The organism is Peribacillus sp. B2I2, assembly GCF_041261685.1.
GTDB lineage: Bacteria > Bacillota > Bacilli > Bacillales > DSM-1321 > Peribacillus.
Map to the genome: position 1 here is coordinate 1,904,761 of NZ_JBGCCB010000001.1, position 115,343 is coordinate 2,020,103.

At 36.8% G+C, this 115,343-nt stretch carries 113 protein-coding genes and 8 pseudogenes (1 of these 121 running past the window's edge); 96 read left to right on the plus strand and 25 right to left on the minus strand.

Annotated features, from left to right (window positions below):
• Positions 1-223 precede the first annotated feature (223 nt).
• The gene (locus ABIE66_RS09600) at positions 224-1,435 is read right to left on the minus strand and encodes an ROK family protein (protein WP_370014526.1); all 1,212 of its coding nucleotides are present in this window, start codon (positions 1,433-1,435) and stop codon (positions 224-226) included.
• A 237-nt stretch (positions 1,436-1,672) separates the two neighbouring features.
• On the opposite strand from ABIE66_RS09600, the gene uxaC reads away from it, so the two are divergent.
• From uxaC to ABIE66_RS09645, 9 genes are all read left to right on the plus strand, one after another.
• Positions 1,673-3,076 (plus strand): glucuronate isomerase, encoded by a 1,404-nt coding sequence (gene uxaC / locus ABIE66_RS09605; protein ID WP_370014527.1) that lies wholly within the window; start codon positions 1,673-1,675, stop codon positions 3,074-3,076.
• Positions 3,077-3,226: 150 nt separating this feature from the next.
• The gene (locus tag ABIE66_RS09610) at positions 3,227-4,630 is read left to right on the plus strand and encodes a glycoside-pentoside-hexuronide (GPH):cation symporter (protein WP_370014528.1); all 1,404 of its coding nucleotides are present in this window, start codon (positions 3,227-3,229) and stop codon (positions 4,628-4,630) included.
• 150 nt (positions 4,631-4,780) lie between these two features.
• Entirely contained in the window at positions 4,781-7,183 is a 2,403-nt protein-coding gene (locus ABIE66_RS09615; protein ID WP_370014529.1) for a glycoside hydrolase family 31 protein, read from the plus strand.
• A gap of 1,023 nt (positions 7,184-8,206) precedes the next feature.
• A complete protein-coding gene (locus ABIE66_RS09620; RefSeq protein ID WP_370014530.1) occupies positions 8,207-9,265 on the plus strand; it encodes an ABC transporter substrate-binding protein in 1,059 nt (352 codons plus the stop codon).
• A complete protein-coding gene (locus ABIE66_RS09625) occupies positions 9,219-10,112 on the plus strand; it encodes an ABC transporter ATP-binding protein (protein WP_370014531.1) in 894 nt (297 codons plus the stop codon). The genes ABIE66_RS09620 and ABIE66_RS09625 overlap by 47 nt, the downstream gene beginning before the upstream one ends.
• A 20-nt stretch (positions 10,113-10,132) precedes the next feature.
• The gene (locus ABIE66_RS09630) at positions 10,133-10,957 is read left to right on the plus strand and encodes an ABC transporter permease (protein WP_370014532.1); all 825 of its coding nucleotides are present in this window, start codon (positions 10,133-10,135) and stop codon (positions 10,955-10,957) included.
• Between the two features lie 591 nt (positions 10,958-11,548).
• A complete protein-coding gene (locus ABIE66_RS09635; protein ID WP_289324535.1) occupies positions 11,549-12,445 on the plus strand; it encodes a DMT family transporter in 897 nt (298 codons plus the stop codon).
• Positions 12,446-12,536: 91 nt separating this feature from the next.
• Positions 12,537-12,671 carry a hypothetical protein gene (locus ABIE66_RS09640; protein WP_370014533.1) on the plus strand — a complete coding sequence of 45 codons (135 nt, stop codon included), beginning with the start codon at positions 12,537-12,539 and terminating at the stop codon, positions 12,669-12,671.
• A 52-nt stretch (positions 12,672-12,723) separates the two neighbouring features.
• Positions 12,724-13,149 (plus strand): cytidine deaminase, encoded by a 426-nt coding sequence (locus tag ABIE66_RS09645; protein ID WP_370014534.1) that lies wholly within the window; start codon positions 12,724-12,726, stop codon positions 13,147-13,149.
• A gap of 302 nt (positions 13,150-13,451) precedes the next feature.
• Here the strand turns inward: ABIE66_RS09645 and ABIE66_RS09650 are convergent, their stop codons facing one another.
• On the minus strand, positions 13,452-15,236 hold the full coding sequence (locus ABIE66_RS09650; protein ID WP_370014535.1) for a laminin G domain-containing metallophosphoesterase family protein: 1,785 nt from the start codon (positions 15,234-15,236) through the stop codon (positions 13,452-13,454).
• Between the two features lie 456 nt (positions 15,237-15,692).
• Here ABIE66_RS09650 and ABIE66_RS09655 point away from each other — a divergent pair, with 456 nt between their 5' ends.
• Both ABIE66_RS09655 and ABIE66_RS09660 read left to right on the plus strand, forming a co-directional pair.
• Positions 15,693-16,424, plus strand: a complete 732-nt coding sequence (locus ABIE66_RS09655; protein WP_370014536.1) for a class I SAM-dependent methyltransferase — start codon at positions 15,693-15,695, stop codon at positions 16,422-16,424.
• A gap of 169 nt (positions 16,425-16,593) precedes the next feature.
• Positions 16,594-17,163: a GNAT family N-acetyltransferase gene (locus tag ABIE66_RS09660; RefSeq protein WP_370014537.1), complete on the plus strand. Its 570-nt coding sequence runs from the start codon at positions 16,594-16,596 to the stop codon at positions 17,161-17,163.
• 586 nt (positions 17,164-17,749) lie between these two features.
• On the opposite strand, the gene ABIE66_RS09665 is transcribed toward ABIE66_RS09660, so the two are convergent.
• A complete protein-coding gene (locus ABIE66_RS09665; RefSeq protein WP_289324541.1) occupies positions 17,750-18,076 on the minus strand; it encodes an antibiotic biosynthesis monooxygenase family protein in 327 nt (108 codons plus the stop codon).
• Positions 18,077-18,426: 350 nt separating this feature from the next.
• Between ABIE66_RS09665 and ABIE66_RS09670 the strand changes: the two genes are divergently transcribed.
• The 10 genes and pseudogenes from ABIE66_RS09670 (at position 18,427) to ABIE66_RS09715 (ending at position 28,131) form a co-directional block, all read left to right on the plus strand.
• The gene (locus tag ABIE66_RS09670; RefSeq protein ID WP_370014538.1) at positions 18,427-19,203 is read left to right on the plus strand and encodes a nucleotidyltransferase domain-containing protein; all 777 of its coding nucleotides are present in this window, start codon (positions 18,427-18,429) and stop codon (positions 19,201-19,203) included.
• Between the two features lie 84 nt (positions 19,204-19,287).
• Positions 19,288-19,839 (plus strand): dihydrofolate reductase family protein, encoded by a 552-nt coding sequence (locus ABIE66_RS09675; protein ID WP_370014539.1) that lies wholly within the window; start codon positions 19,288-19,290, stop codon positions 19,837-19,839.
• Positions 19,840-20,132: 293 nt separating this feature from the next.
• On the plus strand, positions 20,133-21,002 hold the full coding sequence (locus tag ABIE66_RS09680) for a cation diffusion facilitator family transporter (RefSeq protein ID WP_289324544.1): 870 nt from the start codon (positions 20,133-20,135) through the stop codon (positions 21,000-21,002).
• 429 nt (positions 21,003-21,431) lie between these two features.
• Entirely contained in the window at positions 21,432-23,060 is a 1,629-nt protein-coding gene (gene abc-f, locus ABIE66_RS09685; RefSeq protein ID WP_370014540.1) for a ribosomal protection-like ABC-F family protein, read from the plus strand.
• A 154-nt stretch (positions 23,061-23,214) separates the two neighbouring features.
• The gene (locus tag ABIE66_RS09690; RefSeq protein WP_370014541.1) at positions 23,215-23,505 is read left to right on the plus strand and encodes a SunI/YnzG family protein; all 291 of its coding nucleotides are present in this window, start codon (positions 23,215-23,217) and stop codon (positions 23,503-23,505) included.
• Between the two features lie 114 nt (positions 23,506-23,619).
• Complete coding sequence (locus ABIE66_RS09695; RefSeq protein ID WP_289335752.1) at positions 23,620-23,748, plus strand: hypothetical protein; 129 nt, start codon at positions 23,620-23,622, stop codon at positions 23,746-23,748.
• Between the two features lie 18 nt (positions 23,749-23,766).
• A pseudogene (locus tag ABIE66_RS09700) lies at positions 23,767-24,214 on the plus strand (Lrp/AsnC family transcriptional regulator).
• A gap of 242 nt (positions 24,215-24,456) precedes the next feature.
• The gene (gene ggt, locus ABIE66_RS09705; RefSeq protein WP_370014542.1) at positions 24,457-26,073 is read left to right on the plus strand and encodes a gamma-glutamyltransferase; all 1,617 of its coding nucleotides are present in this window, start codon (positions 24,457-24,459) and stop codon (positions 26,071-26,073) included.
• Between the two features lie 157 nt (positions 26,074-26,230).
• Positions 26,231-26,467, plus strand: coding sequence for a chromate transporter (locus ABIE66_RS09710; protein ID WP_370014543.1), 237 nt, complete (start codon positions 26,231-26,233; stop codon positions 26,465-26,467).
• A gap of 401 nt (positions 26,468-26,868) precedes the next feature.
• Positions 26,869-28,131, plus strand: a complete 1,263-nt coding sequence (locus ABIE66_RS09715; protein ID WP_370014544.1) for an MFS transporter — start codon at positions 26,869-26,871, stop codon at positions 28,129-28,131.
• A gap of 613 nt (positions 28,132-28,744) precedes the next feature.
• Here ABIE66_RS09715 and ABIE66_RS09720 read toward each other — a convergent pair.
• Complete coding sequence (locus tag ABIE66_RS09720) at positions 28,745-29,092, minus strand: potassium channel family protein (RefSeq protein WP_289324550.1); 348 nt, start codon at positions 29,090-29,092, stop codon at positions 28,745-28,747.
• 216 nt (positions 29,093-29,308) lie between these two features.
• Here ABIE66_RS09720 and ABIE66_RS09725 point away from each other — a divergent pair, with 216 nt between their 5' ends.
• Positions 29,309-29,731: a VOC family protein gene (locus ABIE66_RS09725; protein WP_289324551.1), complete on the plus strand. Its 423-nt coding sequence runs from the start codon at positions 29,309-29,311 to the stop codon at positions 29,729-29,731.
• Between the two features lie 90 nt (positions 29,732-29,821).
• Here ABIE66_RS09725 and ABIE66_RS09730 read toward each other — a convergent pair whose 3' ends face one another.
• Together ABIE66_RS09730 and ABIE66_RS09735 are read right to left on the minus strand one after the other, a co-directional pair.
• Positions 29,822-29,980, minus strand: coding sequence for a hypothetical protein (locus ABIE66_RS09730; protein ID WP_370014545.1), 159 nt, complete (start codon positions 29,978-29,980; stop codon positions 29,822-29,824).
• A 67-nt stretch (positions 29,981-30,047) separates the two neighbouring features.
• A complete protein-coding gene (locus tag ABIE66_RS09735) occupies positions 30,048-30,590 on the minus strand; it encodes a TetR/AcrR family transcriptional regulator (RefSeq protein ID WP_370014546.1) in 543 nt (180 codons plus the stop codon).
• Positions 30,591-30,921: 331 nt separating this feature from the next.
• Here ABIE66_RS09735 and ABIE66_RS09740 point away from each other — a divergent pair.
• The 6 genes and pseudogenes from ABIE66_RS09740 to ABIE66_RS09765 all read left to right on the plus strand — a co-directional run.
• Positions 30,922-31,038 (plus strand): annotated as a pseudogene (locus ABIE66_RS09740) (PTS sugar transporter subunit IIB); the annotation flags it as partial.
• Between the two features lie 20 nt (positions 31,039-31,058).
• The gene (locus tag ABIE66_RS09745; RefSeq protein ID WP_289324554.1) at positions 31,059-31,385 is read left to right on the plus strand and encodes a PTS sugar transporter subunit IIA; all 327 of its coding nucleotides are present in this window, start codon (positions 31,059-31,061) and stop codon (positions 31,383-31,385) included.
• 280 nt (positions 31,386-31,665) lie between these two features.
• Entirely contained in the window at positions 31,666-32,568 is a 903-nt protein-coding gene (locus ABIE66_RS09750) for an aldo/keto reductase (RefSeq protein ID WP_370014547.1), read from the plus strand.
• A 925-nt stretch (positions 32,569-33,493) separates the two neighbouring features.
• The gene (locus tag ABIE66_RS09755) at positions 33,494-33,757 is read left to right on the plus strand and encodes a hypothetical protein (RefSeq protein ID WP_370014548.1); all 264 of its coding nucleotides are present in this window, start codon (positions 33,494-33,496) and stop codon (positions 33,755-33,757) included.
• A 369-nt stretch (positions 33,758-34,126) separates the two neighbouring features.
• Positions 34,127-34,855 carry a HEAT repeat domain-containing protein gene (locus ABIE66_RS09760; RefSeq protein WP_370014549.1) on the plus strand — a complete coding sequence of 243 codons (729 nt, stop codon included), beginning with the start codon at positions 34,127-34,129 and terminating at the stop codon, positions 34,853-34,855.
• 632 nt (positions 34,856-35,487) lie between these two features.
• A complete protein-coding gene (locus ABIE66_RS09765) occupies positions 35,488-35,805 on the plus strand; it encodes an aldo/keto reductase (protein ID WP_370017011.1) in 318 nt (105 codons plus the stop codon).
• A 113-nt stretch (positions 35,806-35,918) separates the two neighbouring features.
• Here the strand turns inward: ABIE66_RS09765 and ABIE66_RS09770 are convergent, their stop codons facing one another.
• Positions 35,919-36,380 (minus strand): VOC family protein, encoded by a 462-nt coding sequence (locus ABIE66_RS09770; RefSeq protein WP_370014550.1) that lies wholly within the window; start codon positions 36,378-36,380, stop codon positions 35,919-35,921.
• 499 nt (positions 36,381-36,879) lie between these two features.
• Between ABIE66_RS09770 and ABIE66_RS09775 the strand changes: the two genes are divergently transcribed.
• The 10 genes from ABIE66_RS09775 (at position 36,880) to ABIE66_RS09820 (ending at position 47,376) form a co-directional block, all read left to right on the plus strand.
• Entirely contained in the window at positions 36,880-38,196 is a 1,317-nt protein-coding gene (locus tag ABIE66_RS09775; RefSeq protein ID WP_289324558.1) for a MarR family transcriptional regulator, read from the plus strand.
• Positions 38,197-38,280: 84 nt separating this feature from the next.
• Positions 38,281-39,387: a mandelate racemase/muconate lactonizing enzyme family protein gene (locus tag ABIE66_RS09780; RefSeq protein ID WP_370014551.1), complete on the plus strand. Its 1,107-nt coding sequence runs from the start codon at positions 38,281-38,283 to the stop codon at positions 39,385-39,387.
• A gap of 29 nt (positions 39,388-39,416) precedes the next feature.
• A complete protein-coding gene (locus tag ABIE66_RS09785; protein ID WP_370014552.1) occupies positions 39,417-40,835 on the plus strand; it encodes a YfcC family protein in 1,419 nt (472 codons plus the stop codon).
• A 19-nt stretch (positions 40,836-40,854) separates the two neighbouring features.
• Positions 40,855-42,012, plus strand: coding sequence for a M20 peptidase aminoacylase family protein (locus ABIE66_RS09790; protein WP_370014553.1), 1,158 nt, complete (start codon positions 40,855-40,857; stop codon positions 42,010-42,012).
• Positions 42,013-42,732: 720 nt separating this feature from the next.
• Complete coding sequence (locus ABIE66_RS09795; RefSeq protein ID WP_370014554.1) at positions 42,733-43,641, plus strand: NAD(P)/FAD-dependent oxidoreductase; 909 nt, start codon at positions 42,733-42,735, stop codon at positions 43,639-43,641.
• Positions 43,642-44,039: 398 nt separating this feature from the next.
• The gene (locus tag ABIE66_RS09800) at positions 44,040-44,465 is read left to right on the plus strand and encodes a DMT family transporter (RefSeq protein ID WP_370014555.1); all 426 of its coding nucleotides are present in this window, start codon (positions 44,040-44,042) and stop codon (positions 44,463-44,465) included.
• Between the two features lie 42 nt (positions 44,466-44,507).
• A complete protein-coding gene (locus ABIE66_RS09805; RefSeq protein ID WP_370014556.1) occupies positions 44,508-45,206 on the plus strand; it encodes a Crp/Fnr family transcriptional regulator in 699 nt (232 codons plus the stop codon).
• Positions 45,207-45,239: 33 nt separating this feature from the next.
• The gene (locus ABIE66_RS09810) at positions 45,240-45,701 is read left to right on the plus strand and encodes a DMT family transporter (RefSeq protein ID WP_370014557.1); all 462 of its coding nucleotides are present in this window, start codon (positions 45,240-45,242) and stop codon (positions 45,699-45,701) included.
• Between the two features lie 202 nt (positions 45,702-45,903).
• Entirely contained in the window at positions 45,904-46,119 is a 216-nt protein-coding gene (locus ABIE66_RS09815) for a hypothetical protein (RefSeq protein ID WP_370014558.1), read from the plus strand.
• A gap of 144 nt (positions 46,120-46,263) precedes the next feature.
• Positions 46,264-47,376, plus strand: a complete 1,113-nt coding sequence (locus ABIE66_RS09820; RefSeq protein ID WP_370014559.1) for a DNA alkylation repair protein — start codon at positions 46,264-46,266, stop codon at positions 47,374-47,376.
• 207 nt (positions 47,377-47,583) lie between these two features.
• Here ABIE66_RS09820 and ABIE66_RS09825 read toward each other — a convergent pair whose 3' ends face one another.
• Complete coding sequence (locus ABIE66_RS09825; RefSeq protein WP_370014560.1) at positions 47,584-48,138, minus strand: HPP family protein; 555 nt, start codon at positions 48,136-48,138, stop codon at positions 47,584-47,586.
• Between the two features lie 123 nt (positions 48,139-48,261).
• Positions 48,262-48,846, minus strand: coding sequence for a CGNR zinc finger domain-containing protein (locus ABIE66_RS09830; RefSeq protein WP_370014561.1), 585 nt, complete (start codon positions 48,844-48,846; stop codon positions 48,262-48,264).
• A gap of 357 nt (positions 48,847-49,203) precedes the next feature.
• Between ABIE66_RS09830 and treP the strand changes: the two genes are divergently transcribed.
• The 3 genes from treP to treR all read left to right on the plus strand — a co-directional run bounded on the left by treP (position 49,204) and on the right by treR (position 53,153).
• Positions 49,204-50,655, plus strand: coding sequence for a PTS system trehalose-specific EIIBC component (gene treP / locus ABIE66_RS09835; protein ID WP_289324570.1), 1,452 nt, complete (start codon positions 49,204-49,206; stop codon positions 50,653-50,655).
• Positions 50,656-50,737: 82 nt separating this feature from the next.
• The gene (gene treC, locus ABIE66_RS09840; protein ID WP_370014562.1) at positions 50,738-52,408 is read left to right on the plus strand and encodes an alpha,alpha-phosphotrehalase; all 1,671 of its coding nucleotides are present in this window, start codon (positions 50,738-50,740) and stop codon (positions 52,406-52,408) included.
• A 31-nt stretch (positions 52,409-52,439) separates the two neighbouring features.
• Positions 52,440-53,153 (plus strand): trehalose operon repressor, encoded by a 714-nt coding sequence (gene treR, locus ABIE66_RS09845; protein WP_289324572.1) that lies wholly within the window; start codon positions 52,440-52,442, stop codon positions 53,151-53,153.
• A gap of 180 nt (positions 53,154-53,333) precedes the next feature.
• Here treR and ABIE66_RS09850 read toward each other — a convergent pair whose 3' ends face one another.
• Both ABIE66_RS09850 and ABIE66_RS09855 read right to left on the minus strand, forming a co-directional pair.
• Positions 53,334-53,681: a DMT family transporter gene (locus ABIE66_RS09850; protein WP_289316912.1), complete on the minus strand. Its 348-nt coding sequence runs from the start codon at positions 53,679-53,681 to the stop codon at positions 53,334-53,336.
• 25 nt (positions 53,682-53,706) lie between these two features.
• Positions 53,707-54,036, minus strand: coding sequence for a DMT family transporter (locus tag ABIE66_RS09855; protein ID WP_370014563.1), 330 nt, complete (start codon positions 54,034-54,036; stop codon positions 53,707-53,709).
• Positions 54,037-54,578: 542 nt separating this feature from the next.
• Here ABIE66_RS09855 and dnaN point away from each other — a divergent pair.
• Both dnaN and ABIE66_RS09865 read left to right on the plus strand, forming a co-directional pair.
• On the plus strand, positions 54,579-55,490 hold the full coding sequence (dnaN, locus tag ABIE66_RS09860; RefSeq protein WP_370014564.1) for a DNA polymerase III subunit beta: 912 nt from the start codon (positions 54,579-54,581) through the stop codon (positions 55,488-55,490).
• 12 nt (positions 55,491-55,502) lie between these two features.
• The gene (locus ABIE66_RS09865; RefSeq protein ID WP_370017012.1) at positions 55,503-55,709 is read left to right on the plus strand and encodes a hypothetical protein; all 207 of its coding nucleotides are present in this window, start codon (positions 55,503-55,505) and stop codon (positions 55,707-55,709) included.
• A 198-nt stretch (positions 55,710-55,907) separates the two neighbouring features.
• Here ABIE66_RS09865 and ABIE66_RS09870 read toward each other — a convergent pair whose 3' ends face one another.
• Positions 55,908-57,128 carry a GAF domain-containing sensor histidine kinase gene (locus tag ABIE66_RS09870; RefSeq protein WP_370017013.1) on the minus strand — a complete coding sequence of 407 codons (1,221 nt, stop codon included), beginning with the start codon at positions 57,126-57,128 and terminating at the stop codon, positions 55,908-55,910.
• A 744-nt stretch (positions 57,129-57,872) separates the two neighbouring features.
• Here ABIE66_RS09870 and ABIE66_RS09875 point away from each other — a divergent pair.
• The gene (locus ABIE66_RS09875; protein ID WP_289324575.1) at positions 57,873-58,334 is read left to right on the plus strand and encodes a GNAT family N-acetyltransferase; all 462 of its coding nucleotides are present in this window, start codon (positions 57,873-57,875) and stop codon (positions 58,332-58,334) included.
• A gap of 69 nt (positions 58,335-58,403) precedes the next feature.
• Here ABIE66_RS09875 and ABIE66_RS09880 read toward each other — a convergent pair whose 3' ends face one another.
• Both ABIE66_RS09880 and ABIE66_RS09885 read right to left on the minus strand, forming a co-directional pair.
• A complete protein-coding gene (locus ABIE66_RS09880; RefSeq protein ID WP_353957902.1) occupies positions 58,404-58,721 on the minus strand; it encodes a CotD family spore coat protein in 318 nt (105 codons plus the stop codon).
• A 180-nt stretch (positions 58,722-58,901) separates the two neighbouring features.
• Entirely contained in the window at positions 58,902-59,816 is a 915-nt protein-coding gene (locus tag ABIE66_RS09885) for a phosphotransferase family protein (RefSeq protein ID WP_370014565.1), read from the minus strand.
• A gap of 269 nt (positions 59,817-60,085) precedes the next feature.
• Between ABIE66_RS09885 and ABIE66_RS09890 the strand changes: the two genes are divergently transcribed.
• Positions 60,086-60,847: an alpha/beta fold hydrolase gene (locus tag ABIE66_RS09890; protein WP_370014566.1), complete on the plus strand. Its 762-nt coding sequence runs from the start codon at positions 60,086-60,088 to the stop codon at positions 60,845-60,847.
• A gap of 544 nt (positions 60,848-61,391) precedes the next feature.
• Positions 61,392-62,081 (plus strand): N-acetylmuramoyl-L-alanine amidase, encoded by a 690-nt coding sequence (locus ABIE66_RS09895; protein WP_370014567.1) that lies wholly within the window; start codon positions 61,392-61,394, stop codon positions 62,079-62,081.
• 838 nt (positions 62,082-62,919) lie between these two features.
• On the opposite strand, the gene ABIE66_RS09900 is transcribed toward ABIE66_RS09895, so the two are convergent.
• Both ABIE66_RS09900 and ABIE66_RS09905 read right to left on the minus strand, forming a co-directional pair.
• Positions 62,920-63,129: a hypothetical protein gene (locus tag ABIE66_RS09900; RefSeq protein WP_370014568.1), complete on the minus strand. Its 210-nt coding sequence runs from the start codon at positions 63,127-63,129 to the stop codon at positions 62,920-62,922.
• A gap of 313 nt (positions 63,130-63,442) precedes the next feature.
• Entirely contained in the window at positions 63,443-64,081 is a 639-nt protein-coding gene (locus ABIE66_RS09905; protein WP_289324579.1) for a LexA family protein, read from the minus strand.
• A 134-nt stretch (positions 64,082-64,215) separates the two neighbouring features.
• Between ABIE66_RS09905 and ABIE66_RS09910 the strand changes: the two genes are divergently transcribed.
• A complete protein-coding gene (locus ABIE66_RS09910) occupies positions 64,216-64,440 on the plus strand; it encodes a helix-turn-helix transcriptional regulator (protein WP_289316901.1) in 225 nt (74 codons plus the stop codon).
• A gap of 648 nt (positions 64,441-65,088) precedes the next feature.
• On the opposite strand, the pseudogene ABIE66_RS09915 reads toward ABIE66_RS09910, so the two are convergent.
• A pseudogene (locus tag ABIE66_RS09915) lies at positions 65,089-65,579 on the minus strand (DUF817 family protein); the annotation flags it as partial.
• 42 nt (positions 65,580-65,621) lie between these two features.
• Here ABIE66_RS09915 and ABIE66_RS09920 point away from each other — a divergent pair.
• The 4 genes and pseudogenes from ABIE66_RS09920 to ABIE66_RS09935 form a co-directional block, all read left to right on the plus strand.
• Positions 65,622-65,849: pseudogene (locus ABIE66_RS09920) on the plus strand (DUF817 family protein); the annotation flags it as partial.
• 870 nt (positions 65,850-66,719) lie between these two features.
• Complete coding sequence (locus ABIE66_RS09925; protein WP_370014569.1) at positions 66,720-67,655, plus strand: AraC family transcriptional regulator; 936 nt, start codon at positions 66,720-66,722, stop codon at positions 67,653-67,655.
• A gap of 338 nt (positions 67,656-67,993) precedes the next feature.
• Positions 67,994-68,383 carry a tautomerase family protein gene (locus tag ABIE66_RS09930; RefSeq protein ID WP_370014570.1) on the plus strand — a complete coding sequence of 130 codons (390 nt, stop codon included), beginning with the start codon at positions 67,994-67,996 and terminating at the stop codon, positions 68,381-68,383.
• A 449-nt stretch (positions 68,384-68,832) separates the two neighbouring features.
• The gene (locus ABIE66_RS09935; RefSeq protein ID WP_370017014.1) at positions 68,833-70,365 is read left to right on the plus strand and encodes an esterase/lipase family protein; all 1,533 of its coding nucleotides are present in this window, start codon (positions 68,833-68,835) and stop codon (positions 70,363-70,365) included.
• Positions 70,366-70,566: 201 nt separating this feature from the next.
• On the opposite strand, the gene ABIE66_RS09940 is transcribed toward ABIE66_RS09935, so the two are convergent.
• The gene (locus ABIE66_RS09940; protein WP_289324582.1) at positions 70,567-70,854 is read right to left on the minus strand and encodes a hypothetical protein; all 288 of its coding nucleotides are present in this window, start codon (positions 70,852-70,854) and stop codon (positions 70,567-70,569) included.
• Positions 70,855-71,205: 351 nt separating this feature from the next.
• On the opposite strand from ABIE66_RS09940, the gene ABIE66_RS09945 reads away from it, so the two are divergent.
• Together ABIE66_RS09945 and ABIE66_RS29045 are read left to right on the plus strand one after the other, a co-directional pair.
• A complete protein-coding gene (locus tag ABIE66_RS09945; RefSeq protein ID WP_370014571.1) occupies positions 71,206-71,334 on the plus strand; it encodes a hypothetical protein in 129 nt (42 codons plus the stop codon).
• Positions 71,335-71,437: 103 nt separating this feature from the next.
• Positions 71,438-71,794: pseudogene (locus ABIE66_RS29045) on the plus strand (glucosaminidase domain-containing protein); the annotation flags it as partial.
• Positions 71,795-72,066: 272 nt separating this feature from the next.
• On the opposite strand, the gene lexA reads toward ABIE66_RS29045, so the two are convergent.
• The gene (lexA, locus tag ABIE66_RS09960) at positions 72,067-72,690 is read right to left on the minus strand and encodes a transcriptional repressor LexA (RefSeq protein WP_289316897.1); all 624 of its coding nucleotides are present in this window, start codon (positions 72,688-72,690) and stop codon (positions 72,067-72,069) included.
• Between the two features lie 155 nt (positions 72,691-72,845).
• On the opposite strand from lexA, the gene yneA reads away from it, so the two are divergent.
• The 8 genes from yneA to ABIE66_RS10000 all read left to right on the plus strand — a co-directional run bounded on the left by yneA (position 72,846) and on the right by ABIE66_RS10000 (position 79,622).
• On the plus strand, positions 72,846-73,157 hold the full coding sequence (gene yneA, locus ABIE66_RS09965; RefSeq protein WP_289324585.1) for a cell division suppressor protein YneA: 312 nt from the start codon (positions 72,846-72,848) through the stop codon (positions 73,155-73,157).
• A gap of 19 nt (positions 73,158-73,176) precedes the next feature.
• Positions 73,177-73,833, plus strand: a complete 657-nt coding sequence (locus ABIE66_RS09970; RefSeq protein WP_289316895.1) for a YneB family resolvase-like protein — start codon at positions 73,177-73,179, stop codon at positions 73,831-73,833.
• Between the two features lie 65 nt (positions 73,834-73,898).
• Positions 73,899-74,132, plus strand: coding sequence for a DUF896 domain-containing protein (locus tag ABIE66_RS09975; protein WP_289324587.1), 234 nt, complete (start codon positions 73,899-73,901; stop codon positions 74,130-74,132).
• A 231-nt stretch (positions 74,133-74,363) separates the two neighbouring features.
• Entirely contained in the window at positions 74,364-76,367 is a 2,004-nt protein-coding gene (gene tkt / locus ABIE66_RS09980) for a transketolase (RefSeq protein WP_370014572.1), read from the plus strand.
• A 299-nt stretch (positions 76,368-76,666) separates the two neighbouring features.
• Positions 76,667-77,107 (plus strand): sporulation inhibitor of replication protein SirA, encoded by a 441-nt coding sequence (sirA, locus tag ABIE66_RS09985; protein WP_289316892.1) that lies wholly within the window; start codon positions 76,667-76,669, stop codon positions 77,105-77,107.
• 84 nt (positions 77,108-77,191) lie between these two features.
• Positions 77,192-77,407, plus strand: a complete 216-nt coding sequence (locus ABIE66_RS09990) for a YneF family protein (RefSeq protein WP_034312934.1) — start codon at positions 77,192-77,194, stop codon at positions 77,405-77,407.
• 183 nt (positions 77,408-77,590) lie between these two features.
• On the plus strand, positions 77,591-78,502 hold the full coding sequence (locus ABIE66_RS09995; RefSeq protein ID WP_370014573.1) for a tyrosine-type recombinase/integrase: 912 nt from the start codon (positions 77,591-77,593) through the stop codon (positions 78,500-78,502).
• Between the two features lie 469 nt (positions 78,503-78,971).
• The gene (locus ABIE66_RS10000) at positions 78,972-79,622 is read left to right on the plus strand and encodes a hypothetical protein (RefSeq protein WP_370014574.1); all 651 of its coding nucleotides are present in this window, start codon (positions 78,972-78,974) and stop codon (positions 79,620-79,622) included.
• Between the two features lie 67 nt (positions 79,623-79,689).
• Here ABIE66_RS10000 and ABIE66_RS10005 read toward each other — a convergent pair whose 3' ends face one another.
• Positions 79,690-79,866, minus strand: a complete 177-nt coding sequence (locus tag ABIE66_RS10005) for a hypothetical protein (protein ID WP_370014575.1) — start codon at positions 79,864-79,866, stop codon at positions 79,690-79,692.
• Positions 79,867-80,580: 714 nt separating this feature from the next.
• On the opposite strand from ABIE66_RS10005, the gene ABIE66_RS10010 reads away from it, so the two are divergent.
• From ABIE66_RS10010 to ABIE66_RS10090, 17 genes and pseudogenes are all read left to right on the plus strand, one after another.
• Positions 80,581-80,808, plus strand: a complete 228-nt coding sequence (locus ABIE66_RS10010; protein ID WP_370014576.1) for a hypothetical protein — start codon at positions 80,581-80,583, stop codon at positions 80,806-80,808.
• A gap of 178 nt (positions 80,809-80,986) precedes the next feature.
• Positions 80,987-81,244, plus strand: coding sequence for a BhlA/UviB family holin-like peptide (locus tag ABIE66_RS10015; protein WP_370014577.1), 258 nt, complete (start codon positions 80,987-80,989; stop codon positions 81,242-81,244).
• A gap of 23 nt (positions 81,245-81,267) precedes the next feature.
• Complete coding sequence (locus ABIE66_RS10020; RefSeq protein WP_370014578.1) at positions 81,268-81,753, plus strand: xanthine phosphoribosyltransferase; 486 nt, start codon at positions 81,268-81,270, stop codon at positions 81,751-81,753.
• 20 nt (positions 81,754-81,773) lie between these two features.
• Positions 81,774-82,655, plus strand: a complete 882-nt coding sequence (locus ABIE66_RS10025) for an SU10 major capsid protein (protein ID WP_370014579.1) — start codon at positions 81,774-81,776, stop codon at positions 82,653-82,655.
• Between the two features lie 98 nt (positions 82,656-82,753).
• Positions 82,754-82,927 (plus strand): helix-turn-helix domain-containing protein, encoded by a 174-nt coding sequence (locus ABIE66_RS10030; RefSeq protein ID WP_370014580.1) that lies wholly within the window; start codon positions 82,754-82,756, stop codon positions 82,925-82,927.
• Between the two features lie 211 nt (positions 82,928-83,138).
• On the plus strand, positions 83,139-83,954 hold the full coding sequence (locus ABIE66_RS10035; protein ID WP_370014581.1) for a hypothetical protein: 816 nt from the start codon (positions 83,139-83,141) through the stop codon (positions 83,952-83,954).
• Between the two features lie 33 nt (positions 83,955-83,987).
• A complete protein-coding gene (locus tag ABIE66_RS10040) occupies positions 83,988-84,197 on the plus strand; it encodes a hypothetical protein (protein WP_370014582.1) in 210 nt (69 codons plus the stop codon).
• Between the two features lie 58 nt (positions 84,198-84,255).
• Complete coding sequence (locus ABIE66_RS10045) at positions 84,256-85,344, plus strand: hypothetical protein (RefSeq protein ID WP_370014583.1); 1,089 nt, start codon at positions 84,256-84,258, stop codon at positions 85,342-85,344.
• An 18-nt stretch (positions 85,345-85,362) separates the two neighbouring features.
• Positions 85,363-85,746, plus strand: coding sequence for a hypothetical protein (locus ABIE66_RS10050; RefSeq protein ID WP_370014584.1), 384 nt, complete (start codon positions 85,363-85,365; stop codon positions 85,744-85,746).
• A 1-nt stretch (position 85,747) separates the two neighbouring features.
• Complete coding sequence (locus tag ABIE66_RS10055; protein WP_370014585.1) at positions 85,748-87,328, plus strand: terminase large subunit domain-containing protein; 1,581 nt, start codon at positions 85,748-85,750, stop codon at positions 87,326-87,328.
• A 54-nt stretch (positions 87,329-87,382) separates the two neighbouring features.
• Positions 87,383-87,760: a hypothetical protein gene (locus ABIE66_RS10060; protein ID WP_370014586.1), complete on the plus strand. Its 378-nt coding sequence runs from the start codon at positions 87,383-87,385 to the stop codon at positions 87,758-87,760.
• 58 nt (positions 87,761-87,818) lie between these two features.
• Positions 87,819-88,454: a hypothetical protein gene (locus tag ABIE66_RS10065; protein WP_370014587.1), complete on the plus strand. Its 636-nt coding sequence runs from the start codon at positions 87,819-87,821 to the stop codon at positions 88,452-88,454.
• 36 nt (positions 88,455-88,490) lie between these two features.
• The gene (locus ABIE66_RS10070; RefSeq protein ID WP_370014588.1) at positions 88,491-89,165 is read left to right on the plus strand and encodes a BA5345 family protein; all 675 of its coding nucleotides are present in this window, start codon (positions 88,491-88,493) and stop codon (positions 89,163-89,165) included.
• A gap of 33 nt (positions 89,166-89,198) precedes the next feature.
• On the plus strand, positions 89,199-90,551 hold the full coding sequence (locus ABIE66_RS10075) for a phage portal protein (protein ID WP_370014589.1): 1,353 nt from the start codon (positions 89,199-89,201) through the stop codon (positions 90,549-90,551).
• A 527-nt stretch (positions 90,552-91,078) separates the two neighbouring features.
• The gene (locus ABIE66_RS10080) at positions 91,079-91,861 is read left to right on the plus strand and encodes a glutathionylspermidine synthase (protein WP_370014590.1); all 783 of its coding nucleotides are present in this window, start codon (positions 91,079-91,081) and stop codon (positions 91,859-91,861) included.
• A gap of 19 nt (positions 91,862-91,880) precedes the next feature.
• Positions 91,881-93,257: a hypothetical protein gene (locus tag ABIE66_RS10085; protein WP_370014591.1), complete on the plus strand. Its 1,377-nt coding sequence runs from the start codon at positions 91,881-91,883 to the stop codon at positions 93,255-93,257.
• A 263-nt stretch (positions 93,258-93,520) separates the two neighbouring features.
• Positions 93,521-93,607: pseudogene (locus ABIE66_RS10090) on the plus strand (YneF family protein); the annotation flags it as partial.
• Between the two features lie 738 nt (positions 93,608-94,345).
• On the opposite strand, the gene ABIE66_RS10095 reads toward ABIE66_RS10090, so the two are convergent.
• Positions 94,346-94,561 carry a spore coat protein gene (locus ABIE66_RS10095; protein WP_370014592.1) on the minus strand — a complete coding sequence of 72 codons (216 nt, stop codon included), beginning with the start codon at positions 94,559-94,561 and terminating at the stop codon, positions 94,346-94,348.
• Positions 94,562-94,745: 184 nt separating this feature from the next.
• On the opposite strand from ABIE66_RS10095, the gene ABIE66_RS10100 reads away from it, so the two are divergent.
• The 6 genes and pseudogenes from ABIE66_RS10100 to ABIE66_RS10125 all read left to right on the plus strand — a co-directional run bounded on the left by ABIE66_RS10100 (position 94,746) and on the right by ABIE66_RS10125 (position 97,905).
• Positions 94,746-94,952: a hypothetical protein gene (locus tag ABIE66_RS10100; RefSeq protein ID WP_289324589.1), complete on the plus strand. Its 207-nt coding sequence runs from the start codon at positions 94,746-94,748 to the stop codon at positions 94,950-94,952.
• Positions 94,953-94,979: 27 nt separating this feature from the next.
• Positions 94,980-95,248: pseudogene (locus ABIE66_RS10105) on the plus strand (spore coat protein).
• Between the two features lie 164 nt (positions 95,249-95,412).
• Positions 95,413-95,832, plus strand: coding sequence for an RrF2 family transcriptional regulator (locus ABIE66_RS10110; protein WP_289324590.1), 420 nt, complete (start codon positions 95,413-95,415; stop codon positions 95,830-95,832).
• A 101-nt stretch (positions 95,833-95,933) separates the two neighbouring features.
• Positions 95,934-96,320: an IDEAL domain-containing protein gene (locus ABIE66_RS10115; protein WP_370014593.1), complete on the plus strand. Its 387-nt coding sequence runs from the start codon at positions 95,934-95,936 to the stop codon at positions 96,318-96,320.
• A gap of 47 nt (positions 96,321-96,367) precedes the next feature.
• Complete coding sequence (gene trxA, locus ABIE66_RS10120; protein WP_289316887.1) at positions 96,368-96,682, plus strand: thioredoxin; 315 nt, start codon at positions 96,368-96,370, stop codon at positions 96,680-96,682.
• Positions 96,683-96,780: 98 nt separating this feature from the next.
• On the plus strand, positions 96,781-97,905 hold the full coding sequence (locus tag ABIE66_RS10125; protein ID WP_370014594.1) for an NADH-dependent flavin oxidoreductase: 1,125 nt from the start codon (positions 96,781-96,783) through the stop codon (positions 97,903-97,905).
• A gap of 678 nt (positions 97,906-98,583) precedes the next feature.
• Here the strand turns inward: ABIE66_RS10125 and ABIE66_RS10130 are convergent.
• The 3 genes from ABIE66_RS10130 to ABIE66_RS10140 all read right to left on the minus strand — a co-directional run bounded on the left by ABIE66_RS10130 (position 98,584) and on the right by ABIE66_RS10140 (position 101,438).
• Entirely contained in the window at positions 98,584-99,402 is an 819-nt protein-coding gene (locus tag ABIE66_RS10130; protein ID WP_370014595.1) for a hypothetical protein, read from the minus strand.
• Between the two features lie 916 nt (positions 99,403-100,318).
• On the minus strand, positions 100,319-100,717 hold the full coding sequence (locus tag ABIE66_RS10135; RefSeq protein ID WP_289316884.1) for a DoxX family protein: 399 nt from the start codon (positions 100,715-100,717) through the stop codon (positions 100,319-100,321).
• Between the two features lie 547 nt (positions 100,718-101,264).
• Positions 101,265-101,438: an aspartyl-phosphate phosphatase Spo0E family protein gene (locus tag ABIE66_RS10140; RefSeq protein ID WP_289316883.1), complete on the minus strand. Its 174-nt coding sequence runs from the start codon at positions 101,436-101,438 to the stop codon at positions 101,265-101,267.
• A 257-nt stretch (positions 101,439-101,695) separates the two neighbouring features.
• Between ABIE66_RS10140 and ABIE66_RS10145 the strand changes: the two genes are divergently transcribed.
• From ABIE66_RS10145 to ABIE66_RS10180, 8 genes are all read left to right on the plus strand, one after another.
• On the plus strand, positions 101,696-102,403 hold the full coding sequence (locus tag ABIE66_RS10145; RefSeq protein ID WP_289316882.1) for a cytochrome c biogenesis CcdA family protein: 708 nt from the start codon (positions 101,696-101,698) through the stop codon (positions 102,401-102,403).
• A 656-nt stretch (positions 102,404-103,059) separates the two neighbouring features.
• Positions 103,060-103,536: a CcdC family protein gene (locus ABIE66_RS10150; RefSeq protein ID WP_289324595.1), complete on the plus strand. Its 477-nt coding sequence runs from the start codon at positions 103,060-103,062 to the stop codon at positions 103,534-103,536.
• A gap of 213 nt (positions 103,537-103,749) precedes the next feature.
• Positions 103,750-104,805: a YeeE/YedE family protein gene (locus tag ABIE66_RS10155; protein WP_289324596.1), complete on the plus strand. Its 1,056-nt coding sequence runs from the start codon at positions 103,750-103,752 to the stop codon at positions 104,803-104,805.
• Positions 104,806-104,845: 40 nt separating this feature from the next.
• Positions 104,846-105,073, plus strand: a complete 228-nt coding sequence (locus ABIE66_RS10160; RefSeq protein WP_370014596.1) for a sulfurtransferase TusA family protein — start codon at positions 104,846-104,848, stop codon at positions 105,071-105,073.
• Between the two features lie 125 nt (positions 105,074-105,198).
• On the plus strand, positions 105,199-105,504 hold the full coding sequence (locus ABIE66_RS10165) for a DUF3219 family protein (protein WP_289335717.1): 306 nt from the start codon (positions 105,199-105,201) through the stop codon (positions 105,502-105,504).
• 80 nt (positions 105,505-105,584) lie between these two features.
• Complete coding sequence (locus ABIE66_RS10170; protein WP_034312903.1) at positions 105,585-106,013, plus strand: DUF2621 domain-containing protein; 429 nt, start codon at positions 105,585-105,587, stop codon at positions 106,011-106,013.
• 163 nt (positions 106,014-106,176) lie between these two features.
• A complete protein-coding gene (locus ABIE66_RS10175) occupies positions 106,177-107,322 on the plus strand; it encodes an exonuclease SbcCD subunit D (RefSeq protein ID WP_370014597.1) in 1,146 nt (381 codons plus the stop codon).
• A complete protein-coding gene (locus tag ABIE66_RS10180; protein ID WP_370014598.1) occupies positions 107,319-110,450 on the plus strand; it encodes an AAA family ATPase in 3,132 nt (1,043 codons plus the stop codon). The genes ABIE66_RS10175 and ABIE66_RS10180 overlap by 4 nt, the downstream gene beginning before the upstream one ends.
• 68 nt (positions 110,451-110,518) lie before the next feature.
• Here ABIE66_RS10180 and ABIE66_RS10185 read toward each other — a convergent pair whose 3' ends face one another.
• Positions 110,519-110,926 carry an Hsp20/alpha crystallin family protein gene (locus tag ABIE66_RS10185; protein WP_370014599.1) on the minus strand — a complete coding sequence of 136 codons (408 nt, stop codon included), beginning with the start codon at positions 110,924-110,926 and terminating at the stop codon, positions 110,519-110,521.
• A gap of 557 nt (positions 110,927-111,483) precedes the next feature.
• Between ABIE66_RS10185 and ABIE66_RS29050 the strand changes: the two genes are divergently transcribed.
• From ABIE66_RS29050 to ABIE66_RS10200, 4 genes and pseudogenes are all read left to right on the plus strand, one after another.
• Positions 111,484-111,636 carry a PaaD-like zinc ribbon domain-containing protein gene (locus ABIE66_RS29050; RefSeq protein WP_483313983.1) on the plus strand — a complete coding sequence of 51 codons (153 nt, stop codon included), beginning with the start codon at positions 111,484-111,486 and terminating at the stop codon, positions 111,634-111,636.
• A 298-nt stretch (positions 111,637-111,934) separates the two neighbouring features.
• Positions 111,935-113,536, plus strand: a complete 1,602-nt coding sequence (locus ABIE66_RS10190; protein ID WP_370014600.1) for a benzoate-CoA ligase family protein — start codon at positions 111,935-111,937, stop codon at positions 113,534-113,536.
• Between the two features lie 52 nt (positions 113,537-113,588).
• Positions 113,589-113,900: pseudogene (locus ABIE66_RS10195) on the plus strand (adenine deaminase C-terminal domain-containing protein); the annotation flags it as partial.
• 807 nt (positions 113,901-114,707) lie between these two features.
• Positions 114,708-115,343: the beginning of a long-chain-fatty-acid--CoA ligase gene (locus ABIE66_RS10200; protein ID WP_370014601.1), read on the plus strand. It continues 978 nt past the right edge of the window; 636 of the gene's 1,614 nt are visible here — the first part of the coding sequence; it begins with the start codon at positions 114,708-114,710; its stop codon lies beyond the right edge, outside the window.

Here is a 115,343-nt window from a genome sequence, read left to right on the forward strand (position 1 = left end):
TTTTACAAATGGTAGAATTGGGAATTCTTATAGAAGGGAGTCTTTATCTCAATTAGTAGATTAAGGGCTGTTCAGCAGCTAAAATTTAGGTTTAATTCTTTATTAACAAATAAGAGTAAGTATCTGGAAATAAAAACCATAAAGCTTTTTTACTAAAGCTTTACGGTTTTTATATCTGTTAGGAAAGCATCAGCCTAGTTTTCTGTCAGAAAGAATCCTTAACCTATAACTTTTTGACAGACATATTATTCAGTGAATTAATATCTTCTATTGATTCAGGATATACAAAGTTAGGCATCGTAATTTCAAGAAAATTCTTAATCACCAATGCACACGCACCCAATTCACATGCTTTTTCTCCAATTGAGGATATTAATAATTCTCGATAATGAATTGTGGAGGAAGAAAGATTTTTCTTAATTTCATTTATAGAATCTGGGTATAGAGAAAGTAATTCACTATCAATAATTAGAACTTCAGGGTTATATATGTTGATGATATTATTCAAACCGATTGAAATATAATAGAGGAAGTTTTCCATTTGTCTATGTAGTTCAGTATCGTTTTGATTAAGCCATTCTTCAATATGTTTATAAGTTATATTACTAACTTGTTTTTCTTTAGAAAGTTGTTTTAAAAAGATAGACTCAGAAGCATATCTTTCCCAGCAGCCTTTGTTCCCACAAGCACAAAGGTCTCCTCCTGGTTGGATAATCATGTGACCAATCTCTCCAGCATAGCCATCATGTCCTTTAGATAATTTGTTATTTATTAATATACCAAGGCCTATACCTGATCGAAGTGTTATGCATACCAAATTATCAGATTTATGATATGTGTAGGCTCGTTCAGCAAAAGCTGAAAGATTTGCATTATTTTCAAGATATACGTTAACGTTTAACTCTTTTTCTAAATCATTCTTTAAGTCCACATCATACCAGTTTAACCGAGGAATATAATGAATGAGTTCATCTGTAGAGACAAGACCATGAATTGAAATTGCTACACCAATAAGTCCGTATCTAGACTTAAGGCATTCATTTTTATATTTATTAATTTTTTCAACTAGTATATCAAAGATATCCGAATAACTTGTCGTATGTATTTTAATAGTATCTGACGAAACAGGATGACCAAGAAGGTTAGAAAGAGTGAAAGAGATTTGACTATAATCTAAATCAATACCTAATGCATATCCTGCTGCTCCATTTAAAGATAGCATTATAGGTTTTCTTCCAACTTTTGAATGATCCTGCTGTGTCTCAATAATAATATCTTCATCAATTAAGCTTGCAATCTGTACTGAAATAGTGGCTTTTGTTAATGTTGTAATCTTAGACAATTCTGCCCTTGAAATTATTCCTGCTTCTACAATTTTACTAATAATTAAAGATCGATTTAATTTCCTGATATAAGCTGCATCACCAGTAGGCATAAATGTGTCCTCCAAATCTTAACTGACATTGCTCTTTATTATAGCATTTTCATTTGAAAAATATTGACACTTAAATTAAAGAATTTTAATTGACTGAATTTTATAAACATGATAAATTACTTCTTGTAATTAATTAGTTTACTAATCGAACAAATTAAATTAACCAAAAATGAAAGTGTTTACATTGAGAGTTTTAATCTTATAAATTTAATTTTATTCCCCTAGGAGGAAAATAATATGAAATATTTTTTAGGAGACGATTTCTTACTTTCCACACCTACAGCAGTTCATTTATATAAAAATACTGCAAAAGAAATGCCAATCTTTGATTTTCACTGCCATTTAGATCCAAAAGAAATTTTTGAGAATAAACATTATGAAAACCTTACTCAACTATGGTTAGCAGGCGATCACTACAAGTGGAGAACGATGCGAATGAATGGTATAGGGGAGCATTTTATAACAGGAGAAGCTAGTGATTGGGAAAAGTTTTTTGCTTGGTCTCAGACGGTACCATGTTTAATTGGAAATCCACTTTACCATTGGACTCATATGGAATTAAAGAGCTTTTTTGACATTGATAAAAGACTTAGTCCCGATACCGCGCTGGAAATTTGGGAAGAATGCAATAAAAAATTACAAGATACGGAGTTTACACCTCAATCTTTTATTAAGAAATCTAATGTGCAATTTATTGGTACTACAGACGACCCTATATCTACTCTTGAATACCACCAATTATTAAACCATGATTCTACGTTTAAAACAAAGGTTGTACCAACCTTTCGACCTGATGGAGCACTGTTTATTGAACGTCCAACTTTTCAAGATTGGTTAAAGGAGCTAGAGCAAGTAGTTCATCAACGAGTGACATCTTTAGCAGAATTAATTAAAGGACTTCAATACCGAGTTGACTTTTTTCATGAAAATGGAGGCAGGGCAGCCGATCACGATATTCCTTACATGGAGTATAAAAAAGTAACTCTAGCAGAGGCAGAAACAATTTTTACAAAACGTATGAATGGAGAGTCGCTTTCACAAGAAGAATTGATCAAGTATCGATCTTTTCTTCTAAAAGAACTAGGGAAAATGTACGCTCAAAAACAATGGGTGATGCAATTACATATTGGGGCTATGCGAAATAATAATACAAAAATGAAAAATCTTTTGGGCTCGGATACAGGGTTTGATTCAATAGGAGAAGCAAACATCGCACGAGGATTATCCCATCTTCTTGATGCGCTTGACCAAGAAGATGCGTTGCCAAGAGTCGTATTATTTAATTTAAATCCTAAAGACAATCCGGTATTGGCCTCCATGATGGGGAATTTCTATGAAGAAGGCGTTCCAGGAAAAGTTCAGTTTGGTACAGCTTGGTGGTTTAACGACCACATCGATGGAATAGAGAAACAAATGAAAGATTTAGCTAACGTCGGGTTACTTAGTCATTTTATCGGTATGTTGACAGATTCTCGCAGCTTTCTTTCCTATGAAAGACATGATTATTTCCGTCGAATCCTATGCAACCTAATCGGGAAATGGGTAGAACAAGGAAGGGTTCCAAACGATAATGTGCTTCTTCAAACACTGATTGAAAATATTTCCTATTACAATGCAGAGAAATACTTCTTACAGCGTTAATAGAGGAATGCTCTTTTTGCTTATTAAAGATATTGCAAGTATCAAAGGGGGTGATAGTGCTTAAGGGTTAAAATACACACTATTTCTGCTTCTTTATGAAAAGGTTTACAATACAGGGGTTATATATGGGAGAAAGAAGGGGATGGTTATATGGGATTACCAGTGGTTCCAGTTAAAAAGACAGCGGTCACCGCTTCTAAAAAGCTCACTTTTAAAGAAAAGTTGTCTTACGGTTTTGGTGATATTGGTAACGGGCTTATGTTTGATATGGGACAGTTATACCTTCTGAAATTTTATACAGATGTTTTAGGAATCTCCGCTTACTGGGGAGGCTTGGTGTTTTTAATTTCAAAAATTTTCGATGCATTTGCAGATACAAGTGTTGGTGCATTTGTAGATTCAAGAACAAATTTCTCAAAACGAGGAAAGTTCCGCCCGTTCATTTTATGGGGAACTGTTCCACTGGCATTAATGACGGTCATCTCATTCTTAGCTCCAGACTTTTCGGATAATGGGAAGATTGTGTGGGCGTTTATCACCTATATGGGGTTTGGTCTAGCTTATTCAATTGTTAATATCCCGTACGGATCATTATCTGCTGCCATGACGCAAGATCCAATTGATCGAGCATCTTTAGGTTCATTTAGAGCAATTGGTAGTCAAATGGCACTTCTTATTTCTGGAATGGCAGTTATTCCTATTGTAGTTCAGTTTGCTAATAAAGAAGTAGGATACATCGTTGCTATATCTGTAATGGTAATATTCGGAATATTATTTCATCTTATTTGCTATCACAATACAACAGAAAATGTTATTAGAGCACCAAAAAATGAAAAGGTACCGCTGTCTACGTTATTCAAGGCATTGGTTTCAAATCGACCTCTTATTGTATTGTGTTTAGCAGCTTTGTTCATGATTACTTCATCCAATATTCGCAATGCTGTTCAATTGTACTACTTAGAATACAATTTAAAGAATCCGGAACTTATGTCAATACTATCATTTTTAAGTATTGGGCTCGCTGTAGTTGGTTCAATGTTCATTCCAACAATGGTAAAAAGAATTGGTAAGAAAAATACCTTCATGCTTGGACTTATGGTTTGCATTGCTAGTGATGTATTAAATTTTGTATTGCCAACCAGTACGGCTACGTTTTTAACTATTTTCTCTTTAGGAAACTTTGGGTTATCGTTTGCACTTGGTCTACCTTGGGTAATGATAGCTGATTCTATTGATTATCATGAGTGGAATTCAGGAGAACGTACAGAAGGGATTGTTTATTCAACGTACAGTTTCTTTAGAAAGCTTGCACAGGCTCTCGCTGGTTTTATTCCAGGGGTAGCACTAGGGCTTATTGGATATGTTCCAAATATTCAACAGTCTGCAGATACACTGCTAGGTCTTAAAGGACTGTTATTTCTCGCTCCAGCAGCCCTCAATATTATTGGATTAATTATTCTATTTTTCTTCTATAATCTTACAGATAATTTATACAGTAAAATTGTAGCTGACTTAAAAGAAAGAAATAAAGATAATCAGCTTGACTTAAACTAAACCTAAGAGGAGACGTGATGAAAAAATTTCTTAATTATTTTTGTATGCGTTTTATTAAAGGCAGTAAATAGCTATTAGAGAGCATCTCTGATGTTAGCTTAATCTTATACTATTTGATCTATAATATACACACAGAGAAGGAGATATCAAATGAGCATTAAGGAGAACTATCAGTTTACTTTCATTAAAGAGAATAACAATATTCTTGACTTTAAATTACTAGATGGAAACACATATGCAAAAATTATGGTGCTTGAAAAAGACATCATTCGAATTTTATTTACAAATGGAGAAAAATTAAAACTTGATAAAACCTGGAGTGTGGCACCAGGACAAGCAGACGTTCCATTGGAGGGCCGTGATCGATTGGATACAAGCGGTTTTTCACTACCAAAATATGAATTTAGACAAGGTGATGATGAATTCATAGTAGAAACTTCACGCTTAAAGATTCAGGTGAAGTTAAATGGATTTAAGATCAGCTGGTTTTATCGTGAGAATTCTGAGTGGGAGAACTTTGCGAATGATCGACAAACTCAGGCATATAACTTTGATGGCTCACTTTGTCAGGACATAGTTCATTATTTAAAGCGCGATTTAAATGAACAATATTTCGGATTAGGTGAAAAAACGGGCTCAGTTGATAAGCATGGAAAGCGCTATCGGATGCAGACAATTGATGCGATGGGTTACGATGCAGAATATAGCGATCCCCTTTATAAACATATTCCATTTTATATTACACGACAGAAGAAAACTGGATTTTCATTTGGAATTTTCTACGACAATTTGTCCAGCTCTATTTTTGAATTAGGTACAGAGCTTGATAATTATCATGAGTTATACAGATATTATCAAGCTGAACATGGTGATTTAGATTACTATATCATCGCAGGTCCGAAAGTTAAAGATGTCACTCGCAAATTTTCGTGGTTAACTGGACAAACAATCTTTCCACCAAAATGGAGTTTAGGCTATTCTGGATCGACAATGAGTTACACTGATGCTCCGGATGCGCAAGTGCAGTTAAATAAATTCCTAAAGCTTTGTGAAGAACATGATATTTTATGTGATTCGTTCCAGTTGTCATCCGGATATACATCAATCGGCAATAAACGTTATGTGTTTAATTGGAACCGTTCAAAATTTCCGTCTCCTAAAGAGATGGTACAGAATTTTCATGATAAAGATGTACGATTGTGTGCAAATATTAAACCATGTTTATTAAAAGATCATCCTTTATTTAATGAGTTAAAAGAAAAAAAGATGTTTATAACAAACAGTAAGACAGAAGAACCTGAAATGGCACAATTTTGGGATGATATCGGCGCTTATTTAGACTTTACAAACAAAGATTCGTATGATTGGTGGAAAAGTCAAATAAAAGAAAAATTGTTGTATTATGGAGTTGATTCAACTTGGAACGACAATAATGAGTTTGAAATTTGGAGCAAAGACGCTATTTGCCAAGGTTTTGGCAAAAATAAAGAGTTTGAGCTAATTCGTGCGGTCCAGCCCCTCCTTATGATGAAAGCTTCTTATGAAGCACAGTTAGAATACAATCCTGAATTGCGCCCATATCTAATATCACGCTCTGGTTCTGCGGGAATGCATCGTTATGTGCAAACATGGACTGGTGATAATCGTACCAGTTGGAAAACATTGAAATTCAACATTAAGATGGGAATAGGGTTAAGCTTATCAGGTATTTACAATTTTGGCCATGATGTAGGAGGATTTTCGGGTCCTGCTCCTGAACCGGAGTTGTTTGTGAGATGGGTGCAAAATGGAATTGTTCATCCAAGGTTCACTATACATTCTTGGAATGATGACCAAACAGTTAATGAACCTTGGATGTATCCTGAAACACTGGAATCGATCAGCGCATTGATTAAATTTAGAACAAAGATCATTCCATATCTATATACTGCTCTGCACGAAGCCTATGATAACTATCAGCCTATCATTCGACCGACGTTTTACGATTTCGAACATGATGAAACTACCTTTGAAGAAAACGATGACTTTATGCTAGGTGAGTCACTCTTGGTTGCTTCTGTTGTCGAAAAGGGGAAGAGAGAACGGGAAGTTTATTTACCTAAGAATACTGATGGGTGGTATGACATTCATACGGGAAAATGGTATGAAGGAGGGCAAACAGTTGTAATTCCAGCGCCTTTATCTTATACGCCATTACTAGCCAAAGCAGGATCAATACTTCCAATTAATCAAGCAGAAGCCACTTTTGCAACTAAGAAAGAGGATGAAAGGGGATTTTTATTATTTCCTTCTAAAGGAAAAGGAAAGTCCTCTTACAAATTATATGAAGATGATGGTTTAACAAACAACTATTTGCATACATTTGCCTACATTAATGTTGAAATGGAAGCTGATGAAAGTGAGATTCAAGTGACAATTCATAAGAAAGGATCCTATAAATTGCCATATGATCAGGTCACATTCCACCTCCCAGAAAATGAACAGAGAAAATTAATCGTCAATGGAATAGAACAGGACAGTGATAAAGGCACTTTTAATTATAAATTAAACTAGATTTTCGCTGAATACTTTATCAAATAATCCAAAGTTTATCATCCTCTTATAACGATAATGATATTATATTTCGTTTTTTTATTTGGATGATTGCGTGCATCTTTTGAACTTTATCTTTTTGATTTTCCTACAGTAACCCAAATTGGCCCTTTATTTTGCTCTAGTCAGTATATATTCTTGCTTATTGAAGTGACTGGTCTACTGCGATTATTTTAATGGTTATTCACTTTTATGAAGTACATAAGAACCTAGAAATAGGAATCCTATCTAATGTTATGTATCATGAAATTAGATTGATGAACAATCAGCATTAAAAAGAGGTATCTCACTTGAATATCCACATGATAAGGTTCAAAAATAAAGAATGAAAATTAACTCCTAGCCTCTAGTATGCGCTGGGAGTTAATTTTATTTCCTAAAATTAACAGCGCGATCATAGGTTAATTCTTGTAGGTGTAAGTCAGAAGATTAAACCCAGTTATGAAGAAACATTCATTCTTTGTTCGTAAAAGTACACTTTTGCATACGGTTAAGTTTTATGTGTCACATTAGGAGTTATTTTGCACGATAAGTAAATATAAAAAAAGCGATTATATCTAACGGGGTAATCGATCTCCATTTGCATATTCCATATATCTATCCGAATGAACCTAACACTCAATGATTCTAAATGAGTGTTTTTTTGTACAGAAATCCACTGAATTATCTAAATTTTCCAAAATTACAATTGACCATAATGGGACAGCTGATTTAGAATTGATATGTATATAAAATTAAGTTTTGTATATAAAACAAAAAAGAAGGGAAATTTATGTCTCATGGACTTTTTTCATTTGAAGAATCTGATGAAAAGCATGTTGCTGTATGAAAAGAAAGAACTTTTAAGCTGGAATGGCAATAAATTCAAGAGAAGATTGAATCGACTTTTCATTGAAAAACAGTAACCTAGTAACGCTTAACAGTCTTTCAAAGTTAGTGAATTAAGCGTCAATAAAAAATGTTTGAGTTGGGGAGGTAAGTAATATGTTTAAGAAAAAATGGTTTGTTCTGCTTTGTTTGGTGTTTATAGTATCTGGATGCAGTTCAAGTGACGAAACTACTACAGAAAATAAGGGGAATTCAGGAGGGAAAGCGGTAAAGCTTACTTTTACAGAACCTGCACGGTTGTTGTCGGTTGCCCCATTGTACGTAGCCATTGAGCAAGGATATTTTGAAGAGGAAGGAATTGAAGCTGAAATTGTTTCTGGTGGTGGAGGAGCACAAGTAATCGCTTCTGTATTATCAGGTGAAGCTCAGTTTGCGGTCTCAGGTCCTCGAAGTATGTTTACTCCTCTTGACAAAGGTGAAGATTTATTGGCGATTCAATCTTTAAATTCAGCGTTAACCTATCAAATTACACTCTCTAAACAATATCAAAAGAAAAAGAATATTGCTAAAGACTCATCATTTGAAGATAGAGTTGCTTTTTTAAATGGCGCAACTATTGGTACAAACCTTGTTGGCGATTCCGGAGATGTATACACCCGATATTTAATGCAATTACATGGAGTGGATCCTAATACTCTAAAAACCGTCAAATTAGCAGGAGATGGATCGAAGATTGGCGGAATGCAAGAGGGGATTGTTGACGGGGGTATAGCATCACCACCGATGGGTTTACAAGTGGAAAGTAAAGATGTTGGTGAGATTGTAATCAATACAAGTGAAGAGCCAATGTATGGAAACATGGTCTGGGAAGCTGTTTTTGCAAAAAGGGAATACTTAGAAAAAAATAAGGAAACATCTTTGAAAGTGGTTCGAGCAATTGGCAAAGGTATGGAATTTACCCGTAATCATCCAAGAGAGGCTGCCGAATCAATCGTATCTTATTTTGATGGGATTGATGTTGATATTTTAGAGGAATCAATAATTGGCTTAAAGAACACTTTTAAAGGCTATGGCGAAATGAATCAAGAAGCTTGGGATAATGCTCAAGATCCATTAGTTGAATTTGGCAAAATGTCAGGCGTTTCTACTAAACAGGATACTACTGAAAATGTTATTTGGACAAATAGTTATATTGAAGAAGCTTTTAAAAAATAATGAAAATGGAAAGGAGATGATAGTTAAGATGGAAAACGCGCAATTGGAAGAAAATTTCAAATTGTCTACTCGTTTTTTGGATGTTACTTACGTAAACAATAAAACTGGTGCAGAAGTGATTGCCCTGCAGAATATTAACTTAAATATCAAAGATGGTGAATTTATATGTATTGTCGGGCCGAGCGGCTGTGGAAAAACAACTTTTTTAAATACTGTAGTTGGATTACTAAAGCCAAGTAAGGGAGAAATTCTATTAGATCAGCAAAAAATTGATGGACCCGGTAAAGATAGGGCAATGGTTTTCCAAAATCCGAGTCTTTTACCTTGGAGAACAGTTTTGGAAAATGTTCTCTATGGAGTTGAACTATTAAAGCAAGTAACAGCAGAGAAAAAGAAAGAGGCCAAAGAATTTATTGAAATGGTCGGTTTAAAAGGTTATGAAAATCATTATCCACATGAATTATCAGGGGGGATGCAGCAAAGGGTAAACTTGGCTCGAGCTTTAACGGTAAACCCGTCATTAATATTACTGGATGAACCATTTTCGGCATTAGACGCACAAACTAGGGAATTTATGCAAGGTGAGTTACTTAGAATCTGGGATGAGACAAAAAAGACAAGTCTTTTTATTACACACCAAATTGATGAAGCGGTATTTTTAGCTGATAGAATTTTTGTTTTTGGTGCAAGACCAGGACGTGTTGTGGAGGTTGTGGATGTTGATATTCCTAGACCAAGAGAGCTCCAAGTGAAGCGTAGCCCAGAATTTTTAGAGGTTGTGGACCATATATGGTCAATTATTGAACAGGAGTCTTCAAAACAAGGTTTCGATAATAAAGAAAAATAATAAAGTGAAAGGAGAATACTATGACTAAGGGTACTATCCAACTTACACAATCAAAACATAAGATAAAAAAGGCGAAGAAATTAAAAAAAGAAAAAAAGTCATTTTTTATCAGCGTTGCTTCTGTTTTAATATTCATGTTACTTTGGGAAGTGGCCTCTCAAAATGAATGGATAAATCCATTGTTTATTAGCTCACCAATTGAAATTGCTCAAGCGGCAGTTTTAATGGTCCAAGAAATTTCTTTTTGGGAAAATATGAAAGTAAGTGGTTACGAATTTGTTGCAGGCTTCGTTTTAGCAATACTTATTGGAATTCCAATTGGTGTGTTGTCTGGCTGGAATGCTAACTTTAATGCAGTAGTTAATCCTTTTATTTCAGGATTATATGTAACTCCTAAAGTTGCCCTTTTACCCGTTATTATCATTGCATTCGGAATAGGGCCAGCATCAAAAATTGTTATAGTATTTTTGATGGCCTTCTTTCCCATAGTGATGAGCGCTCAAAAAGCCATGTTAACATTAGATCAAAACTTAATAAAAGCAGCAAGAACATTTAATGCAAGTGAATTTCAAATCTTTAAAACAATTGCTTTGCCTTCGACGGTACCATTCCTTTTAAACGGTGTTCGTTTAGGTATTGGTCAAGGATTAATTGCTGTTGTTGTAGGTGAATTATTCGCTTCGACAGCTGGTATCGGATATCAATTGACAAGCAATGGTCAAAATCTACAAACAGATCGTATGTTTGTTGGAGTGTTAGTAATTACCATCACTGGAATCATTCTTACTTCATTATTAGGCATTATTGAAAGACGCTTTTCATCTTGGAAACCAGAAAATAAATAATTAATTAATTAATTTAAACGTTTTTTAGCAGTATTGCTGCACAAAACTGTTACAGTGTAAAAGCCTCAAGACAATATTTCAAGTAAGCTTAAATGTGGACAAGGTAATTGTAAACGAGTTTGTAGACAAAAGGGGTTCCATCTGCAAAGTTGATTGGAACGGAAGGTACGAGACTCCTGCGGGAAAAGCGCGTCCAAGGAGACCCCACAGGCGCCAAGAGCGCCGAGGAGGCTCCCGGACCGCCCGCGGAAAGCGAGTGCCCTACGTTACAATCAACGTTCATATTTTACACTCCCTCAAAAAAATGTAGGCAATTTTAATATCGAGTTTGTCTACAGTCTGAACAAAAGGTGCTTCCTATACGAAGCACCTTTTGTTTAGCATGCTTTTCAAACCTAATCCATCTTTAAATGAAGATTTCCAATCCAATCCCATATGGAATAGAATTTCTTCAGCGATGATTACAGCCCAGAGTGAACACAAATTCCTTTTCTTACTATGCCACTTCACAGCGAGATAGGAATTTTATTGAAGTTCTTACGTATCCATGATACCTTCAGGTTATAGTGAATGGTATGGGAGGAATTGGTTATGAACACTAAAGCATTTTTATTGGCATCCATTACAGTTATTATTTGGGGATCTACATTCGCTGCTATTCGTGCAGGCTTACATGGCGGGTATTCAGCTGGCCATTTGGTACTTGTGCGTTATCTTATTGCATCAGGGATTTTTGTCCTATATGCTCTATGGCCTGGCGTGAAATTTCGACTCCCGAAAAAGGAGGATTTGTTGAGAATATCGATCCTTGCATTTATTGGTATTAGTATGTACCATATCGGGGTGACATTCGGGGAACTTACCGTTTCGGCGGGAACCGCTGGAATGCTGATTGGTTCAGCACCCGTTTTCATTGCGATCATTGCTGCTATCGTTTTAAAAGAACGCCTCGGCTTATTCGGATGGATTGGTTTAGGAATAGGATTCACAGGGATCACCTTAATTACACTGGGTACTGCAGGCCCTTCGCTAACTATTTCTGAAGGAGCCTTTTTAGTGCTGATGTCTGCTGTTGCTTCTGCGGTGTTTTTTGTTTTCCAAAAGCCGTTGTTTAGCCGTTATAATCCCATTGAATTGACAGCTTATTTCACATGGATCGGTACAATACCCTTTTTTATATTTTTTCCTGGGCTATTTCAAGAAATGCAACACGCTACAATGGAAGGACATTTATCAGCGATTTTTGTTGGTATTTTCCCTGCGGCCATCGGTTATGTTACATGGGCAGTCGCACTCTCGTTAGGAAAAGCCAGCTCCGTATCCAGTCTGTTATACATTGAACCTGTAATTGCCATTTTCATCGCATGGGTTTGGCTGCAGGAGGTACCCAGTACTCTTTCGGTCATTGGTGGTGTGATTGCGATATTAGGGGTCCTTGTCGTTAATGGGTTCGGAAAGTACAAATCAGTGATGAAAAAAGCAGCATGAAAACGTTTTCCGAACTCGGGATAGCGGGAGTTGGAGATGTAATGATGGATATAAAGGATGAAATGTTTTAAAGAAAAGTGGGGAGGTAAAATTGGTAAAACGAAAATTCATGGATGCAGATATGAAAGAAGCAATCGAAAAGCTGCTTGAAATTGTTAATCATCAAATAGCTACACGCTGGGTTGCAGACTGTGCTTGGTTTAACAAAGATTGTTTAAAATCCTAGTAAAGTAGTTGGAAATGACATCGGATCCTAAAGATTCATGGGAGGCAATCACTTGGAAATTGAACAAAGACTGTACGAAATGGTCATTGACTTAATAAAGGAAAGATACCCTGAAGGATGGGGCGGTGCAGCGGCAGTATGGTTAGAAGATGGTACGGCTTTAACCAGCGTAGCTCCTGATATAATAAACGATTCAACAAATCTTTGTATGGAAACAGGAGCCATATTAGAGGCTCATAAATTGAATAAGAAAATTACTCATTCAATATGTGTAGTTCGTGATGATGAGAAGTCAGAATTTAAAGTGCTTTCTCCCTGTGGAATATGTCAAGAAAGGCTTTTTTACTGGGGTCCGTCAGTTAAAGTAGCAGTAAGTTTACCAAGACACGACCTAACGTTCAAAACATTAGCAGAAGTGCAACCGTATAATTGGACTGCAGCTTATGATGAATATAAGGAAAAATGGACTGATAAATAAATTCAAGAAAGTACAATGTCGGTTGAGTCTTTGATAGGGTGCGAGCTAATTTAGAAAAGAGTAGAAAAGAGTAGAAAAGAGTAAGATATTTCAGGTCTTAAAAGATATACAGATTAAGCTAATGAAAAAGAGATAATAACATCTAAATTTAAAGATAACTGGTTTTGGAAAAAACAAAATGATGATTAGAGCATGACGGTTTGAAAAATTCAACATTATATTTGGCTCAAAAATAAGGGAATCCCCCCAGGTTGAAAGATCGTTAATTATACCTGGGGAATTGGATTTTTTCGTCTTTTAAATTACTTAAAATTAAATCTATTTTTAAAGTCCCAATCTAATTTAAATGAATTATTTTCACCTGTTAAAAATTTATAATCGACGTAGGATTTTTCTTTTTTAGACATTTCATCGACAAATGGGGAATAGGTACGGAAAAAAAGTTTGTTCTTCTTTTCATCAAATTCTACTAGTCTTAGCCAGCCATTTCCCCCTCGATAATTTGTTTGGTAATTGACTAGCATTTGAATGACATCATTTCCTGCTGTGTTTTGTTTTACACGATGTGCTATCCCGAAATAATGTCCATTTACAGTCATGAACACTTGATTGTGGTTCTTTACAAGTTCATCCCAAATCAGTTTGCCATTAGATGACTCGACGGCATTGGTTTTATCATCCTTAACCTTTGGAAAAATAATATCATGTGAGACGAGGATGGTCGGTTTATCTTTATGCTGATTCAGAACCTGTTTTGACCATTCCAAGTCCTTATGCAGATTTTTCATATCCACTATTAAGACTAAGTATTCATAACTCCCTGCCTTAGCTATTGCATATGAGCTATACCCAGAGTGAGACGACCCCTTATAGTATTTTTTATTCATAAAACGCTGCGGCCCATAATGTGTTAAGAAAGGATCTCCGTCAGCATAGTCATGATTCCCTGCAGCCATCATATATGGAACTTGATTTTTATCCAGATGGGAAATGGCTCCGAGGGAAATCTGCCATTGTTTTTCTGAATCACTATCGACAATGTCCCCAACAAATGTATTCATAACGATATTGTTCTTCTTTGTGTTATTGGAAATCCAGTTCATTTGGCTTTTGAAAATCTCTGGGTTTTGGCTTGAATATTTCTGGGTGTCTGGAATGAAAAGGAAATTGTAATTCTTTTTATTCGTTAGAAAGGGTAAAGCCTTGTTTGATCCTTCGAATGGTTCATCATCACGAGCATCCTGCACAAGCCATTCTTTTTCAGTCAAAGCCTTATTAGCAATTCTTATTTCCTGGATATTCCCTTTGAATAGTGCACTAAACTTATTTCCCCATTCAGTTGCTCCGATGTTCCAGCCTTTACCTTTAACTGCTGCAATACCTATTACTTTTTCTGATTTTCCGTAATCACTAACGCCATTCAAAGTTAAAGTCGTCGTGTTACCGTCATTAACAACCGCCAAATGGTACCATTCATCAGCATTTAATGATCGAGACCAATTGCTTACATTGTAATTTAAATTAGATGGATGGCTTGTCCATTGGATTTTTTGATCACTGGATACAGTTAAAGCAGAAAGGATTTTCTTCTCACCTTCCAATTTATTAAGATCGGCAGCCTGTCCTTGTCTAGAAAAAAGCCCCATGACACTCTTGGAATCACTTGGCAACTTAAAAATCGCTTCGATGGTAAAACCCTTATCGAATTTCTCCGAATTGATGGGTGAACCCTTTTTGGTTTCGAAATATCTCCCTGAAGGGGCGTTTTCGTAATTAGCGAACGCCAAGCTATCCACTTTTTCGAGATCATGATAATCTTCTTCAGACCATTGAATCATATTTTTTAATTCAGTCGAGGCAGGATCACCTATCGTCACTAACTCTAAATCATTTCCATGTTTGCTCGTATCTTCTATAATTAAATTACCTTTATCGATTGAACCGCTTTTAACATGTTGTTTTGTGAATTTCCAATTTGCCACGATACTGCTTCGATTATTTTCAGCAACGGAATCAGCCGACTTGGCAATACCAGGAACAATCATACATAAGAGTGAGAGACCTATTAATGCTTTTTTCATTCTCATAAAACATTCACCCCATTAATTTTGATTAAGCGATATACATTTCTTCTTTATACTACCTGGATAATTTGTAGCGAACTAAGCCTAGGTAGATCCCGTATAAGCTGCAATATGGTATAGTTTGCTTATCTTTTTGATAACTTATTAAGGATGAGTAAAAAAGACTTATTCCTACAAAACCCATTAGGAAATAAGTCCTAATGGATTCGATTTGACTTTTTGAAGGTTCGCTCTAATCAAGGATTACTAGGTAATTGAAAATAGGATCAATATGAAGATTCATTATAAAATTGAACTTCTGACAGCCGGAAGGTAGACAAGCGATGTGCTACTATAAGGACAGTGATTCATCAAGATAACGAGGTGAAAGAAATGGTAAGAAGGAGATAGGTAGCCTCCTGAAATAGATGTGGTTTTAATCTTAGGAGGCTATCTTGATTTATAGGAGATGTATGAATAATGAAACAAAACAAATATGATGATACAAATTTCTTTTCTGCGTATGAGCAAATGCCACGATCAATCAAAGGACTTGAAGCTGCGGGAGAATGGCATGTATTAAAAGAACTAATGCCAAATCTGCGCAATAAGAGTGTACTTGATTTGGGCTGCGGTTTCGGATGGCATTGCCGATTTGCCCGTGAGCAACAAGCTAGTTCCGTGATTGGTGTGGATATTTCGGACAATATGCTTCAAAGAGCTCGTGAAAAAACGGATGACCGTTTCATTTCGTATATTAAGATGCCAATTGAAGACATCGATTTTTCCGACTCTGAATTTGATGTGGTCATAAGTTCGTTGGCTTTTCATTACATTGAGTCGTATGAGGCAATCTGCAAGAAGGTCTATTATTGTCTAAAGCCTGGAGGCACTTTTGTTTTCTCGGTTGAACATCCAATCTTTACTTCTCGAAACGAGCAAGCATGGTATGTAGATAAACAAGGAAATCATCTGCATTGGCCAGTTGACAACTATCAATCCGAAGGTGTACGTGAAACAACCTTTTTAACTGAAAACGTTGTAAAGTATCATCGTACGATTTCAACTTATATAAATGACTTGATTGGTGCTGGTTTCAGCATTAGTGCAGTAAAGGAACCGATGCCTTCTGATGAAATGCTAAGAAGTGTTCCTGAAATGAAAGATGAAAATCGAAGGCCGATGTTTCTAATGATTTCAGCAGTGAAGTAAATGGATTCTTTAAATGATTGAAACAAGTAAGGCGTTTCTACGAAAGTAGGGACGCCTTTTAGTTATTACATTTATTCTCTAAGCAATAAAGCGTTGATTACCGGTGTTAATTAGGTAATGATTAAAACAGTAAAATATGGAAAAAAGGACTTTGGAGGAGGGAAATAGGATGGGGAATGTATTTCCGCTTATTGAAACACGACGATTGATTTTAAGGGAAGTAACGATTGAAGACGCGGGTGATATGTTTAAATATCTATCTGATACGGATGTAGTGAAGCCAATGGGGTTAGATCCATGCCAAACAGTAAATGACGTATGGGATGAAATTAAGTGGTACGAATCTATATTCAAAGAAGGTACGGGAATTAGATGGGGAATTACATTAAAAGATTCCGGTAAGGTCATAGGAAGCTGCGGTTTTCTGAATATGGTCTCGAAACATCATCGAGCTGAAATTGGATATGAATTAAGTAAAGATCATTGGCGAAAAGGCATTGCTAGTGAGGCATTGGAAGCCGTTGTTATGTATGGTTATCGTCACTTTCAACTAGAAAGGATTGAAGCTTTAATTGAACCTGCTAATAGCCCATCCCAAAAACTAGTCGAAAAACAAGGCTTTAGAAGAGAAGGTTTGCTTAGGCATTATGAATATACTTGTGGCAAATTCGATGATTTATATATGTATTCACTCATAAAAGAAGATCTTAACGGCATCATGCATTGTGAAGACCGCTAACTAAGTGCGCGGTCACATTTTGTCGACAAAGTGGGTTTCGGAATGCATTCATCCCGAAACCCTTTCACGATTTTACGGAGGGAATGATTACCACTTTTTTTAAGGGGATTTTAGCGGTCTCAGGCTGAAGACAAACTCAATGGAAAGCGAGTTTGACTTCAGTTTAAAAAACGTTCCGGTTATTTTCAGAAATCAGCTCCCTTTCGGCCGACTGTATGCCAAGCCACCTAACCGCAGGCGTCTTTGGTGTCTGCCAGTTACTCTCCAGGAGTGTCGTAAATTTCTTCAATCTAATAAGTGTTTCATAAAACAGTAAAAATCCATAATGGAAACTAGTCTTAAACATGGTTCGGGATGAACAGCCTAATGTAAAAAAATTCTAGTTGATTGGAATGGAAGGTACGAGACTCCTGCGGGAAAAGCGCGTCCAAGGGAGACCCCACAGGCGCAAAGAGCGCCGAGGAGGCTCCCGGACCGCCCGCGGAAAGCGAGTGCCTGGAATGGAAATCAACGTTCAAATTTACAAACCCTCAAAAAAGTAAAAGCGGTCTTTTTTATAGCTGAAAATTCATAAATTTCAGTCTCCCTATTTGCTGGTATAATCTCTTTCAACCTTACAAATTCGGGTTGAGTATGACGAGTACCAATCTTTCATGCCTTTTTCTTGTGCCTTTTTGTGAGCAGCATTTTCTTTCCAAAGCTTTATGGCATCCAGGGACTTCCAATAGGATACGGTAATTCCTAACCCGTTTTGATCTCTTACACTTTCGACTCCTAAATATCCATCTTGTTGAGCGGCAAGTTCATCCATGAAATCAGCGGTTGAATTGTAACTTGTGTCATCCGTATCGCTTCTTTCAGAAGTGAAAATACAAGCGTAATAGGGCGGTTCAGGGGTATTTGCAAAAAACATGAAATGATGCCTCCTTCTAACTTAATATTCAAAATAATAACACATCCGGAAGAACATGGGGAGGGTCTGTCTCCTGTTAAAGCTGATTGTAATATGAAAAGCCATTCCCGGAAAGTAACCATTTTCAGACAGTCAATGAAGGTGATGGTGGGCGTGGCTTTCAGCCAAGAAACTAGCACAAGACAGAATGTTCACTAATCTGCAGGTCATAGGAAGAAGGGATTTTTTTCTGATTCACGAATATATTAATTTGAAGGTTTTACAAAAAAAGGAGATGGTTTTCTTGTGCGGGATTCGTCAGTAAACATATAGAAAGGGATGCATTTTTACCGAAACATCGCGATATTCTTTTGGGAAATGCATTAAAAGATTTATCGGCAGATCCAGATGTTTTGGCTATTTACCTAGCCGGTTCACTAGCAAAAGGAAACTATGATAATTACTCTGATATCGATTTGCACACCATTGTTATACCAGAACGGAAAGCAGGTTTTTTAAAGGAAAAAAGGAATAGAGCCAATAACTGGGGATATGTTTCATTTCACGAAGACTACAATCCTTCATCACCGTACGTTGTCTCTCATTATGAGTCCTTTGTGAAAGTGGATAGCTGGTATCACTCACCTGAGGAAATGGTACCTTCCATTTGGTTAAAAGAGGTTGAAGTCCTTTATGATCCCCTAAATATTATGAGCCATGTTATTAAGGAATCAGCTAAGCAAGTGTATAAACCCTCACCGGATGAAGTTGACCATTGGAGAGGAAAGCTGCTTGCATTTGTCCACGAAACCTACCGAGCTATTATGAGGGAAGAAATATTTCATGCACTATCCAATCTTGATAGGATACGATGGTTGATTGTGTCTGGTTGGTATATGGAAATGGAAGAACACGTAGATGGACCCTATGGAGTATGGACGAAAATCGAAGGTGAAAGAAGTAAATTAGATGAAAAGCAATTATCCCTTTTGGAAGGTTGGGATTGTGGCCGTAATACAAATGAAATCATGAAAACGTTAAGAGATATGATCCCAGAATTCCTTAGACTTAATAAATACCTTTGCACACAAGTGGGTGTCGAAGCAAATGAAGACCATATCAAACGAATAATGGATATGGCTATCTGATACTTTTGCTAAAGGTTAAGGGACATCGTACATTTGGAGCTCAGGAAATAACATTAGTGTAATCACTTTTGGAGGGATGACTAAGTGGCAGAATTGGTATATCATGTAGCCGTTTCACTGGACAATTTCATTGCCGATCAAGCAATGTTGGAAGGGGATATCAATCATTCTTTTTTCTTATTTGAAGGAGATCATGTCCCAGACTTTTTATCTGATATCCAGCATTATGAAGCGGTGTTGATGGGAAGTAAAACATATGAATTTGGATTTCAATTCGGAGCTAAACCGGGTGAACCAGGCTATAAGGGTTTGAAACATTATATATTCTCGAGCTCCCTTCAGTTTGAATCGAATGAGGAGGTAGAACTTATCAAAGGAAACGCCTTGGCGTTTATTGAAAACCTCAAGCAGCAAGCTGACGGAAAGCTATGGCTTTGCGGAGGCGGAGAACTGGCTGGAACGTTATTAAAACATAAACTCATTGATCAATTGGTGTTGAAAGTGAATCCAGTCATAATCGGTGAAGGCATCCCTCTTTTCGGCAGCGTTAAGCCGAGTCTAAAATTAGATTTAGTTGAAATGAAACAATATCCAAACGGAGTGATTAAACCCACATATAATATTATTTATACTTAGGCATATGGGTAAAACTTCATCTCCCAATTCAGGGGTGTTTTACTGCAGTAGTGGGGGGCGTTGGAGCAGCCCCTTTTTTAATGCAACAAATCTTCATTCGGAGGGGATATTTAGCATCTCAAGGGCTTTTCTTAATAAAAGTTCCATAAAGATTACACTTTTCAGATAGTTTGCCGTGTGCAACATAGTTATCTATCACTTACTTATATAAAACGATACAAAAAGGTTGCTATAGACCCACCCATTTTTAAGTTGATATTATATTCATGTACTTAATTGTGGGGGGAAGTTGAATGGAAGAACAGAAGTATAATGACCTCAAATTAGGCGAACGTGGTGCAATCATTAGTATAATTGCTTATATTTGTCTATCTATCATGAAACTGGCTATAGGATACATAAGCGACTCAGCCGCTTTAAAAGCGGATGGTTTGAACAATACCACTGATATTATCGCATCGATTGCTGTATTGATCGGTTTAAGGCTAGCTCAAAGACCCCCGGATAAAGATCATGGTTATGGTCATTGGAAAAGTGAAACGATTGCTTCAATGGTAGCTTCATTTATTATGTTTGCCGTTGGTGTACAAGTTTTAATAGATGCAGTTGCTTCCATGCTTAAAGGTGGAAAGGAATCACCTGACATTATTGCAGGGTATGTAGGCGTTTTATCTGCAATAGTCATGTATTTTGTATACCGATATAATAAAAAACTTGCTCTCAAAATTAATAGTAAAGCCGTTATGGCAGCTTCAAAAGATAATATTTCCGATGCTTGGGTAAGTATCGGAACAGCTATAGGGATTTTCGGCTCCCAATTAGACATGCCTTGGCTGGATTCCCTGACTGCAATCATTGTTGGATTATTAATATGCAAAACAGCTTGGGATATATTCAGTCAAGCCTCTCATGAACTTTCTGACGGATTCGATGAAAATAAAATTCATCTTTATAAGGATGTAATTACAAATGTGGATGGGGTCAAGGGGATAAAAGAAATTAAAGGGAGAAATTACGGGAATAATGAAGTGATTGATGTTGTCATCCTTGTCAATTCTACGTTAGATATTAAAGAAGCTCATGATATAGCGACCCATGTAGAAAAAGTGATGATGAAAGATCATGGAGTTTACGATGTTCATGTCCATGTAGAGCCCAATTAACATGAACTTTAAGGAAAACGGGCATCAATCAAGCTTTACAAACATATGATACTATGCAATCATTAATTCATTACATTGGAAGGAAAAGGTACCTCATACAATGAAGCAGTAATCTTATCTAATAAACAGTAAATCTAAATCTATTTCACTGGGTGTAAACGGTTAGGATGTTCAATGGAAGTACGCTTGTTAGCTCTCCTGATATTGGTGAGTAAAGTGAGCACTTTTTCATTTGAACAAGATTCTTTTTAGATACCTTGTGAGATTTTAATGATTATGTTTAGAGATGGGATTCGTCTGTTCATTTATAGGTACTAATTCATATACAAATACTTTTTCCGTTATCGAAATCGGAGAGGTATATTTGGTTTATGTATATGAATTTAGTAACAGGCGATCCCTCTCTAGAAAAATAGAGGGGGATTTTTCATGTTATTTTTAAAAGCTAATGATTTAAAGAAAAACTACGGGAACCGTGAAGTTATTTCCGTTGATTCACTTCATCTATACAGTCATGATCGTATTGGCTTGGTTGGTAAAAATGGAGAAGGTAAAACGACCCTGCTTTCTATTTTGGCAGGCGTTAAGGAACCTGATTCCGGTTATATAGAGAGCTATGGGACAGTCAGTTACATCCCACAGATAGAAGAAACTGAACTAGAATTAAGCGGGGAGTTAACGAGTATATGGAAACTGCCCAATGAGAATCAAGAAATGGTAAGTGGCGGCGAACGTACTCGAAGAAAAATTGCCGCCGCGTTGACTTCCAATGCGGATGTATTGATCGCGGATGAACCTACCAGCCATTTAGATGTATTCGGAATTGAACAATTGGAAAAGGATTTAAAGTCATTTAATGGCGCTATATTGCTTACTTCACATGATAAATCATTTTTAAATCATCTGTGTACGACAATATGGGAAGTTGAGAAAGGCAAGGTTACTGTATATGAAGGGAATTACGAAGCATATACCTCACAAAAGCAAGCAAAAACAGAAAAGGAAAATAAGGAATATGAAGAGTATACTCGTGAAAAGAATAGGTTGAAACAGGCTGCACAAAACCTCCAAGCCAAATCTGATTCAATCAGGAAAGCCCCTAAACGAATGGGCAATTCAGAAGCAAGGCTCCATAAACGCAGCTCTGGAAAACAGAAGGCGAAATTGAACCGTTCTGCTGAAGCGATTGAAACTCGAATCGATAAGTTAGCAAAAAAAGAAAAACCTAAGGAAGATACCCCCATCATCTTTGATATTTCAGAATTTCCATCTCTGCACAGCAAAAGGGTCATTCGATTTAATGGCTGTTCCCTGAGCGTCGGATCTAGAATGTTGAAACAACATATTTATGGAGATGTACCCCTAGCATGCAGACTCGCCATCAATGGTCAAAATGGTTCAGGAAAAACCACATTGCTGAAAAAGATAGTGGAAAGACATGCAGATTTATATGTCGCGAAGCCAGCAAAGGTAGGTTTTTTTGCACAACAACAAGAAAATTTGAATGAAAGTAAAACGGTACTTGAAAATGTTTTGGAGGATAGTCCCTACAATCAAGCCTTTATTCGCACAGTATTATCACGATTAGCTTTTAAAGGAAATGACGTTCACAAACAAGTAACAGTCTTAAGCGGTGGGGAAAGAGTCAGGGCTTCACTAGCAAAAGTTTTTTTGGGAAACTATAATGTACTGGTTTTGGATGAACCAACAAACTACTTGGATATTCATACTAAAGAGGCTTTAACCGAAGTGTTAAAAGCATATCCAGGAACCATCATTTTTGTGACTCATGATCGTTCATTGATTCAATCACTTGCAACACATGCACTTTCATTTGAAGATGAAACTCCGAGAGTAAGGGCTGTAAATCAAGAATCAACAAATTTGAATACTGGCAAGGAAGGTCATCAAGATAAACAGGCTGAATTTCTTATGATTGAAGTGCAAATCATCGAGACACTTGGAAAACTGTCCAGCGTTATGAATGAAGAGGAAAAAGAGGAATTGGATAGGGAATTCCTACAACTCTTGAAAAAGAAAAAGGAGCTTGAAGGTTAAATGCAATCCATTAAAAGGCCCTTCTCATTCGAGAAGGGCCTTTTAATGGATAAAAAGCTATAGTAAGTAAAGAATTTGGTTCCTCAAAACATGAAGGTGAAAAAACAGTTAAGGAATGTTAAAATTAACCAGACACTTTAAGGAGGTACTTATTTTGATTGGAATTCGAATTGAAAAAATAAATGAAAATTTGATCATTAAATGGCAGTTTTCCAAGGTGACAATTCCCTTCTCGGACATCTTAGCAATAACTAATGATGATACGTACGGGGGAGAAGGGAAGAGTGCGATTAGAATCGGTTCTCCGTATCCTGCCACGGACAGAATCATGATCAAAACAACTGAAGAGAAATATATATTGTTCACTTCGAATGCCGTGTCGCTTAAGAACAGATTAACATCATTTATTAATGAAAGTACGACGATCTCGTTCTGTTACTATTAAGTAAACGATAGATTTATAGTTTACACTAAAGCTTAAAAGCTGTTAAATAAGGAAGATATAATTAGTAGACAGATTTAAAAGTGTATACGATATATTAAAAGGGTGGGGCATCTATTGGCAAATAGTCTGCACCATTATGGCATTCGGGTAGAGGTTGCAAAAGATAATAATGATTTAAGGTACATGATTACAGAAAAAGGGATACCGATTCAAGATGCTTGTCTTAGGAATCCCGATCACTAGGCAAGGTGTGTGAAGCAGATGGAAATTAACGATACTGATAAAAATCTTAGAGATATTAATGCAAAATGGTCGAACTTCGTATTCGGATATAGGAAAAGAACTAAATCTATCACGCAATGTTGCACGTGATCGTGTGCAGCAACTAATGGAAAAGGGTGTTATTGAAAAAATCAGCGCTGTTGTCAACGCTGAAGCTGTAGGTAAAAAAGTATCGGCCTTTTTTGAAGTGGATTGCGAACCTGCAGACTTAGTGAAAGTTGCAGAAAAACTAGCTAAAAATCCAAGTGTTGCAAGCTGTTACCAAATGACAGGACCTAGTACTTTACATATGCACGTTTTAGTTGAGGACTTTTCTTCCTTGGAATTCTTTATCAATAATGAACTATACGGGATAGAAGGTATTTCTCGAGTGGAAAGTCATATTTTACTACGTCGTTTCAAAAGCAGATCAGGATTAAAACTATAATAAACTCCTCTTATAATCGGGGAGTTTATTTTTTTTAAGTGATTTTATTGAAAATTAAAAACTTTTGTAAAAATATGTTTTGTTTTTCCGGAAAATAGTATATAGTTATTTTGAAATCGTGCAATTGTTAATGAAAAATTGCATTTTAATTAACAAACGTTAGAAAAAACATTTTTTTCGTTCGTTTTGTTATTTTTTACTTGGTAATGAGTGATATTACGTTTAAAGGGAGGGGTATTATAATGGCTTTACAGTTAGATCCACATTATTCACCTTACACATCACAACGAAATGTAGTATATGCCAGGAATGGAATGGTCGCTACGTCTCAGCCTTTAGCTGCACAAGCAGGGTTAGATATTTTGAAAAAAGGCGGTAATGCGATTGATGCAGCCATTGCAACAGCTGCTTGTTTGACAGTAGTAGAGCCTACCTCAAACGGAATTGGGGGGGACGCTTTTGCGCTTGTTTGGACTAAAGGACAATTACACGGACTAAATGCAAGCGGTCCAGCACCTATGAATATCTCTATAGAGAAGGTAAAAGAAAATGGACACGAAAGTATGCCAAAGTACGGCTGGCTGCCGGTAACTGTACCAGGTGCTCCGGCAGCTTGGGTAGAATTATCAAAACGTTTTGGCAGACTACCGCTTTTAGAAGTTATGAAGCCAGCAATTGAATATGCTGCAAACGGCTTTCCTATTTCACCTACGCTAGGCCGCTTTTGGAAAAAGGCATTTGAACAATATAAACAGGAATGTACAGGAGCAGAGTTCGAAGCTTGGTTTGAGACCTTTGCTCCTAAGGAACGAGCACCTGAAGTCGGAGAAATATGGTCGTCTCTTGACCACGCTGACACTCTAGAAGAAATCGCAAGAACAAACGGAGAAAGCTTTTACAAAGGGGCACTTGCAGAAAAAATTGCAGCAGCTTCTGCAACTTACGGGGGCTATTTAACAAAAGATGATTTAGGAAACTTTAAACCAGAGTGGGTTGATCCCATTAAAGTAAACTATCGCGGCTATGATGTTTGGGAAATCCCACCAAATGGACAAGGTATCGTAGCTCTTATGGCACTAAACATACTAAAAGGATTTGATTTTACAGCAAAAGAAGAAACAAATACATACCACAAACAAATCGAAGCAATGAAACTTGCTTATACTTGCGGAAAGCAATACATTACAGACCCTAAGCATATGGGTGTAACTGCAGAAGAGCTATTAAGTACTTCGTATGGCCAGCAGCGTCAAGCACAGATTGGAAGTGAAGCATGCATGCCAGCTCCAGGTGTACCGCCACGTGGAGGAACAGTGTACCTTGCAACAGCAGACGGAGAGGGCAACATGGTATCTTTTATCCAAAGTAATTACATGGGCTTCGGTTCTGCGGTTGTAGTACCCGGAACAGGAATTGCCTTACAAAACCGAGGACATGATTTCAGCCTTGATCCTACTCATTATAACTGCCTTAAGGGCGGTAAGAAAACATACCATACGATTATTCCAGGATTTTTAACGAAGGATAATCAACCTGTTGGACCATTCGGTGTAATGGGAGGATATATGCAGCCGCAAGGGCATGTTCAAGTCATTATGAATACAATAGATTTTCACTTACATCCTCAAGCTGCTTTAGATGCACCAAGATGGCAGTGGAAGAATGAAAAAACAGTTGAAGTAGAAAAAACATTCCCATCCCACATTGCAGAAGAATTAGTACGAAAAGGCCATGATATTAAAGTGGCGGTAGACTCAGGTTCGTTTGGACGGGGTCAAATTATATGGCGAAATCCTGAAACAGGTGTACTGATTGGTGGCACAGAATCAAGGACAGATGGGGCAATTGCCAGTTGGTAATCCACAGTAAAGGATTAATTTCAATAAACAACTAGACATTTTTGACGCGTTTTTCGCAGCAGCATGCTTGGATATAGTGGGGGACCTACAACGATTCCTCTCGTTCAAGAAGAGGTAGTAGAGCGTTTAAATAGATGACAATGAGGAATTTGGCGAAGTGTTAGGGATTGAATATACGTTACCTGGTCCAATCGCAACAAAGATGGAAATCTACATCGGATTTCAAGAAGGTGGATACTTTGGCTCATTCCTGGCAGCAGTATTTGCAACAGTTGCTCCGTCTCTCATACACATGCTAACTCTAATGGTTCTTCTGTATAAATTTGGAACTTATCCGCAAGTTAAACTCATGACGCTTATGTTAAACCGACAATTGCGGTGCTTCTTGGAATGATGGCATTTCAATCATTCTATTAATCTTACTTTCAAATAGGAATAGGCAGTTATTTATTAAAGAAAAAAAGTGAAAGTACACCCTGGATTAGTAGTATTTGCTTCACTCATATACGGTGCTATCAATTTGTAGTGTAATCTGTAGAGTCTCTATTTATAGGCTCTACAGATTACACAATAGGGTATGTTCTTAAACCCTACTACTAAAATCACAGATGAGTATTACACTTTATATTCATAATTCTCAAAAATTAAAGCGCTTTCATTTTTAAATTATGATAAAAAATCCAGCCGTATTGATCTTAATTAAAATTAATAAAGTCTATTGTGCTTCCTTATCTAAGTTGTCTCATGTATTGAACCAATATCATTTTATTATCAAAAAAGGATGTGTTTACTGTTATGAAATTAAAATGGGTTGTTATAGCTTTTTTGTCTGTTCTTTACTTGATTAACTTTACAGATAAGGCGATTATCGGGTACGCAGCTATTCCTATTATGGAAGATTTGGATCTAAACTATGGTCAATGGGGTATAGTTGGAAGCAGCTTCTTTTGGTTCTTTTCAATAATGTCTATAGTTGGAGCTGCATTGTCAGATCGAATTGGAACGGGTAAAATGCTCGTTTTCATGGCTATTGGTTTGTCAATAGTACAGTTTGGAGCATTGACAATTTATGGGTTGCCAATGCTAGTTATGTGTCGTGTCCTTCTAGGTGCTATTGAAGGACCGTTTCATGCAACTGCTATTAGCCATATAAGCAAACATTTTGTTCCTGAACAGCGAGGCCTTGCGATTTCCATTATGAATACAGGAAGCATGCTCGCTAAATTTATGGTCCCTATTCTTATTTACATGATTGGAATTTATGGTTGGCGAATGGTAATGGTTTTTTTAGGAGTATTAAGCCTGGTTTGGGCAGTTCTGTGGCTATTAACTTTTAAAGGGAAAGATGAGAGAAATATAGTGAAAAGTGAATCTACCATAGTTTCCGAAAAAGTAAAATGGTCAGAGATATATCCACTTTTTCTATCTTCAACTTTTATCTTTACTTGCCTTGCTCTATTCATGGCTTACTGGATTCTCACATGGTCGTTTATATGGATGCCGACCTATCTTGTTAAAATTGTGCATTTAACACAAACACAGATGGGCTATGCAGTTATGTTCATAGGTCTTGGTTCTGCTATTGGTGGTATACTTATCTCATTTATCTCAGATCGGTTACTTAAAAAGACAAAAAATCTTCGAAAATCCCGTGTGCTTGTTGCTGGACCATCTCTAATATTAGCAGCTGTATGTTTTTACTCTACAACATTAATCCAAAATGAATTTGGAGCAATTATTGCCTTATTTTTGGGAATGGCGTTTGTAAATGGTATGTTCCCACTTGCACCCCAGATTGTGAATCACTTACTTCCTGAACGAAGAGGATTAATGTCGGGTGTTTTGCTAGGGCTTGCAAACTTGTCAGGAATTATTGGCCCAGCTGTAACAGGTTTTGTTGTCCAATCTGCAGGCGATAACATTAAGACCGGATTTAATTACTCTGTTATAATGACTGCCACTTTATTATTAATTGCCAGTCTTATTTTCAGCATTTTTACTAAACCTGATAAACCCGTTAAAAATATATCATCATCTTCTAAAGTTGTAAATTTATAGAAAATTAAAAGAAAAGCTAACAACCGACCTTTCCGAAAACCGTCTGGTAACGGCGGTTCAATTAAGTTAAATCCAGAATAGAATATCTTTCATAGAGGCTTTAGTGCCCTTGATGATTCCAATAGGAATTATCGAGGTTTTTTGTGTAGGGTTCTGGTGCAAAACCTTCAAAATAAGTGCAATTAATCTATAAATCTGAACATACTGATACTAATCTAAAAGAGATGTGGATCAAATATGGCAATGAAAATTTGTTTAATGAAAGCATTATCAGCCTGAAAATATATTCATCTGACTGTTAGATTTCCGATTTGGGTGGAACGGACAGAGACAAAAATGTTGGGGTATCCCCTCAAGAGGTAAGGCCCAGTATAACTCTTTCGCAAAGTCTATCGTTTAGCTTGCAAATCGTAGACAAACACTTGCCAACAGAGAGGACGAATAAATAGAGGGATTTGGGTCATTAAAGCACCTGTTTTTTTGTAGTAAATCCACGGGGAAAAGAGACAATTTTATACGTATAGTAAGATCAATGATGTGCAGAGTACTAGTAGTGAAGGTTTGAACTAGGACACAAATAGGAATGCCAATTTTGATAAGCATTCCTATTCATTTAGATTTCGCTACTGTTGCTCTCGTTTTCCGGTTTCTTTATAATGGCATATGCAAGGTATCCTATTAAGCCCATGAACAATCCGGTGCCGCCTACAATATAAATCATTGTAAACACTTTTCCGAAGTTTGTCTGCGGTTCAAAACTCGGGTGCCCAACCGTGCTAAGAGTGACAACACAGAAGTAAAGGGATTCAATCACAGTTAAACCTTCCTGCTTAACATAGAAGATGGTGCCGGAAAATAACATAACCATGACCAATACGAAAAGAACTTGGAAGTTCTTCAATTTAAAAGCGGACCAAAGCGCTTTTAAGAAACGTTTCAAGGTGAGGATAAATGAAATCATTGGTAATCGCTTGTCCTTTCGGTTTCATTACTAGTAGTAAATGTTATTCGTCTTGATTAGTTAATCATTCTACTATACAGGAAGACAGTTCAGATTTACAAAAAAACGTTTTCATTTTGGTCTGGTTTGAACAAAGTTACTCAATTTTATTATTGTCTAATAAGTTTCAGGAATTGGGAATGAATGATAGGGGATAAAGTAAGAAGGGAGCCGATCATGAAACCACGTATTACTGTCATTACATTAGGTGTGGATGACTTGGAAAAATCACTGGAATTCTATCGGGATGGCCTGGGGTTTCAAACAGAAGGGATAGTGGGCAAAGAATTTGAGCATGGCGCCGTTGCCTTTTTCGATCTACAAGCAGGCCTTAAGCTTGCCATATGGGGTCGAGAGGATATAGCACATGAGGCCAAGGTCTCTTTGTCCCCGGCAAGTCCTACTGAATTTACCATTGGTCACAATGTAGGTAGCAAGGAAGATGTCGATATCGTATTGGAACAAGCAAGAAAAGCTGGCGCGATTATAACCGATCCGGCACATGACACTTTCTGGGGAGGATACTCTGCACACTTTCAAGACCCGGATGGGCACCTATGGGAAGTAGTTTGGAATCCACAGTGGGACATCAACGAATAATGTATTGAGTGTTGTTGGAAGCACCATCTCCAGATCAAGGGGATTAATGCAGAAAGCAAACAGGTTAATAAAATGAAACAAGCACTTTACCTAGAGGTTAAGTGCTTGCTTTTTATTAATGAATTCCCTACTTTTTGCAATCATTTCTTTATTCTTTTCAATCGCTTCGTTATTACTGTATTTCACCTGCGCATTAACGGTATCGTTATCTTCCATGTATTCAAGCAGCAAGTCTACAGCCTTGTCCATCAATCTTTCGATGGGGATATTTCTTTCTTCAACCAGATTAGTAAGTCTATTGAAAATCTAGTTTTGCCTATTTTGTCATAGTCATTAATTGCTGAATCACTTTTTCACGTAAGTCTTCATCCAACGGGGCTATATTGAAAAGTTCTGAGTAATAAAGACCATCAATTGCCAATCGAATAATGGTTGCTGTTATCGGATCAATATTATCCTGTTCCACTTTCTTTTGAACATATTGATAACTTTGTGAAATTCTCTCAGATAAATCGGGATTTAACATGGAGGCAGCAATTATTCCAATATTCAATTCGGCGTTATGTTCCAAATCCCATTTGGAAACTTCGATTAATGCACGACACCATTTACCTTTTTCAATAGGGTCTACGTTCTCTGCCTGCTCATTAAACCGTATATTGAATTTTTCGAAAATATATTCCGCTAAACCGATCATCAAAGCTTCCTTACTTGGGAAGTGATATAATAATCCACCTTTGCTGACTCCTGCTTGTTTTGCCACAGAGTCTAAAGTTAATGAATTAAAATCATTTTGGAGAATGAATTCTGTTGCAGATTTTAAGATATGTTGACGCTTGATACTGGCTTTTGATTCCATATGGTTCGCTCCTTATAAAACAACTGACCAGACGGTCTTTTATTTATTATACCTTTAGATGTTTTTTCATCAAATTGGTTCCATAAATAATAGCGTGTAAAAAGCTGGGGAAATCATTGAATAACGTACACTCACGCATTTTAAGAACATTTTAGAGAAGTAGGGCGGTAATTTCCAATAGGAATAGTCTTAAGAGTATAAAAAGTTCCATTGTTAAAGGGAATCCACGAAAGGTTTCGCATAAGAAATAATATTTTTATATTCTTCCATAACAATTTCATAAGGTTTTGAAACCGATAATAAACACGTGAAAATTCGTTCAAAACCATAGCTAAAGAAAATAGGGGATGAGAAAGGGGTACCGGTAGATACTATCAATCCAATGCATTATGGATCATGTAACGGCAAGGAAGTATTACGTACGGCTCTCCAATTGATTTCAAAATAACAATATTATGGGGTGTTAATATGACGAAAACGAAAGAGGATCTATCTCAATTATCATTTCAATTGATTCTCCATAGCGGGAATGCCCGCAGTTGTGCAATGGAAGCCATCGCATTGCAAAAACAAGGTAAATCAAGCGATGCCCAAGATAAATTAAAGGAAGCGGAACATGAGTTTGTCGCTGCACATAAAATCCAAACCGCATTGATCCAACAAGAAGTGAATGGTGAGGAATTCGAAATTCCAATGCTCTTAATCCATGCTCAAGATCACTTGATGACATCCATGACAACAAAAGATTTAGCGATAGAAATCGTGGAATTACACGAGAAAATACAAAGGGACTAACTAAGTGATTTGATATTTCATGCTGGAAAGGGGAAGGAGGTTGCTACGGCAGCCTTTTTCTTATGGATCAAACGTGGGAATCTGCACTCTTAAAGTGGCGATTAATAAATGTGGAATTAAAGGGTCACTCAAGATTAGAATTCTGCTGAATTTTAAATTATACTAAGGTTCATGGCAGTAGCGAAAGATACTGGCACAAAAATAAAAACAAGAACACAGGAAAGCCATAACAAACAACTAATTAACTAGCCGATCATGATATAAAAGGGGAGAAAAAAACATGCAAAGAGTCAATCTAACTGAAGATCTTAGTCTTTCGCGCATTGTTCACGGTATGTGGAGATTGGCTGATTGGAAACTTTCCAACGAGGAAATCCTATCTCTTATTGAACATGGAATGGATCGGGGGGTCACTACATACGATCACGCTGATATATATGGTAGCTATACTTGTGAGGGGATTTTTGGGAACGCACTTTCATTAAAGCCATCTTTACGCGATAAAATGGAGATTGTCACAAAATGTGGCATAGTCATCCGATCAGAAAACCGTCCTTCTCATAAAAGTCACCATTACAACACCGATAAAACTCACATTATAAAGTCTGTTGAACAATCTCTTATAAATCTTAAAACGGATTATATTGATTTATTACTTATCCATCGTCCGGATCCCCTAATGGACCCGCCGGAAACGGCTGAAGCATTTAATCAATTAAAAGAATCAGGAAAGGTCCGAAACTTTGGAGTATCGAACTTCAAAAAAACGCAATGGGATATGCTTCAATCTTACCTTGAATTTCCTCTTGTGACGAATCAACTTGAAATTTCTGCATACAATCTTGAAAACTTCGAAGACGGAACCATTAACTTATGTCAGGAAATGAGAGTGGCTCCTATGGCATGGTCACCGCTTGCAGGAGGAAGCATCTTTGAGGAATCGAATGAAAAGGCTGTCCGCTTAAGAAAAACGTTAGAAATCGTAAAAGAAGAAATCGGGGCCAATGGAATAGATGAAGTGATGTATGCATGGCTGTTGAGACATCCTGCAAAAATCATGCCGATCGTTGGATCAGGTAAGAAAGAACGATTGGACAGCGCCATTGATTCACTAAACCTAAGCATGGAAAAAGAACAATGGTTTAACATCTTAACCAGCTCGATGGGACATGATATCCCGTAATAAACAGACCTTTGAACAAAAAGAATGGGACTTCCAAGAGGGAGTCTTTTCTTTTTGCGTAAAAAATCATTGGGAATCAACTCAGTTGACCATTTTTTTGACCGAATGTCCCAAGTGATAAAGACTAAAAATGTTCTACTGAAATATTATTAAACGAAAACTTCCTCTGAAAAATCATTGTAAGTAATTAAATAAAATGTGTTTGTAACTGTACGAACTCCAAGATAAAAGGTTATGTCTACTCTACGAGTCATTCAATTTCTCCATTCGTTTAAAATCTGCGGATAAGAAAGTTTTATTGAGTAAAATTAATAGTGAGAATAAATATACCTATTAAAATGATATTTTTTTAATGTATATTCAAATATATAGATATTTATACCTAGTAATCTTTTGGCCTATTCCTATTTTTTATGGGTCGAATTATACTTTTCCTAATCCTATTTGAGGAAATTTGTAGAAATATAGGAGGATGCTAATGAAAAAAAGTATGTACAAGGAATTTTTCCATATTACAAGTTTTTGAGACTGAAGCAACCATATCTTCAACTGGATAAGTACTTCCACATATGTTGATGATTCATTTGGTAGTAGTCAATCACCAATGACTGGTACATTGGAGCTGCCAATCAGGGTGTTGTTGTTCAATTTCTTCAAGATGAAACGCTAACCACAAAATTTATTATTCGAACGACCATCCGCCTACCGCCTATTTCCACTTTAAAATCACATTCCATTCAGGATGAACCCCATAAAAGCTGCATAAGTAGGTATCTAAAATCCAATTGTTCTCCAGGCCAGGTCTTCTATTCCAAGTCGCAAAACCAGAAACGGAAGAAGATTCATCGTTCTAGAGATAGGAAACATTGGGAAAAGGAGATAGCGAGGCTGAAGAAACGTTTAAAATGAGGAGGTGAGGAACAACATGGAAGATATTAAATTAGAGCAAATAAAAAAAAAACTGTCTCTATTATCACAACCAAAAGAACCGGTTGTAACAGCCGTTGATTTACATGATATTTATGAAAGTAGTAACAACTTGGGGAAATTAATGGATGATATAGAATCTATAGAATATAAACAGGGAATGATAAACAAATTAATCGAAATAGAGATTGAACTAGACCACATCAATTGGCACTATAAAAGCTTGAAAAAGGACTTGAAAAGGTTATACAAGCTTAACTAATTATAACTATAAATTTTAATATCATTAGTTGGTTGACCAGGTCAGTAGATTTAACATTGATAACTGTTATTTAGTTCTTACCATCTAGCAGCAACAGTTTGATTTTTTCAACACAGACGTTTACTTTAGTTTATTAGACGGTACACCAATAGAACTGCTTAAGGTGCTACGGGCCCGAAAAAGGGTCCTGCTATACAAATAGAAGGAAAGAAATGATGAAGAAGCTGAGGAAACTTGTCGATGAGTATGCTGAAATAATGGAAAACCATTTTACATTTTGACATATAACAAATGCCCGGGATTAGGAACATAGTTGGGGCGATTTTTTCAGGTTAAAACTTGTGCCTTAAGTTTATAGGAGGTTATCCCATGAATACTGAGCAAAAAATAAACAAAATAAAAGAACTACAAAATAATGTTGAACTGGATTCAATTTTGAAAATTGCTTTCTTTTTAGAAGATGATGATCTGGCTGTTAAATTAACGGCAATAGAAGCATTGGGGGAATTGCCCAATAGCGAAAGTATTAAGTCGATTCTAATTAAATTAACAAAAAATTCCGATGAAGAAATTCGTTATTATGCTCTGGAATCACTTAAGGGATATGCTGGAGAAGATGTTTTCGAAGCAATAGTGAGAAATTTAAATGATAGTGATGAATTGGTTCGTATTTCAGCGGTAGAAGCCATAGGTGATCTAAACGATATAAAAGGACTTGATCACCTTTACAAAGCATTAACAGACAAGGATGAAATTGTGAGGGGTTATGCAGCAGAAGGGATTGGTAAGATTGGAAAAGCGGAATCTATAACTATCTTAGAAAAATTCATTACATCCGAAACAAACAGTTTGTCAAAACTAGGTTTTTTTGTGGGATTATACCTTTTAGGTGAAAAAAAATATTTAAAATTAATTCTAGCTTTACTTAAAGACCCCTCTTATAGAGTAAGGTGTGCTGTTGCCAATAGCGTTGTGGATTTATTAGATCAAGAGAATGCAAATCTAATAAAAAAAAGTTTACTATCCGCTTTAAAGAACGAACAGACAGATGCAGCACGTTCTTCATTACAAGGAGCTCTTGAAGAATTAAACTCATAATTGAGCAGCGTTAGAAATGACCTGTCTATATAATTTGACGAAGCAGAGGGACAGAAATGTAACTTAGTAGAAAAATAGTAACTTCTCTACCTCAATTAAATGTAATATCTTAAGAAGAGGAAAAAAATGAATAGGTGATTCAATTGTTTAATATAATGTTTGGTACAATATTAACAATCATGACTACAGTTACGATCATTAGAAATAAAATGTATATATGGTTCATAACTTTTATACCAGTGGCGTGTTTAATAATCCTCTCCCTTACAGATATTCTAGACTTCATCCCCAATTTGGCTGTAAGTATTTCTTTTTATATAATTTTTATCCTGACTATCATTTTTTGTGGTTTTTATAGCGCAAAAAAAAGATAATAAATGAAAAACGGAGGGTTCCTCTGTTTGAAAGAGGATAGCTGTACGTGGGATTGTTCATTTTCTACGTTTGTAAGAGGTCACCTTTACAAACGTTTTTTCTTTTTGATGATTCCATTATTAAAGTTCCCTCGAACTTCCTGTCTTGTTTAAAAGCTAAATACGCTGAAGACTCTGGACAACTATTGAATTCGCATATATCTTAAGGGTTTTCATATGCGGACAAAACCCTGTCAATCTTGTTGAACAGACGGAACCCTGAACTTTTGTCAGCAAGCTGGCGTGGCTCCTATGGCATGGTCACCTCTTGCAGGAGGAAGCATCTTTGAGGAATCGAATGAAAAGGCCGTCCGATTAAGAAAAACGTTAGAAATCGTAAAAGAAGAAATCGGTGCTAACGGAATAGATGAAGTGATGTATGCATGGCTGTTGAGACATCCTGCAAAAATCGTTCCTATCGTTGGATCCGGTAAGAAAGAACGTCTGGACAGTGCCATTGATTCACTAAACCTTAGCATGGAAAAAGAACAATGGTTTAACATTTTAACCAGCTCGATGGGACATGATATCCCGTAATAATCTATACATTTGTACAAGAATCCTTTGCTAGATCAATGGGGACTTCCGTAAGGAGATCCCCATTCTTAAACTGCAACAAACAACTGGGAATCATCTCTCCATCTCTCCATTTATATTGGGAATCGTTTATACCAATCTTCTAATGACATCTCCCCAAAACTTTCTTCAAAGTCCAACCTTAATGGAGCAATCAATTCAAGGACATTTCCATCTGGGTCCTCAAAATAAACGGCAGCATTAGCTTGAGGGTTATTATCGAGAACTAAAGGCTGCTGTCCTTCAGTAAAATTAAAGAATGGGCGAATGTCAATTCCTCTATCTTTCAGCCAATCCTTCGCAGATGGCATGTCACCTAAATCAATTTGTAAAGCCACATGACGGATGGAAGGATGATAGGGGATTTCCACTTGGTCCGTTTTCCAAAGACCAAGCCAACTTTTCCCTTTCTCAAGCCAGAAGAAAACGACCCTCTCGCTTCGATAGGCAAGCTCTAATTCAAGTTTGTGGTAAAAATCAATCGACCTTTGCAAATCTGATACTGGTAAATGTGCTTCATAGAGACCTTTGATCATCTTGAACTCCCTTCAGAACAAATGTTTTGTTGGTGAATTAGAAATGAATACTTTATATGTGGAAGCTAAAAGTCGGTAATCCGAAAAAGCAACCCGATAATTCCGCAGAAATGTAATACACCATGCTAAGTGAAATAAGCATGCCAATGAAAAAGCTACTACATTTACTTTTCTGACTAAAGTAAACTAAAAGGGTGGCAGAAATGGTCCCAATTATCATGATCAAACGGAAAAGAAGGATAGGGTTGTAAGGAGGAAATGACAAAGTCATTAATACTTCCTTATTTCTCCTGATTCTCCATTCCTTATTCATAATATACTAAAAAATACAAATATGGGCGATGTTAGTTTATCGTAAGTGACATTACCATTTTCATAAGTTCTTGGGGAACGTGATGGACTACCACTTGCAAGCATGATTTTGGTGAATGTTTTTTAGCTACTAATAAGATTCTAGCGTTATAATAAAAATAATATTTCATTTTAGAGGTGAAACAACATGAAAATCGGTGTTATAGGCTCAAAGTATTTTTTGGAATCCTTATCTGTCCACTTTCCCATGTTTCCTGAGGTTCAATTCATTTCCTTTCAATATGATATGCCGGAAGAAACCAGTCTATTAATTGAAAATGCGGGCAAACAAACCGATTTAATACTGTTTTCAGGTTCCATCCCTTTTTATTATGGATACGAACAAGTTAAACGGAATTTAATAGAAGCTATCTATGTCCCTTTTGATGAATTGACTGTTGCGCTTTCGTTGTTATCGATTTCTCATAGGGAACAGGTTACTATAAATGAAATCTCAATCGATTTACCGGACAAAAACCGGTTAATGAAGGTATTGGAAGAATCAGAAATCGCAGAAAAACCCCTTTATGTGAAGGATTATCCTTGGATATACAAGAGGGAAGAAGATACCCAGATCCTAAACATAGCAGAATTTGTTCAATTCCACAGAAATATGCATAAGGAAGGAAAAACTCATTTCGCACTAACGAGCATTCATGCTGTTTATCAGGAGCTTCAAAGGCTATCAATTCCTTGTAGATATATGGTTCAGCCCAAACATACTTTAATGGACAGTCTCACAAAAGGTATTTCCTTGTTGAAGCTAAAGAAAACGGAAGAATCCCAGATTGCTGTCATTTCCATTCAAGATTATCAACAAAATCTTAAAGAAAGTGATCTATTTTTAAATTTTTTACAGAAAGTGAGTAAGAGATTACAGGCTCGTGTTTCTCTTGAATACTTAAATCCACATTTGATTTATACTACACGCGGAGCACTGCAGGCGTTTGAATCAGAAATTTATGATGAAATCATCGGACAAATGGAACAAGAGTTTCAAACTTTCTTCCAAATTGGCATTGGATATGGATATACGATTCAAGAGGCGGAAAAACATTCGGCACAAGCATTATTTTTTACCAATAAATTTCTAAAGAGAAAAACGGTAGCTTGCTTAGTTGATGAAGATCAAAAACTTCAGGGACCATTATTTGAAGGAAATCAACAGGTGGAATTGAAAAATGAAGATGAATCCATTCAAAAACTAGCCAGGGAACTAAAAATGAGTGCGAAAAATATAAAAATGATTCATCAGTTCATTTCGATAAATCATTTTCGGGCTTTTTCTGCAGCAGAGCTGGAGGAATACATGAGCTGTACCAGAAGATCGGCAGAAAGATTCGTTAAAAGACTCACTGAAGGAGGCTGTCTCAACAAAATTGGAGAGGAACACCCATATGGGCAAGGAAGACCTCGGAATTTATATGTACCTGCGGAAAAATTCAAGAAAATTACTGAAAATTAAATTTTCAGACTTTACAGAAAAAGTAGATTGGTATATATTGTTTTTATTAACGACATATAGCGACAGTGAAAGGGGAGGATAGTTTTGTTTATTGAACGTTGTGAAATTCATGCCATTCATTTGCCATTAAAAGAGCCATTTGTCATTTCCTATGAAACATACAAGCATATGCCCTCTATTATCGTAAAATTAATAGCCGATAACGGGATGGTGGGATATGGGGAGGCAGTGCCTGATGAACATGTGACTGGGGAAACGTTTTATGCGACATTCGAAGTACTGAAGCATGTCCTGTTACCGGTTGTAAAACAGGAAAATCCTTTTAATTTAGAAAAGATACACGATATCATGAACTCTGCCATCATTGGAAATCCCTCCGCAAAAGCGGCCATTGATATAGCTTGCTATGACTTGATGGGTAAATATACCAAATTACCGATTTATGATTTATTAGGTGGGAAATTCCATGAATCCCTCTCTTTCGCTAAGGTTTTAAGTATTGACGAACCTGGGATTATGGCTGAAAAAGCACAGGAAGCAGTCGCCCAAGGTTATAGTTCATTAAAACTTAAGGTCGGTTGGGATATTGACTCAGATGTGGAACGGATTGCTGCGGTTCGACAAAAAGTCGGGAAGAAGGTTCCAATTCGGGTCGATGCCAATCAAGGATGGGGAACTTATGCCAATGCACTTCCAGCAGTGAAGGCTCTGGAACCATTTAACCTTTCATGGTTGGAACAGCCGATTAGAATAGGGGACATTGACGGTCTTGCAAAGCTTAAGGAAAAAACGAACATACCACTTATGGCTGATGAAAGCATCCATCACGGAACCCATTTACAAGAAATCATTAAAAAGAATGCCGTAGATATAATCAATATTAAACTAATGAAATGCGGCGGAATCTATCAGGCTATCCAATTGGCAAAAACAGCAGAATTTGCAGGAATCAGCTGCCAAATCGGTTCAATGGTAGAATCATCAATCGGGTCCGCAGCAGGGTATCATACAGCCATTTCACGAAAAAACATTACCAGTACTGAATTGACGGGTCCGCTGCTATTCAGTCTCGATATTGGAAATCTTGATTATGAAATTCCATACGTCCATCTAACAAAGGAACCTGGGCTTGGAATCATAATTAACGAGGAAATTCTTGAGCAATTAACCATAAAAAAAGAACAGGTTTAAATATAATTCGTACATGATGAGGTGAATGGATGGAAACCGAAAAAAATAGTGTACCGGTCAAGAAAAAGGCAAGGTTAAAAGTACCGCATACATACACGCTTATCTTTATCATAATCATCTTGGCAGGGCTAGCCTCATATGTAATTCCGGCCGGTGAATTTGACCGGGTTGAAGATAAAGAATCGGGTAGAATGCTTGTAGTCGACGGAAGCTATCATGCTATTGAACAAGATCCTGTGAGCTTTTTTGACCTTTCCACCTCCATTCCATTGGGATTGGAAAAGGGAGCTCAAATTATTTTTTACATTTTTCTTGTAAGTGGTGCATTCGGGATCATACGCACTACTGGGGCCATTGAAGCGGGGGTCTACAAAGGGGTCCGATCACTTGAGGGGAGGGAGAAGCTTTTAATTCCGTTGAGTATGCTGCTTTTTTCAATTGGCGGTTTTAGCATGGGGATGGCAGAAGAGACCATCATCTTTGTACCGATTGGTATCGCCATAGCAAGGGCGATAGGCTTTGATGCAGTTACTGGAACGGCCATGATTACACTTGGGGCAGCCAGCGGGTTTTTCGGAGGCATGCTCAATCCCTTTACGGTAGGGGTGGCACAATCACTGGCTGAAGTACCTTTATTCTCTGGAATCGGTTTTCGCTTTGCTGTCTATATTTTTGTACTGGCATTTGCCATTTGGTATGTTAGCCGTTATGCAAATAAGGTAAAGCTTAATCCTGAAAAAAGCGTAATCTACGATATTGAACAAAAAGAAAAACGCACGGTTGGTTTGGTCGATTTCCCTGAATTGACGGCGCGTCACAAGCTAGTCTTCATAGCGATGATCTTTGGGCTGGCTTTTAACATTTATGGCGTGTTTAAATGGGGTTGGTTTTTAACCGAGCTCACCGCTTCATTTTTGATTATGGGTATCGTTAGCGGGCTTGTCGGCGGTTTACAGCTTGGGAAAATATTCGATTCATTTATCGAGGGAGCCAAAGCGGTAACATTTGGGGCATTGATCGTCGGCTTTGCAAGGGCTATAACAGTAGTGCTGGAAGAAGGGAAAATCATAGATTCATTGGTCTTCATGGCGGCGTCCGGGATAAGTCATTTACCGCAAACGTTGAATGTCGTAGGCATGTTCTTCACCCAAGCAATCCTGAACTTATTCATTTCTTCGGGTAGCGGACAAGCTGCGGCAACAATGCCGATCATGGTTCCCATTACGGATATATTGGGTTTGGAAAGACAGCTTGCCGTACTTGCCTTCCAATATGGGGATTCGGTTACGAATTCCATCATCCCAACGTCATCAGCGTTAATGGGATATTTGGCCATCGCTGGGATTCCCTATGAGCGATGGGTGAAATTCATTTGGAAATTAATTCTCGGGTGGACTTTGATTGCTTGCATCGCATTAATTGCAGCAGTGGCCCTCGGTATCTCCTGAGAGAATAAGGAGTGGTTTGATGAAGGAATTATTGAATGAAATTAAACCTCAAGTTTTGGAGATTTTCCACCATCTTCATGAGAATCCTGAAGTAAGCTGGAATGAATATCAGACTACAGCTTATATTTCAGAGATTCTCATGAAAAACGATCTTGAGGTGACAAGTTTTGGGGATATGCCTGGGATCGTGGGCAATTGGTATCCAAAGGAAGGGCGAAATAAGTTAACGGTCGGATTGCGGGCTGATATGGATGCTCTCCTTCAGGAGGTCGACGGGACAATACGTGCCAACCACTCATGTGGGCACGATGCTCACATGACGATTGTATTGGGTGTCTTGCTGTTATTAAGAAAAATGAAGTCCAATCTTCCTGGTACGTTGAAGTTTATTTTTCAGCCTGCCGAGGAAGTTGGTGAAGGTGCTTTAAAGATGATTGAAAAACAGGTATTGGATGATATTGATTTTCTCTATGGTCTTCATTTGCGCCCCATTCAGGAAATTAAGTATGGACAAGCTGCTTCAGGAATCATTCACGGGTCAGCTGATACAGTGTTCGGTGAGATTCACGGATTTGACGGGCATGGTGCCAGACCCCATTTGACTTTAAATGCCATTGAAGTGATCACTGACATCGTTGAACAGCTTAAAGGAATACGGCTAAACCCGCAATTATCCTATTCAGTAAAAATGACACAGGTTTCTGCAGGAGGGGAAAATGCGAATATTATACCTGGGTCCTCCAAGTTCAGTCTTGACTTACGCGCTCAAACGAATGAAGCGATGGATGAATTGATCGAGAAGGTGGACGATGTCTTGACGAAAATGTCGGTCTTCCATCAATGTCAAATTAGCTTCGAGCACAAAGAAAGAGTTTATGCCGCATGCATTGACCAAGAAGCGGAACGATTTATGGAGAAGGCAATCGAAAAAACCTTAGGGGCTAAAGGGGTCGTTAAGCCCATCATTACCCCCGGCGGGGAGGATTTTCATTTTTATACAAAGGAAAGACCTGCAATCAAAGCCACGATGCTTGGAGTGGGCTGCGATTTAAAGCCAGGGTTACACCATCCCAACATGGCATTTAATCAGGAAGCCATTTTCACAGGTATTGAAATATTAACGAGGGCAGTCATTGAAACCTTTTCTAAATATAACAATAAAGAAGGTATCATTTAACCGGTCTTCGTAAAGATGATGAATATTTCTTTGGGACCAGACCTATTAGTTGAAAGAATCTTTTATTGTTCATGTAAATGGAAAACAAGCGAAGGTCACCAAAGGATTGGTGACCTTCGCTTATTAATTGTTTGTTCTGTCAGAGAAGTTTTCCCCTATTTTATCCAATTGATTATATTGCAAAAAATCTTCCATGATCTGCTCAGATTCCATTATTACTTTTTTTATGAATCACCTAGCTCCATTATTGTCCTCGCCCCTTCAACTGCACGAATGATATCCAAGTAGGAAGTTTCCATTTTATCCTTGTTTAGACGCTATCCCCCTTGAACACCTGAGGCTGGATCGATCAGGCCATGTTTCGCTAACTTCGTTAGAACTTTCGACAAGTAGGTCGAAGAACCCCCCCGTTTATTGTATATTTCATTAAAACCACCTATTCCATCATAAAAAGTCTGTATGAACCATTATTACTGTTTTAACAAAACGGCCGTCAAGTCAGGTCGAGCTATTAGATTGACTCCTGTAATCATTGAAGCTATTATAGAGTCACAATATCTGTAATTGATTCGTCCATCTTCTATAGATAAAGTTAGCCTTTGATGTCTTTAATGATATAGGTTAATTTGGTTATCACTATTGAACCAATTTGAGATGAACATCATTTTTTGGATTGGTAAAGGCTTAGATTTTTTCCTATTTCAGTAAGGGGGAATGAATATGATGGTATTCGATTGTGTAGTTCTAGGAGCCGGCCCTGCTGGTTTAAATGCTAGTTTAGTTTTAGGTAGGGCGCGCAGGAAAGTAGCTTTGTTTGATAACGGAACGAACAGGAATCGAGTCACGACTGAATCTCATGGTTTTATAACCCGCGATGGTATTAAACCCGCAGAGTTTAAAAGAATTGCATTGAATGAACTGAAAAGCTATCCATCTATTCAATATTTCGAAGAAACGGTAACACAAATTTCGAGAGAAGCGGTTAACGATATATTTAGAATACTGACAGTGGATGAAAAAGTGTACTTTGCAGAAAAGTTAATAATTGCAACAGGTGTTCATGAAGAATTTCCTTCCGTACCAGATATAAAAAGTTTTTATGGGAAAAGTATTTATAGTTGCCCATATTGCGATGGATGGGAATTAAGAGATCAACCTCTAATTATAATTACAGAGAATGAAGATGCTGCACATCATATGGCAAAACTCGTTTACAATTGGTCAGAAAATTTAGTGGTGGCAACGAATGGGAATGAAATGTCTAAAATGAAAAAGGATGAACTGCAACAAAGGAACATCACTATCGTGACAGAGCCTATAACAAAACTGCATGGCAAAGAAGGGTACTTACAAATGGTTGAATTTGCTTCAGGTCTTAAAGTGGAAAGGACTGGGGGATTTATTGTGCCATCATTTTATCGACCTCATCAATTTGCTGAAATACTGGGTTGTGAACTGCAAGAAAATGGAGCTATCGTAACGGATGATACCGGTCGTACCTCTCAAAAAAATATTTATACCGCAGGGGAGTCTTCTCAAGCAGGTCCATCTTCATTAACCCTTGCTGCCGCAGAGGGTAGTAAGTCTGCATTTGCTGTAAACGCAGATATCACCAATGAAAGATTCTAGAGCATACCAGGAATATGGATAAAGTATAGTAATAGTTTTTAAAATTGAAGCTGTCGATGCGGCAGCTTTTTTATGTTGAGTTGAAGTGGGGTTTTTCTTCGTTTTAACAGATGAAGAATCCAAGGATAATAAAGAGTATTCCATGAATTTTTTTAGTGATGAAAGGATATTGTTCAAAGAACCAAACGGAAATATGGAGAGGTACAGAAATGAGGCATTTATCAAAAGAAAAACATTCAAAATTTTTATGTTTGAACTTTAGGATGAATCTACTCTGTAAATGATGCTCTCAACAGGTCCTTCTCTTTTTTCCTAGATTCACATTGCGGGACATATGTCCTTTCCTGAATTCTCTTTCTGTTATTTAATGATGGAGAGATTGAAGGGGGGAAGACACAGTGAAAGGGATTTTCTTTTCATTTTTTGGCGGAGCCTTTCTAACGTTGCAAGGTGTAGCCAATTCCCGGATTAGCCGGGACCTTAGCACGTGGCAAGTCGCAACAATCACCCAGTTCACTGGTTTCATCATTGCCGGGTTGATTTTAATTCTGATACGTAAAGGGGATGCGCTTGAATTCAAAAAAGTCAAACCATTGTATTTGTCAGGTGGCACTTTTGCTGCGGTGATTATTTTCAGCAATATTACTGCTTATAAACAAATTGGTGTAACATTTTCGGTATCAGCTCTATTATTAGCTCAGCTAAGTTTTAGCTTTATCATTGATAGCAAGGGTTGGTTTGGGGTAACGAAACAGAAGATGCAACTGCCACAGTTCATTGGGCTTGGCTTGATGATGGCAGGCATCATTTTATTAGCAGTATAATTGTAAGGATATAAGAAATAGGCAGGAAGTGAATCTTAACAGATGAAAGAAATAATGGATACTGAAAAACTCAATCACTATTTGAAGGTCCATCAGTTGGATAACGTTTTTAAGGGAGCATTGGTGCCCCATTTATCTCTATACCAGGTTGAGCAAGGCGAGTGCATTTGCTCCCAAGGCGATCGCTTGAATTATTTGTACGTGCTGGTTAAGGGAAAAGTTAAAGTGTATACGACTTCAGTTGAAGGCAAGAATCTGATTCTGTCCTTTAAAACACCTCTTGAGGTAATCGGAGATATTGAATACATACAGAGTATAGATATCATTAATACTGTTGAAGCGGTATCAGGTGTTTGTGTAATCGGCATCCATCATCAATGGTTAAAAAAGTATGCTGAAGGTCATCCGTCCTTCCTGCAATTTTTACTAAGAGTCATCACTCAGAAGTTTTACATTAAATCCAAGTCACTTAGTTTCAATTTAATGCATCCAGTTGAAGTAAGGCTTGCAAGTTACCTCCTATCTGTTTCGTTTGATGAAACAAGTGCCCAAATAACTGGACGGCTGAATACAGAGAGCTTGAAGGATACTGCAAACTTTATTGGAACAAGTTACAGGCACCTGAATCGAGTCATCCAGCAGCTTTGCAAGGACGGTTTAATTGATCGGTCCAACGGCTACATCCAAGTTAAAGACTGGGAAGGGTTAAAGGCACTGTCCAGCCATAATATCTATGAATAGATTGTTTGATAAGTGAATTGGAGGAGAGATACAATGTTACTTGGTTTAAGTTGGGCAATCCTCGCGGGATCAATGGTTAGTTTGCAAAACGTTTTTAATAGTAAGGTAAATGAACATGTCAATCCATGGTCAACGACTACTCTTGTATTAGGATTGGGGTTTCTTGCCTCATTATTAAGCGGGTTCGTATTTGAGGGATGGGATCTTTTTCAACTGCAAAACATGAAACCCTGGTATTGGTTCAGTGGTTTGGTTGGCATAGGCGTAGTCACTTGTGTGACGCAGGGAGTAAAGCTTCTCGGACCTACCTTCGCCATCTCGATCGTTATGGCCTCACAGCTTGTGTTTGCTTTAACTTGGGATTCTACAGGCTGGTTAGGGTTGGAGAAGGTTCCCTTTACGTTTAAGAAGTTGGCAGGTATCCTGATAATCATTGCAGGGATGATAATATTCAAAATAGGAGGGAAAAGACAAAGGGCTCCTGAAATGACCTAGTCAGGCTCTGGCATGGTCAAAGTTAGATGGAATACGGTATGGAGTGATACACTTGAACAGATACAAAGCTTTATTTTTTGATATAGATGATACTCTTTTAGATTTTAGTAAGGTTGAAGTGATGCACTGCGCTTGCTTCTCAATGAGAACAAATGAGGTTTATACCACAAGTGGAAGCGTATTATAAAACCATCAACCAGGCTTGTGGAAGTCCTTGGGGGGAATATCGCGGGAAGAGGTAATCAATACGCGCTTTTTCACTTTTTTTAAAGAATATGGCCGGGTGGTAGATGGGTTTGCACTGAAGAAAACCTATCGTAGTTACTTGAACAACGGCACCTGGCTGTTAATGGGGCACTTGATTGGTGGCGAATTTAGAGAAACGGGAATAGCCAACCTACGAAATCAATCAGCTTAGTGATCTTAATGCCATATTCAAAAAAGCTAGTGACTTGAGTTAAGATAGCTAGTCGCCTTGTCATCGTATTTTGCTTTTAGTACATAAATGATAAAGGGATGGCTTACTAAAGGAAATATAACCTGAAGAAAAGGAGTGAAATAAATGGCTGAGCCTTTAAAGGATTTATATAGTGAAACTTTCATTCGTGAATTCAGTGAAAAAGTAAGAGATGTCCATCCGTCCTTTTCTTCTGAATCGTTTATTGAGGAAGTTATGGATGAACATTGGGATGATAGGAAATTAAAAGAACGTATCAGACATATTTCCATAACCCTTGGAAAGCATCTACCTAGTGATTATCAAAAGGCTTTGGGTATATTGTATCGGCTTGATAAGGATTGTGAAGGTTTTAGGTATTTATTTTTCCCGGATTTTGTAGAGGTACATGGATTGAATAAGAAGGATTGGCAGTTATCGCTTGCTGCCTTGGAGCGGTTTACTTCAAAGTCATCTTCGGAATTTGCAGTACGTGCTTTTATCTTACTTGATCCCGCTCAAATGATCGAAAAGATGAAAGACTGGACAAAACATGAGGACGAACATGTCCGCAGGCTGGCAAGTGAGGGATGTAGGCCCAGGTTACCTTGGGGGCAATCTTTACCGATGTTCAAATCCGATCCGAAACCAGTCTTGGAATTACTTGAGAACCTGAAAAAAGATTCGTCCCTATATGTTCGTAAAAGTGTGGCCAATAACTTGAATGATATTGCCAAAGATCATCCCAAAGCCGTAATAGAAACTGCCAAGCGCTGGCATGAAAGTGGAGACGCCAACACGATTTGGATTGTCCGGCGGGGATGCAGGAACCTTGTTCGTCAGGCTGATCCAGAAGTCCTTTCATTATTTGGTTACACGGATGTCTTGAATAATCCTAATATCATTTCAAACGCTTTTATTAGAAATGAACCAGACTCGATTTTTATTGGCGAAACCAGTGAACTTCATTTCGGCTTTCGTGTGCAAGAAAAGAATCCAGTGAAACTGCGTATTGAGTACGCCATCGATTTTGTAAAAGCGAATCAGAAAACTTCCCGTAAAATTTTCCTTCTGGCAGATAGGAATTTCACAGATAGTGAGGCAGTTGAAAGAGTGAGGATTCACAATTGGAAAAATTTGACAACACGTCGTCATTACAAGGGAATCCATCGAATATCACTCCTTGTTAACGGAGTGGAAGTAGCAGGAACGCATGTAAAACTAAACGCTGAAAGTTAAATATTTTGAAGAGTTAACTACAGGATTTCCTTACGAATATCTAACAAAGAAGGGAGTTGAGATGATCCTCTTTTTTGTTAGATAAGTAGTCAGTACAAAAATAAAATTATTTCATTATAGTGAAACATTGCAAAATATCATTACGGTTCATTCTAAATAATCATTCTTCTTTTACTCATTTTGAATAATTCATTAAATCGGTTTACATCAAATCCAAAAAGTTGGATAGTTCCGATTGCTGCGCAAATTATTAATTAACAATGCCAGGAAAACGATTATAACAACACCAGTTAAAACAGGCGTAATTAAATAGCTCCAGCTATAGTGGCCAAGCATAACAACAAGTGGGTCTGCCCCGGCTGGAGGATGGGTCGTTTTTGTCAGCATCATCACAGCAATCGCTAATCCGACAGCCAAGCCGATCGCCCAAGGCTCGTCGCCAAAAAGATGATAGAAAGCTAAACCTACGAATGTTGAAACAAAATGGCCTCCAATAATATTCCGTGGCTGTGATAACGGCGCGTTCCACAGACCGAACGCCAGTACACAGCTGGCACCAAATGGAGCCATTAACCACACTGCTGATGTCATGTTTGTTAAAAGAATTAAAGCGAAGATCGTTAAAAATCCACCAATCAATCCCGTTATTGCGTCCTTTACATTTATCTGTAAAGGACTTCTTCCTTTTCCCTTCATCTTAGATAAATAACGTATATGAAAAAAACGTGTTTCTTTTTCCCTCGCTACTGATATGCGGTCCATCATTAGCCCTCCTTTTTTATATATGTAAACATTACATGAAATGAACTAACCTGTCAAAGTTGTTTTTAGTGGTTAGTTAAAAACCCATAAAAAAAGAACCAACTCTTTCAATAAGTTGGAACTTCATTCATCATCAGATTTCCGGTGTTGAAAGCGGGCTACCTTTTTTCTATTACCGCATATTTTCATTGAACACCACTTGCGTCTTCCACTTTCATCGATAAATAACAGCACGCAATCATTATTCGAGCATCGCTTTATTGATGTAAGCTTATTTTCTCCAATTAAAGTTAAAAAGTCATAAGCAATAAAAGACAGCAGGATATCTTCGGCTTCTCCAACAGGTATGGCAATCAGTTTTTGATCCATTAATTTATAAGTGAAAGGTGATTTTTTGATTTTTTTTTCTAAAAAAGCGATAAATTCATCAGGAATTGGATTCCCATCTGCTATTGATTCAAATTGTATTCTTAAAATAGTACGCATTTCTAGAATACTTTCTAATACCTGTCCGATTCTCTCTTTTATTTTTAGGATTAGCTGATCATCCCAAAATGAGTTTTCCCCTTTTATTACCTGAATCCAGTCCAGCGCATCGCCTTCTGAAAGCAATAAGTCTTGACGTTGTCCACGACTTACAAGTTCTGTGTTCACTAAATCCAGAGATAGATAACCGGATATAAGTGGGAATTTATTAGTTTCAGACATAAAATTCTTCCCCCGTTTGCCTTTTATATTCTAACCATTGAAATGTTATTTAAGAGGTTATATCATCATTATACCCTATATAGGCATTTCTCAGAGATACTTATCATGTTAGGAAGAACTTACTGTATTGCATGCAACTTTTACGGGATAACATGAATCGTGTTAACAACTTTTTTATCAATGATCGGTAAATCAAAGCCCGTGAGAATCAATCGTTTTAAAAGATAAATGCAAGAGAGGAAAAAAGTTCTTGACAGAACCTGTACGTACAGGATAATATGAAAGCGTATACAGAACCTATACGTACAGGTTGTTAAATCAACTATATTTTGCTTTCTAGGGAAAGGAAGTAGTGAGATGAGTAAATACACAGAACCAGCAATGGATTTGCTTCAACATGTTGGAGGGAAAGAGAATATTGCAACAGTTACGCATTGTGCGACAAGAATGCGTTTTGCATTGAAAGATCCCGCCAAGGCGGACGTAACGAATATTGAATCGATTAAACTTGTGAAAGGAACCTTTACACAAGCTGGCCAGTTCCAGGTCATAATCGGCAATGAAGTATCATCCTTTTATAATGAATTCGTTTCCATAGCTGGATTGCAGGAAGCATCAAAGGAAGATGTGAAAACGGCAGCCAAACAGAATATGAGCTGGTTGCAGCGTTTGATTTCCCATCTTGCGGATATTTTCACCCCACTGATTCCTGCCATAGTCGTTGGCGGACTCATCCTTGGTTTCCGTAATATCATCGGCGATATTAAAATGTTCGATGATAGCACGAAAACCCTTGTGGATATTTCACAATTTTGGGCAGGGGTCCATGCCTTCCTTTGGTTGATAGGTGAAGCTATTTTTCATTTTCTTCCAGTTGGGATTACCTGGTCCATCTCAAAGAAAATGGGCACGACTCAAATTCTCGGCATCGTCCTTGGGTTAACCCTGGTTTCCCCACAACTTCTTAATGCATATGCAGTTGCAGGCACAAAGGCAAGTGACATACCTTTTTGGGATTTCGGTTTTGCCCAGGTCGATATGATCGGCTATCAGGCCCAAGTCATCCCAGCTATACTTGCAGGGTTCGTTTTGGCGTATTTAGAACGGTTCTTAAGAGATAAAGTACACAATTCCATTTCCATGATCGTCGTTCCATTTTTTGCTTTACTACCAACTGTAATCATTGCCCACACCATTTTGGGGCCTTTAGGATGGAAAATCGGTTCAGTCATTTCTACGGTTGTATATTCCGGATTGAATTCATCAGTGGGCTGGCTATTTGCTGCCGTTTTCGGCTTTGCCTATGCACCGCTTGTCATCACAGGACTGCATCACATGACAAACGCAATCGATCTTCAGCTTATGAGTGAATTGGGTGGAACGAACCTATGGCCGATGATCGCCTTATCCAATATTGCACAAGGTACAGCAGTGCTTGCGATGATTTACATCAACAGAAAGGATCAGGAGGAAAGACAAGTTTCGATTCCTGCCACGATTTCATGTTATCTCGGTGTAACAGAGCCAGCCATGTTCGGCATTAATCTGAAGTACGGCTATCCGTTCTTAGCCGGTATGATCGGTTCACTTTTCGCAGGAATCGTTTCTGTCGGATCTGGAGTAATGGCAAACTCAATCGGTGTCGGGGGTATTCCAGGGATCCTTTCCATCCAGCCACAGCATATGGGAATGTTTGCACTCGCGATGTTGGTTGCTTTCGTTGTCCCATTCATTTTGACTATAGCATTCTCCAAGCGTCCACAAATGAACTTGAAAACAAGAACGAAACCAACGAAATTAAATGCTTAATAATGCGGAGGGAGAGCATTCTCCCTCCTTTTTACCATACTGACCAAAAAGATACATCCGGGACAGCAGAGGAGGATATAAATTGAAGGATTTTAAAAAAAGTACCATATATCAAATTTATCCGAAGTCTTTTAAGGACTCAAACGGTGACGGCATCGGTGACATAAATGGTGTAATTGAAAAACTTGATTACCTTGATAAACTGGGAGTGGATTATATTTGGCTGACCCCCTTTTATCGTTCACCTCAAAATGATAATGGATATGATGTAGCGGATTACACATCTATTGATCCTATGTTTGGGACAATGGATGATTTCGAGAGATTGGTGAAGGAAGCTAATTCACGGGATATCCACATCATGCTGGATATGGTATTCAACCATACATCAACAGAGCATGAATGGTTCCAAAAAGCGTTGGCTGGAGAGAAAGAATATAAAGACTATTATATTTTCAAGAAATCGAAAGATGGAGAGCCCCCTACGAATTGGATTTCGAAATTTGGAGGCTCTGCATGGGAATATTTAGCGGAACATGATGAATACTACCTTCATTTGTTCGATCGGACACAAGCTGACCTTAACTGGGAAAATCCCAGAGTAAGGGAGGAAATTTTCAATGTAGTAAACTTTTGGATGGATAAAGGTGTCAAAGGATTCCGGTTGGATGTCATCAATCTTATATCGAAACCCGATTTATTTGAAAATGACAAAGATGGAGATGGACGTTGCTATTATACAGATGGCCCGAAAATTCATCAATTCCTTAAAGACCTGAATGAAGAAACTTTTGGTAAGGATGAAGAGGTGATGACAGTAGGGGAAATGTCATCAACGACCATTGACCATTGCATCAAATATTCATCTCCAGATGAAAAGGAGCTATCCATGGTATTCAGTTTCCATCATCTAAAGGTGGATTACAAGGATGGGGAAAAGTGGTCACTTGCAGATTTTGACTTCAGGAAGTTAAAGGATATCCTAAGCAGCTGGCAATATGGGATGCAAGAGGGAAATGGGTGGAATGCACTGTTCTGGTGTAACCATGACCAGCCGAGGATTGTGTCCAGGTTTGGAAATGATCAAGAGTATCAAAAGGAATCGGCCAAGATGCTGGCAACAGCCATTCATATGCTCAGGGGGACCCCTTATATATATCAAGGGGAAGAAATAGGGATGACCAACCCGAAATTCAATGATATTGAACAATATCGGGATGTGGAATCGATTAATTATTACAATATTTTAAAAGAGGCAGGCAAGGATGAAAAGGAAATAATCGAAATCCTTCAAGCTAAATCCCGTGATAACTCGCGAACTCCCATGCAATGGGAAAATACGGAGCATGCAGGCTTTACAAAAGGGACGCCATGGATTACAGTGCCTGATAATGCTAGGATCATCAACGCTGAACAAGCACTGAAGGATAAGGACTCCATTTTTCATCATTACCAAAAACTTATATTCTTAAGGAAGAAACATGATATCATTGCATATGGGGACTATCAGGAAATTCTAGGAGATCATGATCAATTGTTCTCCTATATACGCAGTTATGAAGATGAGAAACTTTTGGTCATCAATAACTTTTATGCAAAAGAAGCGTCCTTCGAAATTCCAAAAGATGCTGACCTATCCGGATTCAAGTCAGAGCTCCTACTTTCAAATTATATCGATTCGAAAGACCTTGCAGATGATATTATCCTTCGTCCCTATGAATCGGTTGTCTATTTGTTGAAAAAGGAAGAGTAGGGGACTAACAAAAATATATTGTGGTGATGAAATGAACAGCAAATACCTATCGCTTTATGGTGATATTGTTTCAAAAATCGAAGAAGGAACCTTTCCGACAAATTCAAAGCTTCCTTCCGAAAGCAGCTTCATGGAAGAGTACGAGATATCCAGGGATACTGTGAGAAAGTCCTTACATTTGCTCGAACAAAATGGGTATATCCATAAAATCAAAGGCAAGGGTTCCTTTGTGTTGGATTTCAGTAAATTTAATTTTCCTGTAGCAGGCTTGATTTCCTATAAAGAAATGGTGGAAAAGTTGAATCTGCATTCCAAAACGATCATCCATACCATGGAGCTTGAGACCCCCGACTCAAGCCTGATCAAGCTTCTTGACTTAACTGAAGGTGAGGAAGTATGGAAAGTGTTCCGGGTTCGGCAAATTAATGGGAAGAAAATCATTTTGGACAAAGACTATTTCAATAGTGAGTTCGTAACTAACCTGACAAAGGAAATTTGTGAGGATTCGATTTATGGTTATATCGAAAAGGAACTCGGGCTCCAGATTGGTTTTTCCAATAAGGAAATTACCGTGGAGCCATGCAGTGAAGAAGATAAACAATTATTAGACATAGAAGACTACGATATGGTGGCAGTTGTGAAAAGTACCGTCCATTTAATCGATGGAAGCTTGTTTCAATATAGCGAATCAAGGCATAGACCTGATAAATTCAAGTTCACGGACTTTGCACGAAGGACTTGGTGAAAGCCTGAGCTATAAGAGGAAAAGGCTAAGGGAGAAATGTGATAACCAATTAGGTTATCAAAAAAAAGGTCAAAGCATTAAATTCAATATTCAAAAAGAGAAGGTCGCCATGGCGGCCTTTTCTAATGCGGTTCAAGGTGTTAGGTAAAAATGTAAGGGGTAAAGAGGATCGTCAAACCATTAGTTTGACGTTTCTCCTGCTTGTTTCGGGGTGTGTGAAGCATTTAGCAAAACCACGCCACCAATGATCAATACCAAGCCACCCAATGTAATGATACTAAATGGCTCATTCCATAATAATACGCCAATTAATGCTGTTAAAGCTGTCCCAATTCCTGCCCAAATGGCATATGCCAAGCTTAACGGAATTGTTTTAAGACATAAAGATAAGCTGTAAAATGCTATTCCAAATCCTATAATAACCCCAAATGACGCGAATAAATGTGTGAATCCTTCAGATAACTTAAGCATGGTCGTACCAAATAATTCACTTATGATAGATACTCCTAAGGCTATGTACCCTTTCATATTATTACCTCCGATTATTAAAATGTTAATGAGATCCGCCACTGGAGAGTTTCAAAACAACCACTCCTCCAATGATTAGGGCTAGACCTAAAAATTTTTTCAGGTTAAAGCTCTCTTTATAAACGATAATTCCCACTAAAGCAGTTAAAGCAGTCCCTATTCCCGACCAAATAGCATAAGCCGTTCCAAGCGGAATGGAAATAAGAGATAAAGACAGGCAATAAAAAGCCACCCCCATTCCCATTACCACACCAATGGAAGGGTATAACTTTTTAAATCCGTTTGATACTTTTAACATCGAACTACCAAAAACTTCACTTATGATGGCTATTGCCAAAAATGCATAAGGATTCAAGATAATCTCCTCCTGTATATTCATTACTCTTTCCAATCATATTCCCAAGCATCTTATCATCTAAAGTCCCCATATAAAACTAAAACCTTATTGCGAGTCTAATATTTTCTATCGTTAAAAAATATATCCTATCCTAGTTGAAAAAGGATATAATTAGCCACTTCAGCTATTAAAGCTTGTTTCGCAGCATTTTTTACGATAAAAGAACAAATTCCTTTTAGTCAATTGAATCCATGAGTAACATTGAAACACAAAACCGTCCGGACGGTCTTTTTATATTTAACGATACCTGCAGGTTACTTGTCAAGTGCATCTAGTACTCTTGAAATTCAACATCTTCCAGTAAAAGTATGGAAATTTGTATAGAAAGATTAAGAGTATCGTTATGAGATATGCATTGCATGCTTGCCCTTCCTATTATAGAAATGTTGCTGGGGAGTTTTCTTTTGCAAGACTTGCTTAATAATAAGGTCAAACAGGGATTTTTAGGGATTTTGTCGAATTAAGTTCATTAAACGATTATGATGGGGTGAACTTCTTTCATGGAATTTTTAATAAAAAAAGAGTGTTTCATTAAAGCGATTTCTGAAGTCAGTCATGCAGTTTCCATAAAAACACCAATACCCATTTTATCAGGAATAATGATAGTGGCTAATGACGATAGCTTAATCCTTATTGGCAGTGATTCCGATATTGTCATTGAAAAAAACATTCCTTTAACGATTGATGGAGTAAGGGTATTGGAGGTTTACCAAAAGGGTACTGTCGTATTATCGGCAAAATATTTAAGTGAGTTCGTTAAAAAATCACCTGATGATATCCATGTAAAGCTGAACGAAAATCAATCAGTTACCATTATATCAAATGAAATTGTAACGAATCTAAATGGATTCCATTCTGAGGAATACCCAAACCTTCCTCAAGTTGATGAAGATGGTCATTTTAAAATCCCAAGTGTTGAATTACTGGAAATCATTAAGCAGACTGCGTTTGCCGTTTCTAAAACTGAGGCCAGACCCGTTCTGACAGGCGTCAATATGACATTCAGGGATAACATACTTTCTTGTGTTGCAACAAATACTCATCGTTTAGCGGTAAGAGAACTTGCGTTAGAATCGAAGGTGAATGGTTCGTTCATCATTCCAAGTAAAAGCCTTAATGAGTTAACCAATTTAATTAATAATCAATCGGGTGTTATACATATTTTCATCTCGAGAAGCCATATGGTGTTTAAATCAAACAACTTCTCACTTTTTTCTAGGCTGATTGAAGGTAATTACCCTAATGTATCAGGGTTGCTGCCAAAAGATTTAAAAACGATCATCACCTTGGATACAAATCTACTGTTGAAAGGTATTGATAGAGCCTGCCTTTTTGCAAGTGAATCGAGGAATAACAATGTACATCTGGAAATCCTGGATAATACTAAGTTAAGAATTTCTTCTACCACATAAGAACTAGGGGAAATAGAAGAAACGCAAAGCATCATGGCAATCACAGGAGAGGAGGGGCTAAGTATATCACTAGATGGAAGTTTTTTAATGGATGCCTTAAAAGCGATAAAAGAAAAAGAGGTCAGACTAAGTTTTGGTGGTCCAATGAGACCTGTCTTAATCGAGCCAAGCGGTAATTCTTCATATCGTCATCTTATTTCACCAGTGAGAACAAACTAAAGGATTAAAGTATAAAGGAAACGAATAAAAGGTTAAATCGATTAACGGAGCAGCAAATAATAGAAAGTTATGATGGGGAAAGGTCAATAGCATCATCCACATAAAAAAAGAACAAAGAAAAGAGACCCAGTAGAAAACTTATAAAAGTCTGGGCCCATTGTATTCATATCGATTGAAGTAATAGTTTACTATAGGTTTTCATTCCTGGCTTAATGCCGGCAACTTTATTTCGAAGGTAAAGATAGAACCTTTTTCGCTTGTCCCAGCAAGCCAAATGCGTCCGTCCATCAATTCCGTCAAACGTTTGCAAATGGAAAGCCCCAATCCGGTTCCTCTGTTCATTTCTTCATATCCTTGGGGATACATATGATTGAAAGAATGGAACAATCCATTGATTTTGTCAGTTGGGATACCGATTCCTGTATCCCTCACAGTGAAGGATAGACGAATGAAATCAAGGTTTTTTTCATCGGGAATCAAAGCGGCGGCAATGTTAATTTCCCCGTTATTCGTAAATTTAATGGCATTTCCTACTAGATTAACGAGGATTTGACGAATCTTATGATCATCGCCCAATAATACCATAGGAATATTAGAATCGATTTCCCCTAGTAGTCGGATTCCCTTTTTAGCGGTTTCCGCTGTGAATAGTTGGATGACCTGTTCCACACAGGAACGGATATCAAATGGTTGAATGTTCATTTCCATTTTACCTTCATCCATTTTCGAATAATCCAATATATGACTGAGCACCGTAAGCAGTGACTTTCCGCTCGTTTCAATGATTTCTGTATATTCTTTTTGTTCTTCAGTCAATTCAGTTGATTGTAACAGTTCTGCCATTCCCATAATCCCGTTCAAGGGGTTTCTGATTTCATGACTTAAGACCGCCAATAAGTCGGATTTATCCTTGCTGAGTTTATTTATGTGAAGTGAAGCCAGACGCAATTCCATTTCATCCATGACGATTTGTGCAAGAGACCTGAGCATATCCAACTCTTCTTCTGTAATTGTACGCGGTTTATAATCAATGACACACAACACGCCAAGGTTATGGTTATCATGGGTATTCAATGGGATGCCTGCATAAAAACGAAATCCGTTTTCACCTGCAACCAAAGGATTCGCTAATGATCGGGGGTCTAAACTAGCATCATTAAGAATATAAGGAACATTATTAAGAATGGCCGAAGCACAAAGCCCTGGCTCCCTATCTATTTCCTCCACATCCAAACCATGATGGGATTTGAACCAAATCCGATCCGTGTCGACGAGGCTTGTTATTGCGATAGGGACATTGAGTAGTTGCGATGCAAGGGCTGTAACCCTGTCAAAAGCGCCATCTGGCGGTGTATCAAGTATTTGATACCGCTGTAAAGCATTTAAACGCTCTCGCTCAAGTTGGCTTTTTTCTTTCATATTGTTCAATATTATTCCTCCTATGTCATACGGATTGCCAAGGGTAGTAAAAGCCCATTATAATAGGATCCCTTTTAAAATTAAAAGGGAATTACATTAGAATCCTATCTGACATTCCTAAACAGCAACATAATGTGAGACTTCATCAAGTTATTAAAGAAATTTTGTTTCTTCGACTTAAAATTTCCGGTAAGCCCTCTTTAATGAAAGGCACTAAAGTCTTTCAAAATGTTGTTTATTCTTCTGATTACTACTAATTATAACACTAAGTTCACGGCTGGATTGAATTTTGACGGACTTGTCCCTAATTCGGGGCAGCGGAATCTTTTTTCTATGAATCTTCGGAATAGTAAAGTGGTAAAAAATTAATTAATGATTATGATAAACGTTAGTATTTCATTTGAACGTGGTATGGCTTGGACTTTCTTAATAAACAAGCAGCAGATAAGTGAGCTTTCGGAAAAAACTGTGGGAGTTTCATCAGAAGCCTCCATATCTGCTTACTTTTAAAAAGATATATACGTTATTTAGACAAGTTCTTCAATATCCATCTTTTTATTAACTTAGCAACTTGGGGTGGAGGGAGTTTGTAGTATCCAGAGTCGGTATCGGTATAACTGCATTTTTGGCTTCGCAAACTAACTCCACAGAAAGTATATTCATATATTTAATGCTATCCACTGTCCATGTGCCACTTGCCGTTAATAGCTGTATCCGTACATACTTTAAAGGGGGATAATTATTATGTATGTTAGTCAAACCTGGGATCATGTAGTAATTGCAAAATTAAATCAAACTGTTCACAGCCTGCATGCGAAACTATATCCTAAGTATTTTAAGGAATATAAGTATAGCGCAATGGAAGAAACTTTTAAAAATTTGATTAAAAATGACAGATTTGTTTTTCTTCTATTAAAAGAACATGAGGAACCGATTGGTTACGCTTGGATTGAAATAAAAAGCTATCCAGAAAATGCTTTTAAATATGGGTATAAATCTGTATATGTGCATCAGCTTAGTATCGTTGAAAGTCAAACCCAAAAAGGTTATGGTAAGCAACTAATGAATGAGGTATATGAAATTGCGAAAAAGAATGATATAGATTTAATTGAACTGGATTATTGGTTTGGAAACAATGATGCAAAAGAGTTTTATAAGAAGCAACACTTTAAAAGTTATAGGGAGTTTGCATTTAGACAGTTATAACCACTTTGAATTTCCCGTTTTTTAAAGGTTTGGAGGAAGGAAACAAAACCCCGAATCGGGGTTTTTTAATTAATATCTTAACATTCTCCTTGAAAAACAGGGGGGTTGAGGAACTCCACAAATAAATCTTTGGCTTTGGGTATAACACTCTGCCACGACACTTCGGGTATGCGGAAAATTATGCTTATACGTGATGAAGTGCTTATTCACGGTAGTTGTATGTGTCGGATGAAAAACTGGAATCACAGTGTTAATGACATTTGTTTTAACATATTGCTTTGTTGGAGAGGTTTGTGGCGGATTATACTGAGTAGGCATTGTTTGAGGTGGGCAATATTGTGGTGGACATTGACTGCCTTTCGGATGTCTCCAGGGCTTATTATACATTTCAACACCTCCTATATTTTTTTGAAACTCATTGTTAGTTTATGAAAATAAATGATAAAGGGACTAGTATAAATGCCTTTATCAAAAATAATGGCTGCATCATGAACCTGTCATAAACTTTCCCGTAGTTGGGGAAAGAGAATTTATCTAAGGAATAATATCTCACTTATTAAACGGTTATTAATTTTTTCCAATCTGGGTAATCGCTTGATGAACAAATGACTTGTGTCTTTCCCGCCAGATATTTTCCTTGCTTTTTTCCAAGCCCCATTCAGGAAATGAAGATAACCGTAATGCAGCAAATAATTGCCAGAAGGGTAAGTTTGTAAAATTCACTTCAGGCATCATGGATTTATATTGATTGGAGAAGTCATTCATTGCTTCCATTCCATAATGAAATGAAATTTCGAGTTGGCTATTGGCAAGGTCAGCCAAAGGGTCCCCTAAGCCGGAGTCTTCCCAATCAATAATGGAAACTAATTTATCCTCCTTCCATAATATATTTCCAGGCCAATAATCACCATGAAGGATCACTTCCTTATTCATTGAGGATAATGGCATGAATGATTTTAACACATCTCTAATTAAGCTCAGATTTAATCCTTCGTCCTTGATTACCCTTTCTTTATTTAACATTTCTACATATGAATTTTCTAGTTTGGGCAGGAATGATAAAGATAGATTTGCACAATCAACACGATGGATCTTTGCTAGATTGCTTGCAATTTGTAAGATATGATCATTAAGATTTGAGGGGGTGAACTCTGGCTTGCCCTCAATAAACTCGATAAGTATACATGGTTTGGAAAAAAACCCGCAGGATTCGAAGTAATAGGGAGTCGGTACAGGCAAACCTGCAGATTTCAATATTCCTAAGAGCTTGTGTTCATCTGCCGCAATATTTGGATTCCGTTTCAAGTCATTATCACCATGCTGACGAATGATCATTTTTATGATTTGCCCTGTAGATTGTAACAATTCAAGTCCTGTCACCTGTGCAGAAATCCCGCCTTTTAATTCCCATGTGCGAATGAGCTTATTTCCTGGATCCAACTTTTGAACCAATTGTTCAAACTTACTACATTCATTATTCATAGGCCCACTCCTTTTAAGGGTTTAAGTTCACATTTTATATGGGTATCATTCAGCACTTTTTTCTTTTTGGCAATGTTAAAGGTAAGATTGATTTATAAAAAATATAAACTGAAAACCAATTGAATGCTACAAATGTCCAGTTTTCCTATTACTTTCGTAAAAGTTGTATTTCTTAGAATCCCATTAGCATTTGGCTAGAACTTCAATAAATGAAACCAATCGCTTGTTACACACGTAACGTAATGTAAAACAAAGTGAGGTGTCATACATTGAAAATAGAGAAATATAAAGTGGAAACACTGCAAGGGACGTTACAATATAATATTAGTGGAAGCGGAAAACCCAATATAGTTTTGATTAACGGTGGTTCGGGACCGATGGAGGGTTGGATGAAAATCCTACCGGCAATTTCGGAATCATCATCAGTATTTTCCTATAATCGTTTGGGTGTTGCTGGCAGCGATAAACCGAAGGAAAACCAAGACGGGATAAATATTGTTAACACTTTACGTGAAGCACTAACAATAGTGGGCTTTAAACCTCCTTTCTTATTGGTTGGACATTCGCTAGGCGGCTTATATGCTAATTTATATGCCAGACTTTATCCAAATGAAGTAGAAGGAATTGTTTTTTTGGAATCCAGCCACCCGAAAGATATAAGTCTTAATGAATATCAAGGCAAGGCAGTAAAAATCATTAATAAGATCTTCAAGATGTTTGATTCCTTATCTTCACATAAAAAATTCAACGAAGTTAATTTTGTAAAAAAAACTATAAATCAAATCCATCAAATTAATGAATTTCCCGATATACCTGTATTTGTCATTACAGGTGGACAAGAAAATCGAATGATGCCAGAGGAAGTTCGAAAAAAACGACTTGAGAATCAATTGGAATTACTTTCATTGTCAAGAAACAGCAAACACATTGTCGCTGAAAAAAGTGGACATTTTCCACAATTAACCGAACCAACTGTAGTGATTGACTCAATAAAAGATTGTGCAGAAAAAATAACAAACCATAGCCAATAAATGCAAAGACTTTTATTTAGAGTATTGTTGTTTACATGCTATGTTAAAGATAAAGGTTGAACTATGTTTAGGCTATGTTCTTTCTATACGTTGATAAAATTCAAAAAGTATTGGAACTCCTTTAGGTCCTATTTTTAAATATTTATTATAGTTTAGCTTTAAACAAATTTTAATTGTCGTTCATCTTTGTCGCTAATCCAATTCAATTCAAAATATAATCCTTAAGCCCTCTATCTCCTTCCATCACCTTGTTGATAGTTTGATGGCAATTACTCCTGTTTGAATTTACCAAAGTGAAATAATGGAATGAATCTTTTTCAAGAAGTCGAAAGATTCTCGCCCATGGGGTTGTAATAATACACCAGCAGTGGTGTATTTTTTTTTTTGGACGAAAGGGAGAAGGAGGGCATCATTTCTTGTTAATAGAGACAACTTGTACGGAAAACGAAGAAGAATCTCTATTATTATAAAATTTCTTTAATCCGATGGTTATGTGTACAAGCATTTGTTTATGCGTAACATAAGATTAATAGAGGTGATCGAAATGGTAAAAGTGTTTATTGATCCCGGCCACGGTGGTACGGATCCAGGCTCGGTGGGGAATGGATTGAAAGAAAAGGATTTAACTTTATCCATTGCAACTCGAATAAAAGACATCTTATTAATAGAATATAATAACGTTTTTGTAAAAATGAGCAGGACCCAAGATACGTCCGTCTCTTTAAACGATCGGACGAATCAAGCGAACGCTTGGGGAGCTGACTTCTACCTCTCCATCCACATTAATGCTGGCGGCGGCACTGGGTATGAGGATTACATTTATACGTCAACTAATCAGGTAACGAAAACGTATCAAGATTATATTCATTCAGAGGTCATGAAGCTTATCAACATCCAAGACAGAGGACAAAAAACAGGAGATCTACATGTACTCCGTGAAACGGATATGCCTGCACTCCTGACTGAAAATGGATTTATTGATAATGTCAATGACGCAGCCAAGTTGAAAACGTCATTCTTTATCGAATCACTGGCTCGCGGACATGTAAACGGTTTAGTTAAATGCTTCAAACTTACAAAGAAAAGTACTGCTGTATACCACAATGTCGATAGTGGGGACACCGTATATTCCTTAAGTATGACCTATGCCAGTACTGTTCAGCAAATTAAAGATTGGAACGGTCTTGACAGTCAGTTCACCATTACAGTAAACCAGAAATTGCGGGTGAAATGAATAATTAATAATTGACTGGTTAAATTATTTATAATTTCCAGTAAGCACACCACGCAGGGAAGCCCTTCTCTAAAAGAGAGGGGCTTTTTCTGGTTCTGGAATATTCAAGTTAAGAAATAATCTTGTCCATTCTTTCGATAATAGAGAAAATCTTTGTTAAAAAAGAGAGAAATGGTATTTTATGACTAAAATATTATTACCTAAAGTTGATCTTTTACAAAGTCTATTAAAAACCAATTCTTAAAACTGATAAACAAAGATTCTTATTATTTTTAGAAGAAAAAACATCCTTAACGAATGTCTTATCTATTAACCATGGATTCCACCTCATTATATGTAATGCCTTGAATATAACTAAATCCATTCTTATTCATCAAGCCTGGCCTGGCAGTCTATATTAATTGCAGTTTATCATGGAATCAAGCCTCTGACGGGATTCGAACCCGCACTCCTTTCGTAAGCATAGGCTAGGGAGAGAACACGCTTCCCTACGGATTTTCACCGGCAGGAATTCCACCTGCCTCAGCTTATTTGCTTTTCGGTGCTTCTGAAACCCTTGCCTTACGACCCGGTGGCTACAATGTTTTCCGGCGCTCTTCCCTTCTAGAGCTACAGAGGCGAATGCTTATCATCCCATTATACGATTCTTATATGAGGTTGTGAACCGAAGAATAAAAGATTGAAAATGTGATTGTCAAATACAGATATTACTTAATGAAATATTTACTGTAATAACTAAAGGAAAACCTTGGTTGGATTGATGAAATGGAATAGTCTGCAATTCGAAAGCAAGGAGACTAAAAAAAGCGTCCTCGGACGCATATATTTGCCAACCCGTTCACTCAATGAAATAACTAACTTGAGGAAAACCGATATGATGTTTTAAATCGCCGATTGAAAGTTGCTGGTGATTAGCGACTCCCGTTAGTTTTCCCTTAAAGGATTCATTTATTGGTACGGCAGTTATTGTTTTTCCTAAATTCATCAGTAAATGGTCAAAGAAAACTGGTTCTGTAGGAATTGTATAAGTTGGTGATGAACTTTTCATCGTTTTCGGAAAGTTGCTATATAGGAATAATGTCCAGGAGACGGTATCCTGGTTTCATAACGATCATATTGCATGAATCATTTCACTCCTTTACTAATGTAAGGTATGCTTTATTAATAGGTTGACACAAATTTATATCTTTTGGATAAGGCAAATCATCAAAAAACAATACTAAAAAGCACAAACCAAAATGATTTGTACCTAATATGTATCAGGGAATACAGGCCTGAACTGAACGAATTGAATCTAATTAATGTATTATTGCTTGTCATTAATTTATTCATTGCCGCAATTGAAACCCTAGTGATGGATATTAATCGTATATTTTAATGGCTTGAACCACTTTTCCTAAAATTCGGACTCTATCATTTTTGATGTTATAGGTTTTTTCTTCATAAAAAGGATCCGTGCTGCAGGGCATGAGTGTGATATTTTCTTCATTAATATTCACTTTTTTGACTGTGGCATCGTGACCATTTACCATAACCACACCAATTTTTCCGCTTTCGACGTAGGTTGTTTTTTCAACAAGGATCAATGATCCGTCACTGAATTCTTTGTTCATGCTGTTGCCTTTCACTCTAAGGAAAAAATACTCTTCATTCGATTTTAGCATGGAATTTAATGTCGGCATATACGCTTCTATATATTCGTTGGTGAAATTAGGCTCTCCAGCAGGGATATTTCCGTAGACACCAATTAATCTTACATTCTTTTCATTTAAAAATTCCATTGTAGGATTGTTTCTAACGATTGGTGCTCCTTCAATAAGGTGGGACAGCGGGATTTCAAAGCATGAGGACATCATGCTCAATTTATCCATTAAAGGTTTATTCCGTCCGGATTCCCAAGCTGATACTGCCGTTGGGGCCACTTTTAATATATTTGCCAAATCTTCTTGTGTCATTTTTCTTTCTTTTCTTAACATTTTAATACGTTCACCAATGTGCATATTTCTTCACCTCTAACTTGAATATACACTATGAGTGAAAGTGAGTAAACTTGAAGTGCGTGAATTTTACAAAAATTTGTTGAAAACTATACTTCAAGTGTGATATCATTTTTTTAGACAGGTGGTGACAAGATATGACAAACGTTAAGTTCACACTTAAACAAGCGAGGAAGTATAAAGGATTAACTCAAGACGAAATGGCTAAAGTGCTAAAGATGGCCAAGAGAACCTACATTGATTATGAACAATATAAGATTCCTTTGCGAATTGATAAGGCGTATATGTTCGCTGAATGTGTAGGATTCTCGATCGACGATATCATTTTTTTTGATCCTGACCTACACTTCAAATGTAGTTGAAGATTTAAAGGTTATCAGCTTCCGTTACTAGTGTGACCATTCCTGGGTTGAAAAATTTAATCAATAGCACTGATCTGCCAAGGGACAAAATTCATGATTATGATGATTTAAGTGAGGATGGAAAGAGGGTGAAAAAAGTGGAAAGGGAAATTAGGTCCTCTGAAGTTGCAGTAGGAGCTACCGTTAGCACCTTTGCGATTTGAAAGGAAATTCGTGGAGAGTTCATTGATGATATTATCGTACACGACGGTGTATTCAAATTGTTCAATCGAATGGACGAGCTTTTAAATGAAATTAATTTTCCAGTTCTCAGGGTTAATTACGGGTATGTGGGAGGAGGGGGCTTAAAGGAGTTTTTAACCAAAAAAAGTCGCTTGCATGTAAACTCCCAATCGGAACATGATGGTGGTGATTTTGATGGAAATGCAATTTCGATGGGGGACCCAATTGTAATGGGGAAATTTTATTGATGAAGAATCATGATTAGGGGCAATTGGACAGTGGCACATTCGAAGGGAAATTTTATAAGGATGTTCATAAAAAAAGTCAAGCCCTCTATCCCTTGCAGGAGAAGGGCTTGTTCTATTTTTTGTATTTATATAACAATCGCTGTTAAGTATTTCCTTCATAATTTGTTCTGGAGCCCAATTATCCTAGTGGGATTTTTCCCTTAACCTGCTTTAATGTCGCTACTATAAGAAAGCTAACAATCACTAATAAGAAGCATGCACTCACCTTTCCTAGATGACCGATACTCCATGCATCGGATTGGTTTGGATATTCCCACGCTCCAAAGAATGTTGCGATATTTTCGGCTATCGATATAAAAGATCCGATGAGCAAAAGAAAGTGCGAGTGGCATACGGTAACGAGTTCCATCAACCTCGTATGTGCCCCATGATTGCAAAAAAACGATAATTTCAAGTCCAGATAAACACCAATGAACGTCAATCCAATAATGTGGGTGAAGAAATTCAAACGCAGCTGCAGAGGTACTACTAGCAAAAACGGTGGCCGCTTAACCAGTTCAACCTTTAACCTCCTCCATGTCTGGCAAAGATAACTGACTATACTCCTTACATGAATCCGCTAAACAAAGGCACTCCAAAAATTTTGAAATGTCCTCCCTCTGGATAAGAGTTACTCATGAATTTAACCATTCAACAATGGAGGCACAAATCCTGAGATCACTAAAACCACTCGTTCATTTTGGTTGGGAGCCGGCCCTATCATGTTTGTTTCCTGTAGTTATTTTTGCCTCTTTGGCTTTTACAAAAATCATGCCACTTCCCTTCCTGCCATGGTATGACTGGCTGATCATCATCTGCCTTCTGATGCAGTGGTGGATGGTGCGTTCCGGGCTTGAAACAAGGGATGAGCCAAAGGTTATCACATTTCTCCACCTTATTTGGGCTTGCCCTTGAGCCAGCATCACTTCAATTATAATTGCCAAGTTATTCACCACAGACTATTAAGTCATTTTCTGATTTTAAATCTAAGTAATCGGATTGCTTTTTACTTTTATGTATGTTTCATTCATTCTCTATCGATCATTGGTTTGTTTGATAATATGTCTTTAAAGTATAAAAAGGTGTCTTCAAAATGGAAATACGATTCCTACATAATATCTTATAATTACAAATGTAGTAAGTAACTATTAGTTAAACTTCCAGCTAATATAAAGCGTTTACATGTAATGAGCAATCAATAAGTGACAACTTTCATAGGAACTAATGGTGAAGATGCCGAGTGGAATATTTATTTGAAAACAAAATGTCAAAGTATTAAAAGGAGTCTTCATAAAATAACATTGGTTAAAATGTATTGTCCTGTAATTGTAAATGAGATTTTCAATAATAACTTTATATAAAAGTAAAATAGAAAATTGAACTAGATCCATATATGGCTTGCCACCCAAGGGAATATTACATTTTGAGTAGAGGACTTTTAAAAGTTCTTTAACTGAATTATTATAAGGTTATTAGCTATTTTAAAAGCCCAGATTTTCTCATTGTTTAGCATATTCTATCCTTATAAGGTGAACAAGTGTAAACCAATTGTATATCATTAAATTTCTGAATTTTAAAATAATTAACTTTACCATTTCGAATATAAAGAGAAATTGAAGAAAACGGATGAAAGGTACATAAACCTTTTTAGATAGTTAAAAATCCAGTAATAATCTTTTTATTGTAGCCTGGTATATGTTATTCGGAGGAATCCCTACATGCATTTTATTATGTTCAGTAAGTAAACAATCCGTTTTAGGGGGACTTTTTTTGAATCTAAATGAATATACAGCGGGAAAAATGGCTTTGAATCAATATGTTCATCGTTTAGCGCACAATGGAGCTTCTTTTTATGTTCACTATTGGGGGGTCATGCCAGCTCATTATGATAATCTTCTTCATAAACATTCCTTTTTTGAAGTGTGTTTTGTAGTGGATGGGGAAGGGGAGTATATGGATGATGATTGTACCTATCCGTTACAAAAAAATACCATATTTTTTTCAAAACCAGATGTTTTGCACCAAATAAAAAGTGAAAGCGGACTATCTCTCCTTTATGTTGCGTTTGAATTGATAGAATCGGAATCAAGTGACGAATGGATAAAAATCATGGAGGAGACTAAGCAATGTCCTGAAGTGATTATGAATTTGAACGAAGAAAAGGATATGATGGCTGCACTAATTTGGAAATCCCTGCTTATCCAAGCGACAAAGACCGAACAAGCTTTTTTCGAGGAAATGCTAAAAAATTTGGCTTATTCCCTCATTCTTTCGTTAGTACAAACTTTTGTTTCTCATTCACATAATGATAATCAACATACCTTTCCCAAAACGGCTTCTTCACTCTTTAATATAGCTAAATTGTATATCATGGATAATCTAACACAGCCTTTAAAACTTACTGATGCAGCAAATCATTTGCATATATCCGGTCGGCACTTGTCTCGAATATTTGTCTTGGAATCTGGTGTAAGTTACTCGGAGTTTGTTCAAAATGAGAGAATACAGAGAGCTGCGACCTTACTCAAAACAACAGATTTATCCATTAAAGATATTTCGGAAGAAACCGGCTTTAAAAATATTCACTATTTTACTCGTGTTTTTACTACCGCAATGGGTTCTTCGCCTGGGCGTTTTCGCTCTCTCTATATAGACTTAAAAGCAACTACCTATACAGAGGGGCAGGTGCAAAAACAATTACTATAGTATAGAACCATAATTCTAATAAAGGAAAATTAACAGGAATGTTTCACCTTGTTAATGGCCAAGTGGCAACAGATGCTGAAATTGACTTGGCAATGGGGCCAAAAGATGTAATAAGAGGGTTCCTTTAAAAGGATACACGGGGTCAACACATTAAATAGTAATGCGAAATCCAGTACTGTTCGATTTATCGAGGGGAAATCTAGTTGTAAAAAATGCCTTACTTAGGATTAAAAAGTAACGTATAGAGTAGATGAAAAGTTCTAACTCTAAAGTAAAAATCCTATTTATGCTAGCACCAGGGTAACGTAATCAAATATTAACTATGGAGGGTATTTATAATGCCACTAATCAGATTTGATTTAATCGAAGGGCGAGATAAGAATTCTTTAAGACAGCTATTGGATGCTGCTCACCGGGCAGTTGTTAAAGCTTTCGATGTACCCGAAAAAGATCGATATCAAATAGTTCATCAGCATCCAGCTCATGAATTAATAATAGAAGATACCGGGTTAGGTTTTAAGAGAAGTAAGAACTTAGTAGTAATAAGTGTAACTAGTAAACAAAGAAGGGAAGATCAGAAGCAATATTTTTATAAAGTTTTGGTTCAAGAGTTGGGAGAAAATTGTGGAATAGAACCAAATGATATTATGGTTTCAATTGTTACCAATGGGGATGCTGATTGGAGTTTTGGACTAGGGGAAGCCCAATTTTTAAATGGTAAATTATAAATGAAATTCTCTTAAAAAGGATGGCGGGGTCGCGTGGAAATCTAACCCACCAGAAACTACACGAGCCTCTCACGCGGTTTTAATGTTTGGGAGCCAGGTAAATTCACGTAGGCATCAACCTAAATAGAATTTTCACAAGGCGTACTCCATGAACAGCTTCATAAATGAAAAAGCCTGTATATTAGATGAGTTCAAGGAAATCTTCATACTTTATCTCTATGTTAATGAATTTTCTTCTAGTTTTTTTCTCCCATCTTTTATGAATTCAGCAGGTAATGGCATGCGAGAGTACAAATATAAACTAATGAATGCTATAGAAGACCTGTAAAGGAGGGCATTGATAATAGGCGAATTCGAAAAATTCCATAGGATATAGGGGGAGATAGCAATTGAAAAAGAAAGTAATCAATTATGTCGTTTTTCTTGTCCTCATTCTTACCATATTAATAATGGCTAAGCCTAACATTTCCTCAGCAGGAAAATTGAAGCCGCCATCCGAAACTTTCAACCCAGGGGATTGGTTTTTGGGAAGTGTCCCTCCCAATCTTGACACAAATAGACCTCCGATCGTTTTTGTCCAAGGGAAAAATGGCAGTTCAACCAGCTGGTACGGTGAAACAGACTATCATGGTGTCAATGATATGTATACCAAAGCATATGAAGCCGGTTACCAAACGGTTTTTGTTCAGCTTTATGATTCAGCTGGAAATGGATCAGTGAGCCAATATGCTAATGGAAGGCTGTTAGCTCAAATGCTTGCAGAAATCAGTAACCATTTCGGCGGCGAAAAAGTAAATATAATAGCCCACAGTAAAGGGGGGCCAGACACCCAAGCGGCTCTAGTACACTATGGAGCGCACCAATATGTCGGAAGGGTCATCACTTTAGCGTCCCCTCATCACGGTTCTAACCTAGCTGATTTGGCTTATAGCTGGTATGCGGGCTGGCTTGGTTCCCTATTGGGTCAAAAAGATGAAGGAACTTATTCTTTACAAGTTGGTAAAATGGCGGAATTTCGATCTGTCACGGATAACCATGTTAACTCCCGTAAAAATATGTATTTCACCGTGGCCGGTATGAATAGGGGTCCGGTTCTTTCAGCTTTATCAATGGGTGGACAATATTTATCTTCATATGGAGAAAATGATGGTCTAGTGAATGTTTGGAGTACAAAAATACCCTACGCATCACATTTATTTACGGATCCCAACTATGATCACGACAATATTAGAGTAGGTTCAGCAGTATTTTCAAGAATTGAACCCTATTTAAGAAGCAATTCTACTGCTGGGATTCCTGGTTTAAATGTCAATTATAAAGAACGGGTTGAAGATGATGTCATCACAACCGCACTCTCTCAAACCGTCCTGGGAGATGTCCTGCAACAAAATGTCTGGAACGAAAAAAGTTTCCATGTAAATGAAGCAGCCCCAGGTAATATAACCATATATACAGCTTCAAATGATGTCGAGGTCGAATTAATTTCTCCTTCCAATAAAAAGTATGCACCTTCCTTAAAAGTTCATTCTGCAAAAAATGAAACTTCCTTTTTTAATGGTGCCACCATCCAAACATTTAATAGAAATAACCTAGAAATTGGTGACTGGAGAGTTCGACTGAAGACTAAATCTCCAAAAGACGCATACCTGTTCACAGCACATTTTAACGAAAAGAATCCCATTACATTAAGTATGGCCGGAAAAGTTAAGCAAAAAGATGCAAAATTTTCAATAAAGAATCCAATGAATGATAACAAAAGGCCAATCAGCACAACATTTTCGGTTCATCTAATAGATGAAAACGGTAATGAAATTCGTGAAAAAAGCTCCATTAAGGTAATGGACGCCGAAAATTTTTCTGGTACTCTTCCAGAAGTACCTAAATCAGGTGTTTATAATGTAACGATTGATGTCAAGGAAAAAAATGTGAATGGTACTGAAAGAACCCGTACATTGATTCGTTCGGTCTATATAGAAAAATAGTAAAAATGATTAGAAAAGACCTTCTCTTAATTGAGAGGTCTTTTTTTGGGGTGAAATGTATTGAAATGATTCAGCAAAAGGAAACAGCCGGGCCGTATTTCATATTGGTACTAAGTGAGCGGTTGATCGAAGGGTATTTAGCAAGTCAGATCCCCCTGCAACAAAAAAGATTCATGAAATCCAACGAGTGCCATCTAGGGTCTAATCCGTCTTTTGATAAGATTCCCTATAAGATAAAATACCAGTTTTGAGTGCAGAATAATTGCCAATGCTTGCATAGCCATAAAACCAGCCCATGAAAATTCCTGCAACCAAATGATGACGGTGGCTAATGAAAATGGAAATGAATAAGCCAATACCCAAAGCGATGGTAGGGATGAATTTTGGTGGAATATGAAAAATGACCTTAATAAGTTGAGTAAGAATCATGATGGTAGGAATGGCTATCACTGCATCCCAAAAGTTTGTATGGATAGTTGGGTAGTCCATAATGTCACCACCTTAATTTAGAAGTTTCAAAATTAATTTTTACCATTTATAAAAGGTTTATACCATAGTAATTCATTAAATGATTGATCAAATAAAGTATATGCAAATGGTATGAAGATTTTCAGCTTCAATTAAAATGCCATCAATCCATTGAATATTAATGGGTTTGATGGCTTTTACTAGAGAGGGAGAATGATTAATCCAAATTGAAGCCGTACTTTGTAAGTTATCACCTTATTGATAATAGTGAAAACAATTAATAACATTTTTTTTGCTGGACAAGCTGTAAAGTTTTTCAAAGTTTAGAATACGATAAGAATGAAGATATCCAACTAATAATGGGAGGTTCTAATGAGCGAGGAATCGTTTATTAAGGAAATTGCTCCTTATGCCCAAAAAATTCAAAAGGAATTTAAAATTTTACCTTCTGTTGTCATTGCACAGCTTGTTTGGAGAGTGGTTATGGGACAAGCTTATTAGCAAATCAAGGGAAAAATATATTCGTACAAAAGGTGACTATAAAGGAGAGTCTGTCATTATTCAAACAATCGAATAAGTCAACGATGCGCCTGTTCAAGTATGGTCCAAATTCAGAAGATATCCAACATGGGCAGAAAGTTTACAAGATCTTGCCAATCTATATGTAAAGGGGACTTCATGGAATAGAAGTTTGTATACAGCTGTCATTAGGAAAAAAGATTACAAAAAGGCACTTCAAGCAATATTCGATGCGGGCTACGCCTCGGACCCGAAATATATAGAAAAACTGGTGAATCTAATCGAAACAAGTGATTTAACTAAATATGACGCAAGCAACGAAGAGGTCTATCATATAGTCAAAAAGGGGGAATCCGTCTCTAAACTTGCCAAAGCATATGGTTCTACACAAGTGCAGATTCAACAGTGGAAGGGTTGGCCGATCTTAATCTCATTAAAGTGAACCAAAGATTAAGAGTGAAATGAACTTTTAAAAGGGAGCGGGATTTTAACGCTCCCTTTTTTTATTGGAATGCGGGTTTCCTATTTTTCAAAATACATATATCCAGAAAGGCGTTAGTTTCCCTTTCATCCTGCATAAATGAGAAAGGATGTTAATAATCTTAAGAAAACTCGATTCTATCAAAAAAATATATCAAAACCTAGTCTTCCATATGCATAATGAGAGAATTCGAGACATAAATTAAACAAACAAAAAAAGCGCGGTTAGCGCTTTTAGTGTATTTGTCTATATAAGCCTATAACTTTTCCAAGTATCGAAACATCTCTTAAAATAATTGGTTCCATATTCGAGTTCTCAGGCTGAAGCCTTATGTAATCCGGTTCCTTAAAGAATCGTTTTACAGTGGCTTCATCATCTTCCGTCATGGCCACGACGATATCTCCATTATTGGCGCTGCTTTGTTGTTTCACGATGACATAATCTCCATCATGAATTCCTGCTTCGATCATACTTTCACCCATGATTTCCAGCATGAATACATGGTCATCATGCGGAACCATGCTTTCGGGAAGCGGAAAGTATTCTTCTATGTTTTCGATGGCCGTTATCGGCATGCCCGCTGTTACTTTTCCAAGTAACGGAACGTTCACGACATTAACTTTGGGGATATTGTTCGCTTCCTCCAAATTCAGTATTTCAATGGCCCTCGGCTTGGTTGGGTCACGTCTTATCAGGCCTTTACTTTCCAGGCGGGATAAATGTCCGTGTACTGTTGAACTTGATGCAAGTCCAACTGCTTCACCAATCTCCCGTACGGAAGGTGGATACCCTTTTTGGCGGACCTCTTCTTTAATGAAATCAAGGATATCTTGCTGCCGTTTTGATAGTTTAGTCATATGTGCACCTCTTCTCCAATGTTCTTTGCTACATTATAGCATGGCCCCCAACTCTATACAAACATAAGTTCGAATTTTGTTGTTGACTGAAACAAACGTTCGTATTATAATTTGGACGTAACATACGAACGAACATTCGCTTTGGAGGGATATTTATGAAAAAATTATACAAAAATTATATTTCTACGATTCTATTAGCGGGATCGGTATTCATCTTTTCAATTTTATTCTCTTGTACATTAGACAATGATCAAAAAAAGGATTTCCTTTCTATAGAAGTAAGTGAAGGCGACACCCTATGGGGAATTGCCGAAGAGTATGAAGAAGCTGATTTGACAAAAAAAGAATTCATTGGTTGGATAGAAGAGCATAATGGAGTCAGGGCGGATACGATTAAACCTGGTCAAGTCATTGTCATACCGGTTAAAGGGGAAGAACTTGTTCAGAATTTGGCCAGTCAGCAGTAAGTAGTGAAGGTAGGGTATTATGAAAGCAGTAATCTATTGTAGGGTTAGCACAGAAAAAGAATCCCAGGAAACATCATTGGCAAGGCAGGAAGATGAATTAGTTAAATTGGCGGAAAAGATGGATGTGGAAGTTGTTTCCATAATAAAAGAACAGGCAAGCGGTTATGAGTTAAATCGGGATGGCATATTTGACATGCTTGAACTATTTAAAACCAAAGAAGCTGAAGTTCTATTAATCCAGGACGAAACTAGACTGGGGAGGGGAAATGCCAAAATAGCCCTTTTCCATGTCATCCTTAAAGAAGACGTGAAAATTTATACGCTCTCACACGATGGAGAACTTGAGTTATCTGATTCGGATGCCATGGTCATTCAGATAGTCGGTATTGTAGAAGAATATCAAAGGAAACTACATAATCTAAAAATAAAACGCGGGATGATAAGAGCGGTTGAAAAAGGATACCGTCCGCAAAAAAACCTTCATAACCAAAGGAATTCTACTGGAAGGGACCGTATGGAGATTCCAATTGAAGAAATTATTAAACTCCGGGCCAATGGATTGACATTTGCAGAAATCGCAGCCACTTTAAGGGGCTTTGGATACAATGTATCTAAAGCCACTGTGAACAGGCGTTTTCTCGAGCATCAACTAAATACAGAGGAAAGTCAATCATAGAACTTGTAATTTCGCTTTTTTTTTAATAACATGACAATATCCGCAGATTACGAAGGAGCGAAATTATGCTATCAAAAGAAAAATTAGCCCGTATTAATGAACTTTCAAAAAAGGCCAAGGCTGAAGGTTTGACGGAAGTTGAGGCGAAAGAGCAAACCCAATTAAGAAGTGAGTATTTGGAGACATTCAGACGGTCCATGTCCGATACGTTGGAGCATGTGAAAGTCGTTGATCCAGAAGGTAATGACGTCACTCCTCAAAAGATAAAGAGTATTAAAGAAAAAAGAAACTTACATTAATGCTTGGACTATTCTCATGGAACACTCCATTTGTGGATTCTTTTAGCCTTTAGGAATAAAAAGAGAGTGCATTCATGTATGTATTCCCCTATTTAGCTTAATCTAAATAGGGGACTTCTCTAATTTGTAGAAAATTGTATTATTGGGTTAGTAAATAGTGATTTTAGTTGTGATATTATGCTGGTCACTATAATATAAAGAGGTACATTACAGGAAGGGATGTTTTACTATATGTTAGATAAATTAGATGCACTTTCTATCAATACGATTCGTACGTTATCGATTGATGCAATTGAAAAGGCTAATTCCGGCCATCCAGGTATGCCGATGGGGGCAGCGCCGATGGCGTATAAACTATGGACTGAATATATGAATCATAACCCGAAAAATCCGGATTGGTTTAATAGGGATCGCTTTGTTCTTTCAGCTGGTCATGGGTCTATGCTGTTATACAGTCTTCTTCATTTATCGGGCTATGGCTTATCTATCGATGATTTGAAAAGCTTTCGCCAATGGGGAAGTAAAACTCCGGGACATCCTGAATTCGGACATACTGCAGGTGTAGATGCAACGACGGGACCGCTTGGACAAGGTATCGCAATGGCAGTCGGCATGGCAATGGCAGAACGCCACTTGGCAGAAAGCTACAACCGTGATTCTTATAATGTAGTCGATCATTATACATATAGCATTTGTGGAGATGGGGATTTAATGGAAGGGGTTTCTGCTGAAGCTGCTTCATTAGCTGGACATCTACAACTTGGAAGGCTTGTTGTTTTATATGATTCTAATGATATTTCCCTTGACGGCGACTTAAGTCAATCATTTAGTGAAAGCGTAGCAAACCGGTTCAAATCTTATGGATGGCAATATATCCGCGTTGAGGATGGGAACGATCTTCAGGAAATAGCCAAAGCACTTGAAGAAGCGAAAACCGACGAAGCACGCCCAACTTTAATAGAAGTCAAAACGGTTATTGGTTACGGTTCACCAAACCGTTCAGGTAAATCAGCTGTTCACGGCGCTCCGCTTGGTGCAGATGAGCTTAAGTTGACTAAAGAAGCATATAAATGGACATTCGAAGCGGATTTCCATGTTCCAGAAGAAGTGTATTCACACTTCAATGAATCTGTTGTGGATGCAGGCGCTCAAAAAGAAGAAGCTTGGAATGAATTGTTCAAAAATTACAAAGAAGCACATCCTGAGTTAGCCGAGCAATTGGAGCTGGCAATCAAAGGTGAACTGCCTGCTGACTGGGATCAGGATATTCCGGTCTATGAAGAAGGGAAAACATTAGCTTCCCGTGCTTCAAGTGGAGAAGTGTTAAATGCGATTGCCAAAAGGGTGCCTAGCTTCATTGGTGGTTCTGCAGATTTAGCCGGATCTAATAATACTGCCATTAAAGGTGAGACAGACCTATTACCTGGTAATTACAGTGGTCGTAATATTTGGTTTGGTGTACGTGAATTCGCTATGGGTGCGGCCTTAAATGGTATGACCCTTCATGGTGGATTAAAAGTGTACGGAGGAACATTCTTCGTATTCTCTGATTATTTGCGTCCTGCTATAAGAATGGCAGCACTGATGGGACTTCCTGTAACGTATGTATTCACCCATGACAGCATTGCTGTTGGGGAAGACGGACCGACACATGAGCCAATCGAACAATTAGCATCATTACGGGCAATGCCTAACCTAGGGGTAATCCGTCCGGCTGATGGCAATGAAACGGCAGCAGCCTGGAAAGTGGCAATGGAGTCTACAAATAAACCAACTGCCCTTGTACTGACTCGTCAAGGATTGCCAACAATAAAAGACACTTCCGAAACTGCGTATGAAGGTGTTTCAAAAGGGGCTTACATCATCTCCGCTTCTAAGAAAGAAGTAGCAGATGCATTACTTCTTGCGACTGGTTCCGAAGTGAACTTGGCTGTCGAAGCACAGAAAGCTTTAGCGAACGAAGGAATTGATGTTTCGGTAATCAGCATGCCATCATGGGATCGATTCGAAACTCAATCTAAAGAATATAAACAAAGTGTAATCAATCCGGCAGTGAAAAAACGTCTGGCCATTGAAGTGGCTTCACCGTTTGGCTGGGATCGTTATGCAGGTGATGAGGGTGAAATATTGGCCATCAATCATTTTGGAGCTTCGGCACCAGGCGGTAAAATCATGCAAGAATTTGGTTTCACAGTAGAAAATGTAGTTGCTCGAGTTAAAGAAATGCTAAAATAATCGTAATGGGGACTGACACCAACTAGTTTGGTGTCAGTTTTTTTATCAAAACTTCGTATTGTATGTTGAAAGTGCTCTTATTCTATGGGGAATCTTCCATTCGACAAAAAAAGAAGAAAATTTCTCCAGCAAACAACATATCTTTTCAGTTTGTCAATATATAATGAGAATAAATAAATTTCGTTTGAATGTGTCAGTTAAAGGGGAAAGTCATCAAGAGTGGAAAATGGTGGAAAGGTCCTGATTGTTAATTGTTCTGGTGACCAAACCAAAATAGGAATGCTAGGAGGCATTGGCTGATGAGAACCTATGAAATTTTTTTAATCGAAGATGAATTTGCCCATCATTATTATGGTAGAGAAAAGCTGTTTTTCAATTTGTTTTTGGAGTATATTCAAGCTAGGGGCAGACTGAAGAGTATTTTGCAAAAACAAATCGAATATGTCACCAAAACAGTCCCGATTATCCAGTTGCAGGTAGCTATTGAACAACGTTTGCAAAAAAAGATGAATTTTTGGTCTCAAAATGGAAAATACTATTTAGAAAAAACAAACGGATCCAGTAAAGCCGTTTTAATCATCCAGGATGATTCCATTATGCTTAAAGCTGAAGGAGACTATGAAGCGGAAACGGCCTTCTTTGAGTGCATTCGAAAATATGAAGCGAGTTTTCTAGCCATAGATTTTGAACACGAAAAATACGGTTGGTTAAAACCGATAAAAGAAAGAAAATTTGTCTAAATGGGGGACTTTTGGGTAGCGGGTATTGTATAATAACCTTTGGTCTAGTACACTGATGTTAGACAACACGAAGGAGGAAATAGTATGTGGGTTTACATTCTAGTTGGCGTACTGGCATTGATTGCTGGAGTAGTGCTGGGATTTTTCATCGCTCGTAAATACATGATGGATTACTTAAAGAAAAATCCGCCAATTAACGAACAGATGTTAAAAATGATGATGATGCAAATGGGTATGAAACCATCCCAAAAGAAAATTAATCAAATGATGAGTGCAATGAATAAACAACAAACAAAATAAACCTTGATACATAAGGGTTTATCAATTGATGGTTGTAACTATAAAGGAGAATTTTTCTCTACAAACCCTGTAGAGTGAATCCTTCATCAAGAATTTGCCTTATTTTTGGTTTAACCTTCATCTAACTAATTTAAAACCACTTTTCCTGTTGAAAACTTAACCATAGGAAAGGTGGTTTTTTTGTTGGAGTTTGAAGATGTGTTAAATGAATACTTGTACTACTGTGAAGCAAAAGGTTTTACAGCAAAGACCATGAAAAATAAACATCAAGAGTACAAACAACTAAAGAAATATTTGAAGGAAAAAAGAGCAATTACAGAGTTAGAAAGTATCACCACTCATGATTTAAAGGCGTATGTGCGGTTTAAGCAAAACGATGGATTGCAACCACAGAGTGTTGTCACCATGTTCAAGATGATTAAAGCATTCTTTTCCTGGTGTGAACAGGAAGAATATTTAAAAGAAAACATAGCGAAAAAGGTTGTACTTCCAAAAGTGCCTAAAAAGGTTTTAAAGGGATTTACTGTTTCAGATGTACAAGAAATGATTGATGCCTTTACTTACAAGAATTACATTGAAGCAAGGAACAAGGCGATTATTGCCATGCTTTCCGACACAGGGATTCGTGCAATGGAATTAAGAGGGGTATTATCTGTAAACGTAAAAGAAACCTCAATTCTTGTAAATGGGAAAGGAAACAAGGAACGAATTGTTTTCATTAGTCCGGCTTTAAAAAGGATTTTATTTAAATATGAACGGATTAAAAAACAGTATTTCCATGACAAAGAAATAACAAATCACTATTTTCTCTCTTACACAGGCACAGATATTTCTCATGTAGGTTTGGACAACATCATAAAAGAAGCAGGTAAGCGTGCAAGAGTTGAAAACAAAAGGTGTAGTCCGCATACATTCAGACATTTTTTTAGTGTTCAATGTATCTTAAACGGAATAGACATCTATACATTATCTAAATTACTTGGACATTCAGATATTTCAACGACCCAACGATATTTACAATCATTAGAAGATTTTGACCTAATTGAAAAGGCGATGCCCTCTAGTCCACTAATGAATCTAAGTGCGAAGAAATGAATAAGTAGATTAAGCATATTGCCTACTAATGAAGAAGATTGCACACAAAGATAATAAGTATTTTTAGGAAATTTATGTCCTTTTTTGGTACAATAATTTCTCATGTTGGGAAAAGAGCGTCCTTTTTTAGGACACAAATTTCCCTTAGTGTGGAAAAAAGTGTCCTAAAAAAGGACAAAAAGTACCATGTATAAAGAAAAGATAATTAAAAAGATAAGATATATAAAAGGGGTCGCTAACGCTCCATCTATCTTGTTCGCTAACGCTACCTCATACTCGCTTCGCACGTTTTTTCTTTTACATTTGATGTATATTTTCTTTTAAATAACAATTAAAAAATAGATATAAAAAATAGAAATATAAAATCCTATTAAAGTTATTTATTACCATAGATAATTGTGGTAAATTTAGATTATGTATTTATATTTAAATAAAAAAGGTGATTTACTTGTTTGAAAAAATAAAAAAATTGGATGTAGCGATTATACTATTCATCCTAACTGCATTAGGGTATATGACCACGTATATTTATGAGTTAGGTTACAAGTATTATTTCTCGCTACCATCCAACCTCATCGATTTATCATTAACAAATATAACAAGAAGCATTATCTTTGTTTCTTTCTTTTTTGGCTTCGCATTTTTAGTTGATTTTTATAATAACGAAACAAAGGTAAAAGAGCGAAGAAGAAAAATAAATATTAATATAACTAAAATCTATGCATTGTTATCTTTAATAGCATTTAGTTTAATAGTTAATGGTCAATTTAATCCTATAGATGCAGTAATAATATTAGTGGCATTAATAATTTTATTTTTATTATTTATTTTTAAGCCCAGTAAACTTCTTTTGTATATAATGTTATTTGCTTATTTCATAATTTTAACTTTTAAACTCGGCTATAATTTTGCAGATAAATCAGAGTATTTAGTAATAAAAGATGATGATCTAGTCGTAATTGATTATTATCAAGATAGAGCAATTGTTGCTAAGGCGGATTTGAAAAAGAAAGTAATATATCCTGAATATCAATTTATTAAATTAGAAACTGATGAGATAGGTAAAGTAAAATTTGAATTAATAAATACTGGAAAAATGAAACTAGAGAGGAAAGAATGAAGGTCCTTGCCTTTATAAAAAATGCTCTTGCTTAAACAGCAGGAGCATTTTTTATCTGTCAAAGAAGTTATTTCCTTGGTTTTAATAATTTTTCTTTATATTCTTCCAGAAGTAGTTCGGCTATTGTTTTATACAATTCTTCTGAATATATTTCTTTTCCTTTCGGATGATATTTTTCAATGCTTATTATGTAATTCCCATGTCTTACTTCCTTCAATACTTTGTATTCATTGTCTTTCTTCATCTTTGTCAACTCCTTTGTAATTTGCATATCAAATACATTTGTATGGGAAGTATAAATCATTTTAAATCTAATTTCCATTAAATGTAATAAATGATGATGTATTGTATCTTTTGAAATTGTTTCAAACAGTTTAAAAGATTACTTGTTAAAACACATTACTTTAAACCTCTTTAAAAAGGTCTAAAACAAAAAATGTTTACAAAATGGTCTAGTTAGGGCGTTTATATATGAGGGAACTAAAAGTTCCGAAAAAGTGACACAAAACAGTCGAGAAAAGGGCTTTATATATGAGAGGTTCTTTTATATTTCTCAAAAGTGGCACAAAATCAAAAGATAACCACGATAAATAGTGAGAGGAAAAATATTTTTTCTCCAATGTGACACAAAATCGGCTTCAAAAGACGATAAATAGTGAAGGGATTATTTTAAAAATAATTTCTCAAAAAAGTGGCACAAAACCCTGTTGTAAAGCACTAATTAGTGAGGGGATTAATATTTTTACCCTTCAACTGAAAAAATTCAGTTTTGTACTTTGTACTAACCTCCTTTAGTACAAGTCAATTTTCCTATAAGGTTTTTACCTTAATTATGGTGCGATGGCTTGAACGACCATTGTAACCTGCTAAGATTCTATCTTAGCGATAGCCAATTGTGGGAAACGGTACTAGCCATACTGTTTCCCTATTTATTATTAAATTAAAAGGATGATGTTAAATGAATGACATGGCTCTAAACAACAGCAACGCAGGTGTTATTGTAGAAAATAAGAAGCAAGACAGATTAGAACAGGTTCTAGCAGACGGTGAACAAATTCAAAATCGTGTAAATGCTCGGCTAGATAATATTGACGCAAGACAAAACAAAATAGAAGAAGCGATGAAAGCAATAGAAGGATTAACATATCTCATTGAATGGAAAGAAGCAAAGGAAGGTGTTAAGTAAGGATGGCACAGGTATTGGTGAATACCAATACACAGTTATAAATTGAAAACCTAACAACTCTGCAATCAAATACTTAGTATATGAATTTGTTGGAATTTATAACGGTCAAAACTACTCTCGTAAGAGGTAAATTCAGTATTCGTTTCGTTTAGGTTGTTAAGGGGTGAAATAAAGTAGAATGATAGAAATTTTAATGGTGGCTGTCAACACCATCGACCTAACTGGTGCAGGTCAAATGTTGATTGATAACGGTATCTTTGCTGTCCTTTTCGGATGGCTTTTTTGGGATACTCGCAAAGAAACAAAAAATCGTGAAGAACGTTTAATGAATCATATTGATAAACAAGGTGAAGCATTAGACAGAATCACAGACACAATGGAAAAGATGGATGTTCGCCTAACTCACATAGAGGGCAAGGTAAACTCTAAAAAATAATTCAATGGAAGGGATAATTCGAAATGGAAGAAATCAATCAAGATAAAATAGCAAATGTAATTGAAGATACTCAACAAATTGATGATGTAGTTGAAGATGTGCATACAGAGGTTTCGGAAGACAATCAAGAGGTTATTGTAGAAAAAACTTACACACAAGCAGACATTGATGCACTACAAGCACAGGTTGATGAATTATCGCAATATAAGCCAAAGGAATCAACGGAAGATGAAACTAAAATTCAACAAAAGTTAGAATCCATTTGGGACAGAGAAGTCAATCAAACTCTTAAAGAAGAAGGTTTAGAAATCTTCGCAGAATTTATCAAGGCAGATGTGGATGACACAGAAACCTTAAAAAAACAAATCACACAACTAAAGGAAATTGTTGGCTCGTTGGAACTATCCAATGGCTATCAACCCTCTAATCATAAAACAGTTGATGGTTATTCTATCGCAAAGAAGAATAAAGACGTTAATGGCATGATTAGGGAAAAATTAAAATTTTAAAATAGAAAGAGGAAATTTAAATGTTAGATACTAACAAATTAACTTCACAAGAAAATATTCATCTTACTGATGAAATCGCAGTAGTTGCACCAAAAGCAACTCCATTCATGACACTATTAATGGGTAAAGGCAAAGTAAAATCTACTTCTGCTAAAGTCCACACTTGGAGAGAAAAAACTTTAGATTTCTCTGACGTAACAGTTGCAGAAGGTGTTGAAGCAACAAACTTCAAAAATAGCGTTCGTGCTGAATTAAACAACATCCTTGAAATCTTCTTGAAATCAACTTCTGTTTCTGGTACTGCACAAGCAAGTGGAGCAACTGGCGACTTATTTGCACAAGAAATCAATGACCGTTTGGTAGAGGTTAAAGTTGCAATCGAAAAACGCCTAATCGCAGGTGTTAAAGATGATGCTTCTGTATCTGGTGTACGTAAAATGGCAGGTTTGCTTTCTTATGTTGATGCAGGTAACACTTACAATTCAGAAGGTGTTAAAGCAATTTCAGAAAAAGACGTTCGTAATCTTGCTCGTAAACTATTTGACGCAGGAAACGAAAACGCTGAAATCTATGCTCTAGTTTCTCCAGATTCTAAAGAGTGGATTGATGAACTATACAAAGCAAACTACAACTACACTCACACAGAAAACAATTTCGGTATTGTGGTTTCAAGCATCAACACTAACTATGGTACTATCAACTTCGTTGTTGACCGTTTCATGGCTAATGACAAAATTGTTGCTTTCGATATTAACGCTGTTAGCGTAGCATTCCTACGTCAACCTGCTTTCGAACAACTTGCTAAAACTGGCGATAACATAAAAGGACAAATTGTTGCAGAAGCAACACTTGAAGTTGCATCTCGTAAATCAGTTGCCCTATTGAATATCAAACAAGTGTAATTGATGTAACAAATAATGATATATGGTAGAGGGTTTTTCCCTCTCTCTATATTATTTTGACAACCGTTTAAAATTTTCAATACAGGAGGTAATTCAAATTGAACACTAAAGATGAATATGTCTTGAAACGCAGGAGAAAGAAGATACGTTTAAGACAAATAGCAGAAGATATCGGTTGTTCGCAATCGCTTATCAGTCAATATGAAACAGGTAATTGCGATATGGACAGAGTGAAAGTCCAAAAATATAAAGAGTTTATAGATAGTTACTAATTTGTTGAGGTGAGAAATTCACCTTGATAATTTAAATAAGATAATTAAAAGGAGTGAAAAATGTGGAAGTAAAAGTAACTTAACTCTCCTTACTCAATAAAGCACGTGAGTAAAAGGGAGAAACATACATAGACAACTGAATAAAAACGCAATTTTAATAAACATAAATTGGTGCAAAGCAAGAGAGCGAAGTTAAAACTTTCGCTAAGTAATGAAGAAAGATTTTAAAGAAAAATTTCCTCAATGGGTATTTGAGGATGCAGATTTAACAGTATGTATGAGTGATGATATTGATAGTTTAGTAGGTGCAACAATCCTCAAACAAGTCAAAGGTTGGGAAGTAGAACACTTCTACGATTTTCACAATCTTTACTCCACAAACAAAAACGACAAACGAAAAGCAGTCGGTGTCGATATTGCTCTTGTAAATGGCAAGACATACGACAACCATGTAACAATGCTTTCCTCGACAAGTCAACCCAACATGATGAGTGCAAACCCCAACGTAATTGAAAAGGTATCCAGAGATAACTACACAAGCAAGTTTGCAATGAGTACAGCGTTATTATTATACGCACTATACGATATTCCACTACCATCAACAGAAGATGGAAAGTTAATGTTAATGTCTATTGATTCTAGTTACTTAGGATTCTATAAAGGATTCAAGAAAGTTCAATGTGATTGGTTAGAAAAGATGGGCATGGAAGAAATGATTCACCTTCAAGAAAGACATGGATTAATGGATTTCGTAGAAGTAAAAAGAAGGTTTGTTTCATCTGACAAAATCATTATGAATGAAGATGGTGTTCTAGAAACAACAATGCAACTAGAAGGTATAAGCAACCTACTAGAATTAGATATTCAACTTCCAACAAAGGAATTTGAAATAAGAAAACAGTTTACTCGTACAAGTTACGACTTAAAGCAAGGCAGTTCATATGACAATGGAATGATAGAAATACATTACGACCCATTCTCATACGCCCTCACAGGCAAACAAAAATTACAAATGACGTTGATGTAATCAACAGTTAAATCAAAAAAAGGAATGAAATAAATGGAAATGGGAAAATATTTCTTCTGCTACTCTACAAATCTATATGAGTTTCTGAGGTACACAAAGGGAATCGTGTTTATCTGCACAGCATTTCACGACAAAACCATCAAACGATTCTGGTTATTCGAACGTGATGAGGTTTTGTTAGAAGCGTTAAAAGAATATAACGAACGTGGCAAGCAATTAGGATTACATGACAGGCAGGTTTAACAACCTGCTAGATAATTAAAAGATAAATAAAAAGATAATTTAATAGGGGTTAATTTAAATGTTAAGAATGACAACAAAAAAAGGTTTCGTACAAATTCCAAATGTGGCGTTTGGTTTTGGTACTGATTACAAATTAAACAAAGACGATATTAAGGTATATGCGTACCTTCAATTCGCAAAATCAGTTGGAACAATGAAGGTTAGAACAAATATTGAAATCATCGTTGAAGATTTAGGTTGGGAAACAACAAAAGCAAGTCGTGACAAGGCAAGAGTAGCCGATGCTTTAAACAATTTAATAGACAAAGGATATATCAATGCAACTTTTAAAAAGGATATTAAGAAAGACACATTAACAATCTCTATCAATGAGGAAATGAAAGATGTTAAAGCACAAAGTACTGTTGATTGGAAACAAAATCCTTTCAAATTCAAAGGGCATACACAAATTAAAATAGATGAATATAATCTAGCAGACAAAAATGATTATCACTTGTTAATGGTTGGCTACTACCTATGGAGAAACAATGCTGACTTCAAATACGCTATTTGCGATAAGGAGTGGGCAGAAGTTCTTGAATTGAGTATCAAACGTACTAGAACAATCATTGACGATTATACACCATTCCTAATCAAGATTTCTGGTGCTAAATTCAAAGGTGAAAATGGTCAATGGAAGCAAGAGCCAAATACATATGTAATGGGCAAACACATGTCTATTGAGGACAAAGCAGAAAAAGTTTCAATAGAAGCAAACAAAGAAACTTTTGGTGAAAAACATATGTCAAAAGTTTTAGATGTAAAGGTTATGACAGATAACGAAATCTACAAGCAAATCTTTGATTTTACAGTATTTATTAAAGGTGATGGGTACAAAGTTTGGAAAGAAACAACTTGTGAACATACACAAAAAACTGGACAGTTAAAGATTGAAAAAATGATGAAATCAGTAGGTGGCAGAAATGCTGTCGAAAGATTAGAAACTAAATATCAAAAAGATATTGCTTCTGCCAAAGAGCATGAAAGACAAATGGAAGTCATGCATAAGAGAGCAGAACAGCACATGGCAGAGATGGAAGACGAATACATTTCTCCCTTCAAACCAAAGAAGCAAGAAGATTTAAGTTTCTTTGACGATGATTTTTAAGAAAGAAAGGTAAATCAAATGACATTAAAAGAACAACTAAAGAAAGTAAGTAAAGAGAATCGTGCTTACTTTCATTATAAATTTCCAGATACACGATTCGACCAAAGCAAAGAACAAAAGACAGAGCAAGAGTTTCTTGCCTATGTTGGTCGTAAGACAATGAATGGTTTTACAGATTGGGAGAAAACATTAGAGTACGCAAATCTTGTCGCTCTATATCTCCAATCAAAGCAGATTGATACACTTTATAAAATCTATGCAGTAGTTGAGGTGAAGGCACTTGAAGGTGACGATAAGGCAATTGCAACGCTATTAAAACTAAATAAAGAAATTAATCTTATGATTAAAGGATTTTCTTCTATTCAAGATGCAGAAGAAGATGATGATGACTTGGTGATGTAAGATGAGCAAAATAAAACTTACAACTAAAGAGAAATTAGAATTAATCAACAATGACCCTGTGTTGTGGCTTAAAAACTTCGTCAAAATCACAACAAATACAGGTGAATACGTGCCATTCGTGGTCAATGACCAACAAAAGCAATTCATCGAAGAAATGACACGATTTAACGTAATCGCAAAGGCACGACAAATTGGATTTTCAACTATGTCTGTTGCCTTATGTCTATGGATGGCTTGTAACAGACCACGTACAAACTACATGATTGTATCGTATAAGCAAGAATCAGCAACATCGTTATTCGACAAACTGAAAATGATGTATGATGACCTTCCACATGACAAATATAAGTTTCCACAAGATACACAAAACAACAGAAACCAATTGAGATTAGACAATGGTTCTTCAATCACATTATCTGTTGCAGGTGGAAAAGATGTTGGTCGTGGTACTACTTACGAATACATATTGCTTTCAGAGTTTGCATTTTATGAAAATCAAGATTCAATCCTGCTCTCAGCAGAACAGGCACTAGCAAAGAGTAAAACATCAAAATTAGTTATTGAAACAACTTCAAACGGTTTCAACTCCTACCAAAAACTCTTTATGAACGCACATAAGGGAAATTCAAAGTACAAAGCGTTCTTTTTCCCCTTCCATTCCACTTCATACGCTAAACAATTCAAAGATGATTATGATGAAGCAGAAACATGGTACAAAGCCAACAACGCAAGTAAACGCCTTACTAAAGATGATTTAGAGCCAGAAGAATTATTCTTATTAGAATCTGGTGCAAACCTAAGACAATTAATGTGGCGTAGATGGAAGTTGTTAGACATGAGTTTGCAACAATTCTATCAAGAGTTTCCTGCAACACCTATGGAATCATTTATTTCTTCTGGTTTGAATGTATTCGACCAACAAAAGATTGTTGAGCGTTTAAAATACGTTCCTAAGTCATTGGAATATAAAGATATGAAAATGGTTGTTCCAGACAGCATTGCAAAATATGTTGGCAAGTCACTAATGATTTATCAATTACCAGTCAATGGCGTGAAATACTACGCAGGTGTCGATACTGCATCAGGTACAGGTGGTGACTACTCAACTATCTCAATGTTGAATGAGGATGGTGAGCAGGTTCTAAGTTTCTATGATAATAAAATCCCTGTATATGACTTTGCAAAGGTTATTTATGATATTGGCAGATGGTTTAATTACGCTTATTTGACAGTAGAACGACAAGGTTTTGGTATTCCAATCCTAGAGCGTTTACGCAAAGAATATGAGTATATGAATCTACATAAGCACAAGGTTTTCAATCAACAAATGGGTAAACATAAGATTCAAATTGGTTTTAATACCACAGCAGTTACCAAAAACATTATGATTACAGATTTAAAAGAGCAATTCGAATTGGAAATGATTCTTATAAACTGTCAAGAAACCTTAGAGCAAATGCAGATTTTCATTGAAAACGAAGGTAAAACAGGAAATAAAAAAGGCAATGGCAACCATGATGACAACGTTATCGGTCTAGCGTTAGCAGTACAAGCCAAGAAAGCGAATAAATGGTATATTTAGGAGGTAAACTAAAATAATTGAAGTAATAGGTTATTAATAACAGGAGGGGTAAAAATGTCAAATCAGAAAATAAAAGAAATTATAGACAAGTATATTGTAGATGAAAGAATTAGAGGATATTCAAATAAGCATTTCAACCATCTAGAAAGAAATAAGGTTTATACGAGTATTGATACTAAAGAAGATGTTATGTGTGCTAATAATAGAGTTAAAAATATGATAGAAAGTTGTTCTAATGAACAATCACCTGACCCTGAAGATATAATAGATTTAGAAAAATATATCGGGGAATATGAAATTGCTGTTTCAAAAGTCCTTAAATGCTACACTAATTTTGATTATACCGCAGAGGAAATACAAGATAAAATTGATGAAATGTTTTACTTCTATTCTCAAATTGATAAAATCAAAAGAAAGAAATTGATGTTTTAGCAAGAAAATAGGTGTTATTTGAATATAAAAGGAACTTTCCTTATAAGGAGGAAACAGTTTGAAAAAAGGTCTGGAAGTAATATTAGATACTGCCTTAAAAATACATCCAGCACTTCCCCAAATAATTGAAATAGGTCTTGAACTATCACCTTATTTAGGATCGGCTTGGCAATCATACAAAATGTACAGATTAGAAAATAGGGTGCAAGAACACAGTGAACAATTAGAACGTATAAGTGTTTTGTACTCAAACACCTCATTATCAGAAAAATATATTCAAGAAAGAATTGCTCCAATTGTTCTATCAGATTTAATTGAAGAACACGAAGATGCTAAAATTAATTATATATTGCATGGATTTGAAAATGTATTTATTAACGAAAAAGAAAATGAATCACTTGTAATAAACTATTTTGATACACTACGAAACCTTCGATATGAAGACGTAAAAAGATTTTTTTATTTTATAGATGAAATGATTAGTGAACCAATCCATAGTAATGGAAGTGAAGAACAAGCACTACAGAGAAGTATTGATGGTAAATTGAAAAATTTAGGGTTGTTAAAAATAAAGGCAAAATGGGGAGGTTTTGAAGGACACGATATTAATAATACTCGAGAGGATGCCAGATTGACATTATATGGTGAGAAATTTGCTGACTTTATATCCACTTATAAAAGCATTAACAATTAGAAGTCCCTAGTTTTAATAGTAATAGGAGGGATTATTTTGAAATTTGAAGCAAAACACCTTATAAGATGGGGAATCCCTGGGTGGGTGTTCATATTGTGGTTATTGTTTGCCCTCATTCTGATAAATCCATCACTTTTTAATAACTTATTGCTTAATGATTTAATAAAAAGTTTAGGGATATTAGTCACTTTGGCGAGTATAGGAGTTCCAATTGGATATGTAATTAGCCAGTTTTATTTTTCGACTAATTGGGTTATAGGCAAAAATCTAGATATGTCCAGTGTTACAAATAAAGTAAAGGATTTTCCTTACCCTGAAGATTGGGAGCAGTTAGATAAAAAAGAAAAGTACTTCTTTATAGAGTACTTGTGGCAAAGTAAATTAAGTAACATGTCTGTTGAAAAGCGAGATTATGTTGCTGGACGATACAGTCATTTTTTAAGAACAATACATGGAATTGGCACTTTATTATATAGTTCAGGATTTTCTTTTTTTATCTATATCATATTAATGATTAAAGTAAAAGTTGAACCTTACTATTTTCTGTTAGTACTGTTTCAATTAGTATTTATAATTCTTACTTATATAAACTATCAATACTATTCTAAGAACTTAAAGAGTTTTCAAGGTTATTTTCTAAATGAATTTATTAACCTAAAAGAAGAAAATGATAATGAAGAAGAAAACAATGGCCAAACACCTTCAAGTTGAAGGTGTTTTTTATTTTGGAAAGGAAAATTAGAAATGAATATACAAGATTATATTAAGATTGTCCATAATGGTAATCCATTTTGGTTTATTGATGAAGTATCACATCCAGAAAATGCAAATCGCATTAAAGATACAGTTGAAAAGAAAAAATATTTGGATGGCACTCACGCTATTACAAATAGAGTAGTAGAAAACTACAATGGCAAACCATATATGCAAAGAGCAGTAATGCTTCAATATGCTAAGTTGATTGTCAATCTAGAAACTACTTACTTATTGAAACAACCACTTACAATCACAGGTGATGAGAGTATCGTGAGCGATATGAAACGTGTGTATAAGAAAGGTAAGTACAGCAAGGTTGACTTCGACCTATTGGCTAACATGGTTAAGTATGGTAACGCATATGAGTACGTGTATGTGAATAGTGTTGGAGATGTTAGCAGTAAGGTAATCGCTACTGAATGTGGCTATCCTATTTACGATGATGAGTTAAACATGATTGCATTCGTTGAATACTATACATCTTTAGAGAGCGACTTCTATGTTGTCTATACACAAGATGAAGTGGTTAAGTATAGCACGATTGGTCAAGAAGACATAAGGGTTGTTGGCTCTTATAAGAACGTTAGTGGTCTACCTATCCACTATAAGACAAACAATGAGTTAAACGCTTCATTCGGTAAGAGTGACCTTGATGACTTCATTAACATCATTGACAGTATGGAAGATTTACTAAGTAAGTTTAGTGATTCATTCTATAAACACCACAATCCAATCCCTGTTGTAATTGGTCAACAATTAAGAGGTGAAGGATTAAACCCTCATATCGTTGGTGGTGGTATCACATTAGATGATGGCTCTGACTTCAAGATGGTATCTAATAACATTAATCATCAAGCATTCGAAACTATCTTCAATACACTTATGCAACAATTGATTAACATTGCTTCTGTTCCCGCTGTTGCATTGAACGCTAGTGATGTGAGTAACCTATCTGAAATGTCTATGCGTATGTTGTATCAGTTGGCTGATATGAAGGCAGGAATCAATGAGAGATATTTACGTGAAGGGTTAGAACAACGTAACAATAAGATTGTTGGACTGATGAATAAGAAAGGTAAAGCATATGATGAGGATGTCATTGATTCATTGGACATGGTGTTTCACTATGCACGACCTGTCAATGAAACAGAGGTAATCAACAACATCGTTAAGATGTATGGAGTTGGTGCAATCTCTATCGAGAGTTTAGTTGAGATTTCTCCTTACGTTTCCAATGAGCATCTAGAATTGAAAAGAATCTTAGATGCAAAGGCAAGTGTAAAGGTAAGTGAAACACAAAACGTTACAGAAACAGAATCCAAAGAGGATATTGTAGAGTAACAGTACAGTATGATGCAGGTGTATAAGATTATGGTGATACAATATCGGTCAGTTCGTGAGAACGTTGATTTAATAGCGTTTTGGTGAAAAAAGTAATGCTATAAGAACGCACACCTGTTAATTATATATACGTGCGTACATGCGAGGGTGTGTCCACATATAATAGACAGTCGAGCGAGTGAAACGACCATGTTCATATCTTCGCTTATGGTTGATGATTGAGTGGGAGGGGAGATGAGATATGAAGGTAAATAAAAACACGAATAAAACTGCGATTTTATACAGTAATGTTCGTGTGTATCGACTTCCTATAAACTTAATTATGTAAACCACTCTATAAGGTACATTGTGGGTATACATTTTCGTTCGTAATTTGTACGGATTTTGCTAATATGACGAACATTTCCATTACCCCATTTCTCAAAAATACCTCTCTAGCCAACCTCTCAACACACACCCGAAAATATTTCAAAAACGCCTATGTATTTCTACAAAGGACAAATGCTAAATGAAAGGAGAATCCAGAAATGCTTATTGAAAAATTAATCACTCTGCCAAAACAGAACATCGAATACTTATCAGAGAAACTTAATAACATGTTTCCCTTGATGAAGCCAATCAAACAGAAACCACTTATGACAACAGAACAATATAATGCAATTTATCCTATCGTGGCTCACATGCTCTATCAAGAATTGACTTTCGATTACTATGATACCACATTGGTTCATTTTGAAGAAGATGAAAATATGGAATATTTTTCAATTGCAGGCATTGAATTAAATGGATTCTACATAGCAGAACACAAAACAGCAAAGGCACACGTTTTTGTTTTTACATATGAAGGCATCTGGCTCTATAACAATGAGCCGATGGACACGCCAAAACACATTCAAGAGTACATAAACAAGTTAGTTTGCAACGCTCACGAATGTTTAATATATAACAAATCACTTACAAAGGAGAATCTTTTTATGGATAATATCGAAAGATTACAAATGGAAATCGGTGGAATTGAACTTCCACATGAGGAATTGCTAGTTTATATGGAAGAAGAAGGTATTGATGGTTACAAACCTTATAACGCTTCATCTATCTCTAACAAGAAAGCAATCTACAAATCTGCTGTATCAATTCTTAACTCTATTGCCAACCAACCACACGCAATGAAGAATTATAAGCAGGATGACATGACAGTTGAAGGATTCGCTAAATACTTGCAAGCACGTATTGACCAATTGGAGAAGAAAATTCGCCAAATGCCAAATGATGATGCTTCTAACAGCAATTTCTTTAACCTATTTAAATAAGAAGAAAGGAGAATAAATTATGGACATGATTAACATTTTCAACGCACCTAAAAATGCGTTTAATGATATGCTTTTTGTCAATGGACAAGAGTTTTATCACAATGGTCTAAAGAGATATGGCATCATTACTAATCCAGAAATCAAGGAATTTAATGATAAATATGTGTCTACTGACTACAAATTAATGCGTGGCGATTACATCTATTACGATTCAATGTATTGGATGGTCTGGAATCAAGTAACTATTGCAAGAGCAGAAAACTTCAAGGGTATCATGCGACAAGCAGAACATGATGTAATCTTTAACCTGTACTATGCAGGTGTAACAACTGATTACCTATTGAAATGCCCTGCAATCATCTCTCGTACAAGTGATTATACACTAGAATCTAGTGACATGATGACTATGGTAGATGCAGAGGTTCATATTTTCGTTCGTGATACTGCTTCAACACGTAGAATCATGGATTTAACCAACAAAACAGATGGTCAAGTAATCGTTGGTGAAAGAAACTACGATATTACAGGCATTTCTTTCGAAAAGAAAGGATACCTTGATATTACTGCCAAAATAGGCACACGTAATTCTTCATCTGACTACGATAACAACATCTATTGGAATACAAGTGGTAAACCTGCTGATTGGGCAGACCAATTTGACCTAACTTTTTTCCAACGTGAAGGTCAAGCACCTGTAAGACCATCTGTACCAGACAATTACCACACATCTGTTACGCTTACGCAAGTATCACCAACTGCTTACACTAGTGAGCAAATGGGTTCTATCGCTTTAACGTGGACAGCAGAAGGTAACAAAGATGTGTACGCTGATTTCAACGGTTATAAGGTTAGATTGTTGCAAGGTACTAATGAAATCAAAATGAGTATGCTTGATGCTAGTACGCTCACTCACTCATTCAACGGCTTGAACATTGGTACATATACAGTAGAAGTGTATGCTGTTTTTGGCTCTAATAACACTATTCTACCTGTAACAGCAACAGTTGAAGTTGCAGATGGTGATGCACCTGTTGTAACACCAGATACACAAATGACTAATGTAACTATGAGAGCATATAATGATTCCAACTCTTACGGTACTCTTGTATGGGATAGAGAAGTACAAGCAACAGCATTCGAAGGATATACATTGTATGGTTATCGTGTAGAAGTTTGGACTTCATCAATGTTTGGTGGAGATTCAATGCAAGATTACTGGGTTACTACAACAGAATCACAAGACATTCGCACAGGATGGAGTGGAGAAATGGGATGGTTTGTAACTATTAAATCTATCTTCCACACAGAAACAGGCGAACAATTAATGCAACCACATCGCATTAGTGGTGATGATTTAACTGCACTTCCAGATGAATATTACCCTTCACCTTGGTAAAACAATACGGTCACTCTTAGAGTGGCTTTTTTTTTGCGTTTTAAGGGGTCTATATGGTTTAAAAGATATTTTAATCAAGCCGTATTTCATTCCTGCTATTTAATCCTATATTAAAGTATTTATAACCAATGAAGGATAAACCACCTTTCTTATATTATTTATACAAAGAATATGGACAAGAATTAAAAAAAGTGGTATGTTTTTCTCAACAGGTTAATAGTTTCTAATTAGTTTGAGAAACCTTGATGTATCAAGGTTTTTTCATGATGATGATGCAAATGGGTATGAAGCCATCCCAAAAGAAAATTAATCAAATGATGAGCGCCATGAATAAACAACAAACAAAATAAGATAGCATGAAACCTTGATATATCAATGTTATTGGAAGATTGGATGCAAAATTTTATATAATATCGAAATGGTAGCTTCATTCAGGCTGAATCCTTCCGCCGATTTTATATAAAATTTTGGTTTATCTTTCATTGTTGTTCCTAAAGCCACTTTTTCTGAATGAATGATTCAGAAAAGGTGGTTTTTGTTTTGGAATTAATAGATATGATTAAAAGAGTATGATTACCATTGTTTAGCAAAAGGATTTACCCAAGATGAAGTCAGAGACACGATTAATGCTTTCGATACTAAGTCGTTCATAGAAGCGCGTAATAAGGTTATAATTGCCACTTTATCTGATGCTGGGCTTATAGCTATGGAATTACGAGAATTACCCTTCGAGATTGTTAGAGACGAGTATTATTGTCCACGTGAAGGGTTGTGAAGTGCTTTAGAGTTGGTAATATAGAATATCTATAGTCTCTCACGACTTTTAGGACACGGAGATATTTAAGTAACAGAGCGATATCATTTTCCAACGTCCGTTGATGAATATAAATAATTGAGATAATGATTAAAATCAGCTATATAGATCTAAAAAGTCTGAGTTACGTTACCTGATAAATCTGGTAAGTTTATAAAATTGGTTAAAGTAGTTTAAAGTTAGTGCTTTATAGTTAGTGTAAGAAGCAGGTATATAGAAATAAGAAGTACAATCAAACTATTAAAATGGGACAAGATAAAGGGAAATGCTAACCTCATTGCATATAGTTTGTTCGGGCACCTTCGTAAAAAGTCTTAAGCTCATTAATGGCTATTATAGATTGCTGTACGTCTTTTTCCATTAATGCTTTTAAGTCATTGTCAAAACAAATTCCTTGCATTAATTTGGATTTCATTAAGCATATTGTTTTAAAATTTAATATTTCATGGGTTTCCAAGGTCTCGTGAAAGGCCAGCTTTTCATTTCCCATTCAATCACCTCCTCAGTCTATGTAACAAAGGTAATTCTCCCTATTCAACTCTCAGGTATACAGAGGGCTACATGTTGTTTTTCTAAAGGTTGTAACCTTTTATAAAAAAATGAAAAGTAATGAATAAGACATTTTGAACAACGAAAGATAAGTAAGTGAATTTAAATGAAAGGAGAGATACTTAGTGGAAAAGTTAGGATTGCATGTAACGTTAGAATTGCATGAAATATTGAATTTCAAAAGCCTTTGTCTATCAAAAGCTTCTACAATGAAGGGATTAGTCCAAGATACGGAATTGAAAAACATTCTTTTACAGGACATGAGCAGCGGCAGAGAGCACATTCAAAGATTACAGGAAATCCTGGTTAATCTAAGGAGAGGGAAAAAATAATGACTACCTTTTGCAAAATATGGCGGTATGGGCGGTATGACAGATCAGGTGATTGCTACAGACTTTCTGAATTCAGCCAAATCAGGAATAAGAAATACGGCTTTCGCCATAACAGAAACAGCTTCACCTGAATTGAGGGCTGCATTTCGGGAACAGCTGAGATCTGCTGTAGAACATCTGGGTTAATAAGTGATTATATGGTTTCAAAAGGTTATTATCATCCACAGGATATAAGTGAGCAGTCGCAGGTGAATTTAAAAGCGGCTAATACGGCATTGAGTCTTTCTCAAAAATAAGGTTTTCATTTTCCAACAAATGCCCTCTATTATTTGATAGGGGGGGAATTTCACTGCATTTATAAATTAATCAACAAAGATGAGTAGGCTGTTGAGTTTTTTATGTTGACTTTATCAACTGTAAATATTAATATTACAGTAATCCCCTTGAGGAGGATGCAAAAGTGAATAGTGATTTTACAATAGCTGTGCATAGTTTGGTCTATTTAGCTTATCTACCAGATCATATGGCAAGCAGTGAGTCTATCGCAGAAAACGTTGGTACAAACTCTGCAAGGATTCGGAAAATGATGAGCTGCTTAAGGAATAAAGGATTTGTTAAGACTAAAGAAGGTGTGGGCGGAGGCTATATTCTAGACTGTAATCCTGAAGAGGTGAGTTTGGCGAATATTTATATAACGGTATCACATGGAACTTTGAAGCCTAAGTGGTGTACAGGTGATCCCGAGAAAAAATGTGTCATATCTTCCAACACCCAGGTGGTCATGGATCAAATATTCGATGAAGCTGAGTTATATTTTGAAAAATATTTAGAAAATATAACGCTTAGCACTTTTTTGGAAAAAATTAAACAATGTCCGTGATATTGATTTAGTTTTTTCTTTTGCACTTACTGTATATTTTTTTATTACAGTTAATAACTATAAATTGAATACCAAATGAACATAAAGGGGTGTTAATGATTATGGCTGAAAATAATCAGTTCAAAAATGAGGATTGGGTACAGGGAAGATCAAGAGAAGGGGAACTTATCCATGGTTTCATTGAAAAAGTAAGCGCGGATCGAGAAATCGTTAAAGTGAACGTGGTGGAAAGTGACAATGAAAAAGCGGTGGGGAAATCGATTTGGATTCCGAGTAAATGGGCTGAAAAACTGCCGGATCTAGAAATCAGTAACGAAAATCATCTTTTGGCTTTAATTGATTTGGCGTTGCTTTCTAAAGATGAAACGTGGTTTATGGAGTTATCCGGTAAATTGGAATCCATCAAAATCCATCCGAAAATAAATGCCAGGAAATCAGAGTTTCTTATTCCGGGAAATAGAATCGCTAAACTTGATTTAAATAGATGATGAGTAAAGACCATAAATATTTCGGATAATACAAGGAGGAAATGAACATGACAATAGAACATGTAACGGATGATAATTTTGCTAGTGAAATCAAGGAAGGGTTGGTACTGGTTGATTTTTGGGCACCGTGGTGCGGTCCATGCAAAATGATTGCCCCAGTGCTTAATGAAATTGATGTTGAAATGGGTGATCGGGTTAAAATCGTAAAACTTAATGTGGATGAAAATTCAGATACGACAAGCGAATATGGAGTGATGGGGATTCCAGCCCTTATCCTATTCAAAGATGGAGAAAAGGTAGATCAGGCAATTGGCTTCCAGCCAAAAGAAGCCATTGCGGAATTAATTGCAAAACATGCATGATTAAGATTTTAAAATGCGTGCTGTGTATTGTAATGTAAGGTAAGGACTTATACCAACCAACACCGTAAAGGGTGGGTAACTAAATGGAGGATTACTAAATGAATTCTAAATATACACCATTATTTGAATCGTTCAATTTAGGAAAGGGGATAGAGGTGAAAAATCGGGTGGTGATGGCGCCTATGACAAATTTCTCTTCGAATCCTGACGGCACTGTAACCGATGCCGAAATTACTTATTATGAACGACGGTCAAGCGGGGTAGGCATGGTAATAACGGCATGTACCTACGTGACGGCAAATGGAAAAGGTTTTCATGGTGAATTTGGCGGTGATCAAGATGAATTGATTCCTAGCCTAAGTCGTTTAGCTTCAGCGATTAAAGCGAAAGGTGCAAAAGCAATCCTCCAGATTTTTCATGGTGGACGCGAGGTTCCACCGGAATTAATACCAAATGGCGATGTAGTCAGTGCAAGCAATATTCCATCGGAGGGAGAAGGGAAAGCAGTTCCGCGTCCACTATCTGAAAAGGAAATTGAATCGATCATTCTGGATTTTGGTGAAACCACCCGACGTGCCATAGAAGCGGGATTTGATGGTGTCGAAATTCACGGTGCGAATGGTTACTTGCTTCAGCAATTCTTTTCGCCACATTCAAACCGTCGTGAAGACAAGTGGGGAGGATCTCTGGAAAAACGGCTGAATTTCCCATTAGCTGTTGTGGATGAAGTGAAAAAGGCTGTTGCAGAACATGCCAAGGATCCGTTCATCGTAGGATATCGTTTTTCACCGGAGGAACCGGAAACACCAGGAATCACTATGGATGATACACTCTCATTAATTGATGGACTTGCGACAAAGGAACTGGATTATCTCCATGTTTCATTAATGGAATTCTGGTCGAAAGCAAGACGGGGAGCAGAGGTTGACCGACCTCGGATAGAAATTATAAAAGAACGTGTCGGAGAACAAGTTCCTATCATCGGTGTTGGTTCCATCTATACAGCGGATGATGCGATCGAAGCACTTCAATCTGGCGTTCCATTAATCGCATTAGGACGTGAACTCATAATCGATCCAGAGTGGGTACAAAAAGTGGAACAAGGAAAAGAAACAGAAATCGTTACAAAAATAAACAAGGATAATCAGCAGCAACTTGATATACCAGATCCATTATGGCAAGCGATCATCCATTCCCCAGGCTGGTTTCCAGGCATTGAATAGGTAGACGTTCATATATTAGTGAATTAAACGATACTAATAGTGTGCAAAATCGTATGGAATGATTGTACTTGGATAATGAAAATCCCAATCGAATTGACCGATACCCCGGATAACGGACACACATAAAAAAGTGTTCCTTATCCGGGGGTTTTTATGTTTATGGAAGGGTCATTGAAAAGAGTAAAGAATCTATATAGTGATTTTTAGATTGAATCCTTAAAGGAATGAATAACCGAGTATTCAATTTCTAAGCTGTTTCGGAAAATAAAAAGGGGAAAGACTTACGAATTTTCATTGACCAGCAATTAAGTCTCAACGGCAGATGCATTCGGAAATTTCTGTGAGTAAAGGGGGCTACCTTTACGGAACGCCGTGGATATGGAAGGAGCACACAGCTCTTCCAAGTCACAGTCTGTAGTGGACCAACCTAAGAAGACTGCTATTCAACAACATAGAAGAGCAACCATTAATGGCTGCTCTTCTGATGTTATCTTCTTTTTAATAGAATAGCTAATATCAAAGATATTTGGAGAGTAATGATAAGTAAAAGAGACAACATAAAATCACTATCTAAAGATGCATCATAGCTAAAGATAAAAAATAAGATTACTGATATTACTAGAATGAAAATGAAATTAATAATGATTTGCCTCATGGCCCCCCCATTCTAACAACAGATCAATAAGATAGTGTTAATGCATATGACCTTGTATCTGTAGCTGTTGTTGGTGTAATAGATAAACCGGCCGGATATACTGACACAGAAGGTGTACCAGCAATTCTTCTATGACCATAAGTTATTTTTATGTTTATTTTACCATTTTTGGATGTGGGAACATATACATATTGTCCAATATACCCTTTATGCTTGGTTTTACTAGTAGAAGCTTTTAAATCATATGAACCAGCCACACCAGCACTTGGTTCCCAATTACTTGGAGAATACTTGATTGCATAATCAATCCAACGTCCATTTCCTTGTTGATCTTGAGAATATCTGTGCTGGTGTTGTTTTACTTTCCCTCCACTGGTTGGCAGGTACAGTCCTGAACTTGAAGGGAAACCAATTGTCATTTTATCCACTAAAGTATATGAAGGTGTTTTTAACCATTGAAAATTACCGTATATATAAAATTTATCTTCTTTTGAACGATCACTTTTTACTTTATATACAGTTCCACCTAATTTTAAAGTTGTTGCAGCGATAGATGCAAAAGTACTGATTTGCCCTGGGCTATTAACTTCTGAATCATAAATACCCATAATTTCTGATCCAGAATCTATAACTTTAGCTTTCTCTTCAATTAATCGCCTTGAAATTTCAATAGGTAAATCCTCGGATTCTTCTTGAGTATTGCCGACTTCATTTACAAGGTAATCCAACTCTGCTACTGTGAGTCTTTCCTTGCTAACGCTTAGACGATTTTCCCCAGCAAATCCTGTTGTAGCAAGACTAAAAGAAAATAAAAATACTGCCACAAAAGATAAAAACTTCATTTATTTTGCCCCCTTTTTCATTTAATAACTAAACTATTTATTTCTGTATTTTCTTGTTTTTAAGGATTAAAAAGTATTAATCGAAGTAAAGTTTATGAAACAGTAAATAATAATGTCATCACTCGGGGATTTATATTGTTTATCTTAGTAGTAATTTCATATTTTTTTTTACTAGAGTCTAAATATCTATCGTATTTAAATTAAAGTACAATTGATTTCTATTATCCTCAGATTGAATTGGAGCACTTTAACTGTATCTGAGGGAATATTTAACTTATAGCGGATCTTTTGATTCAGAGAGGACACGCCGGAGATAAAAAAACATGAGGTTATGATTATTCTCATTATTACTGTATTCTATTTTTCCTGATTTTTAGTTTTAGTTTTTAGACATGATATTTCAAATTGGGAACTTTTGTTTTTATCCAAAGTTTCATATTTTATATTATATAGGCACTAGTCCTGTGAAAAATTTATACCTAAACGGAAGAGGAGGAACAGAATGAAATAGATAGAACACAATAATTTAATGGCATTAACCCAGCTTGTAAGATGAACTTAAAGTTTGACAAAGAAAGTCATTTACGGTTATAAATCCTACCGTACATCCATGATGCAAAGGCGGTTTGCGTTTCATAATTGAAACCATCTATTTTATATTTGGAATATACGAGAAAATGTTTACGTATAAGAGGTGAAAAAGGAAACTAGTATTAATGCCAATATTAATAAGCATATAAAGTTTAAAATTCAATGGTTCGAAGTTTGATGCTTAAGCATTCGTACAGAGGGTTAGGTTTGGAGAAAGTATGATCTGTTGTTTTATAGAGACGATGGGGGAAATGAAAAAACACGGAGTGGATTTATCCACTCCGTGTTTTTTGATAATAGGCATTAGCATATCCAAGCGATTTCCTTAAAAAAGATAGGAATCAAGTGAGTATGGGCCAGCTCCGGTCATCGCTACACCAATCGCCACTGCAAGGATGGCAAGATTATATTCATAACCGTTTTGAGTTGCCCAGTAGCCATTTGCGCCGTGAACTTTAACAATCGCAACGAGCATTGTAAGTGCAATCAATATACCTGCAAAGGGTGTAAGGAGACCTAAAGCAAATAAGGCTCCGCCAATAAGCTCTGATAGACCAGCAAATAGGGCCATGGTAACTCCTGGCTTCATGCCAATTGAGTCAAACCAGCCTCCAGTACCTTTCAAGCCATGACCGCCAAACCATCCAAACAGTTTTTGCGCCCCGTGTCCAACAAACGATAATCCAATTACTACACGTATAACTAATAAACCGATACCAATCATTTATGATTCCTCCTGGAATTTATTTTTAATTTAGATATTTTTAATTCGAGATTTATGTTTAAAAAAACACTACGATATCTCGAATTGATTTATCTTTAATTAAAGATAATATCTTTTGAGTGATTTGTCAAACTTTATTTTAACGCTTAAGGCTCGTTCATCGGGAAAGGTGCTGAAAAAACCGGGTGATTTCAGCTTGGAGGCCTACAATAAATTAGAAATCCTAACACATTCATAGTCGTTTAGTGATTAATGTTCCGGACGGTTCTTCCATCTTGGCTGGGTCTCCTATTATTCTTGTCGTGATAAACTATGCACCGACATCAGATGTTGATATTGCTATGTAATTCATGTACATGATATTAAATGAAAAAACAAGAAAACAGGCAGTGCCGATGGCGTTTGCCTGTTTTTTAGGATAGTTAAGGATATGCTTATGTATTCATTTGTGGAACGAAAAGGAAAAAGAGGAGATAGTCCGTTCAAAGTAAGCATATAATGACATGGTGGTTATCAATGGGAGATGAACTGGTAAGAGATTAGGGGATTAAAGGCCTGTACCAGTTTTATAAAAAAGTTCATTATATTTATTTAATAATTGATCAAGTTGCTGGCTATATTCAACGGCAACATGGGAGTTTAAACCATCTTTAGCAACAATTTTGATAAGCTCATTTCTCTTTAATTCGATCTGTTCGAGAAATTCATTCTTCTTAGCCATTATATTTCCTTTCTGGCCCCAACTTTTTTTCAAGGTACCTTTTATTTATGTTTTCGTTGTAAAATTTGTATGAATATAACAATTATATCGACTTGAACCAATGAATTCAAATAAGTTAACTTAATGAAATTTTAACCCGTGGCCCATTCCGATGTCAGCCATTTAGTTGTCATGAAATATTCACAGTTCCATAAATGTATTTTTTTATCTTATTTGTTACAATGTTTATAGGTTGACATACATAGGAGTGAGCTCATTTGAATGATATAAATATGTTTTTAGCTTTTGGGGCAGGCTTTTTGAGTTTTATTTCGCCATGCTGCTTACCGCTATATCCAGCCTTTTTATCTTATATCACTGGTATGAGCGTTGGTGAAATCAAATCCGAGAACGCCATGCTCCAAAGAAGAAGTATGCTGCATACTTTATTCTTCCTGCTTGGTTTTTCTCTGGTTTTTATTGCGATTGGTTTTAGTACGACCTATCTAGGTTCTTTTTTCTCGAATTACAAAGAATTGATTCGTCAGATTGGTGCCATCCTGATTATCATTTTTGGTTTATTCGTTGTTGGAATCTTTCAGCCGAAATCATTGATGAAAGATAGTCGTTTTGAATTTAAAAACCGACCTAGCGGATATATTGGTTCCATTCTAATCGGACTTGCCTTTGCTGCTGGATGGACGCCTTGTGCAGGTCCACTTTTAGGTGCTGTCGTTTCTTTGGGTGCAACTAACCCTAGCGCCGCCATGAGCTATATGACTGCCTATATATTAGGATTTGCCATACCGTTTTTCATATTATCTTTCTTTGTCGGAAAGTTGAAATGGATCAAAAAGTACAGCCAATACATCATGAAGATTGGCGGATATTTAATGATTGTAATGGGTGTGATTTTGTTTTTTGATTGGATGACCAAAATAATTGCAGTCCTGTCTAGACTATTCGGTGGCTTTACGGGGTTTTAGTCCATAATAAGCTATTTTTTCAAAAATATTCAATTGGCATTACCCGTCGTCAGGACTTATTATTGGTATATTATTTTTTTATTCGTTTTTCTTGTTATTTTGTGTCTAAAGTCACAAAATCTTTGCGTATTATAGAATCACTACATTTCTAATAAGGTTTTATAATACTGTTGTTTGAAATGAAGATAAAAGGCCATGGCCCAAATATTAATAGTTGATGATGCCAAAGTTTATGAGAATGATACTTTCAAATATTTTATCAAAATCAGGACAAGTAGTGATCTTGTGTGGGCGAGAAGCCATTGAATAATATCGAAATTTGAATCCTGGCCCAGTGACGATGGATATTACCGCCAATCATTAGCCGTCTGGATGCCGTTAAAGAAATTGAGAAGGAACTTCGGTTGCAAAGGGTATAATGTGCTCTGCTATGGTTCAGCAAAAAATGGTTGTCGAGCTATAGAAGCCGGGACGAAAGATTTTATGGTCAATCTTTTTGACGAGAGCAGGGAATTGAATGCATCAATAGGGCGCTTAATTAAAAACCCTCACCTTGTTTATCTTAAGTAGGTAATATATACTTTGTTTATAAATTGAAGTCATATATAATTTTTAATGGTACTTACCTATTTTTAGTTAAAAGGGATGGTTAAGAGATGATATATATATCAACAGGTATAGCGATTGTGATGGCTATGGGTGTTTTCATGTTCCGGATGAAGGAAACAAAAAAACCAGTGAACGAAAAGAAAATCATCTTACCGCCGCTTTTTATGAGTACGGGTGCTTTGATGTTTATTTTTCCTATGTTCCGGGTGACTCGATACGAATTTTTGGAGGCTCTTGTTGCAGGGATGTTATTTTCCATCCTATTAATTAAAACATCAAAATTCGAAGTTAGAGATGAAAAAATTTATATTCAGCGCTCTAAAGCTTTCATATTCATATTGATTGGTCTCATGGTGGTTCGGCTGGTGGCGAAACTGATGCTGGGAAGCACGATTGAAATCGGTGTCTTGAGCGGAATGTTTTTCTTACTTGCTTTTGCCATGATCGTTCCATGGAGAATTGCCATGCTATACCAATACAAAAAAGTTAAAGCAGCCAGTTTTAGTGGAAGTAATATGGTGTGATAAAAGTAAATGAGAATGGATAAAAGGGACAATCCAGGAAACCTGAGTCGATATTAAAATGACTCAGGTTTTTTGTTTGCCTGGGAACCTTTCAAGTCAATGAAGACATTCATGATTACTAGATTCTATAAAACACAATCAAAAACCTAGTAATTTCATCCGGATTATATTATATTGGTACTATATATATTTTACTTAAGGAGGAAACGGTTAATGTTACAAATGATTGTGTTCGGGATTATTTGTGGTTTATTGCTGGGGTTTGTGCTTCAAAGAGGCCGTTTCTGTGTTGTTGGTGCATATCGTGATTTGATTTTAGCTAAAGATGGACGAATGTTCTTAGCTACATTCGTTGTTATAGCAATACAAAGTATTGGTGTTTATGCATTGAATGATACAGGGGTCATTCAGTTTGGAAATGATGGTTTTCCATGGTTGGGAACAATCGTGGGTGGCTTCATTTTTGGTATTGGAATGGTTCTGGCAGGCGGTTGTGCCACTGGAACATGGTATCGTGCCGGAGAGGGCATGATTGGGAGTTGGGTTGCCCTTTTTGGATATATGTTAGGGGCAGCCATGACGAAATATGGTGTATGGAAAGTTGCTGGGGATAATTTGTTGTCCTATCGTACGAGTGATACGTACATTCATGAAACATTTAATGTTTCGCCGTGGGTGCTTGTGCTTATTGTGACACTTTTGGTTGGCATCTTGGTGATTCGTGAATTGAGAAAACCGAAACTGCCAATCTTTAAAATGAAACCGAAAAAAACAGGATTGGCCCACATCTTATTCGAAAAACGGTGGCATCCCTTTGTTACAGCATTATTGGTTGGCCTTATTGCAATCATGGCATGGCCGCTAAGTGCTATGACAGGCAGAATGTTCGGACTTGGAATTACAGCACCTTCCGCGAACATTCTAACCTTCCTTATTACAGGCGATGATGCGTTAATTGATTGGGGTACGTTTTTGGTATTGGGCATTTTCCTTGGTGCTTTCATTGCTGCCAAAGGAAGTGGGGAATTCCGTTGGCGCTTGCCCGATATAAAGACGTTACGGAACAATGCAATCGGCGGTGTAATCATGGGGTTCGGTGCAAGTGTTGCCGGAGGGTGCACAATCGGTAATGGTCTGGTGAACTCGGCGTTATTTGCTTGGCAAGGCTGGATTGCGATTGTCTTTTTCCTACTAGGTACATGGGTAGCAACTTATTTCACGATTATCCGTAAGCAAAAGCAGGCAGCAGCTACATCAAAAGCGGCTTAAGGTAAAAGGCAAAAAACATTAATCAAGGAGTGGAATATAAATGGCGAAAGTATTGGAAACGACTGGAATGGTATGCCCATTCCCTTTAGTGGAAGCAAAAGAAGCGATAGTGGATATGGCCAAAGGAGAGGAATTGATCATTAATTTCGATTGCACACAAGCAACGGAGAGCATTCCGCGTTGGGTCGCAACTGAAGGTCATGAAATCACGGAGTTTGAGCAAATCGATGACGCTAAATGGCGTATCATCGTCAAAAAGGGAAATTAAATTGATTCAAAGAAAACGTGCCAGGGTTCCTGTGCACGTTTTCGAATTTTTCAAGGCTGAATCATTGGCGCTGAAAGTTTCTAGTGATAACATGTCTTTAACTACTTTTTAAGGAGATGTTGATAATGGTAGACGAGGTCATTTTAAACGATGTTCCCTTGCATGTTACTGATTTTCTTTCTGAAACTGTAAAGGATTCTGAAGGCAAGGAAGTCAGAAAAGTCAGTTTCAATTTCAAGGTTACACATAGTGAATATCATGATATTACAACACTGCTTTATCAAATGGTATTTGATTTAAAGATCCCTCAGACAAACGAGGAATTTCGAGCAGAGATCTTTAACTATGCGACTTCGGTCACGAATCTTTATGAAGAAAATGCCGTAGGGGATTTTTCGCTGGTCTTGCTGGAAGTGAACGAGCCCGAATGATTACATTGCCAGTCTTGTAAAGATATGGGTTACTGTCTATAATAATAGTGACGATCATTCTATACATATGAGGTGGTACTTTGCTTAGTGGATGGTTTTTATGGTTTATTCTATTTTGGGTAGCCCTTTTAATTATATTGATGAGCATAGGTGGCTTTTTCATGTTTCGGAAGTTCCTGAAAAGATTTCCCAAAGAAGATGGGAAATCCGATATGGATTGGGAAGAATACTATTTGGACCAAACAAAGCACTTATGGTCAAAGCAGCAAAAGGAATTACTCGAAGATTTAGTGAGCCCTGTACCAGAACTTTTTCGTGATGTTGCACGTCATAAAATTGCGGGGAAAATCGGTGAATTGGCATTAAAAGAAAAAGCGGGCGATATTACGGAAGATTTAGTGATACGCGGCTATATCATTGCCACACCAAAACGTGACCATAAATTTTTACAAAAAAAATTAGCTGAAAGAAAAGTGAATATGGGTCCATATGAACACTTATTCAGCTAATGCTGAAAAAGGCAGACTCTTTTGGAGTTTGCCTTTTTTTATTCTAAATAATTGAAAATAATAGGGCAGTGTGGTAAAAATTAGAACGTTTGTACCCAAACCATGCTATTCGTTAAATTTTTGATATAATAATAGTAAGTAAAAATGAGGACGGAGTGAAACTATGAAATTTATCCATACGGCCGATTGGCATTTAGGAAAAATCGTTCACGGGGTACATATGACAGATGACCAAAGGCATGCACTCTTGCAATTCATAGAAATTGTCGAGGAAGAAAAACCTGATGCGGTTGTGATTGCCGGTGACCTATATGATCGTTCCGTTCCGCCGACTGAAGCGGTAGAGCTTCTTGATGAAATCCTCTATACGATTAATGTGAAAATGAATACACCGATCGTTGCAATATCAGGAAACCATGATTCTGCGGAAAGGCTTGCATTCGGTTCATCATGGTATCGTCATAGCCAGTTATACATTCATGGGAAATTGACAAAGGCATGTGAGCCGGTTCGCATCAAGGGCGTGAATTTTTATTGTGTTCCATATGCAGAACCTGGAACGGTTCGCCATCTTTTTGAAGATGATAGTATCCATTCCCACCAAGAAGCGATGAAGCGGATAACCGGAACGATTACGGAGACTTTCAATAAGGATGAACCGAATGTCTTCGTAGGACATGCTTTTGTATTAGGCGGAAAAACGAGCGATTCGGAACGAGTCTTGTCGGTGGGTGGTTCTGGCTGTGTTTCATCTGACTTATTCGATGCGTTCGATTATACGGCACTTGGACATTTACATAGTCCAGACGCAATACGTCATCCTAAGGTGTTTTACTCTGGATCACTATTAAAATACTCTTTTTCAGAGGCCAAGCAAAATAAGTCGCTTTCCATTGTCGATATGCACGAAGATGGAAGTTTCGAAATAAACTATCGATCATTGGCACCCAAGCTGGATATGAGGGAAATATCCGGAACGATGGAAGAGTTACTCGATCCTTCTTTTTATCAATCGCAAAAAAAGGATGACTACTTGAAAATAACACTAAATGATGAGGGTTCGCTCATCGATCCGATTAATCGCTTGCGCCAGATTTACCCGAATGTACTGCATCTAGAGCGAAAATGGGATCTAACCGACCTTAGAAGAAAAAAATCCTTCTCTTCTATAAAGGATGAACGAAAATCAGAATTGGACCTGTTCGAAACGTTTTATCAAGAAATGACAGATCGGGACTTTGATTCTAAAAAGCAGGATTTGATGGTTTCGGTAATTGAAGCCGTGAAGAAAGAGGAGGCATTGAAATGAGACCTCATATTTTAACGATGCAGGCATTCGGACCATATGCAGGAAGGGAAACCATCGATTTTAATTCCCTTGGAGAACGGACCATGTTTGTCATCTCTGGAAAGACAGGCGCAGGGAAAACAACGATATTTGATGGTATCAGTTTTGCGATATATGGAAAAGCCAGTGGAGAAGACCGAAGCGGGCAAGATTTACGAAGTCAGTTTGCCGAAGATGATATGTTAACGGAAGTCTCGCTGCAATTTACCCTGCGTGGGAAAACGTATTTGGTGACCCGGTCTCCGCAGCAGGAACGAAAGAAAAAATCAGGAGAAGGAACGACGACGGTTGGAGCAAAGGCTGAATTATATGAGATATTGGCGGAAGGGAAAAAATTGCTTGGTGCAAATGTGCGTGAGGTTGAGGAAAAAATCAAATTACTCATTGGACTTGATGCCAATCAATTTCGGCAAATCCTGATGATTCCACAGAATGAATTCCGAAAACTGTTAACTTCCGACAGCAAAGATAAGGAACAGATTCTCCAGAAATTATTTCATACTGAACTTTATAAACGAATAGAGGAAAAATTAAAAGAAGAGGCTTCCATCCTTAGAAAGAAAAGTGAAAAAAGCGCTCAGCGACGAATTGAATTAATGAAAGGTATCAAACCAGGCAACCATGAAGAATTGCAGGCACAATTGCAAGCGGAAGAGCCTAATGAACAACAGGTTTTACCACTGTTACAGGGAGTCATTTTGGCAGCAGCAGAAAAAAATGAGTATGTAAATAAACAAATAAAGGAAAAGCAGAAAGCTCGCGATCAAGTAAATCAAGAGCTTTCAAAGGCGGTCGATTTAATAAATAGATTTTCGGAAAAAGAAAAGCTACGAAAAGAAAAGGAGGACCTTGAAGCAAAACAGCCTGAAATGGAACTAGTGAAAGGCCAAATAAAAATGGCACACAAAGCGGCTTCGCTTGAAAAGCAGGAACAATACTATTTGCGAATTGGCAAACAAGTACAAGATGCGAATGCTGAAGTTCAAAAGTTAAGTGAGCAGGCCGAAAAGTTACGGGCTGAGCATATCGAGAAGCAGGCTTCCTATGAGCAGGAAATGCTGAAGGAAAACCAGAGGGATCAGGCCGTACGAACTGTTCATCAGCTTGAGCAGGTAAAAGATGCTGTCATGACTTTTGCAAGCTTAAAAGCACAGGTTGCATTGGATGAAAAAGAGTGGAGAACCAGTAAAGGGCTTCGTGAAAAAAATGTTTCGGAACATCTAGCAATCGAAGAGGAAGCAGAGAGAGTTGCTCGTGAAAAAACAGAAGCGGAAAAAGCGGCAGTTCTTCATCGCGATAAGGAAATCGAAGCTGAAAGAAATAATCAATCGTTATTGAAAATAAAAAAGCTTCAAGAAGTTCTTTCCGAGACTCAGAATGTGAAGCGGGTTCTGGAAGAAAAGAATAATCGATTTCAAGATATTCAAAGGATTCAAATCCAGGAAAAGGGAAAACTGGATGCTCTGAATCAAAATTGGCGATCAGGCCAAGCGGGCATGCTTGCTACCATGTTACACCCAGGAGAAAATTGTCCTGTGTGCGGTTCGTTAAGTCATCCTGACCCAGCACGAATGCATGAGGATATGCCAACGGATTTGGAACTGAAAGAGCAAGAAAACAAGCTGAAAACTGTAGAACAACAAAAAAGCCAAGCCGAAAGTGAATTTTATCAAGCAAAATCTAAATATGATGCACTAGTCGATTCGTCACAAGAAAAGCTTAGGGACTTACAAAATGACCTGCCGGAGTTTAGGTTTGAAGATCTTGCTGGTCATTTGAAACGATTTGCAGAAAAAGGAAAAGCGCTGCAAGAACAGTTAAATGAATTGATGCGGAAAAAGTCTTTATTTAATGATCTGGAAAGAAAGTTGCTGGAATTAAAAGAGAAAGCATCCAAGCTAAAGGAGAATCTGGCCTCTCTAGAAAGAAAAGAGGACCAAGGGAAAACCAGGTATATTGAGAACTCTACAAAACTGACAGGATTAACCGATTCCCTTCCAGATGGAATACGAACAAAGGAAGAATATGATGCAGCATACCAAATGGCTGTAAAAACACAGAAAAAATTACAAATTGCCTTGGAAGATGCACAAAAAAACCTCCAAATGGTTAAGGACAAAGAATCGGTCATCAATGCAAAAAAAGAATCTCTAATTGGAAATATAGAGGCTTTAAATCAAGAATTGAAAGAGGAACGGGAAAAGTTAATTACGGATATGACCAATCAAGGCTTTTCCAATTATAAAGAATATACCGCCGCAAAAAAATCGGAAGCGGCACTTGGAAATTTGGAGGACCAAATCCAGCAGTATAATCAAAATTGGCAAAGTGTTTTAAGTCTGTTTCATGATTTGGAATTGAAGCTGAAAGATGTGATCAAACCGGACCTTGAAGGATTGAAAAAGACTTTTGATTTCATAGATTTGGAATTGGAGTCGTTACGCCAAAATCAGAATGAATTACATGCAGAAAAACGGACTAACGAAGAAATCGAAAGGAAATTGGCGCAAATCAGGGAAGATCAGAAAAGTCTGGATGAAAGGTACAGTATCGTCGGTCACCTGTCTGAGATTTCCAAAGGCCAAAACTCCTTCAAAATAACTTTTGAACGGTATGTATTGGCAGCCTTTTTAGATGATATCCTAAAAGAAGCCAATTCAAGATTACTGAAAATGACCAGCGGCAGATATCAGCTGTTGCGAAAGCTGGATCCTACACGCAGGAATATCCAGAGCGGTCTGGAGTTATCCGTGTACGACCAATATACAGGACAGGAGAGGCATGTCAAAACCCTTTCGGGAGGTGAAAGCTTTAAGGCATCCCTTGCACTTGCTTTGGGTCTTGCGGATGTTGTCCAGCAGAATGCAGGCGGGATCTCACTCGAAACGATGTTCATCGATGAAGGGTTCGGTACGCTAGACCCCGAATCTCTTGATCATGCGATAGAAGCATTGATGGATATACAAAGTACCGGGAGATTAGTCGGGATAATTTCTCATGTTCCAGAGCTGAAAGAAAGAATCGATGCCCAGCTTCAAGTCATTTCGACACAAAAAGGAAGTCGTACTTCCTTTTACTTTGCTGGATAAAACAAAAAAAAAGAATGGCTAAGGAGAATGTGGCTCCCTATGCCATTCTTTTTATTATTATTAATGAACTACTCTATGTTAATATCATCGGCTGTTATTCCGGGGGAAAACTTATGGATGCGAATCACCAATATCGGATTTGAGAATTCAGCGGTAATTCTTCGAGAGCAAATCGAAAAGGGGAAAGGGATTTTTCTCTGTGTAGGTATTGTATCCGCTTTATTTTCAAGAAATGGTTTATGAGTATCGTCAACGATGATCGATAGCTCATTATCACTTAAGCAAACTTTAATATCTTTTACATCATGATTTTCCAAAACCGCTTCCACCATATACTCATCGTCACTTTCGTATATATCAATTGAAAAAAGTTGATGATCCAACGCACAAGTTTCCGGATCCAGAAAAAATTTTTTTACCCATTCATCAAACTTTTCAACCTCATTCATTTGCGATACATGTTGATTGTCTTGCATGTTGATACCCCCGGTTTTCCTTTGTTGCATTATATGTTGGAGTAAGAAAATGGTGCTTGAAAAAGTGAAAATGGATGATGATAAAAAGATTTCCGAAAACGTGGTTCAAAAAATATAAAAAGCAGTAGAGAAGTAATCAAAGCAAAGGAACGATGGTATGTGGGTATAAAAGGGAATCAAAAAGTAGAAGGAATTCAATAAAAAAATGATGACCAATTCTAAATGAGTTGGTCATTTTTTTATAAACAATCGTGTTGATTGATCATGCCCGCACCCTACTGCCATTAAAGTTAATACAATTTCAAATGTCATATTAATTGTATTTCATTGCAATTCTGAAAATACCTTCGATCTGTTACCTCTTAAGCAAACTTTGTTACAAATTCAGAAGAACCGTATCATTTCTGAAATCCCACTGATCACTTTTGGAATTTATCAAGTTGAAACTTAGTTTATTATAGATTCACTAGATATATAGTTAGGAGGTAATGATAATGGAAAAAAATCAAGAAGGTATAAAATGTTCGTAAACCTGCATTAAGTATTTCTTTATTTCCATTGAAAAGGAAAATCCGACATGCCCATTTTGTGATGGCAAACATGTGGAATTATATTCATCCTTCGGTACTGCACAGTTCGTTAGGCAATACTATTGCTTAAACTGTAAAACTTTTTTTAAAAATATAGGATGGAAAGGTTCTTTCTACTGATCGACCTCATGAGCCAACCGATATGAATGGGTGTCAATACCTGTTAAGGGGGATGGCTTATCAGAATATAAGTTTCATAGCCTGATGGAATCACTTACCCTTGATTAACTGAATGAAAAAGAGCATCGTCAGGAAGGGAATTCGCTCAAATTAGTTCGTATGGCGTTTCCAAATGAATGAAAATGGAAGGTTAAGGAATTTATCCGGCTTTGTAATGGAAGCCGTCTTCTTTTTGGAATAAAAGAAGACGGTGGGATGACGCTTTTAAAACCAGTAGCTTTTTGAGGAGGATAAATGTGTGATAAAAACCGAATGTAAAATTAGAGGGTTAGGCTCGATGTACAATGCTTCCTATAATTTCTTACAGAAAAATATTGAAGCAGGCAGAGGGGAAAAAACCGCTATTTATTATGGAAATCAATCTTATACTTATCAAGAAATCGACACCCTTGGCAATCAATTTGGTGCTGCATTAAAAGATCTGGGCATAGAGATGGAACAGCGCATCCTACTTTTATTACATGATTCTCCAGAATTTATCATTAGTTTCTTCGGTGCAATAAAAGTTGGGGTAATCCCGATTCCATCCAATACGCTTTTGCTTACAAAGGATTATGAGTATCTTTTGAATAATAGCCGTTCAAAAGTGTTGGTCACTACTTATGAACAGTGGGAGAAGTTAAAGCTTGTTAAAAATAGATTACTTTTCTTAAGGCATGTCATCTTGGTTGATGGGGTTGATCACAAATTCGAGGAAGATAACGAACATTCTTTTCAGGGTCTTACTCGCAGACAAAATAAAGATCTGCCGCCTTGTTTTAGCAACATTAATGATCAAGCGTTCTGGCTCTATACATCAGGAAGTACAGGTGAGCCAAAAGGGGTTATACACCTGCAAACCGATATGGAAGAAGCTTTCAAAAACTACGCCAAAAACATTTTGCAAATCACCGAAAATGACATTACTTTTTCGGCTTCGAAGCTTTTCTTTGCTTATGGTTTGGGAAATGCGATGTATTATCCTTTTGGAGCCGGGGCTACTACTGTTTTAATGCCGGACAGACCGACTGCAGAAAAGGTGTTCGAGACGATAGAAAAGTATCGTCCAACCATTTTTTTTGGTGTCCCGACCCTGTATGGATCGATGCTCAATTACCTTGAGAAGACGAAGGAAACCTATGATCTTTCTTCAGTTAGACTTTGCGTATCAGCAGGAGAGGCACTGCCGGCTACTTATATTGAACAATGGAAGAGAGTTTTTGGATTGGATATTATAGACGGAATTGGTTCGACCGAATCACTTCATATATACATTTCCAATCAAGTAGATGATATTCGGCAAGGAAGCACAGGAAAAATCGTTCCCGGTTATGAAGCTAAAATTGTGGATGAACAAGGTCATGAAACTCAGGTGAATGAAGTGGGAGACCTTTTAATTAAGGGAGAAAGCATTGCAGCCTCTTATTGGAATCTTGATGATGAAAACAAAAAGAAGTTTTTCGGTAATTGGCTGGTGACAGGAGATAAATACTTTAAGGATGAAGGTGGCTTCTATTGGTACGCGGGCCGCAATGATGACATGATGAAGGTAAATGGAATTTGGGTATCGCCAATAGAAATAGAAAACGCATTCTTATCACATCCCGATATACTGGAAACTGCTGTTGTTGCTGTAAAGGATGAAAATGGTTTAATAAAACCAAAAGCCTTCATAGTATTAAAAGAAAGTGCGGAATCAGGTGAAGGAGTAAAAGCAGGAATAAAAGGATTTGTCAAAAAAGTGTTAGCGTCATATAAAGTTCCTCGCGACATTGAATTCGTGAACGAGTTACCAAAGACTTCGACAGGAAAGATAAAAAGATTTAAATTAAGAGAGCCAGAGATCAAATCACAATCGTAAACAAGAAGGATGATTCCATCTCCTTGAATGTGGACTGAAAATGAATGTCTGAAATCCAGAGGCGATGGCAAAAGCTGCTTCACGTGTCCATGAACTGGGAGGAGGAATCGTAATTGTCGATGGAAATGAAATAATACTTGAAATTCTATTACAGCTTACGGTGACTTCTGATCCTTCATTTAATAGGGCAGTAGAATTTAATGGAAAATAATTAAAGATGCTTCAAGCGAGAGGCTATCCTTTTCAAGCCATTTTGTATACATTATTATTTTTAACTTGCTACTTTCTTCCTGGGCTGCGTTTAAAACCCTTTGGGCTATACGATGTGAAAAACATAGAATCTTATTTCCTTCCACATCCATGACGAACTTTTTAAATGAAAGGAAAGCGTAGAAAAGAACAGATGATATTAGTGGGCTTGCGGGGCTGCCGTTTCACCAAAGTATTTCGGGAAACGGCAGCCTGATTTTCGATAATGTGGCTCATATAAAAATTCCCAGGGAACTCCAAATCGATGTTTAGAAATACTTCAAAATGCCGATTATCCCAATCTATATTCGTTCATATTTACTGCATATGTATTATTTAGGGATGCGCCCACCCTGGAATTTTTGAGTGTTTTAATTAAGGAGATTAAAAAGTGACTGAGCGTATATATAAGATCTATACAGGATGGTTCGATCGATTGAACCAGTTATGTCGCTATTCTTGGACACGGTGAAGAATAATAAGTTTACGAATGCGCAAAAGCTAAAAATCTAGGCATGAAAGTTAAGCTATAGATTTTTTATTTATTTACTCGTAAGCCAACTTTCAATAAACAATGAACTTGCCCATCCTTAGATGGGCTTTTCAAATTTAATAATACACCATGGATATAATCAAAATTATGATTTGTGAGTAGGTATAATCTATAATATGGTAAAAACCTACTTTTCACGATCCTTAGAAAACCAACCAGAGCCTGTGAAAATTCATAAATGAATTATTGGCATTTCGATGAATCCTCTACAGAAAGGCTTTATTTGTGAATAAAATTCATAAATGAATTGAGTTACACGTAAAATCTTGCTGTTTTACTCCTTTATAGGACTTGGCATGCAAGTTGCATAATAAATAAGTATAAATCAAACATGTACGATATGACATTCGTTTATGTGTGGAGGGATAAATGGTGCGAAAAACGATAAATAAACCATGGGAGCAATGGTATGTTGAAAGAATGAAATCTATGAAGCTACCGGAAATATCCGTCTATTCCCTGCTTGATAAAACAGCAAGTAAGTTTCCTCACCATACAGCCATCATTTATGAAGACGATTCATTGGATTATATGAATCTTAAAATGCAGGTAGACAAACTTGCAGGAAAGTGGCGTGAAATGGGCTTTGTTAAAGGTGAACGGATTGGTCTGATGCTGGCCAACCACCCTTATTTCATAATCAGTTATTACGCCGCGCAGGCTCTTGGTCTAATAGTTGTACAGATGAATCCCATGTATAAACCGAGGGAACTTTTGCAAATTTTACTAGACTCGGATGCTAAGTATATTGTATTTGATCATACGGCCGCGGATACAATCGAAGAAACGAAAGCGATATATGCATTTGATGTCTGCATGAAAACGGAAGATGATCAAAATGGCTCATACTCCCTTCAAACGTTGATTCAATCCGGAGAGGCCATTAAAGAGTCCGAAATCATAAACCCTCATGAAGATATTGCAGTCATCCAATACACAGGCGGCACAACTGGGAAGATGAAGGGGGTCATGCTCACTCACCATAATTTAACCTCCAACGTCGTG

Excerpts from the sequence above, each read along its gene's own strand:
- ABIE66_RS09600 (WP_370014526.1), bottom strand. The coding sequence starts at position 1,435 with ATGCCTACTGGTGATGCAGCTTATATCAGGAAATTAAATCGATCTTTA.
- uxaC (WP_370014527.1), top strand. The coding sequence starts at position 1,673 with ATGAAATATTTTTTAGGAGACGATTTCTTACTTTCCACACCTACAGCA.
- ABIE66_RS09610 (WP_370014528.1), top strand. The coding sequence starts at position 3,227 with ATGGGATTACCAGTGGTTCCAGTTAAAAAGACAGCGGTCACCGCTTCT.
- ABIE66_RS09615 (WP_370014529.1), top strand. The coding sequence starts at position 4,781 with ATGAGCATTAAGGAGAACTATCAGTTTACTTTCATTAAAGAGAATAAC.
- ABIE66_RS09620 (WP_370014530.1), top strand. The coding sequence starts at position 8,207 with ATGTTTAAGAAAAAATGGTTTGTTCTGCTTTGTTTGGTGTTTATAGTA.
- ABIE66_RS09625 (WP_370014531.1), top strand. The coding sequence starts at position 9,219 with ATGTTATTTGGACAAATAGTTATATTGAAGAAGCTTTTAAAAAATAAT.
- ABIE66_RS09630 (WP_370014532.1), top strand. The coding sequence starts at position 10,133 with ATGACTAAGGGTACTATCCAACTTACACAATCAAAACATAAGATAAAA.
- ABIE66_RS09635 (WP_289324535.1), top strand. The coding sequence starts at position 11,549 with ATGAACACTAAAGCATTTTTATTGGCATCCATTACAGTTATTATTTGG.
- ABIE66_RS09650 (WP_370014535.1), bottom strand. The coding sequence starts at position 15,236 with ATGAGAATGAAAAAAGCATTAATAGGTCTCTCACTCTTATGTATGATT.
- ABIE66_RS09655 (WP_370014536.1), top strand. The coding sequence starts at position 15,693 with ATGAAACAAAACAAATATGATGATACAAATTTCTTTTCTGCGTATGAG.
- ABIE66_RS09660 (WP_370014537.1), top strand. The coding sequence starts at position 16,594 with ATGGGGAATGTATTTCCGCTTATTGAAACACGACGATTGATTTTAAGG.
- ABIE66_RS09665 (WP_289324541.1), bottom strand. The coding sequence starts at position 18,076 with ATGTTTTTTGCAAATACCCCTGAACCGCCCTATTACGCTTGTATTTTC.
- ABIE66_RS09680 (WP_289324544.1), top strand. The coding sequence starts at position 20,133 with ATGGAAGAACAGAAGTATAATGACCTCAAATTAGGCGAACGTGGTGCA.
- abc-f (WP_370014540.1), top strand. The coding sequence starts at position 21,432 with ATGTTATTTTTAAAAGCTAATGATTTAAAGAAAAACTACGGGAACCGT.
- ggt (WP_370014542.1), top strand. The coding sequence starts at position 24,457 with ATGGCTTTACAGTTAGATCCACATTATTCACCTTACACATCACAACGA.
- ABIE66_RS09715 (WP_370014544.1), top strand. The coding sequence starts at position 26,869 with ATGAAATTAAAATGGGTTGTTATAGCTTTTTTGTCTGTTCTTTACTTG.
- ABIE66_RS09720 (WP_289324550.1), bottom strand. The coding sequence starts at position 29,092 with ATGATTTCATTTATCCTCACCTTGAAACGTTTCTTAAAAGCGCTTTGG.
- ABIE66_RS09725 (WP_289324551.1), top strand. The coding sequence starts at position 29,309 with ATGAAACCACGTATTACTGTCATTACATTAGGTGTGGATGACTTGGAA.
- ABIE66_RS09730 (WP_370014545.1), bottom strand. The coding sequence starts at position 29,980 with ATGGACAAGGCTGTAGACTTGCTGCTTGAATACATGGAAGATAACGAT.
- ABIE66_RS09735 (WP_370014546.1), bottom strand. The coding sequence starts at position 30,590 with ATGGAATCAAAAGCCAGTATCAAGCGTCAACATATCTTAAAATCTGCA.
- ABIE66_RS09745 (WP_289324554.1), top strand. The coding sequence starts at position 31,059 with ATGACGAAAACGAAAGAGGATCTATCTCAATTATCATTTCAATTGATT.
- ABIE66_RS09750 (WP_370014547.1), top strand. The coding sequence starts at position 31,666 with ATGCAAAGAGTCAATCTAACTGAAGATCTTAGTCTTTCGCGCATTGTT.
- ABIE66_RS09755 (WP_370014548.1), top strand. The coding sequence starts at position 33,494 with ATGGAAGATATTAAATTAGAGCAAATAAAAAAAAAACTGTCTCTATTA.
- ABIE66_RS09760 (WP_370014549.1), top strand. The coding sequence starts at position 34,127 with ATGAATACTGAGCAAAAAATAAACAAAATAAAAGAACTACAAAATAAT.
- ABIE66_RS09770 (WP_370014550.1), bottom strand. The coding sequence starts at position 36,380 with ATGATCAAAGGTCTCTATGAAGCACATTTACCAGTATCAGATTTGCAA.
- ABIE66_RS09775 (WP_289324558.1), top strand. The coding sequence starts at position 36,880 with ATGAAAATCGGTGTTATAGGCTCAAAGTATTTTTTGGAATCCTTATCT.
- ABIE66_RS09785 (WP_370014552.1), top strand. The coding sequence starts at position 39,417 with ATGGAAACCGAAAAAAATAGTGTACCGGTCAAGAAAAAGGCAAGGTTA.
- ABIE66_RS09790 (WP_370014553.1), top strand. The coding sequence starts at position 40,855 with ATGAAGGAATTATTGAATGAAATTAAACCTCAAGTTTTGGAGATTTTC.
- ABIE66_RS09795 (WP_370014554.1), top strand. The coding sequence starts at position 42,733 with ATGATGGTATTCGATTGTGTAGTTCTAGGAGCCGGCCCTGCTGGTTTA.
- ABIE66_RS09805 (WP_370014556.1), top strand. The coding sequence starts at position 44,508 with ATGAAAGAAATAATGGATACTGAAAAACTCAATCACTATTTGAAGGTC.
- ABIE66_RS09810 (WP_370014557.1), top strand. The coding sequence starts at position 45,240 with ATGTTACTTGGTTTAAGTTGGGCAATCCTCGCGGGATCAATGGTTAGT.
- ABIE66_RS09820 (WP_370014559.1), top strand. The coding sequence starts at position 46,264 with ATGGCTGAGCCTTTAAAGGATTTATATAGTGAAACTTTCATTCGTGAA.
- ABIE66_RS09825 (WP_370014560.1), bottom strand. The coding sequence starts at position 48,138 with ATGGACCGCATATCAGTAGCGAGGGAAAAAGAAACACGTTTTTTTCAT.
- ABIE66_RS09830 (WP_370014561.1), bottom strand. The coding sequence starts at position 48,846 with ATGTCTGAAACTAATAAATTCCCACTTATATCCGGTTATCTATCTCTG.
- treP (WP_289324570.1), top strand. The coding sequence starts at position 49,204 with ATGAGTAAATACACAGAACCAGCAATGGATTTGCTTCAACATGTTGGA.
- treR (WP_289324572.1), top strand. The coding sequence starts at position 52,440 with ATGAACAGCAAATACCTATCGCTTTATGGTGATATTGTTTCAAAAATC.
- ABIE66_RS09850 (WP_289316912.1), bottom strand. The coding sequence starts at position 53,681 with ATGAAAGGGTACATAGCCTTAGGAGTATCTATCATAAGTGAATTATTT.
- dnaN (WP_370014564.1), top strand. The coding sequence starts at position 54,579 with ATGGAATTTTTAATAAAAAAAGAGTGTTTCATTAAAGCGATTTCTGAA.
- ABIE66_RS09870 (WP_370017013.1), bottom strand. The coding sequence starts at position 57,128 with ATGAAAGAAAAAAGCCAACTTGAGCGAGAGCGTTTAAATGCTTTACAG.
- ABIE66_RS09875 (WP_289324575.1), top strand. The coding sequence starts at position 57,873 with ATGTATGTTAGTCAAACCTGGGATCATGTAGTAATTGCAAAATTAAAT.
- ABIE66_RS09880 (WP_353957902.1), bottom strand. The coding sequence starts at position 58,721 with ATGTATAATAAGCCCTGGAGACATCCGAAAGGCAGTCAATGTCCACCA.
- ABIE66_RS09885 (WP_370014565.1), bottom strand. The coding sequence starts at position 59,816 with ATGAATAATGAATGTAGTAAGTTTGAACAATTGGTTCAAAAGTTGGAT.
- ABIE66_RS09895 (WP_370014567.1), top strand. The coding sequence starts at position 61,392 with ATGGTAAAAGTGTTTATTGATCCCGGCCACGGTGGTACGGATCCAGGC.
- ABIE66_RS09900 (WP_370014568.1), bottom strand. The coding sequence starts at position 63,129 with ATGAAAAGTTCATCACCAACTTATACAATTCCTACAGAACCAGTTTTC.
- ABIE66_RS09905 (WP_289324579.1), bottom strand. The coding sequence starts at position 64,081 with ATGCACATTGGTGAACGTATTAAAATGTTAAGAAAAGAAAGAAAAATG.
- ABIE66_RS09910 (WP_289316901.1), top strand. The coding sequence starts at position 64,216 with ATGACAAACGTTAAGTTCACACTTAAACAAGCGAGGAAGTATAAAGGA.
- ABIE66_RS09930 (WP_370014570.1), top strand. The coding sequence starts at position 67,994 with ATGCCACTAATCAGATTTGATTTAATCGAAGGGCGAGATAAGAATTCT.
- ABIE66_RS09935 (WP_370017014.1), top strand. The coding sequence starts at position 68,833 with ATGGCTAAGCCTAACATTTCCTCAGCAGGAAAATTGAAGCCGCCATCC.
- ABIE66_RS09940 (WP_289324582.1), bottom strand. The coding sequence starts at position 70,854 with ATGGACTACCCAACTATCCATACAAACTTTTGGGATGCAGTGATAGCC.
- ABIE66_RS09945 (WP_370014571.1), top strand. The coding sequence starts at position 71,206 with ATGAGCGAGGAATCGTTTATTAAGGAAATTGCTCCTTATGCCCAAAAA.
- lexA (WP_289316897.1), bottom strand. The coding sequence starts at position 72,690 with ATGACTAAACTATCAAAACGGCAGCAAGATATCCTTGATTTCATTAAA.
- yneA (WP_289324585.1), top strand. The coding sequence starts at position 72,846 with ATGAAAAAATTATACAAAAATTATATTTCTACGATTCTATTAGCGGGA.
- ABIE66_RS09970 (WP_289316895.1), top strand. The coding sequence starts at position 73,177 with ATGAAAGCAGTAATCTATTGTAGGGTTAGCACAGAAAAAGAATCCCAG.
- ABIE66_RS09975 (WP_289324587.1), top strand. The coding sequence starts at position 73,899 with ATGCTATCAAAAGAAAAATTAGCCCGTATTAATGAACTTTCAAAAAAG.
- tkt (WP_370014572.1), top strand. The coding sequence starts at position 74,364 with ATGTTAGATAAATTAGATGCACTTTCTATCAATACGATTCGTACGTTA.
- sirA (WP_289316892.1), top strand. The coding sequence starts at position 76,667 with ATGAGAACCTATGAAATTTTTTTAATCGAAGATGAATTTGCCCATCAT.
- ABIE66_RS09990 (WP_034312934.1), top strand. The coding sequence starts at position 77,192 with ATGTGGGTTTACATTCTAGTTGGCGTACTGGCATTGATTGCTGGAGTA.
- ABIE66_RS10005 (WP_370014575.1), bottom strand. The coding sequence starts at position 79,866 with ATGAAGAAAGACAATGAATACAAAGTATTGAAGGAAGTAAGACATGGG.
- ABIE66_RS10010 (WP_370014576.1), top strand. The coding sequence starts at position 80,581 with ATGAATGACATGGCTCTAAACAACAGCAACGCAGGTGTTATTGTAGAA.
- ABIE66_RS10015 (WP_370014577.1), top strand. The coding sequence starts at position 80,987 with ATGATAGAAATTTTAATGGTGGCTGTCAACACCATCGACCTAACTGGT.
- ABIE66_RS10020 (WP_370014578.1), top strand. The coding sequence starts at position 81,268 with ATGGAAGAAATCAATCAAGATAAAATAGCAAATGTAATTGAAGATACT.
- ABIE66_RS10025 (WP_370014579.1), top strand. The coding sequence starts at position 81,774 with ATGTTAGATACTAACAAATTAACTTCACAAGAAAATATTCATCTTACT.
- ABIE66_RS10035 (WP_370014581.1), top strand. The coding sequence starts at position 83,139 with ATGAAGAAAGATTTTAAAGAAAAATTTCCTCAATGGGTATTTGAGGAT.
- ABIE66_RS10040 (WP_370014582.1), top strand. The coding sequence starts at position 83,988 with ATGGAAATGGGAAAATATTTCTTCTGCTACTCTACAAATCTATATGAG.
- ABIE66_RS10045 (WP_370014583.1), top strand. The coding sequence starts at position 84,256 with ATGTTAAGAATGACAACAAAAAAAGGTTTCGTACAAATTCCAAATGTG.
- ABIE66_RS10050 (WP_370014584.1), top strand. The coding sequence starts at position 85,363 with ATGACATTAAAAGAACAACTAAAGAAAGTAAGTAAAGAGAATCGTGCT.
- ABIE66_RS10055 (WP_370014585.1), top strand. The coding sequence starts at position 85,748 with ATGAGCAAAATAAAACTTACAACTAAAGAGAAATTAGAATTAATCAAC.
- ABIE66_RS10060 (WP_370014586.1), top strand. The coding sequence starts at position 87,383 with ATGTCAAATCAGAAAATAAAAGAAATTATAGACAAGTATATTGTAGAT.
- ABIE66_RS10075 (WP_370014589.1), top strand. The coding sequence starts at position 89,199 with ATGAATATACAAGATTATATTAAGATTGTCCATAATGGTAATCCATTT.
- ABIE66_RS10080 (WP_370014590.1), top strand. The coding sequence starts at position 91,079 with ATGCTTATTGAAAAATTAATCACTCTGCCAAAACAGAACATCGAATAC.
- ABIE66_RS10085 (WP_370014591.1), top strand. The coding sequence starts at position 91,881 with ATGGACATGATTAACATTTTCAACGCACCTAAAAATGCGTTTAATGAT.
- ABIE66_RS10095 (WP_370014592.1), bottom strand. The coding sequence starts at position 94,561 with ATGGGAAATGAAAAGCTGGCCTTTCACGAGACCTTGGAAACCCATGAA.
- ABIE66_RS10115 (WP_370014593.1), top strand. The coding sequence starts at position 95,934 with ATGGCTGAAAATAATCAGTTCAAAAATGAGGATTGGGTACAGGGAAGA.
- trxA (WP_289316887.1), top strand. The coding sequence starts at position 96,368 with ATGACAATAGAACATGTAACGGATGATAATTTTGCTAGTGAAATCAAG.
- ABIE66_RS10125 (WP_370014594.1), top strand. The coding sequence starts at position 96,781 with ATGAATTCTAAATATACACCATTATTTGAATCGTTCAATTTAGGAAAG.
- ABIE66_RS10130 (WP_370014595.1), bottom strand. The coding sequence starts at position 99,402 with ATGAAGTTTTTATCTTTTGTGGCAGTATTTTTATTTTCTTTTAGTCTT.
- ABIE66_RS10135 (WP_289316884.1), bottom strand. The coding sequence starts at position 100,717 with ATGATTGGTATCGGTTTATTAGTTATACGTGTAGTAATTGGATTATCG.
- ABIE66_RS10140 (WP_289316883.1), bottom strand. The coding sequence starts at position 101,438 with ATGGCTAAGAAGAATGAATTTCTCGAACAGATCGAATTAAAGAGAAAT.
- ABIE66_RS10150 (WP_289324595.1), top strand. The coding sequence starts at position 103,060 with ATGATATATATATCAACAGGTATAGCGATTGTGATGGCTATGGGTGTT.
- ABIE66_RS10155 (WP_289324596.1), top strand. The coding sequence starts at position 103,750 with ATGTTACAAATGATTGTGTTCGGGATTATTTGTGGTTTATTGCTGGGG.
- ABIE66_RS10160 (WP_370014596.1), top strand. The coding sequence starts at position 104,846 with ATGGCGAAAGTATTGGAAACGACTGGAATGGTATGCCCATTCCCTTTA.
- ABIE66_RS10165 (WP_289335717.1), top strand. The coding sequence starts at position 105,199 with ATGGTAGACGAGGTCATTTTAAACGATGTTCCCTTGCATGTTACTGAT.
- ABIE66_RS10175 (WP_370014597.1), top strand. The coding sequence starts at position 106,177 with ATGAAATTTATCCATACGGCCGATTGGCATTTAGGAAAAATCGTTCAC.
- ABIE66_RS10180 (WP_370014598.1), top strand. The coding sequence starts at position 107,319 with ATGAGACCTCATATTTTAACGATGCAGGCATTCGGACCATATGCAGGA.
- ABIE66_RS10185 (WP_370014599.1), bottom strand. The coding sequence starts at position 110,926 with ATGCAAGACAATCAACATGTATCGCAAATGAATGAGGTTGAAAAGTTT.